The organism is Pseudomonas sp. A125 (assembly GCF_055409485.1).
The window spans coordinates 1-112,439 of record NZ_JBUZVP010000013.1 but is presented as its reverse complement, the minus strand read 5'-3'; the positions used below and the strand labels follow the sequence as shown (position 1 = coordinate 112,439).

Sequence of the window (112,439 nt, the reverse complement as noted above, 5' to 3'; positions counted from 1 at the left end):
CCAAGTCTTTCATCATCCGTCTGGAAAAACTCGACACTGCTGAAGCCTGGCATTGGGCAAGCTGCGACGCCGGCGTGGGCCGTATCGGCCGTTTCGCCCGGGAGCAGGTAAAGAAGACGAGCCAGCCCCAGGCCGAGAAATTCGGCATCGAAAATGTGCAATGGCGCCGCTCGGATGCGCGCCCACAAGCCTGATAAAGGAGACGAAACAGGTGAATCAAACCGATGCAGTTACCGGAAAGGCGCACATCGACTACACACGGGACACGTTGTTTGGCCCGCTACCCAGGCATGCGGAGTGCCAGGTCAGCCTGTCACGCAGCCAGCCGGGAGGGTGGGTGCTGCAGGTGTTCCAGCCGTTGCCGGAGGACCTTCACGATGCGCAGACAATAGTGCTTGCGTTGTTGGGCCGGCGCACCAGCGGCGTGGTTCGGGACCGACAGCGGTTGGCGGATCACAGCCTCAGGCTGGAGTTGGAACCCCAATGAACGGCAGGAGCGAGCTTGCTCGCTCCTCCATCAGGCCCGCGTTAGCCGTGGGCCGACTTGGCGCACTCACACCCGGTCGCCGAAGCGCAAGGCTCACCATGGGCATGATGCTCGGCGCAGCCTTGGCAGCAATACCCCTTGCCGTCCTTCATCACCGCGTTTTTCCCCAACTGGCAGTTGCAGTGGGGGCAGGCGCATGTTTTCTCTTGCATGGTCAGACTCCTTTTTCATGGTCGTCCAGGTGCGGCGAACGCCGGCACCTCAAGCAATGACTATAGGCAATGATGCAAGGTTCAAAGCGCCGTCAGTCAGCCCGACGAGCGTTGCTGCGGTACATGAATACCAGGGCCAGCGCCAGGCACAGCATCGCCACGATCCGGCTGCCGGACAACTCGATCGCCGGGTTGCCCAGCCAACCAAAGTTGTCGATCAACATGCCCATGCCCAACTGCCCAACGATCACCGCCACCGTCGCTACCGCCGTGCCCACGATAGGTACCGCGCCGACCATCACCATCATGTACACCACACCGAACAAGGCGCCGGTCAGTTGCCATTTCGGCACGTCCAGCAGGCTCATCGCATGAGCCGGCTCGAAGAACAGGATCAGCAAGCCGGTAGTGATCGCCCCCACCACAAACGTCAGCAGGCTGCTGCGCAATACGCCCACTGCCTGCCCAAGGCGACCATTGATGGCGGCCTGCACACTCAACACCGCACCGGCAGCCACTACCAACACCAATAACAGAATCAGATTCATCGCCTTAACCCCGCGCAATCAGAACAAGTGCAACCACAATCAACGCCAACGCAATCCAGCGCTCAACGTTAACCCGCTTGCGGGCGGCGCCGAACCAGCCGAAGTGGTCGATCAGCACGCTTTTGCCCACCTGGCCCGACAAAATCGCGATCATGGTCATCGCGATGCCGATATGCGGTGTGGCGAGGGTCAGCACGATCACGTACATCGGCCCCAGAAAACCGCCAACCAGCTGCCAGCGCGGCAGGTCGGTCAACGCCGGGCCCTTTTGCGGGCCGCTGAACAGCAACAGCAAGAACAGGATCGCCGAGCCGACGCCAAAAATGCTCAAGGTCGCCCACAAGTGCCCAACCTGCACCCCCAGCGGGCCGAGCAACCCGGCCTCCACCGACAAGCCCATGCCGGCAAAAATCACCAACGGTAGCAGCAGCAACCGAAGAAACGTCTTGGGCCTGGCTTGAGCCACACCCTCCATTGAAGAAGCCTGCATACATCACCTGCGCGTTAGAGAGGAACAATGGCGCGCATTATCCGGTGGCACTGCTGTGCGATAAATGGGAGCATGCCGACAACACCTTTGCGCAATACGCACAGCACGGAGTCATGATGCAGGGCTTGAACGAACTGAGCTTCAAGGCGCTTCGCCTGTTTGTCGCGGTGCTGGACTACGGCAGTTTTTCTGAAGTCGCACGCCGCGAAGGCCTCGCGCCCTCCTCCATATCCCGACAAATCCAGTTGATGGAGCAGGCCCTCGGCCAGCAGTTGCTGTATCGCCATACCCGTGCGGTCAGCCCTACCGAAGCCGGGCGGCTGCTGGGCCGTCATGCGCGACTGATGCTGGAGCAACTGGAAGCCGCAGGGCAGGCACTGCAGGAACAGGAAAGCGAACCCAGCGGCCTGGTGCGTATCAATGCACCCATGGTCTTTGGCCAGCGCCATCTGTCGCCGTGGCTCGGGGAGTTGTGCCGGCGTTATCCGAAGCTGCAACTGGATATCCAGCAGACCGACACCTACGTTGATCCGTTGCAAGATGGCACCGACCTGCTGTTTCGCATTGGCGTGCTGAACGATTCCGGCATGCAGGCGCGAATCTTCGCCCCCCAGCGCTTCCGGCTTGCCGCCAGCCCAGGCTACCTGGAGCGTTTCGGCACGCCCGGCCATCCTGACGAACTGGTTAACCACCAGTGCCTGGCCTACAAGGGTGTCACGGGCCAGCAACGCTGGTTCTTCCGTCGCGAGCAAGGCGACTGGACGCCCTACAGCGTCAAAGGCCCCATCACCGGCAACCATGCCGACACGCTGACCCACGCAGCCGAGCAAGGCCTGGGATTGGTGGTGTTTCCATCGTGGTTGATTGGCGAAGGCCTGCGTGCTGGCAGCCTGCAGGCGGTGCTTACCGACTATGAAGTGGCGACGACCCTGGAGCCACAACAGATAGCGGCGCTGTGGCCAGGCAGTCGGCGGTTGTCGTTGAAGGTGAGGACGGTGATTGACTACTTCGTCGAGTGTTTTGGGGCCGTGCCGTACTGGGACCGTTGAGCTGCAACAAAAGCTGTTCGCCCTGCCCTGTCAGCGAAAATCTTTCTTCAAGTAGGTCGATTCTGATTTTACGCAACGCAGGGCAAAAACCGCTTGAATTCAGGCAGACTTTGACGAATTCCTTCAGGAGAGACGTCATGGATGCCAGTCATTACCCGTTCGGAAACACACAACCAAGCTCGCAAAAGTCGTCCTCAACCAGCAGTCGGCTGATCTTTGCCTGCCTACGAAATTTTGGCTATATTTGGCCAAAATCCGGGAAAGAGCACATGATTACGGTACCGTTGGGCGAAGCAAAAAATAACTTATCAAAACTCGTCGATGAGGCCGCCGCAGGCAAAATCATCACCATCGCCAAGCATGGGCGCGCCATGGCTCGGCTTGTTCCCGTAGGTAAACCTGCGGGTCGGCGAATAGGCGCGATGAAAGGAAAACTGGTGGTACCGGAGGACTTTGACGCGCCATTGCCAGACGACATGCTGGATGCGTTCGAGGGAAACCATCGATGAGGGTGTTGCTGGATACGCACATTCTGCTGTGGGCCCTGAGCGATGACCCAAAACTGTCCAGCAGGGCCAGAAAGCTGATCGAGAACGCGGCAGAAATCTATGTCAGTGCTGCCACATTCTGGGAGCTGGCTATAAAAGTGGGGCTTGGAAAGCTGAATGTGAACCTGGACGACATTCGCGAGCACTGCCTGGAAAGCGGCTACGTGGAATTACCCATCACCTCGGAACACGCAATCGCCGTCAAGGACCTTGAGCATCATCACAGGGATCCGTTTGACCGGCTAATCATCGCGACGGCCATCGTCGAACCGATGAAGCTATTGACGGCCGACCCCATGCTAGCCAAATACACAGCGTTGGCCGTCCTGGCTTAAATCAGTTCAGAACAACCATTGCCCGATCAGCCAGGCGTTGGCCCCGCTGATCACCACAAACAAGGCCCAGGCCAGCAGCCGCGTTGGCAAACTGTTAACGAACGGCCCCATCAGGCGCTTGTCACCCGTCATACGGATCAGTGGATACAACGCAAACGGCAACTGCAGGCTCAACACCACCTGGCTCAGGATCAGCAGCTTGCCGATGGCATCATCCCCCATCAGCCACACGCCGAGGAACGCGGGGATCAACGCCAAGCCACGAGTGATCAAGCGCCGCTGCCAGCACGGAATCCGCAGGTTGAGGTAACCCTCCATGATTACTTGCCCGGCGAGGGTGCCGGTGAACGTGGAGCTTTGACCGGACGCCAACAACGCAACACCGAACAGCACACTGGCGAATGCACCGCCCACCAACGGGTCGAGCAGGTGATAGGCGTCCTGGATTTCCACCACGTCGGTGTGGCCGGTCTGGTGGAAAGCGGCGGCGGCCAGAATCAGGATCGCCGCATTGACCAACAGCGCCAGCGCCAGCGAACCGATGGTGTCGATACGCGCCAGCTTCACTGCGTCCTGGCGGCTGGCCAGGTCCTTGCCGAACAGGCGGGTTTGCACGATGGAGCTGTGCAGGTACAGGTTATGCGGCATTACCGTGGCGCCCAATATGCCGATGGCCAGGTACAGCGGCGCGGCATCACTGATGGCCGCCAACGACGGCGTGAAACCACGGAACACGTCGGGCCAGTAAGGCTTGATCAGCACCAGCTCAATGAAGAAGCACACGCCGATGGTCGCCACCAGCGCCAGCATGATCGCTTCCAGTCGGCGGAAACCTCGATTTTGCAAGGCCAGGATCAGCAACGTATCAAAGGCTGTAATGACGATACCGGTGGTCAGGGAAACGCCCAGCAACAGGTGAAACGCCAAGGCACAGCCGAGGACTTCGGCGAGGTCGGTGGCAATGATCGAGATTTCCGCGAGCACCCATTGCACGAACGACGAACGCCGGCTGTAGCGTTCGCGGCTCAACTGCGCCAGGTCCTTGCCGGTGGCGATACCCAGGCGCGAGCACAGGCACTGCACCGCCATGCCTGCCAAGCTGGCCAACAGCACCACGAACAACAGGTTATAGCCGTAGCGCGAGCCGGCCTCGATAGCGGTGGCCCAGTTGCCCGGGTCCATGTAGCCAATGGAGATCAGTAACCCGGGACCGGCAAACTTCAGCACACGCTTGAAAAACGAAGCACTGGAGTCAACGACGACGGAGCCCGAGACTTCCGGGGGGCAGAACGGGGCGGTAGCAATTTTGGGCAGGCTGAATTTCACGCGGGGTACCAGGCTTTCACACAAGACGTGAACGCAGCTTATCAGTCAGACGCGACGGTACGCATCACCGTCTCCCGGGGCAGATCAAATGCCTCTACCACCTGGACCACCAGATCCAGCTCCTGGTTCAGTGCTTCGCGCTCCATGCGCTCGCGAATCACCCCGGTCACCAATACCGCCAAGGTAGTGATGGAGTACGCAGGGCCGGAAAATGCCCGTACACCGGTCACCAGCAGCATCGCCGCCGCCAGCGCCTGGCCCACCACCGGAATCGCCGTGGCTGCACCCCGACGCAGCATAAACCCGGTCAGCCCGGCCAGCGCGGTGCCACTCAAGGCAGTAGTGGCTGACCGCCCAACATCAAACCGATTGAAAAACCCCTGTTCCTTTTGCGCTGCGGCCTTCAGCTCCGCCTCGAACACTTGCCGGTCGGCCTGGCTGAGTTTGTCCTTGTATTGCTCGATCAACCGCTCGGCGACTTGCACTTCCAAATCCGCCAAGGCTACTTTTTCGATCGGCTCATCAAACTTGATGCCCACCCGCTGCGCCACGTCCTGGGCGATTTCGCGATAGCTCACGCCATGGCCGCGCGCCAGGTTCATGAAGGTGTCGCCGCCCATGCGCTGCAACTCGATGGCCAGCTTCAGGGGTTCGCGCACGGTGGCGTCGATAGAGGCACTGCGCTTTTGCGCCATCAGCTCGGCGAAGAACTTCAACTCCTCCGGACGCGCCTGTACCAGCAGTGGAAACAGGTCGACATCCTCTTCGGCAAACCGCACCTCGCTGCTGCGCTGATCGGCACGGATCATGCCCCGACGCTCCTGCAACAAGTCGGTGTACTGCACCACTGTCTTCAACTGCGGCCAGTAAGCGGCGTGGTCGAAGGTTGCCAAATGGACATTGGCCACCTTGGCCTTGAGCGCGGGCGTCACCGCAATCGCATACCGGCCTATGCAACGCTCAGTGTCGGGCTTGAGCGCCAGGGCCCAATCCTTGCTGGAATGGCAATTGATCACCCGCCCCTTGAGCGGCGCCGACACCAGGTCCCACGGGCTGGACGTGCAAATGGCGCCCCCCATCAACAGCAGGTTGTTCAGCGGCAATTCACGGGCCACTTCGGGGCTCGCCAGCAGGCTCTTGACCAGAAGCCGCGCACCCAGGGAGTGGCCAATCAGGTTGATCTGCCGCACATTGAGCGACTCACCATGCAGGTAGTTGGCCAGTTCGGGCAGCAGGCTTTTGGCGACCTCATCCACCCGCGCCTCGACGCTCTTGTAATGGTCAAGGAAATAGGCAATCGCCTTGCCCACCCCGATCGTCGCCGCGCCCAGGCTACCGCCGCCGAGCATCGAGGCGATCACGTCTTTAAACGGCGCAAACAGGTTTTCCAGGAAGTGCCCCGCCGGCCAGAACAGCATCAGGTTGGTCGAGCCTTCAATGGTTGCCAGTTGCTGCGAAAAATTGCCCAGTTGCTGCTGGTTGAAGAACGCCGAATAACCATGGACGTAGAGATTGAGCACATCCCCTTGGGGCTCGCCACACAACACAAACGTGGGCTTGCGGGTGCGGTGCATTTCATCCCACTGGTGTTGCATGTGGCGGTGACTCCTGGTGACAACGGAGGGCGATAGTAACAAAGGGTGAGGTTCGGCAATGTGAAAAACTGATACCCGGACTGTCCATAACCTTGCACAGTGATGACAGAAAACACGGATTTTGTTCGGCTATTCAGTGGATTAGCCTTTGTCGGGTCAACCACCGAAACCGAGGAACACCATGAGCAAGCCTGAATTTTCATCACACCCGGTTATGGCGACATCGCACGCGAAACCCTGCACTACGCCCAGGCCGTAAAAATCGGCAACCGCGTAGAAACCTCGGGCCAGGGCGGCTGGAACGACCAATTCCAGATTCCCGAAGCCCTTACCGACGAAATCGCCCTGGCCTTCCAGAACCTGGACCGCACCCTGGCGCAAGCCGGTGCCGGCTGGGAGCATGTGGTGCACGTCAACTCCTACCACGTGGGCGGTTTTCCTCCCGAGGTGAACGAGCAGATGGTCAAGTGGTACCGCCATTACATGCCCAATCACGCACCGATCTGGACCGAGTTGGGGGTGCAAGCCCTGGGGCTGCCGGCGATGCGCATTGAAATCCGCGTGACGGCAATTATTGCCTGACGCCGAACCGCTCGATCACCCAGTCGATAAACACCTTCAGCCGGGCATTCTGGTGTCGGTTCGGTGGGTAGATGATGTGCAACGGCGTGGCGGGCCGGGTCCAATCCGCCAACACCGGGACTAACTGGCCCGCCTCCACGTAGTAGTCCACGATGGACTTTAAATGCTGCCCGACGCCCAGGCCGGCGAGCAGCATTTCCTTGAGGCCATTGCCTTCGTTGGTAGAAAACGCGCAGTTGCCGACTTCATGACGGACCGCCCCCTTCTCGAAAATCAACGGCTCCGGCTTACCCGACCCGGCAAAGAAATATCCGATCTTGAGGTGGTTGTTTTCGAGGTCTTCGGGCGATACGGGCGCGCCCATGCGTTCCAGGTAACCGGGTGCCGCACAGGTGACGTACTCCAGGTCGGCAACCTTGCGGCCGATCATCGCCATGTCATCCAGTTTGCCAAGCCGCAGCACGCAATCCACACCCTCCCCCACAATATTGACGGCACGGTCGCTGATGCCCAGGGCAATGCTGATGTCGGGGTACTCACGATGAAAATCCACCAGCGCCGGGATCAACAGACAATTGGCAAAGGACGCCGGCGCATCCACTTTCAGGTGCCCACCGGGCTTGAGCTTCTGGCCGCGCAAGGCGTTATCCAGTTCATCCAGCTCGGCCACCAGGCACAGTGCGTGGGTGTAGTACTCCAACCCTTCCGGCGTCGCCGCCACCGCACGGGTGGTGCGATGCATCAGCTTGACGCCCAGGTGTTTCTCCAGGTCGGTGATGAGTTTGCTGACGGTGGAGCGCGGCAGTGCCAATTGGTCGGACGCGCGGCTGAAGGAGCCGGTTTCGACTACACGGACGAAGGCACGCATGGCGAGGAGTTGGTTCACTGTGATGTCCGACAAGGCAAGAGTGCCAAGTATTGTCTATAAGGCTGCACAATGGCGACAGCTATTCAGACAACAAAAAGCCCGGCATCTGGCCGGGCCTGCGGTGTAATGCAAGCATGCCGGGCGCTTGTCCGCCCATAAAAAACAGCCCTTTCCACTACCGATCCTGTTTGTCACAACGTTAGCCGCAGGCAAAAAAGTCATTGCACTAAATGGTAATAATATTTACGCGAGTGCCTTGTAGGAACGCTACGCCATCCAATGAACGCTCAGGCGAAGGACTTAACCTGTGCAAAAATTCAGATTTCGAAATGTAAAAAAGCGCTCTAATAGCGCCCTGTTGATTCAGCAACAAGATCCTGGAGTTCCCAATGCCCCATGAAGGCAACCTGTTACAAGCGGCGGTTGTATTCCTGTTCGCCGCCGTACTGACCGTGCCCTTGGCCAAGCGCCTGCAACTGGGCGCCGTGTTGGGTTACTTACTGGCCGGCGTAATCATCGGCCCGTCGGTGCTGGGCCTGGTGGGCAACCCGCAAAGTGTCAGCCAGTTTTCGGAACTTGGGGTGGTGTTGCTGCTGTTCATCATTGGCCTGGAGTTGTCGCCCAAGCGCTTGTGGGTGATGCGCAAGGCGGTGTTTGGGGTCGGCCTGGCGCAGGTATTGCTCACGGGCAGCGTGATCGGCGTGGTCGCACTGTTTGTGTTTGGCCAGTCGTGGAACAGCGCCATCGTGCTGGGCCTTGGCCTCGCGCTCTCCTCCACGGCCTTCGGCCTGCAAAGCCTGGCCGAGCGCAAGGAACTCAACCAACCCCACGGGCGCCTGGCCTTTGCGATCCTGCTGTTCCAGGACATCGCGGCGATCCCGCTGATCGCCATGGTGCCGCTGCTGGCCGGCAGCGATCACCCCACCACCACTTCCCAGGGCCTGCAGCACGGCCTGGAAGTGCTGGGCAGTATCGCCGTAGTGATCATCGGCGGGCGCTATCTGCTGCGGCCGGTGTTTCGCATCGTGGCCAAGACCGGGCTGCGGGAGGTCTCGACTGCCACCGCGTTATTGGTGGTGATCGGCACGGCCTGGCTGATGGAACTGGTGGGCGTGTCCATGGCGCTTGGCGCCTTCCTCGCCGGGCTGCTGCTGGCAGACTCCGAATACCGGCATGAACTCGAATCGCAGATCGAGCCGTTCAAGGGCCTGCTGCTGGGCCTGTTCTTTATCAGCGTGGGCATGGGTGCCAATATCAGCCTGTTGTTCAGTGCGCCGGTAATCGTGCTGGGCCTGACCTTACTGCTGATCGCCATCAAGTTACCGCTGCTGTTTTGCGTGGGTCGCCTGGCCGGTGACCTGAACCGTGAAAGCGCGCTGCGCCTGGGTGTGGTGCTGGCGGCCGGGGGCGAATTTGCCTTCGTGGTATTCAAGATCGGCCGCGACCAAGGGCTGTTCGAACCGCACCTCTACGACATCCTCGTGCTGACCATCACCCTGTCGATGGCCGTGACGCCGTTGCTGCTGTTGCTCTGCCCCAAGCTGTTCAAGGCCAAGGTCAAGCCGGTGGAAGTCCCCGAGGAATACCGCGCCATCGAAAGCGATTCGCCCCGGGTGGTGATCGCCGGGATGGGCCGTATGGGGCAGATCGTGGCGCGGATCCTGCGGGCGCAAAACATCTCGTTTATCGCCCTCGATACCTCGGTGGAGACCATCGAGCTGACCCGCAGCTTCGGTGGCATGCCGGTGTTCTACGGCGACCCCCAGCGCCCGGAAATCCTTCACGCGGCGAAAGTCGACCAGGCCGAGTTTTTCGTGATCGCCATGGACGACCCCGAAATCAACATCAAGACCGCCGAGCTGGTGCGCAGCCTCTACCCGCACATGAAGATCATCGCCCGCGCCCGTAACCGCCAACACGTGCACCGCCTGGTGGACCTTGATGCATCACCGGTGCGCGAGACGTTTTACTCCAGCCTGGAAATGAGCCGCCGCACCCTGGTGGGTCTTGGTTTGACCCAAGCCCAGGCCGACGCACGCATCAGCCGTTTCAAAAACCACGACCTGCAGTTGCTGGCGGCGCAACACGCCGTGTATGACGATGCGGCCAAGGTGATGCAGTCGGCCCAGGAAGCCCGGACCGAATTGGCGCGGCTGTTTGAGATGGACCGGCTCGAAGAAGAGTCCGACAAGGTGTAGGGACGGAGATGAACGATCTTGCGAATTTTCTGACAGAATACGGCGCAATTTCGTTCATCCCTGGAGAGCTTCATGGCCACCCTCAGCAAGACCGCAGCCCTCTTGGCCCTCGCGCTGGCTGCCGGCTTCGGCGCCAGCCAAGTCCTCGCCGCCAGCAAGCCTGCGGCGCAGAAAACCGCCACCCAGACCATCTCCACCCTGGACGGCAAGTTCAGCTTCAACCTGCCCAAGTCCTACCTGGCCGACCCACTCCCGGCCGGTGACGCCGAACACGGCACCGCAGGCGCCAACGGTACGATGTACAGCGACCAGGCCACCAAAAGCGTGATTTTTGTCGTCGAAAAACCGAGTGTCGCCGGCCTGATCAAGGACAACGACCCGCAGTTCCTCGACGGCGCTGTTGCGGACTTTGTCAAGGAGCAAAGCGCTGCCCTGCCGGACTTCAAGAAAGGCGCCGAGAAGAAGCTCACCGTCAAAAACCTCGCCCTGCGCCAGGTCGACAGCACCGCGACCATGGGCGGCGGCAAGACACTGAGCTCTACATTCCTCACCGGTTCCGGGAGCCACCAGTTGGTGGTACAGGCTATTTCCCGGGCGGATGATGAAGCCGGTCATGCGCTGTTGGTGAAACAGATTATTGGCGGTAAATAACCCGATTTACCTGACAATGAAAATCTAATGTGGGAACTGGCTTGCCTGCGATAGCGATTGACCAGTCACTGTTTTTGGCGACTGATACACCGCTATCGCAGGCAAGCCAGCTCCCACATTTTTATCGCATTCACATCGCCGGATTCAGCGCAGGCTGTTTTCCAGCCACTGCTTCAAGTCCTGTAATTCCGCCTCACCGACGGTATGAATCATCCCCGGGTAGCCGTGGAATTGCGGTGTGAGGCCAATCCCCTGCAACGCCTCGTTGGCCCGCGTTGCCGAGTAGTAGGGCAGCGCCTGGTCCAGTGTGCCGTGACCGATAAAAATCGCCAGTTTGCCCAGTCGCGCATCCGGCTTGAGCTCGGCCTTGAGCACCGGCAGCACGCTGCCACTCAACGCTGCAATCCCGCGCAGCATCTCGGGGTGCCGTAGTCCTACCTCGTACGACATGATCGCGCCCTGGCTGAAACCCACCAGGAATACCCGCTCGGGTTGTGTGTGGTACTTGGCGGTGGCCTGGGCGACGAAGGCTTCGATCAGCTTCGCGCTGCCCTGCAAATCGACGGTTTCGCCATCAAAATCGCCGTCGCCCGGCTTCTTGCGGAACCAGCGATAACCGCCGCCTTCCACCGGCATCGGTGCCCGCGCAGACAGGTAGGTCCAGGTCGACGGCAAGCGATCCTTGAGCCCGAACAAGTCGGCCTCGTCACTGCCATACCCATGCAGGAAGATCACCAATGGCTCGTTGCGCGCATCGCTTTGGGTTTGCTCCAGGTAAGGCAGCGGCAGGTCCGTGTGCAGTTCGGCTTCGGCATGGGCAGCGCTGGTAAACAGCGCCAATGAGAGGGCGATCAGTTTGAGCATGGGCATCAACCTTCAGGGTTTGCGCAACAAATAGGTATCCATGATCCAGCCATTGGCCTGGCGCGCCGCCTTGCGCACCCGTTCGATCTCTTCGGCCACTTCGGCAACCTTGCCGCTGATCAGGATTTCGTCCGGCGTACCCAGGTAGGCGCCCCAGTAGATATCCAGGTCCTGATCGGCCACGGTGCGGTAGGAGTCTTCAGCATCCAGCATGACAACCAGGGTGTCGGCATCACTTGCCTGCCCTGCCGCCAACCGGCGCCCGGTGGTAATTTCGATGGAGCGGCCAATGCGGTTCAACGGCACTTTGTGCTGGGCCGCCAGGGCCTGGACGCTGGTAATCCCGGGGATCACCTCAAATTCGAACGCGCAACTGCCACTGGCCAGGATCGCCTGCAGGATACGAATGGTGCTGTCGTACAGCGCCGGATCACCCCAGGCCAGGAAGGCGCCGACTTCGCCGTCGGCCATTTCTTCATTGATCATTCGCTCGAAGGTCTGTTGCTTGTCGCGGTTCAGGTCCTTCACGGCGGTGGTGTAGTCGATGTCACCGCGTACACGCTCGGGGCAATCGGCCTCGACAAAACGGTGGGCGTGATCGGTGATGTAGGTCGCGCAGATTTCCCGGCGCAGGTCGATCAACTTGTCCTTGCTCTGGCCCTTGTCCATCAGGAAAAACACGTCGGTGCGGTTGAGCGCCTTGACCGCCTGCATCGTGATGTAGTCGGGGTTGCCGGCGCCAATGCCGATGATCAGGATGCGTTTCATGGGAAAGTCTTCATGGGTGTTCTCGATGCGGGGAGCGGATTTTGCCATGTTCGGGGCGTCAGGCGTGAGTTTCCAGGCGCAGGCGCCAACGGCCGTTGAAGCGCAGTTCGGTGGATGACAGCGGCTCGACGTCAATCAGGTTGAACTGTGAGGGCGGGCATTGCATAACGTGCAACAGCGCCGCGCGGATGACAAACGGGTGGGTCACGGCCAGCACATGCCCCGGCGTTTGCTCAAGGGACTGCAACCACCGCCCTACCCGCTCACACAATTGCACCACCGATTCGCCACCGTGGGGCGCCGAGGCGCTGTCGGTCAACCAGGCCTGCAGCGCTTCGGGTTCAGCCTGCTGGACCTCATCAAGGGCCAGCCCTTGCCAACGGCCGAAATCGCAATCGCGCAGGGCGGTTTCAACCGCAGCATCGGCTGCAAACAGCATCGCCGTCTGCCGGGTACGCGCCTCTGGGCCGCAGAGCACCCGGGGCGCGCGCTTGAAGCGCGGCGCCTGGGACAACGCCGCGGGTTGCCAGTCCATTTCCACCGGCTCATCCAGCGCAAAGCGTGCCCGCTTCTGGGCACGGGTGCTGGCGTGGGAAACAAGGGTTAAACGGGTGGCCTGCATAACAAATCGCTCTGGTTTTAAGGTGCAGTCGGCGTAGACTCGGCAAGTTGTTTCAATATGTTTCAACCATTCTGCAACAGGAAGCCGGTTCAACGCCGGCGCGGTCGCGCCACTGTATTCGGCCTGATAGCCGTAAGCCAGACCCTGTTTCAGCCAACTCGCTATCCATTTCGGGACGCGTCATCCCTGGAGGTTCTCATGGCTTATACCGCTGCAACCGACTCCGACCTTTCAATACCGTCCATTCCCCTGGGCGAAATTCTGCCTTGGGCGATTTTCGGCGGCCTGCTGCTGTTGCTGGCGATTTACTTCGTCGGCGCCGAGCAAGGCGCAACCGCCGTATTCAAAGGCATGTACGTGCATGAGTTTGTGCACGACGGTCGTCACCTGCTGGGTTTCCCCTGCCATTGATTGGAGTGTGACGACATGACAGGGCATTTACTCGTTCGCGGGATGCTGGTGGGCTTGCTGGCCGGCATCCTGGCGTTCGGTTTCGCCAAGACCTTTGGTGAGCCGCAGATCGACAAGGCCATTGCCTTCGAAGATAAAATGGCACAGATGCACGGCGACGCGCCGGAAGAAGAACTGGTGAGCCGCGAAGTACAAAGTACCTTCGGCCTGTTCACCGGGGTGGTGGTGTACAGCGTCTCCCTGGGCGGCATCTTCGCGTTGGTGTTCGCGTACTCCCTGGGCCGCATCGGCAAGGTCGGCCCGCGTGGCCTGGCGGCGCTGCTGGCCTTGGCCGCGTTTGTGACGATCATCGTGGTGCCGGGGCTCAAGTACCCGGCCAACCCGCCTTCGGTGGGCGACCCGGCCACCATCGCACAACGCACCAAGCTGTTCTTCCTGATGCTGCTGGTGTCGGTGACAGCCGCAGTGATTGCGATCAACGCCGCACGCAAGTTGATTGCCAGCCGTGGCGTGTGGGCCGGCGCGATTCTGGGTGTGGCGCTGTACATCGTGATCGTGTCGGTGGCCGGCAGTTTGTTCCCGACCATCAATGAAGTGCCTGAGCAATTCTCGGCGGTGTTGCTGTGGAAATTCCGCGTGGCCTCGCTGGGGATTCAACTGGTGCTGTGGACCACTCTGGGCCTGGTGTTCGGCACCGTGGCCGAGCGCAAGTTGAGCCAGCCCCGCGCACGCCTCAACTCCTGATGGCACGCGTAGCCGCCGACGGACCGGCGGCTACCGGCATTCACACCCCCGGCCGCGCCAGGTAAAACACCTCGTATCCACTGCCCGGATGGCTCGCATCCAATGCCTGGCCCGACAAGGTGATGCGCACCAGCTTCCACGCCTGCACATCCAGCGCCAGAAACACGGCAAAGTTATCGCGGCTGTCTGCGATCCGCTGATTACGCGCTTTTTCTGCGACCAGTATGTGCGCCCGGTCGGCCCCCGGCGCCAGTGCCCACTCTTCCCGATACAGGCTCAAGGCGTTTTGCGCCGGGCCTCGCTGCAGATCCAGCGGTAACCAGGACTCAATGTGTGGCTGGCCAAAACTGTCCAACACCTTCTGAAAACGTTCGCCGAGTAAAAAGTCTGCGGCCTGCAGCGGATCGGACCACAGATAAACCGACGCATACAGGTTGCCCACGCCCGGCCCCTGCCCTTGCTCCTGGGCGATAAACGCCTTGAACAGCAAACCCTCGGCGTGATCCCACTGCGGCCCCAACCTGGCGGCGCGCTCACGGATCACCTCCATCGGGTAATCGGCTGGCAAGCGGTGTGAATACTGTTTGGCAAACATCATGGCGCTCCTGTTCAGATGAGTGGCCAGCTTGCGCAGCGGGCATGATTTCAGCAAGATATCACCCGATATAAGTGTGATAAGGATTCGAAATGACCGACGCACTCAAACCGCTGGATATCGACACCGTGCAGGCTTTTGTTCTGGTGGCCGATTTCGCCAGTTTCACCCGAGCGGCCCAGGCCCTGGACACGTCACAGGCGGCCATCAGCCTCAAGCTCAAGCGCCTCGAAGAGCGCCTCGGCTACCGCCTGCTGGTGCGCACGCCGAGGCATGTGCGGCTGTCGCCTCAGGGCGAGCAGTTCATCGTCGCCGCCCGTGCACTGCTCAACGCGCACGAACGCGCTTTGGGTGACATGGGCAACGGCGCGCCACGGCGGCTGGTGATCGGCATCAGCGACCACGTGGCCGGGCCAGACTTGCCGCTGTGGCTCAGTCGCCTCACGGCGTACGACCCGCTGGTGATCCTGGAGGTACGGATTGCCTCGTCGCGGGACCTGGTCACAGCGTTCGACCGCAATGAACTGGACGCGGTAATCGTGCGCAACGAGGGCGACCGCCAGGACGGTGAGGTGTTGGTGGTTGAGGGCTTTGGCTGGTTCGCCGCACCGACCTGGCAGCACACCCCGGGCACACCGCTGCGCATGGCAACCATGGCCTCGCCCTGCGGCGTGCGCCAACTCGCGGTGCGGGCGCTGGACGAGGCGCGTATTGATTGGACTGAAGTGTTCGTGGGCGGCGGCGTCATGGCAGTGGGCGCGGCGGTCAGCGCCGGCCTGGGCGTGGCGGCGCTGGCCCGGCGAGTGGCGCCGGCAGGCGCGGTGGACGTCAGCGAACAGTACGGGTTGCCGACGTTGCCCGTCAGTGAAATCGTGCTGCACAGCCGGATCAGTGATGGCCGCTCCCGCGAAACGTTGCGGGCCTTGAGTGCAACCTTCAGAGGGGTTCTGGAGCGCCAGGGTGCATCTGGGCGTACCGTCCCCGCACAAACCGCTCCAGCTCATCACCCGGTATTGCCTTGCTGAAATACCAGCCCTGAATGATCAACTCCGAGCCCGACTGAAAAAACGCAAGCTGCTCGGCGGTCTCAACCCCCTCGACCACTACGCCAAGGTTGAGCGCCTCGCAAAACCGCAACATCCCGGTCAACACCTGGGCGCCCTTTGGGTCATGCTGGGCCACCACAAAACTGCGATCGATCTTGATGAAATCCACCGGGAACTGGTGCAAATAACTCAGCGCCGAAAACCCGGTTCCAAAGTCGTCGATATACACCTTGGCACCAATCGCCTGCAGCTTCTCGATCATCTGCCGCGTGCCCTGTATATCCCCCACCAACGCATCCTCGGTGATCTCCACCGACACCTGCCCGTGGGCCTGGGCCAGTATCTCCACCAGCCGGTCGCCATACGCCGGGGTCGTCAGCGTGGCGCTGGAAATATTGATCGTCATCGGCAACGTAAACCCGACCTTCTGCCACCTCTGGTATTGCCGCACGGCCTGGGATGCCACCCACACATCCACGTCGGGCATCAACCTGGCATGGGCCAACCATTGCAGGAACTCCCAGGGCGAATGCACCGTGCCCTCGGCATCCCGTGCGCGCATCAACGCTTCACAACCGGTGCACAGCCCGGTCAGGGTAGAAACCTGCGGCTGGAATTCCAGGTAAAACTCATAGTCGCTGATCTGCTGGATATGGCTTAACTCACTGGTCTGGCGCGCCTGGGCTTTATGGGACGCCATCACCGGGTCCAGTTCCAGCAAGCGACCCTTTTCTTCCAGGCCGCGAAAGGTCATGTCCAGCGACTTCAAATACACCGTGCCGCCTTCCGTGGCCTGGCGGTTGATCGCTCGCACATAGGGCGCATAAATCAGCGTGCCCACCCCCAGCAACACCACCTGCAGCAGCACCGCCGCGAGGTCACCGTGGGTACTCAAATAGGCGTTGAGCAACACCGGCGCGGTAAACGGCACACTGACCACCGCCGGCGACACCCAGCCAATCTGCACCACCGTCAGCGCCAGCATCGCGTTGAACGCCGGCACCAGCAGAAAGGGAATGAACAGACGCGGATTGAGGATAATCGGCAAGCCAAACAACAGCACTTCGCTGACATTGAACAGGGATAGCGGCAGGCTGGCCATCGCCACCAGGCGCATGGACTTGCTCTTGGAACACAGCAGGATCGCCGTCAGCAGGCACAACGCACCACCCGAGCCGCCGATAAACGCGAAACTGCCCAGCAAGCCGCCGTTCAGCAAATATTTGACCGGTTCGCCCGCGGCCATCGCCGCGTTGTTAAGCACAACGGCTTGGTCCAACACGTCAAACAACGGCTGCATGGCGTACACACCATGGATGCCAAAAAACCACAGCAGCGAATTCATCAGCGTCACAAACAGGCCACTGCCATAGGGCGTCTCCAGTGCATCAAGCACTTGCGGCCCCTGAAGCTGCGCCACCTGCGGAACCTGCAACAGCAACGACAACACGAGCACCAGCACGAGCGCCGTGATCGCCCCCGGCACTACCATATTGATGGTGCCCTTGAGGTTGTGTCCCACCAGGTCTTCGTTGATCAACCGGGTCCAGCGACGCCGGTGCAGCCAGCCAATGGCGGGCACATTGATCAGCGGCGAGGCAATGGCGATGAACAACACGAAGGTCGCCGACGCCCGGGGAAAATCGCGCAGCACAAACGTTGCGATCACCACATGGGCCAGGCACAGGAACGCCACCGGCAGTTGTGGCAGGCGGTGCTGGATCGCGAGCATGTAACCGATGGAGGCGGCGACCAGCAACGGAATTACCGAGCTGATCTGGTTGTGCAACCCCGCGAGGAAGGCCACCACCTGCGGGGCGAAACCCAGCACACGGGCGCATTCGGACAGAATCAGGAAACCCGCCGACACCAGCAGGCATGGCAGGATCCACAGCAGCCCCTCGCGTATGGCCCGCAATGACTCGGTACTGGCCAGGGCCGCCAGCCGCTGGGTGAAGAAAAGCTTGAACAGCGTTTGCGCCATCACCTGTCCCTCTGCACATCGCGCTCGATCCCTGGTGCCAGGGGTCGCAAAATAACACCTGGCCGTAGCCCTTACCGCCGGGGGTAACGCTACACGTCCTGCTACCGCGAGCGAAAGGCTTTTGCAGCCACGGGCGCAATTATTCAGAATCACCGTGTGGGCCTGCTGCTTGTCGATTGGTTCGGGTTGGCCCATCCTTTGGCGCACTTGTTGTCGTAAAAAGCGACGCTCTCTTCGAACGGACTCGACCGATGCTGCGATTCTCCCCCCTGATGGCCTGTGCGCTGCTTGGCCTGGCCAGCCCATTGGCCAGTGCCGCCGGCGCAACGTTCCCGGATGCCCAAGCCAGCGACCCGGCCACGTTACAGTGGATGGTCGGCGCGCCGCCGCCGGCAGACCGCACCCTGCGCTTTGAAGACGGTAGCTATTTCCGCTTCCCGGCCATGCGCTGGAGTGTCGCCAACTTTCGCCAACTAATGCCCACGGTGAACGTCTCCCGAGGCCTGGGTGCGCCGTTGGTACTGCCGCGCAAACTTGATCAGGGACTCGATGCAATCTCTGTGCAACCCGTGGGTGCCACCCAGCCACTGACCTGGCGCCAGACCCTGGACGCCACCTACACCGATGGCATCGTGGTGATGCATCGCGGCACGGTGGTGTATGAGCGTTACTTCGGGGTGCTCAAGGACGACGGGCAACACGCGGCCATGTCGGTTACCAAGTCGGTGATCGGCACCCTCGGCGCGATGCTGGTGGCCGATGGCACGCTCGACCCACAGAAAAAGATCGTCGACTACGTGCCCGAACTCGGCCGCGCAGCCTTCGGCAGCGCCACCCTGCGCCAAGTGCTGGACATGACCACGGCCCTGGACTACAGCGAAGATTATGCCGACCCAACAGCCGAAGTCTGGGCCCACGCCCAAGCGGGCAACCCGCTGCCCAAACCCAAGGATTACACCGGGCCGCGCAGCTACTACGAATTCCTGCAAACCGTAAAACAACAGGGCGAACATGGTCGTGCCTTCGGCTACAAGACCGTCAACACCGACGTACTGGGCTGGGTGATCGCCCGCGCGACCGGGCGCAACGTCGCACAACTGCTCAGCGAACGCATCTGGAGCCGGCTCGGCACCGAACAGGACGCCTACTTCACCGTCGACTCCGTCGGCACACCGTTCGCCGGTGGCGGCCTGAACACCGGGCTGCGCGACCTTGCCCGGTTTGCTGAAATGCTGCGCAACGGCGGCCGTTTCAACGACCAGCAGATCGTGCCTGAAAGCGTGGTGACGGATATTCGCCAAGGCGGCGACAAACAGGCATTCGCCCAGGCTGGCTACAACCAGTTGAAGGGCTGGAGCTATCGCAGCATGTGGTGGGTGACCCACAATCCCGACGGTGCGTTCATGGCGCGTGGGGTACATGGCCAGAGCATCTACATCGACCCCAAGGCTGAAATGGTGATCGTGCGTTACGCCTCCCATCCTGTGGCGGGCAATGCGGCCAATGATGGCGTGACGTTGCCGGCGTATGCGGCGATGGCGGCCTTTTTAATCAACAAACAAGACTGACACGTGGAGTAAACCTTTGTCCCAACCCGGCGAAAACCACCAGCGAGCCCTGGACAGATTCCTGAGCGAGCACCCGGCCCTGGCCGCAGAGCTGAATACATTGAACCCCCTGGCCGCCCAGGCCAAGGGTGAAACACTCGAGCAGTACCGCGCCGAGCGCCTGCATGAAGCCTTCGAGGCCGAAGCCGAGCAGCAGGGCCTGTTTGCGTGGGAACTGACGCTTAAATTGACGGCGCAGTCCCCGGAGGAATTCGAGGCCAAACGCCTTGAGGTGCACAGGGAAGTGGCACAAATGGCCGGCCTGAGTTGGGTGGAATATTGTCAGTTGCATGATTTTCCGGGTTAGAACCAGCGGTTCAAGCCCTGGCGGGTATCGCTGAATACCTCATGTAATTCATCAAGGGTGATGGTCCTGCGTTCAGGGTCGATCGCCATAGCCGTGCGCAGTGCCGGCCAACAACGGCGGGGCAATTGCCGCGGCCGGGGCGGCCTCCCACCGGGTTGGCGTCGTCCATGTGCCAGTTCGTAAAGCACACACGCCACTGCGTACAGCTCGGCGCTGGCCGAAAGCGAACCGCCGGCCAGCAACTCCGGCGCGGCGTACGCCGGGGTCCAGGCATTGAAACGACTGCGATTCAACGCCGCCGTACCCGCGCCAACCGGCCCTGAAACCTGGCCCAAACCAAAATCAAACAGGCGCACCCCGTCATCGCCCACCATGACATTGCCGGGTTTTACATCGCCATGCAGCACACCCTGCTGATGGCTATGGCGCAGGGCGTCCAGCAATTGCACAGCGATCCATTGCAACTCCCGCCACGGCAAGCCGCAGGGGCACTCCAGCAGCAGCCGATCCAGGGGCATGCCCTGCAGCAGTTCCATGGTGAAGAAAGCGAGCTGGCTGGGAGCGTCCACGTCAAACGAAAACACACGTACCACCTGTTCATGCCGAAGGGTGCGTGTCAGGGCGAACTCGCTGTAGAGCAATACATGGGCGTCGGCACACTCGCGAATGGCTTCACCCGCCACCTTGATCGCCACGCTGGAACGTGGCTCGCCAAACTGTTCGTGCAAAAGGTCCCGCGCGCGATAGACCACGCCCATGCCGCCCGCACCCAATACGCGCTCGATACGGTATCGCCCGGCCAACAAGGCAGGTGTCACATCGCGCGGCGGGGTTGCCAGCGCCTTGGCAAAGGCAAAGCGGGTCACAGCAGCACTGGACGCCGCGTCATCGCTCATGACTGCACCACCACAGCAGTCAGGTTGTCGCGGGCGGCACCGCGCAATACACCTGCGAACAGTCGATCCAGGACACACCGAGGCTCCCCCAGGCTCAAGGCGTCTCCCATTTCGCCATGGGTAAGCGCCTGGTACAGGCCATCGCTGCACAACAGAAAGACGTCCCCCGCCAACGTCTTGAGTTCCAATACTTGCGGAGTCAACGGGGCCCTGGAGCCAATGGCGCGTGTCAGCGCCCGTGCCTCTGGATGAGCCCTGGCCTGGGCGAGGCTCACCCGCTGATCAATCAATTGCTCAAACAGCGAATGGTCCCGCGACAGCTGGTACAACGTCTGCCCGCGCCACAGGTAGCAACGACTGTCACCCGCCCAGACACAAGCGGCGCGATCGCCCTCAAGCAGCAACGCCACGACGGTGCTCCCCATTGTGCAGCCGGCTCCATGGCTGGCCAACGTCAGCTCCTCGCCCAGCCGCCGGTTGAGCCATTGCAGGCAACGGCGAGTCGCCTCGATACGCTCGTCCAGGCAGCCCTGGCCAGGCAGCAACGCCAGGCTATCGACCACCAGTTGGCTGGCAATATCCCCCGCCTGATGCCCGCCCATCCCGTCTGCCACGGCCCAGTAACCTTTGCGGGGGCAATTGAGAAAGGCATCCTCGTTGCGCAAGCGGACCTTTCCACGGTCCGTACGGCCAGCGCTATGCCAGCGATCGAGAGGTTGGCTCACAACTGCTCCGGCAGGCGGAAGGTTCGCCACTGCGCTATCTGGAACGGGTTGGGTGTGCGCCGGCTGGTCAGCAGGTAGTTGGCGCGCAAGCCCGCAAGGTCGGCCTTGAGGATCAGCACATCCTGCCCGCTGGAGGGTTCGCTTTGCATCAGGTCGAACAAACGGAACATCGACCAGGCCCCGGCATTTTTCTCAAGCCCCAACGCCCGCTCGCCGCCCCGTTCCAGCACCAGACTGCTGCGACCATTTTCAGCCTCGATTGGCCATTGCATAGCCATGGGCACAATCGGCCCGTGCCGGTACTCCATCTGCTGCCCACCCAGGCGCAAGACCGCACGACTCACTGCCGAGTCGAGGCTGTAGGGTGCGAGCGTAAACCGAACCTGCAAGTCACCCGATTCATCTGCAAAAAAGCCGCGCCGGATCAGTTGCACCTTCGCTTGCTGGTCGAGCAATGCCCGGGACATCGGCAAGCTGCGGCCATCCAGGCTGCGCAGCCGGTAGCGACCGCCGTCACCGCTGACAAACGGCCTCAAGTAGCTGTCAAAAAAACGCGCCATCACCCCATCTGTCTTGAAGAACTCCTGAAAGTCGTTGAGGGAAACGTCGCTGCTCGCGTGGGCATTGAACGGAAAACGTTGCTTGATTGCCTTGGCGTAAAAACCATACACCTCGCTCTGATAACGCTGGTTTACATGACGATAGGCTTGCTCGAGCAGGCGGCGCCAATGTTCATCGGCCAGGCTTTCAAACCAGCCCGCCAGTGGCAGCGGCAGGCGTGCAGCAACATTACGCAGGTTACCCAGCGCATCCTGCTGACCCTGGATTCGCCGCTTTACCATCTCAAAGGCGGCCGGCTCCGGCGAGCCTTCACGATTCAAGGTCGCCAATTGCAGGTGCAGATCGTTGAGTACCTGCAGCACCTGGGTCAACTCGGTGCCCGGGTTCTGCTGGGCGTCCAGCAACTGATGCAGGGGCTCGAAGCGACGTTGCATTGCACGTCGGGCCGTGTCGGGCAACATGCTGGCCAAGGTGCCTCGAACACCGACGGTGGCGGTCTGCGCTACCTGCCCCCACTCTGCCGCAGGGCCTGGCAGTTTGGCAGTAAGGTCATCCAGGCGTTCATTGGCCGATGGCAGGCGCGTGTTGTCACGAACCTGCTGCAGCAACTGCAACAACGGTGATTGGGCTGACGTCAAGCTGGCGAGCTGCTCGGCGCCTTTCCTGGAGTTATCAATCTCGCGCAGGCGAATCCGGCCAATCGCCTCGCCCCAGGCATTGGCATACTCGCTAAAGTAGCGTTGCTCGAGTTCTACCATCAATCGTTGCAGGTCCATGGTGCTCAGGTCGGAGCCTTCACCCAACACCCAATTGTCCTGGACTATGGTGTTTACCAGACGCGCGCCCTGCTCCTCGAAATGGCGCAGGTAGTTGCGGGTATAGAAACCTGGAATGGAGGGGTCGCCACTCGCAAATACCTGCCCCTGCGCAAGGCGCAAAGGTTCAAGGCCACGGGCTTGTTCGCGCAGCACGCGGTACACCACATCGACCAGCGACTCGCCCCGCAATACATGGCGCGCATGGGCCACCAAATCGTCATTGAGCGGCTGCACGAACGGCTGTTCAAGCAATCGCGCGAAATGTTCATTCAAGCGACTTTGCACAGAAGGCTCACCGGCAAACCGTAGAGACCAATGCCCCGCCATCCGCTCGCGCAACCAGCCGACATCCCGGCGCTCGCGCAGGTTAAGCATCAGGTACGCACGAAGATTGTCCAGCAGCCGCTCGCGGTCTTCCAGGCTGCTGCGAACCTGCTCTTGCAGCGCCTCACTGACCTGGGACAGCAGCAACTGGCCCAGGGCCTGCTCGTAGGCCTGTTCCAGCACCGGGCGGCTGAGAGTGCCTTGATACAACCCCACACGTTCAAGCAGGCTGGCCTCGCCCTCTGCTGGGAACACCCGCGTGGCCGCCAGGCGGCTGTCCAGCAGCGGCAGGAGCGCCAGGGTAGCGTCCGAGCCTGGCAGCATGGGCGCAGGCTGTCGCATCAGGTTCTGGACTTGCTCCAGGCGCTGGTGATTGGAAGAGTAGCTGTGGGTCCAAAGCCAGCCCGCCGCCCCGACCACCACGAGTGCGCTCAGGGTCAGCAAACCCTGGCGCCAGCGAATCCGCCGGCGCTCCAGATCATCAAGGCCCGCCAGATCGGCTTGTGCCAGAATCACCCGGCTAAACAAGCCCTGGATAAAGTGCGAGCGCGGTTCAAGCGCCTGCGGATCACCTTGCGCACTGGTGAAGTAGAAACCACGAAATCCATTGGCCCGCTGATAACGCGGGCCGCAGAACGCAACGTCGATGTACAGGCTCAGGCGCTCGCCAATTCGGGCCGCCTGGTGAGGAAAGTCGAGCATTCGGCCGCGCAAGTCGCTGTTGCGCTCCTGGTGCAGGCGCTGCACAAGTTCACCGCTCAAGCGCTGAAGCAGCGCCTCAAACGCCTGGCGTACCTGGGCAACTTCAAGGCCGCCCTTGCCTGGGGCGATATATTCGCCAAGCACCGCGTCATTCCCCTCTCCCAGCGGACGGTCGAAGAACTCGGCAAATCCATGCAAACGGTCGGCCTGGGTCACTACCAGGTAAATCGGCAGGTCTACGTGCAACGTCTGTTGAATTTCCTGCAGTCGACTCTGGACTGCCAGCGCATCACTTTCCAGATCACGCTCGTTGCCGTGGAGCAATGTCTCCATCGACAGGGCCACCACCACACCATTGAGCGGGCGTGCGCGGTGCCGTGCCTTGAGCAGCCCCAACAGCCGCGACCAACCCGCGCCATCCACCAGGCCGTCAGGCTGGGTGAGGTAGCGGCCAGCCGTATCAAGCAACACGCCGTCTTCGGCGAAATGCCAATCACAACAGCGCGTGCCACCGCCGCCGGTCGTCGCCTTCGGCTCGTCCCGGTCCTGAAGCAGTTGCAAACCACTGGCTGCCAACATTCGCGACTTGCCGCTACCGGCCTTGCCAATCAGCACGTACCACGGCAAAGCATTGCGCCAACGCGTGCTTCGTTCGCCATAAATCCCCGAGTTCTTCAGGGTGTGCAGGGCGTCCTTGAAACGGCCGCGCAGATACCGCTGCTCGTTTTCCACCCGCCCTTTGCGCGGACGCCGCTCAACAGGGTCAACGGTTCCTTGCCGGACGATGCTGCGCCAATTGGCATAGACCATTGCCAGGCCCCACGCCAAAAACAGACCGCTGATCGTTAACAAGCGCGCCGCCGCCGCTTGCCAGAATCGATAATCGTCGACGGCCAGCAAGGGCCCGACGAACCACACCACCATCGCGACCGCCAGTACCAGCAACAGGCTCCAGACCCAAATCCTGCCCAGCACGGCGCCCGCGCTCCTGAAGAATGCGCTCATGAGTTGCTCCCTGCGATTAGAGAGGCGTCCGGGAAAGATCCGGCGCCAATAGTTGATACGGTTGCAGCGCCGTCTCGCGCTGCTCGCCAAGTACCCAGGCAAACCCCGAATACAGGCCTACGAGGCAGGCCACGACAAACATCGCGATCCAGGATGCCGGCACCATCCTCAGCGACCTCTGGCGCTGTTGACTCGGCCTGGACGGCGGTGCACACGCGGGAGGAGGTTCACCGCGTACATGCCGGATCTGCCGGTAAAGTGCATCCCGAACCTGTTCAAGCTGCATCAACCCACGTTCCATGATCCGGTACTTGCCCTCAAACCCGAGTGACAGGCACAAGTACATCAACTCCAGCATCGCCAAGTGCTTGAAAGGGTCCCTCGACATTCGCTCAAGCAACTGGAAGAACTTTTCGCCGCCGAAGGTTTCATTGTGAAAGCTACTCAGCAGGCTCATCTTCGACCAATCGCTCTGGTTGCCCCATGGTGTTGTGACCACTGCCTCGTCGATCACACTGCACAGCACATACCGCGCCGCCATGACCTCGCTGCTTTGCGCGCCGTCATGCCGCGCCCGGGTCTCGAAAAGCGTGACCGCCGATGACAGCCGTTCGTTGAGTGCCCGCAGGCTTTCCTGAGCGGTACTGCGTTTGAGCCGAACCACCTCGGACAGCAACTCCCAGGCAGCCGCGACTAGATTATTCAGGCCAACGTTGAAGTGCTCCGCGCCCTGCAATCGGGCGGCGTAAATCATCCGGTCGTCCAATTGTTCAAAACGCGGAGGCGATGCAAAGTCGGTTATCGGCCCCTGTGCCGGCCCTTGCCCCTGTCGGTCGAGCAGGACGGTTTTCTCGTCCTGCGGGTATTCCCTGTCCATGGTCTCAGTTCCTGATGGCCCAGAACTTCAGTTCCAGTTCGGCAAACTCGCCGCTGACGTGGAAGGCGAACCCTCCTGAATGCTTCAGTTGCTCGATGTCACGCGCACCGAGTTCGAGCAAGAAGTAGGTTTTTGCGGCATGAAACGGAATCTGCCGGGGAGCCACCGGCAGCGGCTTGATCTTGATGCCCGCCAAATGCAGGTTGACCAGTTCGCGAATCCGCTCTACCGGGCCAACCTTGAGGTGTGCCGGAAGCCGGTGGCGCAGCTCCTCGGAGTCACAATGGGCGCTGGCGGCCAGGACGAAGGTTGCTGAACCCAACAAGTTGAGATCACTTACCGGGCACACCAATACGCCGTACTGACGAGGCTGCAACACAAGCTCGACGGCATGCTGCTCAAGCACTCTCGACAGCAGGCTGCGAAGCGGCGCCATCAACTGTCGAAAGCTGGCGCCCTGGTCGCTGTGCCGGTACCGCTCCTCGAAATACGCACGCTTGCTGTCGCTGGCAAACGTTGCGAGTTCACCCAGGATCGACAGCAATGTTTGGTACAGGGCTTCCGGGCTGACCTGCCTCAGCCCCAGGTAATGACGCAACACCAGTTCGCTGCGGTTGATTAATTGCAACATCAGGAAGTCACCGACCTCCGCGCCCGCGGCGCTGCCGTTGGCGCGGATCCGCTCGGCGATGGCATCCCCCCGGCAAGCAAGCAGGCTGATCACCTCCTTGAGGCAAGACAGCAGGTAACCGGAGCCATGCAGGTGGATAAAGGTCGGGGTAAAGTCAGCATCCAGGCTGACGCCCTCCTCAGTGCAACCCAGCACTTGAGCGACCTTGAGTTTCACGTAGTACTGGTCGCTCTGTTGCTCGCCCAGCAGCAGGCGAAAATCCAGCTGCCCGCAAATTACCTGACGAGGAGAGTCTTCTCCGGCGTTGGAGTCACTGACCTCTACCTCAAGGGTCTTGTAGCGTGCCAGAACATCGACCTGCTCGGGTCGACGAGCTTCAACGCAGTGACGGGTGGCCAATGGCAACGCCAGGTAAACCGCCTGTTTTGCGGTATTGACCGGAACCTCCAGCACCAGCGATTCCGTGGCCCCGCCCAGCTCAAACAGGCTGCCATCGGGCAGTATTCCGCTGGCCTGGTTGACGACTACCTTGCCCATATTCAGGTATTGCACATCGATTTCCAGGGCCAGGAAACCCCAGGCATGACGGCACAACAACAGGGTTCGCCGCTTGAGTTGCTGATCGTGATAACGATCGTTTTGCTGAAAATGCTGGGGGCGCAGCAACATGCCTTCCTGCCAGATGACCTTTTGGCTGTGCATGTCAGTCGCCCGCCCTGGCTGAGTGTGGAGCTGCCAACCGAATACCGGCCTGATCAAGGACCAGTTCGGTATGCGTCAATTGCTGCGCAGTCACTGGCAACACGTAGCGCCATTGCGAGTGCGGCAAATCCCGGTAGGCCGCCAGCACGCCGAGGTAGCGACTGCCCGGTTCAAGGCTCAGTTTGAGCTTGGTCTGATCGCCGGGACGCAGCTCCAACTCCTCGAGGTTTACCAGGTCTTTGGGCAGGGCTTGCGCCCCATGGCTGTATAGGCTGAAAAAGTCTGCATGCTCAAATGCTACGGGGTGCCGAAGCTCCATCAGGTGCACCACGATTGGCGATGGCCGACCATGGAGGTCGGGGTTGACCCGCTCGCTGGCCGTCAGTGTCAGGTCCAGCTTGGTCAGCTTCGAAAACGGTGACAATGAGCAGCCACCCAGCAAACCCAGTACAGCGCACAACAATGCAACAGTGACTCGGGACATGATGGTCATCCTGGATAACGGTGAAGGGTTGAGACCAGACGAATCTGCTCCTCGTAGGCCTTGGTGAAGTCGCTGCCTAACAGGCGTTCACTCAACTGCTCGTCTTCGATCAGCGCTTGATAATGGCGCTGATACGCCCGCCAGCGGGCGCCACACCGAGGAATCAGCGGGGGCTTTGCCTGGCGCTCGAAGCACAGGAGCAAATGACCGGGGGCAAAGGCCGTCAGCGTCCCGCGTACTGCCGCACGACAGGCCGCCAGCAGCGCGACCTGGTGCGCCTGTATGTCCCGGTAGGCCCCTGCGACAACCCTCTCGGCGAACACTTGCCCCAACTGGTCGGTGCCCAACAGCAACCCCAGGGCCGTGCTGGCGTCGGCGCTGTCTTTAAGGGCATTGGAACCCTGGAGTGCCGTAAGGGTAAGTGGCAGTTTCAACTCTTGTTTAAGCTCGTTGCGGGTGCTCAGACACTGTTGCAACCCTTCAGTCATTTGCCTGAGCAATCCCGCAGCCTTGATCGCCAGAGCCTCTCTTGCCGGCTCATCAAGGGTGCCCAGGTCGATACCGAGTGCCTGCGCAAACCCCGACCAAAATGGCTCGCAGCCTGGGCTTTGAGGCAACGATTGCAGGGGTTGGGCAACCTCGCGCACAGGCTCCACCAGTTCGGGAACCGTCAGATGATCCCTGTCCACCGCTGCGTGGTCCGTCCACTGCAATGCCGCGTGGCTGGTCGTGGCCAGCGCGGCCAACTCCTGCGACTCGTCCCGGGTCTGCAGTTCGCTGGCCAGTGCCCGCACCGGATCCAGTTCGAGGAAGGCATCATCGGGAATCAGCGTGTGCAAGCCGTCCGGGGCCGGCCCCGTGGCCGGGTTGAGCAGCCGTGCGCGAATACTCACCGGCCCCAGTTGAAATACCGTGCCGTCCTCTATCGGGTGCCCCTGCCCTTCACGCAGACGCTCGCCGCTGCTGGCGACGCGGGTTCCATTACTGCTGATGTCGGCCAGGAAGTACCGGCCGTCACGGTAACTGACCACTGCGTGGCGACTGGAAAGCTGGCGGCTGCCGTCAGCAAGGATCCAGTCACAAGCGGCCCCCCGGCCTATGACGCCGCCCATGCCGTTGAAGGTCTTGCGCTGGTTCGGCACAGACTCTGGATGCCCCGCAGGGCACACCTCAAACACTAGTTGCATGGCGAGACTCCCTCACGATCACTGGCCACGGCCGGTGGACTTCAGATCACCCAGCGGGCGGTACTCACCGTCGTCGAAGACATGGTTGGTGTTACAGCCACCCAGTAAAAACAACACAAGCGCCAAGGCTTGCCACTGACTAACAGGCATCAGGTATCTCCGATAATTTGAGGGGCGCGCCATTCAGCACTCGCCCTTGACGTCGCCAGAGGGAATCTCCAGACGGGCCAGGCGGTACAGCAGCGTGCGCCGGGCAAGGCCCAGTTCACGGGCGGTACGGGTGCGATTGCCACGGTTCTTGCGTAGGCAGTCGATCAGCACGACCCGCTCGACCCGCTCCATGCGCTGGCGCAGCGTCGCGTCAACAACCGGGGCGGCCAGGCCTGACGAAAGCGAGAGGTGCGCAGGCAGGATGACTTCGTCATCACACAGCAGCACCGCCCGTTCCACCATGCATTTGAGCTCGCGAACATTGCCGGGGAAGCTGTGGCTGGACATTTGATCCAGAGCCGCGCTTGACCAACCCAACGGTGCCCGCCCCAGCATTGCGCAGGCTTTATCGGCGAAGTGCCGGGCCAGTTGCAGCACGTCACCATCGCGTTGACGCAGCGCCGGCAACTCGATAGGAAACTGCGCCAACCGGTAATAAAGATCCTCGCGAAAACTGCCTTCGGCCACCATGCTCGTGAGGTCACGGTGGGTCGCCGCAAGGATCCGTACGTCAACCTTGTGGGCGGTATTGGCACCCAACGGCCGGATCTCGCCTTCCTGGAGCACCCGCAATAACTTGGCCTGCAGTGACAGCGGCATATCACCGATTTCGTCAAGCAGCAGCGTGCCGCCGTGAGCCGTATCAAACAGCCCCGCGTAATCTCTTTCGGCCCCTGTGAACGCGCCCTTGCGGTAGCCGAACAATTCGCTCTCGAGCAAACCCTCGGGAAACGCGGCACAGTTCTGCACCACGAATGCCTTTTTGCTACGTGGCCCCGCAGCATGAATGGCCCGGGCCACCACCTCTTTTCCGGTACCGGTCTCTCCCCGCAACAATACGGTGTAGGGACTGTGCACGACCTTGCCAATCAGGCGGCACGTTTCGTCCATGGCCTTGCTGTTTCCTATCAAGCCATAGGCGCTGGTACCGGGAGTGCCGCGAACTGCCTTCAAAGCACCGGGAGCCCGGCGCGTTCGACGCAACATTGCTAGCTGGTTCACCACAAAACTGCCCAAATGCCCCAAGGAGGCGACGTGGCCAGCCAGTTCCGTTACTCGCTGGCTGGCACACAACAAGGCGCCTGAAACCTGTTTGTGCTGACCCAGCAATGGCAGGCACAGCAGTGACTGCCAGTGTGACGCGACCGCCGGCAGAAAACCCGTGTCATACACACTGCTGCCTGGCCCGGTGAAGTTGAGTGCACGGTTCTGTTCCAGAACGTATTGCAACAGTTGCTCGTTCTTGAAATCCGCTCCCGGACTCGCAACGTCATCCGGCAGCAACACGCCCGGCAAATGCTGGGCAGCCAGCTCCAGGCGGCCGGTAGCCTGGTCGAGCAGGTACAACTGGCTAAGCTCGCACCCGCTCAACTGCGCGGCAGCGGCCGAAAAATCCCCGGCCAATGTGGTTTCGTCGCTTTCAATACCCAGTCGGGCAAACCATCCCAGCAAGGCAGCGGCGTAGTCCAGCGGGTTGGGCAATTGGGCAAACAGATTGTCCGCCATCAGTTGAACTCACAGAGGACGGTGCCGTTGGGAGCCAGCCTGGCGTGGACGAACTGCAGGGAGCTGCCGACGGCCATCGCATCCAGCAGTCGATCCACCACCTGGGGCAGCAGGTTCGCCTCGATCCATTGGTCGACAAACCTCGCGCCACTTTCGCTGTGGCTACAGCGCTCGGCCATGTGTGCGACCAATTCCTCGGTGTGACTGAATGCCAGCTTGCGTTGAAGCAGGCGATGCCCCAGGCGCCGAAGTTTGTGTTCAATCAACTGGTGCAGCACCACACCCGTCACCGGGTAATACGGGACCACTCCCATGCGGGCCAGCAGCGCCGGCTTGAAATGAGCCGTCAGGACCGGACAGATAGCCGCGTGCAGTACCTCGAGATCCGGTCGTTGCCCGTCGGCGCACAGCTCAGTGATACGTTCGCTGCCCAGATTGGAAGTCATCAGGATCAGGGTGTTGCGAAAATCGATTTCCCGGCCTTCGCCATCATTGGCAAGCCCTTTGTCGAACACTTGGTAAAACAGGTTCAGGACGTCCGGATCGGCCTTCTCGACCTCATCGAGCAGCACCACCGAATAGGGCTTTTGTCGCACCGCCTCAGTCAGTACCCCGCCCTCTCCGTAACCGATATAACCCGGCGGCGCACCGATCAACCGGGACAAGGAGTGTTTCTCCTGGTACTCCGACATGTTGATGGTAGTGACGAAGCGCTCGCCACCGTACAAAAGGTTTGCCAGGGCGTGGGCAGTTTCTGTCTTGCCCACTCCGCTGGGGCCCACCAACAGGAATACACCTACGGGAGCATCAGGTCTGTTCACACCGGCGGCGACAGCACGCAGGCAGCGATCGAGGACCTGCACGGCGCCCTCCTGGCCGAGGATGCGAGCGCGTAAATCCGCGGCAAAGTTCAGGATCTTTGCGCGGTGTTCAAGGGCCAATTGCTCCAGCGGGATACCCGTCCAGGCGCTGATCACCTGCGCCACCAACCGTGGGCACACTTCGAAACTGACCAGTCGCTGCTCGTGCGACACCGCCTGCAAGGCTTGATGGTTTTCGGCAAGTTGCCGCTCGAGACCTTCGATGTCTTCACCGGCGTTGCGGGCTTCGGCCAGTTGCTGGCGTAGCGAGACCACGTTCCCGGCCAGGTCGCACTGGTGGGCCCAGCGCTGTTCGAGTTCTAACTGTGCGGTTTCCAAGTCTTCCAGGCGCAGTGTCAGTTGCTGCAACGCTGGCTCATCGATGGTCAGCCCCGCGTCGGCATCGCGGCGCACGGCGAGTTGCTGACGGGTGCCCTCGGCCAGCTCGGCACGCAACCGTTGCAGTTCCTCGGGCGCCGCGACCAGACTGATCCGCACCCGGGCGCAAGCGGTGTCCAACACGTCCACCGCCTTGTCAGGCAACTGGCGGCCAGTCAAGTAGCGAGCGCTCAACTGCGCTGCCGCAACCACGGCATCATCACGCACGTAAACCCCATGACTGGCCTCATACACCGGGGCCAACCCACGCAAGATCGTCACGGCATCGTCAACCGTCGGTTCGTGCACCAGCACCGGCTGGAAACGCCGCGCCAACGCCGGGTCTTTCTCGAAGTATTTTTTGTACTCCGACCAGGTCGTCGCCGCAATGGTGCGCAGCTCACCCCGTGCCAACGCGGGCTTGAGCAGGTTGGCAGCATCGGAACTGCCGGCCTGGCCGCCTGCGCCGACCAGGGTGTGGGCCTCGTCGACAAACAGGATGACCGGTTGCAGCGAGGCGCCAACCTCGTCGATCAAGCCTTTCAAACGACGTTCGAACTCGCCCTTGATGCTGGCACCGGCTTGCAGCAAACCCATGTCCAGGGTCAGCAGACGCACGTCCCTGAGCACCTGCGGCACTTGGTCGTTCACGATCCGCAGGGCCAGGCCCTCGACTATTGCGGTTTTCCCCACACCCGCCTCGCCCACAAGAATAGGGTTGTTCTTGCGCCGCCGAGCAAGGGTGTCGATCAACTGCCCAATCTCGTTATCGCGACAAAGCACGGGGTCGAGTTTTTTGTCCCGAGCCTGTCGAGTCAGATCATGGGTAAAGCGCTCCAGCAACGAACTCCCCACGTCAGCTAGCGGCGTCCGAGTGCTTTCACTCAAGAGAAACCCGAGCACGCGCTGCACATCAAGCTTGCTCAACACCACCTGGTAATGGCTGCCCGCGTGCTGCAGCGGATTGCGCAACAACGCGAGCAGCAAGGCACCGTGCTCCACGTCTCGTCGGCCCAACTCCAGATGGGCAACCAGCAACGCCTGCTGCAACCATTGCACCAGGGCGGGCGAAAACACCGGGTTGCGCGAAGCGCTCAGGTCGGTCCGGGGTTGCAGAACTGCCTGCAATTCGCCGGCATCCACGCCCGCATCCTGCAGCGCACGTTTCAGTACACCTTCGGGATGCTCCAGGAGGGTCAACAGCAGGTCTTCCACCAGGACTTCGCCACCGCCACGGGTGACACAACGTTCGGCGCAGCGTTCCAGGTCGCGCCGTGTGGGTGCCGTCAATGCCTGGATAAGTTGTTGCAGATCCACGTTCATCATATCCATCAATCCCTAATGAGTTTTACTGGCCAAGGTGACTACGCCGTCTGCCCGCTCATGCCCCAGCCAACTGGTCCAGCCCAGGCGGCAGACATTGTGTTCGCCGATGTGCAACGGGCGGACCTCGCCCTGCGCCAGCGCCAATCGCACGTCATATTCCAGGGGGTCGCGGGCGGTAAAACGTACGAGCGCACACAAGGGCTGGTAACCCGCCCCGGTGGGCAGGAAATCGTGAAACCGCTCCCAGCCCAATGCCAGCACATGCACCCTGAACATGCCGCTGCGGTCGATGATGCTGTCCCCCAGGACCAGATCAGAACCCAGCGTGCTATAGGTGCGACCAAGGTCATTACGCTGCTCTTGGGCGATCACTACCCTGCGCTCGACCCACTGCTCGATCACCAGCCGACTGTGCTTGAAGTAATAACGCAGCACGCTCTCAATCAGTGCGGCGGAATGAGCACGCAGACTCAGCAGCCCCAGGTACGGCAGCAGACGCTTCCAGTCGAGTTGAGCGGCGCTGCGAATCGCATTGCCGCCCAGGCCCACCAGCGCAAACATCTGCTCGGAAAATGGGTCGCGGGCGCCCGTCTTAAAACGCGCCTGATAACGATATTTTCGCCAGATCGGCACGATCAGCCGGTGCAGGCGATGATGAAAAAGGTCCAGGAAGTCACGCGTCGGATTACCGCCCGCTACCTCGGTAAAGGCTTGCTCGCCATAGAACGCCGGCAGCGGTGATCCTGTGCCAAACAGCCCCAGTACGTTGAGGCGAAGCCGTGCCCGCAATTGGCCGTGTTCTTTAAAAAACTCCACATGATCAATATCGTTGCCGGGAAACCCAAAACCGGGATTGGCCTGGAACTCCAATTGGTCATACAGCGCCTCCTCGTCAAGCGAAGGGTGTGCCGTGCGTAAACGCTCGATGATCTGCGCGACCGCCTGAAACACCGAGTACTCGCGAATCCCTCTGGATAATGCAGTTAAAGCAGGGGCTGCTGGCCCATCCGGGGTGGCCATAGGTACACGTCTCCTTGTGTGCTGATGACTCGTAGCTCGTGGTACGAGTTGAGGCTTGCGTACAGTGCGAAAAACTCATTCAGTACCGAGGCAAAGACAAACACATCGCCCTCCCCCAGATAGCCTTCTGGATCGATGGTGAGGTCAACCCGCAAGCCGCGAAATGGCAAGCCACGGTGCAATCGGTCCACCGGCTGATGGCTGATCGACTGGAGTGCGGCAAGCCTCCTCCTGCTGATTTTCTCCACCTGTCGGTCGTGATAACGCGGCAGGTCGTAGGTTTCGAGAATGACTCTCAAGGCGTTGATATCGGTCAGTGACAAATAGTTGAGCGACATGTTGCTGATCAGTCGCCACAGGAAGTCAGTGTCCAGGGGGGGCGCAAAGCTTGGGGTTGCCGCCGTTATGTTGCGAAACGAAAGAAACTCGGGCGTCTGCTCGCAGGCCTGGTTAATGTCTGCGACCTGCAGCAAGCGAGGTAGATTGTGGTTGGTGCAGGTCAGCTCCACCGACAGGGTTTCCGGATCGTGCGCCCGGCGCTGATTTACACTCAGCCAAGTGTCCATGCCGGTAGAGTGCAGTGATGCCCGCTGGCGAACGCCATAGCTGGGAGAACCGCTGCCTAGGTCATGCTCGAACGACTCGAACGGCACATATTCCTGGTAACCCAGGCCTCCTGGCCGCCATCCGGTGACCTTGTCGACGGAAAACACACTGCAGTTACCCCTGGCATATTCGCCGGGCAACAACAGGTATTCGTCCTGCTTGCCGTCCAGACGAATCGGCACGCCGTCGTGCTTGAACAGATTGACGATAGGCGTGCAATACAACTTCACGTTATCCAGGGTGGGCATCAATCGCTCAAGCCCGCGCCCACGCATGTTGAAGCGCAACTCCAGGCCGCGTACCTGCTTGAGCAGCTCCACCGGCGATCGGTTGAGCGCGCCTAAACCGCCTACCTCAACAAACAGGTATTTGTCGGGAAAGGCGAAGTACTCCTGCAAATGGCGATAGCCACGGAAGGTATTCAATGGATAAGGGATCAGTGCCTCATCCTCGGAAAAACCCACTGGGCTGATCTGGTCAGTGGGCAGATGCAACGCAATAGCCTCACCGTCGGCGCCGACAATCGGCAGCCCATCGCCCCCCAAAGGCAGCAGCTCGACTCCTTCCAGGTGACGCAACAGGCCCAGGTAAAGCGCCTGGCTGACGGCTTTCTCGCCCGCCAGATGCAGACGCAAACAGTCCAATGCCAACTCACCGATGTTCCCTTCTGCCGTCATTTCCAGACGTAGGCAAAGCAAAGCCCCCTCACCCTGTACCGAATACCCCAGGGCGGCCAGTTGCAGCGGCAGGACATCCGTCGGATAACAGGTACGAAAACGGCAACGCTCACCGTTGATCGCAACACTTTCCACCGGTGTATCCCGTTCGACCCTGATGGCAGGGCCTGTGCGCCTGAGCGGATCAAACTGCAGCATGCTGAACGCCGGCAGCGGCCGCATATAATTGGGCCACAGCAAATGCATCAATGAGTGGCTCAACTCCGGCAGCTGGTCATCAAGCTTCTGACGCAAGCGACCGGTGAGGAATGCAAACCCCTCAAGCAACCGCTCCACATCCGGATCCTGGCTGGCGTCACCAAGAAACGGTGCGAGTGCCGGGTTGCGCTCGCAGAAGCGTTTGCCCAACTGCCGCAGTGCACTCAGCTCGCCCTGGTAATAGCGGTTAAACGACATTGGGTTTGACCTCAACCTGTGCGCCGTGAGCCAGGCTTGCGCAGAAGGCCACCGCTTGCGTCAGGCCATCGACTTGCATTTCGCCCTCGATGGAAAAAGCCAGGGCCAGCGGGTCATGACTGCCGGGCAATGCCTTGACACATACATCCTTTAGGCGTGGTTCATAGGCCTGGATAAAGCGCTCGATCAGGAACCGCGCCTGGCTCAACGAGTCATGCAGGCTCAGGCGCATGTCATTCAGGTCAGGCAACCCGTAATCCGGTAGCGTTTGCACGCTGCCCACACGGGTACTGAGCATTTTCGCCAGGTGGTTGGCCACGGACTCCACGACGCAGCCCTGCTGGCTACGTCCCACGCCGGACTCCAGGCGTTCGAACAGGCTGAGATTTTGGGTAGTCACGTGGCCTCGGCTCATTCTTTATCGAGCTTGCCGACAAGAGACAGGGTGAAGTCTGCCCCCATGTACTTGAAATGCGGGCGAACACTCAGGTTGACGCGGTACCAGCCGGGCTCCCCGTCGACATCACTGACCACAATGCGTGCTGCCCTAAGCGGGCGCCGACCACGCACTTCGGCGCTGGGGTTATCCTGGTCGGCCACGTATTGGCGGATCCACCTGTTGAGTTCCAGTTCCAGGTCGGTGCGTTCTTTCCACGACCCCAACTGTTCACGCTGCAGTACCTTGAGGTAGTGAGCCAGGCGATTGACGATCATCATGTAAGGCAGTTGGGTGCCCAGCCGGTAGTTCAGCTCGGCAGCCTTGCCTTCGGCGCTGATTCCAAACGACTTGGGTTTCTGAACCGAACTGGCGGAAAAGAACGCTGCATTGTCACTGCCCTTGCGCATGGTCAGGGCAATGAAGCCCTCTTGCGCCAGTTCGTATTCACGTCGATCGGACACCAGTACTTCGGTGGGAATCTTGGTTTCGATCTCGCCCATGCTGTGGAAGTGATGCAGCGGCAAGTCTTCCACCGCGCCGCCACTTTGCGGGCCGATAATGTTCGGGCACCAGCGAAAACGGGCGAAGCTGTCGGTCAAGCGGGTAGCAAACGCATACGCTGTGTTTCCCCACAAATAGTGCTCGTGGCTGTTGGCAACGTCTTCCTGATAGGCGAAAGTCTTGACCGGACAATCAATCGGGTCGTACGGGGTACGCAGCAGGAAACGCGGCACCGTAAGGCCGATGTAACGGGCATCCTCGCTCTGGCGAAAGCTCTGCCATTTGGCAAACTGCGGCCCCTCGAAATGGTCTTTCAGGTCTTTCAAGTCTGGCAGGCCCGTGAAGCTTTCCAGGCCAAAGAATCCTGGGCCCGCCGCCGCAATGAACGGCGCGTGGGCCATGCAGGCCACGCTGGAAGCGTACTGCATCAGCCTGACATCTGGTGCACTGGGGGAAAGGAAATAATTGGCGATGATTGCGCCTACCGGCTGGCCGCCGAACTGGCCGTATTCGGCACTGTAGATGTGTTTGTAAAGCCCGGACTGAGTCACCTCCGGTGAGTCTTCGAAGTCGTCCAGCAAGTCTTGCCGGGACACGCTCAGCATCTCGATCTTGATGTTTTCACGAAAGTCGGTGCGCTCAACCAGCAATTGCAAGCCGCGCCAAGATGCCTCCAGCGACTGGAATTCAGGATGATGAAGAATTTCATCCATTTGCTGGCTGAGCCGCGCATCAATCTCGGCAATCATCCGGTCAACCAGGCGTTTTTTGACTGGCTCGTCCTTGTTTTGCGGCTTGATCAGTTCCTCGATGAATGCCGCGACTCCGCGTTTTGCGATGCCGTAGGCCTCATCGTCTGCGCTGAGGCGGGTCTGGGCAATGATGTTGTCGAGAATGCTGTATTCATCCGCTGATGGAACATGCAACGGGCTTTGGCGAGTAGTCATGGTGTCAGTGTCCTTTTACTGAGGGAGTCATACGGCAGGGCTGCCCAGCCCCAATTCAGCCAATACCCGGGCGCGGGATTCGTCATCGGCGAGGGCGTTTTCAATGGCTTTGCGAAAGCTCGGCGTGTTGCCCAGCGGCCCCTTGAGCGCCACAAGGGCATCACGTAGCTCCATGAGTTTTTTCAGCTCGGGTATTTGCTCAACCAACTGCGCGGGGTTGAAGTCCTTCATCGAATTGATCCTGACCTGAATGGCCAGCTCATCGAGTTCGGTAGAGTCCTGGAGCCGGTTGGGGACGCTTATGGTCAAGTTCAACGCCTGCTTGGCCAGTACCTCATCGAGGCTGTTCCTGTCGATGCCCACGGGCTTGCGGTCTTCGAGCTTGCGCAGGTCTTCACGCTGAGTGAAGTCGCCAAGCACCAACAGTTTCAACGGCAGCTCGACTTCCTCCTGCGCAGTGCCGACGGCAGGTTTGAACGTGATATTGATACGTTCCTTGGGGGCTACCGAACCTTCTTTGGCCATGGTGTTTCTCCTTTTTCGGGTGGCTCGAAAGCCTATTCAAGTACCGCTTCAAGATCGAAGTGGCACAGCCTGCGATGGACATCTTCCTTGCGCTCACGCACGGCATGATTTTGTGGCAGGACGTCACAACAGCCGTACAAGAGTTGCAGCACTTCAACCGCCAGCTCGGGCTCCCAGCGTTGCAATCCCGAGTGATGCAGTTCGTGGTCCAGATGGTCGAGTTGGACTTTGGCGAGGTCATGCTTGCCCGCCAGCACACACAACCTGGCCAGGCCAAGCCGCCAATGAAACCGGGCACGATCACCCGTCGCGGTTTGCATGCCTTGCTTGAGGGATCGCACGGCGGCCTTGAAGCCCTCCTTGCGCAGCATGGGCATAACGTCCTGCAATGCCTCGTCCCAAGGCGCAGCCTGGGCATCAAGCGCAGACTTGGCCGGTGCCGGGGAATGCAGATGGCGGACAACCTGGGTGTTGATCCAGCCGCGCGTGGCGGAATCAGCAAACGGCGTTCCATCATGGAAGCGCAGCTGGACAAGCCCGGGCAAACGCTGGAGCAGCAGGGCGAAGTGCACCTCCAGCTCGTTCATTGCCAGATCGGCCTGCAGCGCCTGCAGGCACTCCCAAGCCCTGTGCAAACCGTCAAACCAGAAAGGTGCACAGGCCAGGCTGGCCTCCAGCTCCAGTAACAGGTCGGCGAATTGCCCTTGGGCAAAGCGCTCCTGGTAACGCTTGAGTTTCTCCGGCGTCGGGCCTCGCAAAGGCGTGACCTGTTCGTTGTCACAGTCCGGGAGGCGAGTGATAGCCAGCCAGGTCAACGTTCGGTTTAGGCGCAGCGCCCGCAGGTCGGTGGCATTCTGGCGCTGCCACCAGGCAGACAAGGGCCGGGCATTCTCCTGCAGTGTGCGCAGCAGTTTGTGGGCATCCTTTTCGTTATCCACCACCGGCTCGGGCGCCAGCAATTGAGCTGCCACCTGCTTGATCTGGGCGATCACCCCCACGGTATTGCCGGATGCAGGATCGCTTTGAGTCGCCTGCTGCAACCTGTCCGCCAACTGCCGGCGAATCGGCAGCAACAAGGGCGCTTCTTCGCACAGGTGCTCGGTCCACAGCTCATCCAGGCGGGCCAGGTGCTCGAGCATGCAATGGAACAAGGGCCGCTGGTCCTTGATCGAAAAGTTCTGTGCAAGCACCTGATCGAGGCGTGGGACCATCCAGCCGAATGCGGCACTTCGGGTCCGTAGCTTGCCCGGATACACGACCGCCCAATGATGCTCGCAGAGGTAGCGCAACAGGCCGAGGCCTGCGAGCAACCCGGGGAAGGATTCGCGCTGATGCAATGCCCAGGTCAACCAGACAGCAACCCGCAAGTCCTTGGAGTGGTGGCGTAAAAGAGTCTCGCTTTTTTCCACAACCCATTGCCAGTCAGGCTGACTGTTACCATGTATGGAGTGCGCTTTGCCCAGCTCGGTTTCAAGCGCTTCATATTCAGTAGAAAAACGCATATCAGCGCCCGCATAACTTGCTTTCGAGCATGAGGCCTGTGCAAGTTCCAAGTAATAATCGGAAAGCCTGTCTGAATAAACCATGGTGGGCCGCACTTTTACTTTCCTGGAAATATTCAGCGAACTAATGAAAACTCAAGCACGCATTAGAACACTGTTTAAAGTTTGCCTTCCCGGCGAGAAGACACGAACCTTATCCATGAAAAAAGCATTATTCAAGCCACGGAGCGCCGGTTAAGGAATGTCCTACAAAAATAAAAACCTGAGTAATGCGCAACAACTTGCACACCCAGAACAAACAATTTTGTTGTATATCACGCCAAATCCGCAGATAAAAACGTGCAACAACATGAGCAACTAACTGCGCACCACTGCGCAAATAAAATCAACTAAACTCAACTACAAACCGCCAACACCGATTATAAAACCCACCAACAAAACCTTAACCCCCTATTTTCATTAGCTGTTTAACTTTCCGGCACGTTTCTTGATAACCAGCATCACCCAGCCGGCAACTCCGCCGACTGGAGCGACCTCATTTATCAGGCAAGGAAACCAGTCATGCCAACACCCGCGTATCTCTCCATCACCGGCACCAAGCAAGGCTTGATTACGGCTGGCACGTTCACCCAGGACTCGGTCGGCAACATCTATCAGGAAGGTCACGAAGACCAGATCCTGGTAGAGGCATTCCAGCATCAAGTGATCATCCCCCGTGACCCGCAATCCGGTCAGCCCACCGGCCAACGCGTGCACAAACCGCTGATGATCAGCAAGGTCTTCGATAAGTCTTCGCCACTGCTGTTCAGCGCATTGACCTCAGGAGAGATGGTCAAGTGCCGCCTTGAGTGGTACCGCACCTCTTCCGCCGGCACCCAGGAGCACTACTTCACCATCGAGTTGGAAGACGCGATTTTGGTGGACATCCAGTCACGGATGCCCAACTGCCAAGACCCGAACAACGCGCACTTCACGCACCTGGAAGATGTGTATTTCACTTACCGGAAAATTGTCTGGACCCACGAGGTGTCCGGCACCTCGGGCTCCGATGATTGGCGCAGCCCGGTAGCCGGCTAAACCCGGTCGAAACAGAAACGGCAATGCCATGGACGGCGCCGTTTCTGTGGGGTGCTAGACCATCGCCAGCGGATGCTTGCGTTTGGGCGCACCAAACACCCGGTCAATCGCGTCCAGGTCGTGCTCATCCAGCACCAGCTTCGCCGCCGCAGCGTTGAGCCGCACATGCTCGGGCGTCACAGCCTTGGGAATGGCGATCACACCGTCCTGACGCAATACCCAGGCCAGGGAAACCTGGGCCGGTGTGACCTCGTGACGACGGGCAATCTGCTTGAGCGTCGGGCTGGCCAACAGCTCGCCGCCCTGGGCGATGGGGCAATAGGCCATCAATGGCAAATTGTGTTGCTGCCACCACGGCAGCAAGTCGAATTCGATACCGCGCTCTTCGATGTTGTAGAGCACTTGATTGGTGGCACAGGCCGGGGAAGCCAGTTCTTGCAGGTCGGCCACATCAAAGTTGGACACGCCCCAACGACCGATCTTGCCCGCCTCGCGCAGGAGTTCGAAGGCCTCCACTGTTTCTTCAAGCGGATATTGGCCACGCCAATGCAATAGATACAGGTCAATGTAGTCGGTGCCAAGGCGCTGGAGACTGGCTTCACAGGCCCGTTGAACACCTTTGCGGCTAGCGTTGTGCGGGTACACCTTGCTGACTAGGAACACCTGGTCACGCTTGCCTCGAATCGCCTCGCCGACGACCTCTTCGGCGCCGCCCTCGCCATACATTTCAGCGGTATCGATCAGGGTCAAGCCCTCATCAATGCCCAGTTGCAACGCGGCCACCTCGGCGCTGCGTTGGGCGGGATTTTCGCCCATGCGCCAGGTCCCTTGGCCGATGACAGGGACGGGGACGCCGGCCAGATCAATGGTGCGCATGACAACCTCCTGATGAATTCGCGAATTAACAGTGTGGCACCGACTGGACAAAAGGGTTCAATCGAAGGATGGTGGCGCATTCCATCCTAGCCAAACAAAGGACGCGCGATGCTGTTTGTGGTCATGCTTGGGGGCAAGCATCCCCGGGCGAAAATCGAAGTGCACGACGTGGTCTTTGCCGTCGCCGACACCCTGGAAGCCGCCTACCCGCAACTGCGCGAGGGCTGGTTTGGCAGCCAGAAAGGTGTGCATATCGATTCGTGGATGACGGTCGACGGCATCGACGGCTGGAAAGTCCAACTCAGCCACCTGGCGCCTAACGCCGGGGCACCACGCCTGTATTTCATCAACCTGGGCGGCTATGAATCGAACATCTTTGGCGAAGCCCATCACTACGTGCTGGTGGTTGCGCGAACGCCTAAGGAAGCCGCAACCCAAGGCAAACGACAGATGCTCTCGCACTGGAGCCAATCCCATACCGACGGCGTGCTGGATATCGACGACTGCCTGCCCATCGACTTGGTAGACGGCCGTTATATTCACCTGGAGCAAGGCGCACACCGCCCCGTCGTCACGCAAAACGACTACATCGTGCTGCCCTGACCCATCCCCTACCCGAACGGGGTATGGCGCCCACCTGCTACCTGCCTGAAAGTGCAATCAGCCCCTCGGCCTTACAACACGCACAACTTCAAGGTGGGTTCGCCATGCATAAAGCCGTTATCGCCCTGTTCAGCGCTGTCTTGCTTGCATCAACGCCTCTCAGCCAGGCCGCTGACGACCCAGGCAACACCTTGCGCATCTACAACTGGGCCGATTACATCGGGGAACACACCCTCGCCGACTTCGAGAAGGCCACCGGCATCAAGGTGATCTACGACACCTACGACTCTTACGAAACCGTGCAAGGCAAGCTGCTCTCGGGGCGCTCGGGTTATGACCTGGTGGTGCTCAATGCTTCACTCGTGCCGCTGCTGATCAAGGCCAAAGCCTTTCAGCCCCTCAATAAAACACTGCTGCCCGACTGGAACAACCTCGACCCGCAAGTGCTTAAAAGCCTGGAAACCCACGACCCGGGCGTGACCTATTCGGCGCCCTACACCTGGGGTAGCAACGGCGTGACCTACAACATCGACAAGATCAAGGAGCGCATGCCGGATGCACCCATCGGTTCGCTGGCGATGATTTTCGATCCCAAGATCATTTCGCGCTTTGCCGATTGCGGCATCACCTTCATCGACTCCCCCACCGACATGATCCCGCTGGCCCTGACCTACCTCGGCCTGGACCCGAACAGTGTGGCGCCCAAAGACCTCAAGGCCGCCCAGGATGTGCTGATGGCGGTGCGCCCCTACATTCGAAAATTCGACTCCAGTGGGTTTATCAACGGCCTGGCCAACGGCGAGCTGTGCATGGCCACCACTTGGTCCGGCGATTACGCCACCTCCCAGGCCCGGGCGACGGAAGCCGGGGCCAAGGTCAACCTGGGTTACTTCATCCCCAAGGAAGGCTCGCTGATCTGGTTCGATAACTTTTACATCCCGGCCGACGCCCCCCATGTGGCGAATGCCCACAAGTTCATCGAATTCCTCCTGCAGCCCGCGGTGATCGCCGGTGTCAGCAACACCATTCACTACGCCAACAGCAACCTGGCCTCCAAGCCCTTGCTCGACGCCTCGGTTCGCGACAACCCGGCCATCTACCCCGACGCGGCAACGATGCAGCGCTTGTTCACCCAGAAAAGCCAGTCCCAGGCCGCCGTGCGCCTGATCACCCGTACCTGGAATGCCGTGAAGACCGGCAAGTGAAACCCAGCCATTGAAGGTAAATGCCATGACGCTGCCAAATCCTGCTTTTTTCGCCCAGTTCGACCATGACCAACTGGACGCCGCCGACAAGGCCCATTACATGCACGGCTTCCACATGTTCGACGAACACCGAGAACAAGGCTCGCTGAACATCGCAGCGGGTGACGGCGCCTATATCTACGACACCGCCGGCAACCGTTACCTGGATGCAGTCGGCGGCATGTGGTGCACAAATATCGGCTTGGGCCGCGAGGAAATGGCCGATGCCATCGCCAACCAGGTTCGCCAGTTGGCGTACTCCAACCCGTTCTGCGACATGGCCAACGTCACCGCCATTGAACTGTGCGCCAAGCTTGCCAGCCTGGCCCCGGGCGACCTCGACCATGTGTTTCTGACTACCGGCGGGTCCACGGCGGTCGATACCGCCTACCGCCTGGTGCAGTTCTATCAAAACAGTCGCGGCAAGCATGAGAAGAAACACATCATCTCGCGCTTCAGCGCGTACCACGGCTCCACGTTCCTGACGATGTCCATCGGCAACAAGGCCGCCGACCGCGCGCCGGAATTCGATTTCATGAGTGACCTGTTCCACCACATCTCGTGCCCCAACTATTACCGGGCGCCGGAAGGCATGAGCGAAGCGCAATTTCTCGACTTCCTGGTGGATGAATTCGAAGACAAGATCCTGACGATTGGTGCCGACAAGGTCGCAGCGTTCTTTGCCGAGCCGATCATGGGCTCGGGCGGCGTGATCATTGCGCCGAAGGGTTATCACCGGCGCATGTGGGAAATCTGCCAACGCCATGACCTGCTGTACGTGGCGGATGAGGTGGTGACGTCCTTCGGCCGGCTGGGAAAATTCTTCGCCTCCCAGGACGTATTCGACATGCAGCCGGACATCATCACCACCGCCAAGGGCCTGACTTCCGGCTACTTGCCGCTGGGTGCGTGTATTTTTTCAGACCGTATCTGGCAAGTCATCGGCGAGCCGGGCAAGGGCCGCTGCTTTACCCACGGTTTCACCTACAGCGGGCACCCGGTCAGTTGCGTAGCGGCGCTGAAGAACATCGAGATCATCGAGCGGGAAAACCTGCTGGCCCACGTCGAAGACGTCGGCGTGTACCTCGAACAGCGCCTGCAAACCCTGGCCAGCCTGCCATTGGTGGGCGACGTGCGCTGCCAGCGATTGATGGCGTGCATTGAGTTTGTTGCCGACAAACAGACTAAGGTGTTGTTTGCGGATGCGGTAAATATCGGCGAGAAGATCCACCTGCGGGCCCAGGCCAAAGGCTTGCTGGTACGGCCCATCGGCCACCTGAATGTGATGTCGCCGCCGCTGATCATCACCCATGCCCAGGTGGATGAAGTGGTGGAGATTCTGCGCCAGTGCATCCTCGACACCGCCGAAGAGCTGCGCCAGAGCGGCGAGTATCAAGGCCGATGAGCCTCGGCGCCCCGGTGATTTTGCCGGGGCCCTGGCCGGCGGGTAGACTGGCCGGCATGAGCCAGAACACCGATCACTGCCCTGCCCCGTCGTTCCAGGTGCTTGAAGCCTGGAATGGAGCGTTGGCCCACGCCTTTGCCAGCGTCGACGAAGCGTCATTTCTTGAACACCTGGCCTGCGCCCTCAGTGCCCTGACCCCCATCGAATCGATGATGATCAGCCTGGAGCGCCAGGGCCAGGCGCCACACTTGCTCTACCAGCAAGGCATCCCCCGGCCGCACTACGAAGAAATCATCAACCGCTACTTTTCCCGGGGCTACCTGCTCGACCCGTTCTGCCTGGCGGTGGACAAGGGCCTGGCCGAAGGTTTCTACCACCTGGCGCAAATCGCCCCGGACGACTTCTTCAGCAGCGAGTACTACAAGACCTACTACCTGCGCAGCGGCGGTGCCCAAGAGAGCTACTACATCGTCGACCTGTGCCCCAACAGCAAGATTTCCCTGTGCATGTTCCAGGGCCTGAGTGCCGGCCAGTTCAGCGACGATCAACTGGCGCTGCTGCGAACCGCACAACCGATCGTGCGAGAACTGCTGCGCCGCTTCGGCACCACGGGCGGGCTGTGCAAGGTAATCAGCGACGAGGCGTTCACCCAGACTCAGGTTCACCAGCAGATTGAAGCGGCGTTCATGCATTTTGGCAGCGGCGTATTGACCGTGCGCGAGCGGGAAATTGCCCACCTGATCCTGCGTGGGCACTCGGTTAAATCCACTGCGCAGGTACTGGGTATCTCCCCGGAAACCGTGCGCATGCACCGCAAGCATTTGTATACCAAGCTTGAGATCAACTCCCAGGCGGAGCTGTTTGCGCTGTTTATCGACTGGCTGACCCACAGCGGCGTGATGGCCCGCCACACCTGACCCGCCCCCCCCGTAGCAGCTGTCGAGCCCCAGCGAGGCTGCGTTGGGAGCGACCCGATCTCGTGCCTGGCGCATCAGCGGTGGTGCGGCTGACGCAGCCTCGCTGGGGCTCGACAGCTGCTACGGGGGGCGGCGCTCGTGAGGCTACGGTTCATTCTTGGGGAACTTTGCCAGGAAATAACCACCTGAATCCGGTACGCTCACCGTTTTTACCCAAGGAGTTACCCCTCATGGCCAAAGCCACCGCCCGTCACATCCTGGTTGCCACCGAAGACAAGTGCAACGAACTCAAAACGCAAATCGAAGGCGGCGCCGATTTCGCCGAAGTTGCCAAAGCCAACTCGTCTTGCCCATCCAGCCGTCAAGGCGGTGACCTGGGTTCGTTCGGCCCGGGCCAAATGGTCAAGGAATTCGACGCCGTCGTATTCAGCGCCCCTGTCAACACCGTGCAAGGCCCGGTGAAAACCCAGTTCGGCTACCACCTGCTGGAAGTGACCAGCCGTCAGGACTGATCCGGTCCGCACCTATGCTTGAAACAACGGCCCGCCCTTTGGTGGGCCGTTGTGCATCTGTGACAGTGTGATGACTGGCGGGGCGTACGCGCATAGCGTACAAATCCCTTTACCTCTCACCCGGCGCCCAAGGCTGATAATGCGAGTCGCTTTTTCTACCCTGTTTTGCTCCACCCTGGCCCTGCTGCTGGCCAGCACCGCCGTGATCGCCGCGCCGCAATCGGCGCTGACCGTGTACGGCGAACCGGCCAAATACCAACCCGGCTTCACCCACTTCGATTACGCCAACCCGAATGCGCCCAAAGGCGGCAGCTTGCGGCGTTCGGCTATCGAAATCGGGCGCTATGACCATGTGCTGCCCTATGGCGACAAAGGCATCGGTGTCAGCCAGGTCGACGGTTGGTTGTATTCGCCCCTGGCCCAGCGCTCGCTGGACGAGCCCTACACGGTCTACGGCCTGGTGGCGGAAAAGATGGAGCGGTCAGACGACGGTCTGTCCCTGCGTTTTTACCTGAACCCCAAGGCCCGTTTTGCCGATGGCCTACCGATCACCGCCGAAGACGTGCGTTACTCCTTCGACCTGCTGATGACCCAGGGCAGCCTGCGCTACCGCACGCTGTTCGCCGACGTCAAACACGTCGAAGTCGAAGGCCCGCGGCAGGTGCGTTTCGATTTCGCTAGCAACGAAAACCGCACCCTGCCCCTGGATGTCGCCACCCTGCCGGTGTTCCCGGAACACTGGTGGAAGACCCGCGACTTCGCCGACGGCGGCGGCTACGAGATTCCCCTCGGCAGCGGCCCCTACACCATCAGCAAGGTGGATGCCGGCAACACCATCACCTTCAAGCGTGACCCGAACTGGTGGGGCAAAGACCTGCCCATCAGCCGCGGCCTGTATAATTTCGATCACCTGAGCCTGGAATACTTCGGCGACACCGAAGTGGCGCGCCAGGTCCTGCGCGGCGGTGCCTACGACTTCAACCGCGAATTCTCCGCCACCGGCTACTCCATCGGCTACAACGGCCCCGCCCTTGATGATGGCCGCCTGCAACGCGCGCACCTGGCCAAAGAGGCACCGCAGCCGGCCCAGGGCTACGTGTTCAACGTGCAAAAACCGATGTTCAAGGACCGCCGCGTGCGCCAGGCCCTGGCGATGCTGTGGGACTTCGAGTGGGCCAACCGGCAGATGATGCGCAATATGTACATCCGCCAGCAAAGCTTCTTTTCCAACAGCCCGCTGGCGGCGACCCAACTGCCGGACGCCCAGGAGTTGGCGATACTTGAACCCCTGCGCGGGCAGATTCCCGACGAAGTGTTCACCAAGGTGTTCAAGGCACCGACTACCGACGGCACCGGAATGATCCGCGACAAGCAACTGCAAGCCCTGGCGCTGCTGGAGCAAGCTGGCTGGAAACCCGACGGTGACAAGTTGGTAAACGCAGAAGGCGAGCCGCTGGAGTTCACTTTCCTCAACGCCCAGAACGGCCTGGAACGGTTGTTGTTGCCGTACAAACGCAACCTGGCGCAGATCGGTATTACCCTCAACATCCGCCGTATCGACTCCTCGCAGTACGTCAACCGCCTGATGTCCCGGGACTACGACATGATCGTCACCGGCTTTCCGGTCACCACCTCGCCAGGGATGGAGCTGTACAACTATTTCGGCTCGGCCGCCGCGTTTGATACAGGCGCCAACAACTACATGGTGCTCAAAGACCCGGCCGTCGACAGCCTGATCAACGGCCTGGTCAAGGCCAATACCCAGTCGCAAATGCTCAACTACGCCCACGCCCTGGACCGTGTGCTGCAATGGAATTACCTGTGGATTCCCAACTACTACCCGCCGGGCACCTCGGCCGCGTGGTGGAACCGCTTTGGCCGGCCGGCCGTCGAAGCCAAGACGGACGAAGCCCTGGAAACCTGGTGGGAAATCAGCCCCACGCCATTGACCAATGAACAGATGAAAGCCGAACTGACCAAACGCCCGGGAGCCCGCTGATGTTTGCCTATATCGTGCGGCGCTTGCTGCTGATCATTCCCACCCTGGTGATTATCCTGCTGGTGAACTTCGTCATCGTGCAGGCCGCGCCCGGCGGGCCGGTGGAGCAGGCCATTGCCCACTTACAGGGCATCGGTGGCGGTGGCGTCGGCGGCTCGTCTGCCGAAAGCCTCAGCAGTGGCTCGCGGGCCAGCCGTGGTCTGGACCCGAAGCTGATCAAGGACATCGAGAAACAATACGGCTTCGACAAGCCCGCGCCGGAGCGCCTGTGGCTGATGCTCAAGAGTTACGCCCAGCTGGATTTCGGCAACAGCTTCTTCCGCGGCAAAAGCGTGACCGACCTGATCCTGGAAAAGATGCCGGTGACCATTTCCCTTGGGCTGTGGGCCACGCTGATCACCTATCTGGTGTCGATCCCGCTGGGGATTCGCAAGGCGGTGCGCCATGGCAGCAGTTTTGATGTGTGGAGCAGCACCGCGATCGTGATTGGTTATGCGATGCCCGCCTTCCTGTTTGCGATGTTTCTGATCGTGGTCTTCGCCGGCGGCACCTCGCTGAACTGGTTCCCGGTGCGCGGGCTGGTCTCGGAAAACTTCGACCAGTTGAGCACCGTGGGCAAGATCGCCGATTACTTCTGGCACCTGGTATTGCCGGTCAGCGCCCTGGTGATCGGCGGTTTCGCCACCTTGACCATCCTCACCAAAAACTCGTTCCTCAATGAAATCACCCGCCAGTACGTGGTCACCGCGCGGGCCAAAGGCTTGAGCGAGCGCCGAGTGCTGTATGGGCATGTGTTTCGCAACGCCATGCTGCTGGTGATTTCGGGAATCCCCCAGGCATTCATCGCGGTGTTCTTTGCCGGTTCGCTGCTGATCGAGGTGATCTTCTCCCTCGATGGCCTGGGCCGCATGAGCTACGAAGCCGCGGTTTCACGGGACTATCCGGTGGTGTTCGGTTCGTTGTTTATCTTCACGCTGTTTGGCCTTTTGATAAAACTCATCGGTGACCTCTGCTACACCCTGGTGGACCCGCGTATCGACTTCGCCGCGAGGAACGCCTGATGCTCAAGCTCTCTCCCGTGGCCCGTCGGCGCTTTGAACGCTTCAAGAAAAACCGCCGTGGCTGGTGGTCGCTGTGGTTGTTTATCGGCCTGTTTATCCTGACCCTCGGCGGCGAGCTGATCGCCAATGACAAACCCTTGGTGCTCAGTTACCAGAACCAGCTGTATTTCCCGGTGTTCAAGCGCTACACCGAGCAGGCGTTCGGCGGGCAGTTGCCATTCCAGGCGGACTACCGCAGTGAATACGTGCAGAACCTGATCAAGAAAGATGGCGGCTGGATGCTATTCCCGCCGATCCCGTTCAGCGACGACACGCCCAACTATGAACTGACCCGCCCTGCCCCCAGCCCGCCATCGAGCGTGAACTGGCTGGGCACCGATGACCAGTCCCGCGATGTGCTGGCGCGGGTGATCTTTGGCGCAAGGGTGTCGATTCTGTTTGCCCTGGCACTCACCGCCATCAGCGCCGCCATCGGCATCGCTGCCGGGGCCTTGCAGGGTTACTACGGTGGCTGGGTGGACCTGCTCGGGCAACGAATCCTGGAAGTGTGGTCCGGGCTACCGGTGCTGTACCTGCTGATCATCCTGTCGGGGTTTGTCGAGCCGAATTTCTGGTGGCTGCTGGGGATCATGGCGCTGTTTTCGTGGCTGGCGCTGGTGGACGTGGTGCGCGCCGAGTTCCTGCGGGGGCGCAACCTGGAGTACGTCAAGGCCGCCCGCGCACTGGGACTCAGCGACGGCAAGATCATCCGCCGGCACATCCTGCCGAACGCGATGACCGCCACCCTGAGCTATTTGCCGTTCATTCTGACCGGGGCGATTTCCACCTTGAGTGCCCTGGACTTCCTCGGCTTCGGCATGCCCGCCGGCAGCGCCTCCTTGGGTGAACTGATCGGCCAGGGCAAGCAGAACCTGCAAGCGCCGTGGCTGGGGCTTACGGCGTTTTTCACCCTGGCGCTGATCCTGTCGTTGCTGGTGTTTATCGGCGAGGCGTTGCGTGACGCCTTCGACCCACGCTCATGAAGGGCTTTGAGATGACTGAAAACCTGATCGAGATTCGCGATCTGAGCGTCGCCTTCAACGGCCAGACCGTGGTGCGCAACCTGTGCCTGGACGTACGCCCCGGCGAGTGCCTGGCGCTGGTGGGCGAGTCGGGTTCGGGCAAGTCGGTGACCGCCCATTCGATCCTGCAACTGCTGCCCGAAGCCGGCACCGACACCACCGGCTCGGTACGTTATCGCGGCCAGGAACTGCTCGGCGCCTCGCCCGCCACCCTGCAAAAGCTGCGGGGCAACCGGATTGCAATGATTTTCCAGGAGCCGATGACCTCCCTCAATCCGTTGCACAGCATCGAGAAACAGATCGGCGAAACCCTGCTGCTGCATAAGGGCCTGGGCGGCAAACAGGCGCAGGCGCGGATCCTTGAATTGCTCGAACTGGTGGGCATCCAGAAGCCCCGGGAGCGCCTCAAGGCTTACCCCCACCAACTCTCCGGCGGCCAGCGCCAGCGGGTGATGATTGCCATGGCCCTGGCCTGCGAGCCGGAACTGTTGATCGCCGACGAACCCACCACAGCACTGGATGTGACCGTGCAGCGCAAGATCTTGCTGCTGCTCAAGTCCCTGCAACAACGCCTGGGCATGTCGCTGCTATTGATCAGCCACGACCTCAACCTGGTGCGCAGCATTGCCCAGCGGGTGTGCGTGATGAAGGCCGGGGAGATTGTCGAGCAGGCAGAGTGCGAAACCCTGTTCTGCGCCCCCAGGCACCCTTACAGCCGCTTGCTGCTGGATGCCGAACCGGCGGGCATCGCCCTGAGCCACGACACGCGCGAAACGGTGTTGCAGGTGGATGACCTGAGCGTGCAGTTCCCGTTGGGTGGCGGGCTGTTGCGCCGCAAGCAGTACCTGCAGGCCGTGGACGGCATCAGCCTGACGGTGCAGCGCGGCAAGACCTTGGGGATTGTCGGCGAGTCCGGCTCGGGCAAATCGACGCTGGGCCTGGCGATTTTGCGCTTGCTGGATTCCAGCGGCACGATTCGTTTCCAGGGTGCGGCCCTCGAGGGCCTGACGCAAAAGCAGATGCAGCCGTGGCGCAAGCAGATGCAGGTGGTATTCCAGGACCCGTTCGGCAGCCTCAGCCCGCGGATGTCGGTGGCGCAGATCATCAGCGAAGGCCTGGAAGTGCATGCCCCGTGCAGCCTCAAGGACCGCGAAGCCCAAGTGATCCGCGTGCTGGAAGACGTGGGCCTGGACCCCGCCAGCCGCCATCGCTACCCCCACGAATTCTCCGGCGGCCAGCGCCAGCGCATCGCCATTGCCCGCGCGTTGGTGCTCAAGCCGGCACTGATGCTGCTGGATGAACCCACCTCGGCGCTGGACCGTACCGTGCAAAAACAGGTGGTGGCCTTGTTGCTTGAGCTACAGGAAAAGTACGGCCTGACCTACCTGTTTATCAGCCATGACCTGGCGGTGGTGCGGGCCCTGGCCCACGACATGATCGTGATCAAGGACGGCAAGGTGGTGGAACGCGGGCCGAGCGATGAAGTGTTTGCCGCGCCGCAACACCCCTACACCCAGGAACTCCTCGCGGCGGCGCACCCATGAACACCACCGGCAGCCTCAAGGATTACCCATACGTTCGCGGCCTGGCGATCCAGTCATTGTTCCAGATCATCGAGCAGTCCAGCGAAGGCACGGTGATTGTCGACGGCGACGCGAATATTGTCTGGATGAACGAGCGCTACGCCAAGCGTTTCGGCCTGAAAAGCGCCAATGAGGCCATCGGCCAACCCTGTGAACAGGTGATATCCAACAGCCTGTTGCGCCAGGTGGTACGCAACGACCAGCCCATTTTGCTGGACATCCAGGACACCCCCAAAGGCCCGCTGGTGGTGATGCGCCTGCCGATTCACGACGATGCCGGCAAGGTGATCGGCGCGATCGGGTTTGCGCTGTTTGATGAGCTGCGCAACCTGTCGCCGCTGATCGAGCGCTACCTGAGCATGCAGCAGGAACTGGCTTCCACCCGGTCGTTATTGAGGTCGCGGCAGAGCAAGTACAACTTCGCGCACTTTATCGGTACCAGCGCGGCCAGCCTGGAAGTCAAACGCCGGGCGCGGCGCAGTGCGAGCGCGGATTCGCCGGTGTTGCTGCTGGGAGAAACCGGCACCGGCAAGGAATTGCTGGCCCAGGCGATTCACGGTGCATCGCCTCGCGCCCACAAAGCCTTTGTGAGCATCAACAGCGCGGCCATTCCGCATGATTTGCTGGAAGCTGAATTCTTCGGCACCGCCCCCGGCGCGTTTACCGGCGCCGACCGCAAGGGTCGCCCCGGCAAGCTGCAAATTGCCCAGGGCGGCACGCTGTTTCTCGATGAGATCGGCGACATGCCGCTGCCGCTGCAAAGCAAGTTGCTGCGCGTGTTGCAGGAGAAAGAGTACGAGCCGGTGGGTTCCAACGAGATGATCCACAGTGATGTACGGGTAATTGCTGCCACGTCGATGGATCTGGAAGCGGCGATCAAGCGCGGCGAGTTTCGGGCAGACCTGTATTACCGGCTGAATGTGCTGCCAATCCAGGTGCCGCCGTTGCGTGAGCGGCTGGATGACTTACCGGCGCTGAGTGAGGCGATTCTGGAGGAGTTGCGCAGCCAGCATGAACTGGACCGCGAGGCGTTGGCGTTGCTGGCGCAGCATGCGTGGCCGGGGAATATCCGCGAACTGCGCAATGTGCTGGAGCGGGCGGCGTTGTTGAGTGATGACCTGGTGCTGGATGCCCGTGAAATTCGCGCGGCGATTGGTACGTTCAGCCCGGTGGGGCACAGTTCGGTGGAGACCGTTGAGGGCGAGCGTTTCAGTGCGGCCAGGGAGCGCTTTGACCGCCAGGTGATTGGGGCGGCGTTGAAGGCGTGTGAGGGCAATGTGGTGGAAGCGGCGAAGCGTCTGGGGCTGGGTCGGTCGACTTTGTACAAGAAAATGGTCGCGCTGGGCATCGCCTAGTCTCATACATGAGACAGAAATCTCACATCAAAGACAACCTACTGTGGGAGCTGGCTTGCCTGCGATAGCGGCCGGCCAGCCGACACATTCTTCAGCTGAAAAACCGCCATCGCAGGCAAGCCAGCTCCCACATTTGATCAGCGCCAGTCTCAAATCAGAGACAAACTTCAAAATCCATAACTAATAAAACAACATTATCTTTATATTTCAACAAGTTAATAACTTGGCACACATCTCGCTATAGCCCATCCCTACTGCCTCACCCCCACAAAAATAACAATCAGATGGAGACACACCATGAGTGTGATCATTGCCCTCGCGGCCCTGGCGCTGCTGATGCTGGCCGCCTACCGTGGCTACAGCGTCATCCTGTTCGCCCCCATCGCCGCCCTCGGCGCCGTGCTGCTCACCGACCCTTCCGCCGTCGCACCTGCCTTCACCGGGGTGTTCATGGAAAAAATGGTCGGCTTTCTCAAACTGTACTTCCCGGTGTTCCTGCTCGGCGCAGTGTTCGGCAAGCTGATTGAAATTTCCGGCTTCTCGCGCTCCATCGTCGCCGCCGCCATCCAGTTGCTCGGCACCCGCCAGGCGATGCTGGTGATCGTGCTGGTGTGCGCTCTGCTGACCTACGGCGGCGTATCGCTGTTCGTGGTGGTGTTCGCGGTGTACCCGTTCGCCGCCGAGATGTTCCGCCAGAGCAATATCCCCAAGCGCCTGCTGCCGGCGACCATCGCCCTCGGCGCGTTCTCGTTCACCATGGACGCCCTGCCCGGTACGCCACAGATCCAGAACATCATCCCCAGCACCTTCTTCAACACCACCGCCTGGGCCGCGCCGTGGCTGGGACTGATCGGCACCATTTTTGTGTTCTGCGCCGGCATGCTGTACCTGGCCCGCCAGCGCAACAAGGCCCAGCGTGCCGGTGAAGGCTATGGCACCGAGCTGCGCAACGAGCCGCAGACCGCCGAAGACATCAAGTTGCCCAATCCGTGGATCGCCCTGTCGCCACTGCTGCTGGTGGGCATCATGAACCTGTTGTTCACCCATTGGATTCCACTGTGGTACGGCAAGACCCACACCCTGAGCCTGCCGGGCATGAGCGCGCCGGTGCAGACCGAAGTCGCCAAGCTGACGGCCATCTGGGCGGTGCAGGCGGCGTTGCTGGTGGGGATTATCGTGGTGCTGATGTTTGGCTTCTCGGCGATTCGCAGCAAGCTCGCCGAGGGCAGTAAAAGCGCAGTCAGCGGTGCGTTGCTGGCGGCGATGAACACCGCTTCGGAATACGGTTTTGGCGCGGTGATCGCCTCCTTGCCAGGCTTCCTGGTGCTGGCGGACTGGCTCAAGGGCATCCCCAACCCGCTGGTCAACGAAGCAATTACCGTGACCCTGCTGGCTGGTATCACAGGCTCCGCCTCGGGCGGCATGAGCATTGCGCTGGCGGCCATGTCGCAGAGCTTTATTTCAGCGGCCCATGCGGCCAATATCCCTCTTGAAGTGCTGCACCGGGTCGCGGCCATGGCCAGCGGCGGCATGGACACCCTGCCCCACAACGGCGCCGTGATCACGCTGCTGGCGGTCACCGGGCTGACCCACCGCGAAGCCTATAAGGATATTTTCGGCATCACGATCATCAAGACCCTCGCGGTGTTCGTGGTGATTGGTACTTTCTACGCCACCGGCATTGTGTGAGGTTGATATGACGACATTGAACGGCAAGACCGCCCTGGTCACCGGCTCCACCAGCGGCATCGGCCTGGGCATCGCCCTGAGCCTGGCCAAGGCCGGCGCCAACCTGATCCTCAACGGTTTCGGCGACGCCAGCGCGGTGATCGCCCAGGTGCAGGCCTTTGGCGGCAAGGTCGGGCATCACCCCGCCGACGTCAGTGACCCGGCGCAGATCGCTGAGATGATCGCCTACGCCGAGCGCGAGTTTGGCGGCATCGACATCCTGGTGAACAACGCCGGGATCCAGCATGTGGCGCCGGTGGATGCGTTTCCGGTGGAGCGTTGGGACTCGATCATTGCGATCAACCTGTCGTCGGTGTTCCACAGCACCCGCCTGAGTTTGCCAGGCATGAAGGCCAAAGGCTGGGGGCGCATTGTCAACATTGCCTCGGTGCACGGCCTGGTGGGTTCGGTGGGCAAGGCGGCCTACGTCGCTGCCAAGCACGGGGTGATCGGGCTGACCAAGGTGGTGGGCCTGGAGACGGCCCAGAGTAATGTCACCTGCAACGCCATTTGCCCGGGCTGGGTATTGACGCCACTGGTGCAGAAGCAGATTGACGATCGCATCGCCACCGGGGTTGACCCGCAGCAGGCGCAGCAGGATCTGCTGGCCGAGAAGCAGCCGTCGCTGGAGTTCGTGACGCCACCGCAACTGGGGGAACTGGTGTTGTTCCTGTGCAGCGAAGCCGGCAGCCAGGTGCGTGGCGCGGCGTGGAATATCGACGGCGGCTGGCTGGCCCAGTAAGTATTCATCAGTGACGCTTTTGTGGCGAGGGAGCTTGCTCCCGTTGGGCTGCGCAGCAGCCCCAAAACCTGCAACCGCGCTTTATCTGAAAGACCGCATGAGCATTGCTGGGGCGGCTTCGCCACCCAACGGGAGCAAGCTCCCTAGCCACCTTTAGAGCATCTTTGCTGTCGATACATAACAAGAGGCGAATAATGTCCGACATCCTCTGGCAACCTTCCCCCGAGCGCATCCACACCACCCGGATGGACCAGTTCCGGCGCTTTATCAATGATCGCCATGCCTTGCAGATCAGCGACTACCCGGCCCTGCACCAGTGGAGCATCGATCAGCGGCCAGACTTCTGGCAGGCGATTGTCGAATTCTTCGACGTGCAGTTCCGCACGCCACCCAGCGCGGTGTTGATCGAAGGCGCCGAGATGCCCAGCGCCCAGTGGTTTCCCGGCGCGACCCTGAACTTTGCCGAACACCTGCTGCGCCGCCGCGACGATCACCCCGCCGTGGTCGCCATCAGCGAAGACGGCCAACGCGAACAACTGACCTACGCCGAACTGGCCCGCCACGTTGCCGGCCTGCAACGCAGCCTGCGGGCAGCCGGTGTGGGCATGGGTGACCGGGTGGCCGCGTGCATGCCCAACACCTGGCAAACCCTGGTGGGCATGCTCGCCACCACCAGCCTCGGCGCAATCTGGTCATGCTCCTCGCCCGACTTTGGCACCCAGGGCGTGATCGACCGCTTCGGCCAGATAGAACCCAAGGTGCTGATCACCTGCGCCGGCTACCGCTATGCCGGCAAGGTTACCGACCAGAGCACCAAGCTCAATGAAATCCTCGACCGCCTGCCGTCCCTGCAACAGCTGATCATCGTGCCGTACGCCCGCCCGCAAGCGCGTCCCGAGGATTATCAGACCCGGGCCGCGGTTGCACTCTGGGACGACTTCTACAGCCCCGGCGACCAGCCCGACTTCGTCGCCGTGCCGTTCGATCATCCGCTGTACATCCTGTATTCCAGCGGCACCACCGGCGTGCCCAAGTGCATCATCCACGGCACCGGCGGCGTTCTGCTTACCCACCTCAAGGAACACGGCCTGCACGCCGACCTGTCGCGCGATGACTGCCTGTTCTACTACACCACCTGTGGCTGGATGATGTGGAACTGGCTGGTGTCGGTGCTGGCCATCGGCGCCACCGCCGTGCTGTATGACGGCTCACCTTTTCACCCCGGCCTGGAACGCCTGATGGACCTGATCGATGAGGAAAACATCAGCGTATTTGGCACCAGTCCGAAATTCCTCGCGACCCTGGAAAAAGCCGGCCTGCAACCGCGCCTGAGCCATGACCTGGGCAGCCTCAAAGGCTTGATCTCCACCGGCTCACCGCTGTCGCCCCAGAGCTACGACTATGTGTACCGCGAGATCAAGCCTGAGCTGTGTCTGTCGTCGATGTCTGGCGGTACCGACATCGTCTCCTGCTTCGTGATCGGCAACCCGGTATTGCCGGTGCGCCGCGGTGAGATGCAGTGCAAGAGCCTGGCGATGGCCATCGAGGTGTGGGACGACCAGGGCCGCCCGCTGGTCGGTGAAAAGGGCGAGTTGGTGTGCACCCGACACTTCCCGGCAATGCCCATCGGCTTTTGGAATGACCCGCATCAGGAAAAGCTGCGCGCCTCGTATTTCAGCCAGTTCCCCGGCGTGTGGTGCCAGGGTGACTACGCCGAACAAAGGCCCAACGCCAGCTTGTTGATCCATGGCCGCTCGGACGCCGTGCTCAACCCCGGCGGCGTACGCATCGGCACCGCCGAGATTTATCGTCAGGTAGAAAAGGTGCCGCAGGTACTGGAAAGCCTCGCCATCGGGCAGCGCTGGCAAGACGACGTGCGGGTGGTACTGTTTGTGCGCCTCGACGACGGTGTAGAACTCGACGACGCCCTGGAGCAGCAGATTCGCCAGGTGATTCGCGCCAACACCACACCGCGCCATGTACCGGCGAAGATCCTGGCGGTGACGGACATTCCGCGCACTATCAGCGGCAAGATTGTCGAACTGGCGGTGCGCAACGTGGTGCATGGCGAGGCGGTCAAAAACACCGACGCCCTGGCCAATCCCGAAGCCCTGGAGCAATTTCGTGATCGCCGGGAACTGACAGAAAGATGAAACGTTTTAGCCCTTAAGCACTCACTTTGAAGACAAACCCCTCAAGCATGCTATTTTTCGAGGGTGGATCGCCGTTCCCCACTCGCGGGATAATCGGTTTTTGTCATTTTTCAAGCGTAACGCGCAGGGCATTTACATGAACGTATCACCCACCGGCAGCGAAGCCGCGGCACTGATTGCGCGGCTGGACTGGGCACGAAGCCCCCTCGGTGACGCCATTGATTGGCCGCAGAGCCTGCGTACAGCCGTCGACATCGTGATTCATTCACCCATGCCGATGCTGTTGCTGTGGGGCGCCGAACTCACCCAGATCTACAATGACGGCTTTGCAATGCTGGCCGGCAACAAGCACCCTGGTGCCTTCGGCCAGCCTGCCGACCTGGTCTGGCCGGAAATGAAACCCTTTACCGACCCGATCTACAGCGCCGTGCTCACGGGCCAGGTGCGCACCTTCACCGAACAGCGCTTCGTGCTGCAGCGCAACCACCGCGACACCGAGATCTGGCTCGACCTGACCTACAGCCCGATCCGCGACGAGCGTAGCGAGGTGGCCGGGATCCTGATCACCGCCATCGAAACCAACGAGCGCCGGCGCGTTGCCCTTGAACTGCAACAACGTACCGAAAACAGCCTCCAGGCCCAGCGCAACACCGAGCAACGCCTGCAACTGGCCTTGTCCGCCACTGACGCCGTGGGTACCTGGGATTGGGACATTGGCGAAGACCGCTTTATCGCCGACGCGCATTTCGCCCAACTGCACGGCGTTGGCCCCTGCGATGCCGGCCTGTTGCCGATCAGCGACTACCTGCAAGGCGTGCACCCCGAAGACCGTGGCATGGTGGCCCGCAGCATCAAGCACTGCATCACCCACGGCACTGAATACGCCGAGGAATACCGCCTGCTGCAAGCCGATGGCGAAGTGCGTTGGGTGTTTGCCCGGGGCCGTTGCTACAAGGATCATCAGGGCCGGCCGGCGCGGTTTCTCGGCGCCGCCCTGGACCTGACCGAACGCAAGCACACCGAACAGGCCCTGCGCCAAAGCCAGACCGAGCTGCAGTTGATCATCAACGCGATGCCGGTGCTGATCGGCTACGTCGACCATGAGCAACGCTTTCGCTTGAACAACAGCGCCTACCTAGACTGGTACGGCATGACCCCGCAGGAGCTGTTCGGCAAGTCCATCCGCGAGGTGCTGGGCGATGAAGTGTATGCCGGGCGCGTCGATAAGATCGAAGCGGCGCTCAAGGGCAAGGCCTGCAGTTTTTTCACCGTCACGCCTCATCATGACGGGCGGCCACGGCACGCGCTGATGAAGTACTTGCCGCGTTTCAGCGCCGACGGTTCGGTCAATGGCTTCTACATTTTTGTGATCGACGAAACCGAGCGCAAACTCACCGAAGAAGCCCTGCGCCACCTTAACGAAAACCTGGAAGAGCGCGTAAGCCAGCGCACCCAGGCGCTGGCCGAAGCCAACCAGCGCCTGCAAAACGAAATGTTCGAACGCGAGCGCGCCGAAGACGCCCTGCGCCACGCCCAGAAAATGGAAGCGGTTGGCCAGCTCACCGGCGGCATCGCCCATGACTTCAACAACATGCTCACCGGGATCATCGGCAGCCTGGACTTGATGCAACGCTACATCGCCGCCGGGCGCAGCGATGAGATCGGCCGCTTCACCGACGCGGCAGTGTCCTCGGCCCATCGCGCCGCCGCGTTGACCCACCGCCTGCTGGCGTTCTCGCGGCGCCAGTCGCTGGACCGCAAGCCGGTGGACCCGAACCAGTTGGTGGCTTCCCTGGAGGACCTGTTCCGCCGCACCAAGGGCGCGCACATCGAACTCAAGGTGCACCTTGGCACCGACGTGTGGCCGGTGAATACCGACGCCAGCCAGTTGGAAAATGCCTTGCTCAACCTGGTGATCAACGCCCGCGATGCCATGCCCGACGGTGGGCAATTGTGCATCGAGACCGCCAACAGCTACCTGGACGGCACTGACATCACCACCCTGGAGCCGGTCAAGGCCGGCGACTATGTGATGCTCGGCGTGAGCGACAACGGCGCCGGCATGACCGCCAAGATCCTCGCCAAGGCCTTCGACCCGTTTTTCACCACCAAGCCCATCGGCCAGGGCACCGGCCTTGGGCTGTCGATGATTTATGGGTTCGCCCAGCAATCGGGTGGCCACGTCACGATTCAAAGTCAGCCGGGCCAGGGCACTTGCGTGCGCCTGTACCTGCCGCGCCTGCATGGCACAGCACTGGAACGGAGCGTGCCCGCCAGCCAGGGCGAAGCCCCTGTCGCATTGGAAGGTGAAGCGGTGGTGGTGGTAGAGGACGACCCGGCGGTGCGGATGTTGGTGGTGAATGTGCTGGATGAACTGGGCTACACCGCGCACCAGGCGGCAGACGCCCGGGCGGCGTTGCCGTTGCTGGAGTCCGATTTGCGCGTGGACTTGCTGGTGACCGACGTGGGTTTACCTGGGATGAACGGCCGGCAACTGGCGGAAATCGCCCGGCAGCATCGGCCCGAACTCAAGGTACTGTTCATGACCGGATATGCCGAGAAAGCCGCTGAACGCCGGGGGTTCCTGGAGGAAGGTATGGACATGGTGGCCAAGCCGTTTTCGATTGACCTGCTGGCTAATAAAATCCGCAGCATGATCAATGCAGCGACTTAACTTCAGGCATAATCGCGCGCCGTTTCACCCGAGGACCGTTCAATGAAAGCCCAAGCCCGTCACATTCTGGTGAAAACCAGCGAGGAAGCCGAACAGCTCAAGCAGCGTATTGCCAAGGGCGAAGCGTTTGATGTGCTGGCCAAGAAGTACTCCACCTGCCCGTCTGCCAAGCGCGGCGGCGATTTGGGTGAAGTGCGCCCGGGGCAGATGGTGGGGGTGATTGATGCGGTGATCTTCAAGAAGCCCGTGAAGGTGGTTCATGGGCCGATCAAGAGCAAGTTCGGGTACCACCTGGTGCAGGTGTTTTATCGGGATTGATAAGCTTGTCGTGGCGAGGGAGCTTGCTCCCGCTGGAGTGCGAAGCGCTCCCGGCTTTTTTGGGGCCGCTACGCAGCCCAGCGGGAGCAAGCTCCCTCACCACAATAGATAGCGTCAGTCTCTAGGGATCAGTGCACCGTGCACCTGAATCACCCGGCTCGCGAGCCGATGCCCGGCCAATGCGGCCTCTTCGGGCGAACCGCCCTTGAGCCGGCTGGCCAGGTAAGCTGCACTGAACGAATCCCCCGCCGCCGTAGTGTCGACCACCTTCTCCACTACCAGCGCCGGCACCTCGAATCGCTCACCTGCACAACGAATAAAACACGCATCCGCCCCACGCTTGAGCACCACCTCCGCAATCGTCGGGTACGCCGCAAACACCTGCTCGCTGTCTTCATACCCAAACAACGCACGCTCGTCATCTTCCGTCAGCAAGGCGATATCCACCTCGGCCAACACCGCGTGATACGCCGCGCGTGCGGCGTCCACGCTGGCCCACAGGCGTGGCCGGTAGTTGTTGTCGAACACCACCTTGCCGCCGCGCTTGCGGGTTTCGATCAGGGTTTCCAGCAGGCGCGCACGGCCCACTTCGCCTAGCACCGCCAGGGTGATGCCGCTGAAATACACCACGTCGTACGTCGGCAACGCTGCCAGGATCGGCTCGGCCGCCGGTGTGGTGAAGCAGTCGCGCACGGCCGCTTCGTTGCGCCAGTAGAGGAATTTGCGCTCGCCGTTGGCATCGGTCTGGATGCAGTACAAACCCGGCAGGCGCCCCGGCAGGCGCTGGACCATGCCCAGGCCCAGGCCCTCTGCGGCCCAATGTTTGCACATGGCGTCGCTGAAGCTGTCGTCGCCCAGGGCGGTGACGTAGTCGACGGCGCTGGCGCCACCCAGTTCGCGGCGCAGGTAGACGGCGGCGTTCAGGGTGTCGCCGCCAAAGCTTTGTTGCAGGCTGCCATCGGCGCGGTGTTGCAGTTCGATCATGCATTCGCCGATGAGGGCGATGCGCGGTTTTGTATTCATGTCTGGGGCTCTCGGTGTACTTGAGGGCCTCATCGCGGGCAAGACCGGCTCCCACAGTTGACCGTGTTGTACCTGAAGGAACACGCTCGATGTGGGAGCTGGCTTGCCTGCGATGGGCGCGACTCGGTCTAGAAGCAGGTATGCAGGCTTTCGATCACCTGCAACTGCTCATCCACCAGATTACCCACTTGCCATTTGTCGAAGGTCAGGCACGGGTGGGAAGTACCGAACGAGATGATGTCGCCGATGCGCAACTCAACGCCTGGGGCCACCACCATGAATGCATGCTGGTCCATCACGGCGGTGACCTTGCAGGCGGTCACGTCATCGCCCACTGCCGGCAGCACGCCAGCCTTGTAGCGCTTGAGTGGCACCGGCAGGCCGGCGTCGTAGGCAACGTCGCGCTTGCCCAAGGCGATCACCGCGAAGCCCGGCTCCGGCAGGGACTGCACATGGGCCCAGACTTCCAGCGCCGGGCGCAGGCCTTCGTTGAGGTCGCTGCGACGGTCCAGCACACAGCACTGCGCTTCTTTGTAGATGCCGTGGTCGTGGGCCACGTAGCTGCCCGGGCGCAGCACGCTGAGGAAGCGGCCAGCGGCGTTCTGGGCTTCGAAGGATTCGGCGATCAAGTCGTACCAGGCCGAACCCGAGGCGGTGATGATCGGTTTGCCGAGGTCGAAGGCACCGCTGTTTTGCAGGTCGACGGCTAGGCGCACCAGGGAGGCAGCGAATTCGCGGATACCGCTGATGGCGTGTTCGCCGTGGATCACTCCTTCGTAGCCTTCGATGCCGGTGAGGGCCAGCGCAGGCTGGGCCTTGATCGCCCTGGCCAGGTCGAGCACCTGTTGTTCCGTGCGGCAACCGCAGCGCCCGCCAACCACGCCGTATTCGATCATCACGTTCAGGCGCAGGCCACGGGCGGCGAAAAATACGCCCAGGTCGGCGACGTTGTCCGGGTGGTCGACCATGCAATGGAAGTCGAATTCCGGGTCAGCCAGCAAGTCGGCGATCAACGCCATGTTCGGCGCGCCCACCAGTTGGTTGGCCATCAACACCCGACGAACACCGCCGGCATACGCGGCGCGGGTCTGCACCGCGTTGGCCAGGGTAATGCCCCAGGCGCCCTGCTCGATCTGCCGCTGGAACAGCGCTGGCATCATGCTGGTCTTGCCGTGGGGCGCCAACTGCGCGCCGCTGTTGCTGACAAAATCCTGCATCCAGCGGATGTTGTGTTCCAGCGCCTCGCGGTGCAGCACCAGGGCTGGCAGGCTGACGTCACGGACCAGATGCGCACCGACTGCAGCGGCACCTTTTCCAACGGCATTGAAGGCAGTCATAGCAGTTTTCCTATTCGTTTTATGCGGCGTCGTTAATGCGACGGCCCAGGTTGTTGGCGCTGTCGATCAGCACCCGGCGATAGTCGTTGTAGTTTTTGATGGCATCGGCCCGTGGGGCCACGATGCACAAGGTCGCGATGCTGATGCCTTGGGCATCCCGAACCGGGGCGGCAAAGCAATGGGTAAAGGTGTCGGCGACGCTGTCGAAGGAGAAGAATCCGTCGAGGGTGGCCTGGCGAATTTGCCCGAGAAAGGTTTCCAAAGGCAGACGTTGACCGTCCGGGAGGATGTAGTCGTCGTAGTCGATCAGGTCGATGATTTGCTGGTCGCTCAGGTGGCCCAGCAGCAGGCGGCCAGAGGCGGTCCAGGGAATCGGGGCGTTCTCGCCGATATCGGAGGAAATGCGGAAATGCCGCTCGCCTTCGCGCATCAGGGCCACGGTGTATTTGCGCCCATTGAGCAGGCACATCTGGGCGGTTTCGTGGGTCTGGCTGACGATTTCCTGCAGGGCGTGGTCGGCCTCGCGGGTCAGGTCGAAATGGCGCAGGTGGGCCTGGCCGAGGAAGTACAGCTGACGGCCGAGGTAGACGTGACCGTCCTTGCCGACGGTTTCCAGAATACGTCGTTCCAGCAGCGAGGCCACCAGTTCGTAGACCGTGGACTTGGGGCTGCCAATGCCGCTGGCGATATCATTCGGGCGCAGGGGCTGGCCGATTTCCTTGAGGAAATCGAGGATATCGAACGCCCGGTCGAGGCCTTTGGCGCGGCGTTTGATGGTGTCTTCGGTCATGGCAGTTTCGGGTCCCGTCAAAGTCGTGTTACTTGGCTAAATGCATCATTTGGGCTAGCTGGATTCAATGTGGGAGCTGTCGAGCCCTGGCGAGGCTGCGATGCAGGCGCTGCGGTCTGACAGGCCACCGAGGTGATCCCATCGCAGCCTCGCCGGGGCTCGACAGCTCCTACGCTGGACTGGCCCCTGGCATTTAGCCTTTTTTCTTGTAGGCCACGCAATCAATCTCAACCTTGCAATCGACCATCATATTCGCCTGTACGCACGCCCGTGCCGGGGCGTGTTCGGGGTTGAAGTATTCGCCGAACACCTTGTTGAAACTCCAGAAGTCCCGTGGGTCTTCCAGCCATACACCTACGCGCACCACGTCTTCCAGCGCGTAGCCGGCTTCTTCAAGGATGGCCACGACGTTTTTCATGGTCTGGTGGGTTTGCTCAACGATCCCGCCGGTGATGATTTCACCGTCCACCGCCGGCACCTGGCCCGACACGTACAACCAGCCATCCGCTTCCACCGCGCGAGCGAAAGGACGAGGCTGGCCACCGCCTGCGGTGGCGCCGGTGCCGTAACGAGTAATGCTCATAAAAATTCTCCTGAAGGTGATGAATTAAAAACGAATGTTCTTGAGAAATTCCGCCAGTCGCGGTGACTGCGGGCGCTCGAAGATATCTTTCGGCGGCCCCTGCTCTTCAATGCGGCCCTGGTTCATGAAGACGATCTTGTCCGAGACTTCATAGGCAAAACGCATTTCGTGGGTGACCAGCAACATGGTCATGCCCTCTTCCGCCAACCCTTTGATCACACTGAGCACTTCGCCTACCAGCTCCGGGTCGAGCGCCGAGGTGACTTCGTCGAACAGCATCAGGCTCGGGTTCATCGCAATCGCCCGGGCGATCGCCACGCGCTGTTGCTGGCCGCCCGATAGCTGGCCGGGGAAGTGGTTGCGCCGTTCCAGCAGGCCGACACGGTCCAGCCATTTTTCGGCCAGTGCAACCGCCTCGTCCTTGCCCATTTTCTTGACCTTGAGCAGGCCCAGGGTGACGTTCTGCAAGGCGGTCAGGTGCGGGAACAGGTTGAATTGCTGAAACGCCATGCCGGTCATCGCACGGTGCCGGGAAATCACGCGTTCCGGGTGGCGTACGCGCTTGCCGCCGACGTCGCTGTAGCCGATGGACTCGCCGTCGAGGGTGATCTGCCCACCCTGGAACTCTTCCAGCAGGTTGACGCAGCGCAGCAGCGTGGTCTTGCCCGAGCCGCTGGAGCCGATCAATGTCACGACGTTGCCGCGCTGCATGCTCAGGTCGACACCCTTGAGCACTTCTACCGGGCCGTACTGTTTACGCAGGCCGCGAATGTTCAGCAGTGGTTGGCTGTTGTTTATGGATTGATTCATGGCAAAGCCACCCGCTTTTCAATGTAACGCCCCAACAATTCGATGGCGTAGTTGATGACAAAAAACATAAAGCCTGCGAACAGGTAGAACTCCAGGGTCATGAAGGTCCGGGCAATGACCTGTTGGGTGCTGAGGAGCAGCTCGGCCACGCCGATCACCGACAGCAAGGTAGAAGCCTTGACGATTTCGGTGGACGAGTTGACCCAGGTCGGCAAGATTTGCCGCAAGGCCTGAGGCAGCAGCACGTAACCCAGGGATTGGTAAAACGTCAGGCCAATGGCCTTGCCCGCTTCCAGTTGCCCTTTGGGAATGGCTTGCAGCGCGCCGCGCACAATCTCGGACACGTGGGAGCCACAGAACAGCGTCAAGCCCACGGCGCCGGCCTGGAACGCGCTGATCTGCCAGCCAAGCGCCGGCAGCATGTAGAAGCACGCCAACACCAGCACAAACACCGGCGTACCGCGGATCAGGTCGACGTACAGCCGAAACGGCGCACGCATCCAGAATTTGCCGTAGGTCAGCACCAACCCGGCGACAATGCCGATCAAGGTGCCGAAGATAATGGCCAGGGCCGAGCAGTAAACGCTGGTCTGGAACCCCGCCCAGAGGGTTTCCCGGGCGATCCACAACTCATGCAGCCAGCTGGGGGATTCGTACATGGGCGCTCCTTAGCGGCGAATCGCCAAACGCTGTTCCAGGTAACGGAGCAGCATGGCAATGAGGTAACAGGCAGCCACGTAGAGCGCGGTCGTGACCATCCAGGTTTCAATCACCCGGTAGCTTTCGACGTTGATCTTGCGGGCGTAATAGGTCAGCTCCGGCACCGCGATCGCGGCGGCCAGGGAGGTGTCCTTGAACAGCGAGATGAAGTTGTTCGACAGAGCCGGCAGCACGTTGCGCAGCATCACCGGCACGGTGATGTACGCGCGGATGCGCCATTCGCCCAGGCCGATGGCCAGGCCCGCCTCACGCAACCCCTTGGGAATGTTCAGCAAACCTGCGCGGAATACTTCGGTCAGGTAGGCACCGGCGTACAGCGACAGGGTGATGATGAACGAGGGGATCTTGTCCAACCGGATACCCAGGCTTGGCAAGGCGAAGTAGATCAACAGGATCAGTACAAGAATCGGGGTGTTGCGGATCACCGTCACATACACCGAGGCCAGGATGCGCAGCGTACGGTGTTTGGACAGCATGGCAAACGCCATCAACAGGCCAATCACGCACCCGATGGCGATGGACAGCAGTGCCAGTTCAAGGCCCAGGCCGAGCCCCGCCAGCAAGCTGGGGAAGTCGCGCCAAACAGCGGCAAAGTTCAACTGATAGTTCATGGTCAGCAGTACCTGATTGGGGCGCCGTCAGCGACGCCCCAGCGTTTACGAATTACTTGAACTCAACCGGGAAACCAATCGCAGGCTCTGGCAGATCCACACCGAACCATTGCTTGAACGAGGCCTTGTACATCGGGAATTCCACGCCGGTCATGGCTTCGTGCAGCGCGGTGTTGACGAAGTTCAGCCAGTCCTGGTCGCCACGCTTGACGGCGCACGCGTAGGTTTGCGGGCTCCAGGCGTAGCTCGGGCTGCGGTAGCGGCCCGGGTTTTGCACCATCAGGTACTTGACCGAGGACTGGTCGGTGGCGGCGGTGTCGGCACGGCCGGAGTTCACGGCCTGGTACATCAGGTCGACGCTGTCGTACTGGTCGACCTTGGCTTTAGGCAAAGCCTGGTGCACCAGTTCTTCGGCATAGACGTTTTGCAGCACGGCCACGGTGACGCTGTCGCCGGCGGCTTGCAGGTCTTCGATCTCTTTGTATTTGCTGTTGGCCGGCAGCAGCAGGCCCACGCCTTCGCGGTAGTACGGCAGGGTAAAGGCCACTTGCTGCGCACGGCTGGCGGTGACGGTGATGAACTGGCAGCTCATGTCGACCTTGTCGGTCAACAGGTTGGGAATGCGGGCGTCGGAGGACTGCACCACGTACTCGACTTTGCTTGGGTCGTTGAACAAGCCCTTGGCCACGATGTGGCCGATGTCGATATCAAAACCCTGCAACTTGCCATCCGCTCCCTGGAAGTGCCACGGCGCATTGGTACTGCCTGTACCCACGATCAGGTGCCCACGCTTGAGCACTGTATCGAGCTTGCTGTCCGCTGCATGCACTACGCTTGCGAGGGAAGCCGATGCGGCGAAGAGAAAAACACACGCTTTAAACACGGAAGGTCGGTGATGCATGACAGGCACTCCAGGAATTGTGTATTCCGCTATACCGGAACTTGGTATGTAACAACGGAATAGACAGCAGAAAGTGTGCCATACGCGGTAACAGAAAAATATTGCAGGATTAATTTCTTTTTAAATCAATGAGATAAAAGTTTATCGCAGATAAGGCATTGGGCCACTCGGTGCGAGCAGATTGCTACCGTTGGCCACATACCGGGTGACAGGCCACATTTGGGTGCGGGCGCGGTTCGTTACCGTGCACAAAAGCGGTGCAGTGACAGAATGGAAAAATCTCGTGCCTGGGCTAGCCTTGGCTGATGATCGGCCCCCAAGGAATGCATGCAGATGAAGATCAGCCTTGTACTTTTGTTGTTGTCGCTGGCGTTTGCCAGCAATGCCTTTGCCAAGGATGACCGGCGCGAATGCAAGGCCGAGCTGGCCAAGCTCAAGGCGGCGTTTGCAACTGACTACATGAGCCAGAACCACCATGGTTATCGCCGCGCCAAGGACGCCAAGGAGAATGGGGACTACAAGCAGTGCGTGGGGCTGGCGAAGAAGGCTCGGGAGCGGGCGGAGCGTTGAGGGCTACCTGTTAATTCTGACAGTAGACCGTGTTGATCAACTGGCTTAGCGTGGGCCATGCCCTTTTTCCAGAGGAGATCATCATGGGAATTGCAACGGAGGTGATTACCAATGCCAAGGAATATCAGCGGGTGCTTAAGTCGCACAAGACGGTGTTTATGCTGTTTGTTTCGCAGCATTGCCCGGCCTGCGGGGAGGCCGGGCCACTGTTTGAACGCATTGCCAGGAAATACGCTCGCATCGTGAAAAGCCTGGTGCTCGATACCGCCCAAACCCCAAGGCACCCCGAGGTAACTGGCACTCCCACCCTGCTGGTTTTTCAGAATGGCAAGATGATCAATAAGCTGAAGGGGTTCGACGAAAAAACGCTGAGGGAGACGTTCGCCAAGACCAGAATCATTCCAGCAACACCTGCGTGACCCGCCGCTCCTCCACTGCCACCACGGTCAGGCGCCAGCCTTCATGTTCCAGGCTGTCACCGACCACCGGCAGTCGATCCAGCAGGCTCATCACCATACCCGCCAGGGTTTGGTAATCCTGCGTCGCCTCCGCCTGGAAGCCGGTGCGTTGGCGGATCAGGTTAAGGTTCAAGGCACCATTGATCCGGAAACCACCCTCCTCCTCAACGATATCCGGCCCCTCGACCTCACTCGCATCCGGCAACTCACCGGCGATGGACTCGAGGATGTCGGTCATGCTCAACACCCCGATAAAGTCGCCAAATTCGTTGATGACGAAGGCAATGTGAGTCGACTCCTGACGCATCTGCTCCAGGGCATTGAGGATCGAAAAACTTTCCAGCAGGTTGATTGCACGACGCGCCAAGTGCTCCAGATTCGGCTCATTACCGGCCAGGTATTCTTTGAGCAACTCCTTCTTGTGCACGAAACCCAATGGCTCGTCGACGGCACCGTTGCGGACCAAGGGCAGCCGCGAGTAAGACGAATGCATTAGTTTCAGGCGGATAGTGTCGGGATCGTCCGACAGATCGATAGAGTCCACTTTAGCCCGGGGCGTCATAAGCGTGCGGATCGGCCGCTCGGCCAATTGCAACACACCGCTGATCATCACCCGCTCACGCCGGTCGAACAGCGGCCCGCCGCTGGCATCGGGGTTGTCCAGCAGGTCGGCGACCTCTTCGCCTACTTCCTCCACTGCCAAATTACGCCCGCCGAGCAAACGCATCACCGCATGGGCCGTACGCTCACGCCTCGGCAGCGTGCCCTGGGCCGACTTCTTGCGGCGCGACCGGGCGATCTGGTTGAACAGCTCGATCAGGATCGAGAAGCCGATGGCCGCGTACAGATAGCCTTTGGGGATGTGGAAGCCCAGGCCTTCGGCCGTCAGGGCAAAACCGATCATCATCAAAAAGCCCAGGCACAGCATGATCACCGTCGGGTGGGCGTTGACGAAACGGGTCAGCGGCTTGCTGGCAATGATCATCAGGCCGATGGAAATGATCACCGCGATCATCATCACCGCCAGCTCATCCACCATGCCCACGGCGGTAATCACCGCATCGAGGGAGAACACCGCATCCAATACCACAATCTGCGCAACGATCGGCCAGAACATCGCATAAGCCACATTGCCTGTGCGCTGCGCCACATGCCCCTCAAGGCGCTCATGCAATTCCATGGTGGCCTTGAACAACAGGAACACACCACCAAACAGCATGATCAAGTCACGGCCCGAAAAACTCTTGTCGAACACCTCGAACAGCGGTTGGGTAAGGGTCACCAACCACGAAATACTCGCCAGCAAGCCCAGGCGCATCAGCAGGGCCAGGGACAAACCGATCAGGCGCGCACGGTCACGCTGTTCCGGCGGCAGCTTGTCCGCCAGGATCGCAATAAACACCAGGTTGTCGATGCCCAGCACCAGCTCCAGCACAATCAAAGTCAACAGGCCGAGCCAGGCCGTTGGATCCGCTAACCATTCCATTTTTCAGTATCTCTTCAAGTTTTTCAGAATGCCGGGCACGGCAACGCACGGTCGAGGGACCGGGTAAGGGTAGGCAATCGAAAAACGGGATGCTTGGCCTGGAGGCAGGCGATCAGCGGGAACGGCGGCAGCGAATGTCTTGGGGAAAGACGACTGGGAGGCTCCGAGAGGGTGTTCATGTAGGTCCTGTTGTGGAAAAAGGACTTAAATCGTACAGATGAAACAGCAATTTCCTACAATGCAAAACTATTACAAGATCTGTTGCAAGTGGCCCGTTCAGAACGGCCCTTTCGTCATCACCCGCTCATCAATAAAGCTACGCAGCATCGCAATCCGCTGGACATAGGCTTTGCTCAGGCAACTGACTTGAGTCCCACACGTATGCCGCTTCTTAAGCCAGGCAGCCTGATCATCCATCAACGACCCGCGGCCACCCATGGCCATAAAGTGCCGATTAAGGTCATAGAGCAGCGCCATGGTCACGTCTTGATCATTCAGGGAGCGCGTGGCACAGATAGTTTTCTCGTCAGCCGCCTTCGCCTGGCCACAATCAAAACTGGCCGCCAGGCTTGCGGGGCTGAACCACAACCCGGAAAACCCGGCGAGCACTGCGAACACCGCCGGCCCAATCAAACGAACCACCATCAAAACACCTCATGTAGGAGCAAGCTTGCTCGCGATGGACGTTAACGATGACACAAGCACCCTGACACCCAACGGCGCCCTCAAATTCTTCGCGAGCAAGCCCGCTCCTACAGAGGGCTACGCGCCACACCCTGCCCAAACCGATAAATCGCCAAGCAATACCCAATCAGCGCCACCGCCGCCAGCAACCCGCCCGCCGCGCCAATCCAGGCAAACCCAAAATGGCTGCCCACCCAGCTCCCCATCAACGCCCCACCGCCAATCCCAATGTTATAGATCCCGGAAAACATCGCCATCGCCACATCCGTGGCGTCCGGCGCCAGCACCAACACCTTCGATTGCAGCGCCAGGCCAAAGCCCATGATGGCCATGCCCCAGAACACACTCAGGGTCACCAGGTACGACACCTCGCCACTCAACGGCAGCAACAACGCCAGGCACAACGCCAGAATGGTCACGGCGGTGATCAGGAAACGATGCGGGTTAAAGCGATGCACCAGGCTGAACAACAACGAACCGATGATCCCCGCACCGCCGAACACCAGCAGAATCAGGGTCACCGTATTGCCACTCATACCAGCAACACCTTCAACAAACGGCTCAACATAACTGTAGGCAGTGAACTGCGCCGTCACCACCATCGCCGTCAGCACATACAACGCCACCAGCGCCGGTCGCTTGAACAGCAGTGGCAAGCTGCGCAACGAACCGGAGTTCTGGCTTGGCAGCCGCGGCAAGGTGCGCGCCAGCCAGAACACCAGCCCGGCCGCGAACGCGCCAATCACCAAAAACGTGGTACGCCAGCCCATGGCTTCGCCCAGCAGGCGGCCCAGAGGGATACCCAACACCATCGCCAGCGAGGTGCCGGTAGCCAGCAACCCAAGGGCTTGCACCTGCTTGCCCTCCGGCGCCAGACGCACCGCGAGCGAGGCCGTAATCGACCAGAACAACGCATGGGACAGCGCAATACCCACCCGACTGAGCATCAAAATGCCAAAGCTGGTGGCCACGCTGGACAGGATATGGCTGGCGATAAACATGCCGAACAGCACGATCAACAGCTTGCGCCGCTCGACGTTGCGGGTCAGCAGCATCACCGGCAGCGAGGTCAGGGACACGATCCACGCATAGATGGTCAGCATCAGGCCGACGCTGGCGATGGGCATGTCGAAGCTCGCGCCGATGGCACTCAGCAGGCCGACCGGCACAAATTCAGTGGTATTGAACACAAAAGCGGCCAACGCGAGGGCGAAGACCGGTTGCCAGTTGGCTTGAGGTGTTGCGGCGCAAATGCTCATTTACAGGTCGTCGTACTCATGTGCGCGCGGATCTTGCCGGCCCGATGCCGCCCCTTGAGCCGCGCGCAAAAAATAGTAACACGACGGTTCAGGGATCGACTTGCCCCATCAACTCCGGAATCGATTCCGGACGCTTGGCATACCGCTGGGCCAACGCTGCGCAGACCATCAACTGGATCTGGTGAAACAGCATCAGCGGCAAAATCAGCACCCCCATGCTTGCCCCGGCAAACAACACCTGTGCCATCGGCACACCGGTGGCCAGGCTTTTCTTCGAGCCGCAGAACAGGATGGTGATGCGGTCTTCCTGGCTGAACCCGAACGCCTTGCCCAGCACCGTGGACGCCACCAGCACCAGCGCCAGCAACACGCAGCATGCCACCACCAGGCCACCCAGTTCCCACAACGGGATCTGGTGCCAGATACCTTCATTGACGGCTTCGCTGAACGCGCCGTACACCACCAGCAAAATCGAGCCTTGGTCGACGAACTTCAGCCAGGCCTTGTTACGCCCTACCCACTCACCGATCCAGCGGCGGGCGATTTGCCCGGCGACGAACGGCAGCAACAGTTGCACGCTGATTTTCAGGATCGCATCAACCGTGGAGCCGCCATCGCCATGCACGTTAAGCAGCAAGGTCACCAGCAACGGCGTAAGGAAGATCCCGAACAGGCTCGACGCCGCCGCGCTGCAAATCGCCGCCGGGATGTTGCCGCGAGCCAGCGAGGTAAAGGCAATCGCCGACTGCACGGTGGCGGGCAACGCACAGAGGTAGAGCATGCCCATGTACAGGTCTTTGCCGATCAGCGGCGACAGCACCGGCTTGAGCGCCAGGCCCAGCAACGGGAACAGCACGAAGGTCAGGCTGAACACCAGCAGGTGCAGGCGCCAGTGGCCGGCACCTGCGACGATGGCCTGGCGCGACAGCTTGGCCCCGTGCAGGAAAAACAGCAGCGCGATGGCCAGGTTAGTCACCCAGCCAAAGGCCACGGCGGTCTGGCCGCTGGCAGGCAGCAGGGACGCGAGGAGCACCGTGGCCACCAGGGTCAGGGTGAAGTTGTCAGGTAAAAAGCGTGGGCGGGTCATAAGCCAATCTTCCAGGGGTTGCCAAGAGCATCGTCGCGACTCTAACGTAACGGCTTGTTACCGACTAACGCCAATGAGCCAGTAAATGCCGCCTAAAGGACATGACAAAACCGTGCGCCGCAGCGTGCCCGGGCTTTCCAGCCTGCCGAGGCCGGTGTATGGCCGTACCGAATCCCTGCCCAACCGCGCGCTGACGCGGCGCCACAGTCACCCGTGGGTGCAGTTGTCATACGCGATTTCCGGGGTGTTGGAGATCCAGACCAGTGTAGGACGCTTCGTGGCGCCGCCCCAACGGGCCGTGTGGATACCGGCAGGCATGCCGCATCGGGTATTCAGTTCGCCGCATACCGAGATGCGCAGTTTGTACCTTGATTGCAGCGTCACCGGCTGGGCGGCCGACCGCTGCCAGGTGCTGGCGGTAAGCAGCCTGTTACGGGAGTTGATTCGCAGCTTCAGCGAGTTGCCGGTGGAATATGCCGAGGACGGCCCGGACGGAAGGCTGGCCCAGGTGGTGCTGGACCAACTGGCCGCTGCGCCCCAGGTCGACCTGATGTTGCCGCTGCCGTCTGACAGCCGCCTGCGCCAGATTTACCGCAGCCTGAACTTGCATCCGGAGCAGCAAACCACACTTGGGCAATGGAGCCAGAAACTGGCGGTGAGCGAGAAAACCCTCAGCCGGCTATTCCTGAGCGACACCGGCCTGACCTTCCGCGCCTGGCGCCAGCGCCTGCGATTGCTCAGTGCCCTGCCCGCGCTGGAGCAAGGCGAACGGGTGACCGATGTGGCATTGGCCTGCGGCTACGAATCCACCTCGGCCTTCATCAACGCCTTCCGCCAGCAGTTCGACGCCACACCGGGTGAGTTCTTCCGCTGATCCTCTGTGGGAGCATTTTTGGGTGCATTTCAATTCGAGACGGTGTCAGCTCCCGCCATGTGGGGTAATGGCAGCGAGCGTAGCGGTGATTTCTAAGGCCGGAGAAGAATATCGGGATCTCTTGATATTCGAAAAAAGCTGATCAAAGGCGCGCCTGCCCAGACGTAGTTGGATGCACCACGCCTTCCAGTAACCGCACTGCTATATTGCCCGCCCTGCCCTTTTCCACCGTGCCCGGAGCTCTGTGCATGCTGCGCACCAACCTCAACGAAATGCTGATCTTCATGGCCGTGGTCGATGGCGCCAGCTTTGTCGCTGGAGGCCAGGCCATGGGCCTGACCCGCTCGGCCGCCGGCAAGGCCGTGGCGCGCCTGGAAGACAGCCTTGGTGTGCGCCTGCTGAACCGCACCACCCGCACCCTGAGCCTCACCGACGAAGGCCGGGCGCTGTATGACCAGGGGCTGGAGATCCTCGCTGCGGTGGACAACGCCCAAAGCAGTATCGGCCAGCCCACCGGCGTACCGCGCGGCTTGCTGCGGCTCACGGTGCCGGACGCGTTCGGGCGCAAGGTGTTGCTGCCGTTATTAAAAAAGTACCTGCACGCCTGGCCCGACGTGCAGGTGGAAGTCAGCTTTACCGACCGCACCGCCGATATCGTCGAGGACGGCTTCGACCTGGCCATCCGCATCGGCAGCGCCAACACCGACCGCCAGCTGGTTTCCCGGGTGGTGGCCCGCTATCAAGCACTGCTGTGCGCCGCGCCGGGCTATCTCGCCGAGCATGGCACGCCACGGGACATGGACGCCCTCGCCCACCACGACTGCCTGTATTTCAGCAGCCGCACGCGCAAGCAAAGCTGGCGCTTTCGCGAGGCGGACGGCACCTGGGTCAAGGCTTACGGGCGCAGCCGCCTGCGCCTGGACAGCGGCGAAGCGCTGCGTGACGCCGCCGTGTCCGGGCTGGGCATCGCCTTGCTGCCGGATTTCGTGGTGGCCGAGGACCTGGCCGCCGGGCGCCTGCTGCCCGTGCTGCCCGGCCTGGACGCCGGGGATGTGGAGATTCTAGCGATGTACCCGAGCAAGCGTTTTCTGGAACCTCGGGTACGGCGCTTTATCGACCTGATGGTGGATGAACTGGCGGGCTGATCAGTCGGCGTGGGCGATCACCTTGATCTCGACGATCTGCGCATCGGACGCCAGGTAATTCACCCCGATCAGGGTTGCGGCCGGGCGATGCGCGCCAATGTAGTCCTTCCACACAGCCACCACCGCGTCAAAATCGCGCTTGGCGTGTACCAGGAAAAAATCCACCGCAGCGATGTTTGAACGGCCGACGCCAAAACCTGCCAGCACATGGTCGAGGTTCTGTAGGGTCTGGCGCGTCTGGGCGGCCGCATCACCGTCAACGAACTCGCCTTCCAGGGTGTGAGAGAACTGCCCGGCAATGTAGATCGTGCCATTGATGCGATAGCCCTGGCTGACACTGTTGCCCTCTTCCCATGAAACGCCGTGGTTGTAGATCGTGGGTTTGCTGCTCATGTCGGTGTCCTTTTAGGGGTAATGATTGAGGAAACCTTAACAAGGGCATTGGCGAATGGACGTCCCCACTGAAGCGACCAAAAATTACCCGCCCACGGCCTTCGGCTGGTATCGTGCCGCCCTTGAAAAAACCGCTGCGAGGAAATCGACCTTGAACACTGACGAAAAAATGACCGGGGACCTGTTCGAGGTAGACAAGCGCCTGTCACTCAAGCCCGTGGTGGACTTCAACAACTACCTGCGCAGCGCCTTCGGTGATGGCCCCTGCACCTGCATTCGCTGCGTCGCCAGCGCAGGCAACGAGGCCGGCTACGAGTTCCAGCACACCTTCGATTTCGACGGCAAGAAAGTCCATCGCCGCTTCGCCTCCACCGCAGGCGGCGACGTGCTGTTGATGCTGAAAAAAGCCTGGCTGTCCTACACCAAGGCCGAGCTGCCATTGAGCGGCACGCTGGCGCTGGACACGGTGAAAGAGTTTGTCGAGCCGCAGTTGCACAAACGCGTGGCGCCGCTGTTTGTAGCCAGTGGGTTGGTCAAGGATGTGGAAGGTGAGTTGCGGATGCAGCCGCAGGCCGCCTGATCCGTCCTACGTTGATCAATAACCCACGCCACGCACCCCACCCGAAGCGCGGATGGACTCGCCGGTGACCCAATGGGCATCGCCGGACGCCAGGAACACTGCAAGCGGCGCGATATCTTCCGGCTCGCCAAAACGCCCCAGTGGGGTGCCTGCAATACGCTGCTGGCCAAATTCACCCGCGAAGTTACCGTCGGTGGCAGGCGTGTTTGTATGCCCAGGCAGTATGCAATTGACCCGAATCCCCTTCGACCCCAACTCACGCGCCAAGGCGAAGGTCAACGTATCCACCGCGCCCTTGGTCGCCGAATAGACACTGGAAGCCAGATAGGGATCGGTGCTGAGGATCGAGCTGATGTTAATGATGCTGCCTCCTGGGCCAAGCAGCTTGACGGCTTCGCGAACAGCCAACAGGTAACCCAGCACATTGAGGTTGAACTGGCGATGGAACGCCTCTTCGATCATCTGGAACACCGCGACACCGGCGTTATTGACCAGAATGTCCAGGCGCCCGTATTCGCTTCTGACCGTGTCGAACAGCTGTGGCACGTCGACTGCCTGGCTCATGTCGGCGCGCTCGATCATCGGCGCCAATACGGCGACTTCGCTGGGCCGCGATGCCGCCAGGTTCAAGGCGCCTGCCGGGTGATGCGTAGCCAGTGACTGGCTTACAGGTCGATAATCGTGGTGCCCCGAATGGTTTCGGCAAACCCCGCACCCCACACTTGCCCAGGCGTTGCAAACCCCGGTCGGCGCTCACCATCGAGCACCCGACGCGCTGCTTCCACCGCCACCAAAGGGGTGTAGGTGTAACCGTTGACGGTTTCGATCACTGAGCGAACCACGCGGCCATCGGCTCCTGTGGCCTCTGCCACCGCCCGGGCAGGATGGGCCTCGCGCTGTTGGAGACTGGGGCCATCGGGCAGTTGTGACAGGTCACCCTCGGGAAACGCATCGCCGCCGATGTGCACGAACATGGCGATATTCGGGATGCCCGTGGAGTGCCACGCCGTGACCAGGTCACCAAAGGACAGCGGTGCGCACAATACCGGACCATCGCCAAAATCCAGGGGCTGTGGCTGGGCATCCGGGGTAGCGATGAGCTGCCCGTCCACCCGCGCCAGCAGTCCCGCACCGATGATTTCGCCGACGCTCATGGCCGAGCCCCGGGACATGGAACCGGCGACCTGCAACCCTACTTTCAGCGACTGCGGGTGCTGCACGCGACGCGCCACGTGCATCGCCAGGCAATCTGTCGGCACCACGTCCCAGCCTACCCCGGGCAACAACATGACGTCCGCCTCGGCTGCCTGCGCACCCAGTTGCTCTGCCAAGCGGTAAACGTTGATTTCGGCAGTGATGTCCAGGTAGTCGACGCCTGCCGCGATACACGCCTGCATCAGCGCGCCTGCTGTCTGCGCGAACGGTCCGGCGAAGTTCAACAGCACGTCGATACCCTCCAGGGCATCCCTGGCAAGGGTATCCGGGGAGAACACGCGATACGGCACATCCAGTTGCGCAGCCAGCGGTGCCAGGCGTCGGCTATTGCGCCCGGCGATCACCAGGTCCAGCCCTTGTGCCTTGGCGTTTTCGGCCGCCATGCGTCCGGTGTAGCCCGTGGCGCCGTAGATCATTAAGGTCTTCATTGAGCGTGCTGCCAATTCTTGTAGACGAATTCCAGGCTGTAGCCGTCCGGGTCCAGCACATTGGCGGCGTAGTAGTTCGGGTCGTAGTGCAAACGCGCGCCCGGCGCGCCGTTGTCGACGGCGCCGGCACTCATCGCCGCCTGGTAGGCCGCATCGACCTCGGCGCGGCCGCTGGCAACGAAACCCACGTGCACCGTCCGGCCCTCAACCACGCCCTCGCGCAGCCAGAAGAATATCCGCCCGTTGGCGCCGAAACCCTTGAGGTCCGGATGGCCCGGTGGGCCGTCCTTGCCGTCGTAGTCATGGCGCGTGGTGATGCCCAGCGGTGTCAGTGCGGCGCGGTAGAAATCAATCGAGCGTTGTATGTCGCTGACCGACAAAAACAGATGATCCAGCATTATTCAGCCTCGCTTTTCAGATGATGTAACCGCCCGCGACCTCGATCGTCTGGGCATTGATCCAGCGACCGTCTTCCGAGAGCAACATGGCGATCACACGCGCCACATCCTCAGGTTCGCCCACGCGTCCCAGGGCCGTTTGTGAAGCCAGCAGCGCTTCGAACTCATCATTGAGCCCGCCGCCCAGCTCGGTGCGAATGGCACCCGGGGAGACGGCGTTCGCACGGATCTGCCGCTCGCCGAACTCCTTGGCCATGTAGCGGGTGAGCACATCCAATGCGCCCTTGAAGGCCGCGTAAGGCGCTACGCCAGCGGTGGCCACGCGGGTGGTCGCGCTGGTCAGGTTGACGATGCAGGCATGGGCTTGCAGCAACGGCAGCAAGGCTTGCGTCAGGAAGAACGGGCCTTTGAGGTGCACATTCAACAGCCCGTCGAACTGCGCCTCGGTGACCGAGGCCAGGGGATTAAAGAGGCCGAAACCTGCGTTATTCACCAGGCCGCTCAAGCCGCCCACGCCCCAGGTTGCCGATAAGGTCCGTTTTACCGTCTCGCCAAACCCCTCAAACGAACGGACGTCAGCCACATCCAGTGGCAGCGCAACCGCCTGGCCGCCCGCCGACTCGATCCGCTGCACCACCGCCTGGGCGGCTTGCGGATGACTGTTGTAGGTCAGGATCACACCCATGCCTTTACGGGCACACAACTCTGCAGTGCTGGCACCAATGCCACGGCTGCCGCCGGTGATGAGGATAACGCCCATGTGTGGCTCCACTGCTTGCTCAAATGAGTCACCACAGTAGGCGTTCGCGCTCGCGCCGACGCAGCCGTTCGTACTCGAAACCTGCCTGTTTGTGCTTTTCGCTTGCACAAGACACACCCGGACGTTCAGCATGCCCGGCATGAACACACAGCTGATCGAACTGCGCGCCCTGGCCGCCAAGGCCGAAAACCGCCGCACCGAAACGGGCATCCCGCGCGTGGCCATGGTTCAGGGCGCGATTCCCGAGCACCTGCTGGCCGCCGTGTATGACCCGATGATCAACCTGATCCTGCAGGGCAGCAAATCCATGACCGTGGGTGATCGCACGCTGCGGTATGACCCGGCGACGTATTTTGTGATGTCCATCGAGTTGCCTGCCGTGGGCACCGTGCACCCGGCGGCCACCGGCGAACCCTATTTGGCAGTCAGCCTGACACTGGACCCGACGGTACTCACGACGCTGCTGAGTGACTTGCCCAAACCTGCCGGGCGTTACGACCACGAGGCAGGATTTTCAGTGGCCGCCGTCACCCCGGAACTGATGGACGCCTGGCTGCGCCTGCTGCGGTTGATGGGCAACCCTGAAGCGATAGCCGCCCTCGCACCGGCTTACGAGCGCGAGATTCTCTACCGTGTGCTGCAAGGGCCCCACGGCTGGATGCTGCGGGAAATAGCCGCACCCGACACCGCCATGGCCCGGGTGAGCCAGGCCATCCAGTGGATCCGCCGGGACTTCGCCAAGCCGATCCGAGTAGAGGCCCTGGCGCAGAAAGCCGCGATGAGCGTGTCGGCCTTCCACCGGCACTTCAAGGCCGTCACCAACCTGAGCCCGTTGCAGTATCAAAAACGCGTGCGCTTGCTGCAGGCCCGCACACTGATGGTTGCCAGCGCCAAAAATGTCACCAGCGCCGCCTTCGAAGTCGGCTATGAAAGCGCGACCCAGTTCAGCCGCGATTACGCCCGGGTGTTCGGCCTGCCGCCGGCGCGGGATGCAGCGAGGATCCTGGGGGAAAACCGGGGCGCCAAGGCGAAGTGAGTACAACGTGCTAGCCTGCCACCGCACGCCCGCACGACAAGGAGTTGCCGATGGCCGAGCCAAGCAAGAAGATGAGCCTGATGGGCCTGACCACCCTGGTGGCGATCAATATGATGGGCTCGGGCATCATCATGTTGCCCGCCAGCTTGGCGCAGTTGGGCGCCATCTCGCTGCTGTCGTGGGTGATCACCGCCGTAGGCTCGATGGCGATCGCGTACTGCTTTGCCCAATGCGGCCTCTTCTGTACACGCACCGGCGGCATGTCGGCTTATACCGAAGAAGCCCATGGCAAGTCGGGGTTTTTCCTGTGCTCATTCCTGTATTTCCTGTCGCTGATCATCGCCAACGTGGCGATTGCGATTTCGGCGGTGGGCTATCTGTCGTCCTTCATCCCGTGGTTGGGCAGCGGGCCGATTCCGTTGTTTATCGGCACCCTGGGGCTGATCTGGCTGACCACCGTGGCCAACTTCGGCGGCCCGCGCCTGACCGGCCGGATCGGTGTAATCACGGTGTGGGGCGTGATCATTCCCGTGGCGGGGCTGAGTGTGCTCGGCTGGTTCTACTTCAAGGCCGAGGTGTTCAGCGATGCCTGGAACCCCAACCAACTGCAATTGTGGGACGCGATTGGCGCGAGTATCCCGCTGACCCTCTGGGCCTTTCTTGGCATGGAGTCCGCCGCCCAGGGCTATGACGCCGTCGAAGACCCCAAGCGCACCGTGCCACTCGCCTGCCTGTTCGGCACTCTCGGCGCGGCGCTGGTGTATGTGCTCTCGACCACGGTGATCCAGGGCATTGTGCCCAACGCTGAATTGGCCGAGTCTTCAGCGCCGTTTGCCCTGGTGTATGCGCAGATCTTCACGCCGCTGGTGGGCGACATCATCATGGCGCTGGCGGTGGTGGCGTGCATTGGCTCGCTGCTGGGCTGGCAATTCACCCTGGCGCAAACGGCCAAGATGTCGGCGGACCAGCGCCTGTTTCCACGGTTCTTCAGTCGTGTAACCGGCGCCCAGGCCCCCGTGCTGGGGCTGATCGCCTGCGCGACGTTGCAGAGCCTGATTGCCTTGTCGACCATCTCACCCACCGCGAGCGCCCAGTTCAGCAAGCTGGTGAACCTGGCGGTGGTGACCAACCTGATCCCTTACGTCACTGCGCTTACCGGGTTGCTGGTGATGATGCACAAGGCGCGGGTGACGGCTTCGATTTATGCGCGCAACACCACGGTGCTGCTGGTTGCCGTGGGGTACTCGCTGTACGCGATCTATGCCTGTGGTGAGGAAGCGGTGTTTGGTGCGACGTTGGTGTTGGCATTTGGATACCTGTTGTACGGGTTTCTGGCCCGGCGGTTTATCACCGCCGCAGAGGGTGCCTGATAGCGCTGCCTGCCGGGCGGTATGGGCCAGGGGCATCACACGGCGCACCTGCGCCGAATCGGCAAGCGGCTCTTGTCCCCCCTTGTGTACCCACGCGCAAAAAAAGCCATTGTGTTATCGCGATTGCCGATGTTATGTTTCTAACAGAAATTAAAAACACGACATTCGAGTAACATCAATGACCGGTAGCCGCGAAAACGTCATGGACAAAAACAGCTTCCAGCGCACGCTGGAACAGCAGTTCGCGACGCTGACGCCCACCGGCAAACGCATCGCCACCTACCTGCTGGGCAACCTCCAACAGTTGCCGTTTGAAACCGCCGACAGCATTGCCCACCAGGCCGGCACCACCGGGATTTCGGTGGGGCGGTTTTTGCGAACCCTGGGTTATCGCAACCTCGATGACGTCAAGCAAGGCCTGCGCGGCGACCCGCAAGCGTCCTGGCTGATCACCGACCGTCTTGGCGCATTTCGCCAGGAAAACGATCAGGAAGACGCGCTCGACCGCTCCCTCACCCGCGAGATCGAAGCGATCCAGCACGTCTACGGCCTGGCCCGCAGCCAGGGTTTCGCCGACATCGTGCAACACATCGTGGACGCCGACGCCGTGTTCATCCTCGGCATCCAGTCCACCCGTGGCATCCTCAACGCATTCCACAGTCACCTGGAATACATTCGGCCCAAGGTCTACTACGTCGACGGCCTGTCGGGGATCTACGCCGAGACCCTGAACTCCGGCTTTGAAAAACCCTACGCCATCACTGCCGATTTTCGCGCTTATTCCAGCATCACCCCAACATTTTGCGAGACCGCCAATGCCCATGGTCTACCCTTGGCGCTGATCACTGACTTGCAATGCCCTTGGGCCCGGGACTACGACCTGGACCTGCTGCAACTGAAAACCGATGTCGGCCAATTCTGGGACTCCATGGCGCCTTTGACGTGCCTGTTCAACCTGATGGTGTCTGCCGTCGCCGAGCGCTACGGCGAGCGCCTGGATGCCCGCCTGGCGAAAAACCGCGCCCTGCAACAGGCCTTCGGCCAGTTCGAATCCTGACCCTAGAAAGGAAATGCTTGAGTGAATACCAGCCCATTGGTAGAAATCGCCCCACCGGACTACCCGGTACAGGTCGACCTGATCTACGCCAGTGCCGACAACCTGGCAGGCACCGTGATCTATCGCAACGCGCGCTGCCTGCTGCACACCGAAGCGGCGGCCTGCCTGCGCAAGGCCAGCCTTCTGGCACGCCAGGCCGGCATGACCCTGCTGATCTACGACGCTTATCGCCCTGCCTACGCCCAGCAACTGTTGTGGCAAGCCCTGCCCAACCCGGACTACGTGCGCGACCCGCGCCTGGGCTCGCACCACACCCGTGGCGTGGCCGTCGACCTGACACTGCTTGACGAGCACGGCACGCCATTGGACATGGGCACGGCGTTTGATGCCATGGAGCCCAAGTCCCACCAGTTCTACCCCGACTTGCCACCGCAGGTGCAGCGCAATCGCCTGCTGCTGCTGGGCATCATGCTCGGCGCCGGCTTCAAGGCGATTGCCACCGAGTGGTGGCATTACGAATTGCCGGATGCCGAACTTTTCCCATTAATTGAGGAGTCGCACTGACCCTGAGGACCGTACCATCACAATAATTAGCTGCACCCTTTAGCTCCAACTGCCCGGTTATAGATTTCATAAAAATAAACCAACCCGCTTTTTCCTCTAAATAATCAAGGAAACCGGCATGACCCCAAGCAACCGCAAGACCCTCGCACTCTCCCTGCTGTGCGCCGCCCTGAGCCTGGGCGCCTGGCAATCGGCAAGTGCCGCAGCGCCCAAAGACACCCTGATGATTGGCAAGGCCGCCGACCCGCAAACGCTCGACCCGGCCGTGACCATCGACAATAACGATTGGGCGGTGACCTACCCGGCGTACCAGAAACTGGTGGCCTATAAAGTCGAAAACGGCAAGGGCAGCACCGACGTCAAGGGCGACCTGGCCGACAGCTGGAGCACCTCGGCCGACGGCCTGGTGTGGGACTTCAAACTCAAGCCCGGCAACAAGTTCGATGACGGTGCCGAGGTCGACGCCAATGCGGTGAAGTTTTCCTTCGACCGCGTGATGCAACTCAAGCAAGGCCCGTCGGGCGCGTTCCCGGATGACATGAAAGTCACCGTGGTCGACCCGCTGACCGTGCGCTTCACCCTGACCAAACCCTATGCGCCGTTCCTCTACACCCTGGCCCACAACGGCGCCGGCATCATCAACCCGGATGTGGTGAAACAGGGCGACGTCAACGCCTACCTGTCTACCCACACCGCTGGCTCCGGCGCGTTTCGCCTGACCAACTGGCAGAAGGGCCAGAGCCTGACCCTGGAACCCAACACCTACTACGCAGGCCCCAAGCCGGCGCTGAACAAGGTGGTGATCAAGATCATCAGCGAAGCCTCGGTACGCCGCCTGCAACTGGAACGCGGTGACCTGGACATCGCCGAAGACATGCCCCAGGACCAGCTCACCAACCTGGCCAAAAAGAAAGACGTGGTGATCAAGGAGTTCCCGTCGCTGCGGGTGACCTACCTGTACCTGAACAACCAGAAAGCCCCGCTGAACAACCAGAACGCCCGCCAGGCGATCGTGGATGCGGTGGACTATAAAGGCATTGTCGACGGCATCCTCAAGGGCCAGGCCAAGTTGATGAACGGGCCGATCCCCGCGGGCATGTGGGCCAATGACCCGAGCCTGCCATTGATGAAGCAAAACCTGGACGGCGCCGGCGCCGCCCTGAAGAAACTCCCCGAAAAAATCACCAACCTGAACTACATGTACTCCGACAAGGACCCGGACTGGGAATCCATCGGCCTGACCCTGCAAGCCAGCCTGGCGCCGCTGGGGATCAACCTGAAGATGGAAAAACTGGCCAACGCCACCATGCGCGAGCGCCTGGGCAAGGGTGACTTCGACGTGTCAATCGGCTCGTGGGCGCCGGACTTCTCCGACCCCTACATGTACATGAACTTCTGGTTTGACTCCTCCCTGCAAGGGCTGCCGGGCAACCGCTCGTTCTACAGCAACCCGGTGGTAGACAAGCTGATTCGCGACGCAGCCGCCAACAACGACACGGCCAAACGCACCGAGCTGTACCAGCAAGCGCAGAAGATCGTGCTCAAGGACAGCGTGTACGCCTACCTGTATCAGAAGAACTACACCTTGCCGATGCGTGATTCGGTGAAGGGTTATGTGTTCCATCCGATGCTGGAGCAGGTGTTCAACGTGGCTGAGATCAGCAAATAGAAACTGCTGAGGCGCAACGGTTGTTTGCGCCTGGCCCTTTCTATGTGGGGAGGGAGCTTGCTCCCGCTGGGCTGCGAAGCGGCCCCAAAAAAAGCCAGGACCGCTTCGCGCCCCAGCGGGAGCAAGCTCCCTCGCCACGACAAGCCTGCTCTCCACCCGAGGTGCCTCATGGCCTTCCTGAATATGTTGCGCAAACGCCTGTTCGGCCTGATTTTGGTCGTGGTTGGCGTTTCGCTGATTACCTTTTGCATCTCCCACCTGATCCCGGGTGACCCGGCGCGCCTGATTGCCGGCGACCGGGCCAGCGACGCGATCGTCGAAAACATTCGCCATCAACTGGGCCTCGACCTGCCGTTGTACCAGCAATACGGCCGCTACATGAGCGACCTGCTGCACGGCGACCTCGGCACCTCGATCCGCACCAGCCGCCCGGTACTGGAAGACCTGAAAGCGTTTTTCCCAGCGACCCTGGAACTGGCGGTTGCCGCCCTGCTGCTCTCGGTGCTGGTCGGCGTGCCGCTTGGCGTGCTGTCGGCGGTATATCACAACCGCGCCATCGACCAGATCGCCCGAACGCTCGCGGTCACCGGCATTTCCACCCCGGCCTTCTGGCTCGGCCTGGGTTTGATCGTATTGTTCTACGGCCAACTCGGCTGGCTGCCCGGCAGCGGGCGGCTGGACGAAGGCCTGGAACCGCCGCGCACCCTCACCGGGTTCTACCTGATCGATTCGCTGCTGGCCGGCGATATCCCGCTGTTCCTGAATGCCCTGGAACACCTGATCCTGCCCGCCGTGACCCTGGGCTTCGTCAACCTCGGCGTGGTCGCCCGGCAGATCCGCTCAGCGATGCTCGACCAACTGGGCGAGGACTACATTCGCACTGCCCGCGCCTACGGTTTGTCGCGTTGGGCAGTAATCTTGCGCCATGCCCTGCCCAACGCGCTGATCCCGTCGATCACCGTCCTCGGCTTGACCCTTGGTGACCTGCTCTACGGCGCCGTGCTCACCGAAACCGTGTTCGCCTGGCCGGGCATGGGCGCCTACGTAGTGAAGTCGATCCAGTCTTTGGATTTCCCGGCGGTGATGGGCTTCGCGATCATGGTGTCGTTTATTTATGTACTGCTGAACATGCTGATCGACCTGCTCTACCGCGTGGTCGACCCCCGCATCGGCGAGGTGAATTGAGATGACCGCTCCCGTGACCATGCCCGTACCGGTGCCCCTGGAGCAGCGCCCCACCTGGCGCGCGCGACTGGAATACCTGGGCTACCAAATACGCCGCAGCCCGCTGACCATCGCCGGCTTGACCATCACCCTGATCGTGCTGATCTGCATGGCCTTCGCGCCCTGGCTGGCCAGCCATGATCCCAACGCCCTGAACCTGGCCCAGCGTCTGGCCGAGCCTTCGGCCGAGCATTGGTTCGGCACCGATGAAGTCGGCCGCGACCTGTTCAGCCGGGTGCTGTACGGCAGCCGCCAGTCGGTGGGCGTCGGCCTGTTCGTGGCGTTTTCTTCGTGCCTGGTGGGCGGCCTGCTGGGCTGCCTGTCGGGGATTATCGGCGGGCGGTTCGACAGCCTGATCATGCGCCTGATGGACATCATGCTGTCGGTGCCGTCCCTGGTGCTGATCATGGCCCTGGCCGCTGCCCTGGGCCCGAGCCTGTTCAATGCGATGCTGGCGATCACCGTGGTGCGTATTCCATTCTACGTACGCCTGGCCCGCGGCCAAGCGTTGAGCATTCGCCAGATGGGCTACGTCAAGGCGGCGCAGACCTTCGGCGCCGGGCGCTGGCACATCGTGTCGTGGCACGTAGGCCGCAATGCCATGCCGCCGTTGCTGGTGCAATTGAGCCTGGACATCGGCAGCGCGATCCTCATGGCCTCGGCCTTGGGTTTCATCGGCCTGGGCGCGCAACAACCCACCGCCGAATGGGGCGCAATGGTTGCCACCGGGCGCAATTTCATTCTCGACAACTGGTGGTATTCGACCTTTCCGGGGCTGGCGATCCTGGTCACCGCGACCGGTTTCAACCTGCTGGGTGACGGTGTGCGTGACCTGCTCGACCCACGGCAACAGGGGAAATGACCATGCCCAGTTCACCCGTTCTTGCCATCGACAACCTGAGCCTGGAATTCCCGGCTTACCGCAACAACGTGCAGGCGCTCAATGGCGTGTCGTTGCACGTCAACCCCGGCGAAGTCGTCGGCGTGGTGGGAGAGTCCGGTTCCGGAAAATCGGTGACCGCCATGCTCAGCCTGCGCCTGTTGCCGGAGCGCAGTTACCGGATCACCGCCGGCAGCTTGCAGATGCTCGGCCGCGACATGCTCGGTGCCAGCGAGAAGGAGCTGTTGCAGATTCGTGGGCGTGACGCGGCGATGATCTTCCAGGAGCCGATGACCGCACTCAACCCCACCCGGCGCATCGGCCGGCAGATGCTCGACGTGATCATCCATCACCAGCGCCTGAGCAAGGCCGCCGCCCGCGCCAAGGCCATTGCCCTGCTGCGGGACATGCACATTGCCGACCCCGAGCAAGTGCTCGACAGCTACCCCTTTGAACTCTCCGGCGGTATGCGCCAGCGGGTGATGATCGCGTTGGCGTTTTCCTGCGACCCGCAGTTGCTGATCGCCGACGAACCCACCACCGCCCTCGACGTGACCGTGCAACGCCAGGTGCTGTTGCTGCTGCGGGAAAAAGCCCGCGAGCGTGGCACCGCGATTTTGCTGATCACCCACGATATGGCCGTGGTCTCGCAGTTCTGTGACCGGGTCTACGTGATGTACACCGGCGCGGTGGTGGAAGAAGGCCCGACGGCCCAAGTGATGAGCGACCCACGCCATCCCTACACCCAAGGCTTGCTCAACGGCCTGCCGGAACAGGTCAAACCCGGCGACGACCTGCTGACTATCCCCGGCCAGGTACCCAACCTGGCCGCCCTGCCCTTGGGCTGCACCTTTCGCGAACGCTGCCCGCAGGCCATGAGCCAATGCATCGAGCGCCCGCGCCTGAACCTCATCAACCCTGCCGGTTCCCGCAAAAGCGCGTGCTGGCTGACTGCCGGGGAGTCGTTATGACAGTGCCTCAGGATTCACTGCTGGCCCTGCGGGATGTGCGGGTCAAGTTCCCGGTCAAGACCGACTGGCTGGGCCGCCCTCGCGGCTACGCCCACGCCCTCAACGGCATCGACCTGCAGGTTCGCCGTGGGGAGACCCTGGGGATCGTCGGCGAGTCCGGCTGCGGCAAAAGCACCCTCGCCCAACTGCTGATGGGCCTGGTAAAGCCCAGCGACGGCGAAGTCGACTGGGTCTACGAAAGCGCGCGGGAACGTCACCGCCATGTGCAGATCGTGTTCCAGGACCCGCAATCGTCCCTCGACCCGCGCCTGCCCATCTGGAAAATCATCACCGAACCACTGTTTGCCCTCGGCGACACGCCCAAGGGCGAAATGCGCACCATCGCTGCCAGGGTCGCCGCGCAAGTTGGCATCCGCGCCGAATACCTGGACCGCTACCCGCACCAGTTTTCCGGTGGCCAGCGCCAACGCATCGCCATCGCCCGCGCGCTGGCCTCCAACCCGAGCATCCTGGTGCTGGACGAACCGACCTCGGCGCTGGACATCTCGGTGCAGGCACAAATCCTCAACCTGCTGGCCGAGCTGCAACGGCGGCTGGGGCTGACCTACATCCTGATCTCCCACAACGTCTCGGTGGTGCGGCACATGGCCGACCGGGTGGCGGTGATGTACCTGGGGCAAATCGTCGAACTGGGGTGCGCCGAGCAAGTCCTGGAACAGCCCAAGCACCCGTATACCCAGCTGCTGCTGGAGGCAGTGCCTAAGCTTGGGGTGGCGCTGGATGACGCCTACGTCAGTGCGCCGACGGAGCTGCCGGGAAACCGGGTGTTGCCGGGCGGGTGCTTTTTCCTGGATCGCTGCCCGCGGCGTACAAAAGGGTGTGAGCGGCCGCAGCGGTTGACAGGGGGGATGAGTCAGCAGGTGCGGTGTCATCTGGAGCATCCGTGAGGCCCGTTTAACAAAATTTTCATGTGACCATGGCTAAGATCCGCCACCTCGTTGGGGAGTAGCCTGCTTCGGATTCTCGGAGCGTTCGTATCAACATTCTCGGCAACATGCCGTGGTGCGAACACCATTTTGGTTGGTGAGACCAGCGACACATCCATGCCTAAAGTCGGGCGTGTGGGTGTGTCGTTGACTCATATAGCCCGACTGGAAGTCTTACCGTGAACCCCATTTCCCTCATCCTTCTCGCCCTTGCCATGTCCACGGACGCCTTTGCGGCGGCTATCGGCAAAGGCTCCAGCCTGCACAAACCACGTTTGACCGAAGCCCTGCGGGCCGGCCTGATCTTTGGTGTGATTGAAGCCATCACGCCGATTATCGGCTGGGCCATCGGCCAGGCTGCCACTCGCTGGGTGCAGGACTGGGACCACTGGATCGCCTTCACCCTGCTGGTCGGCCTGGGCCTGCACATGGTTTACAACGGCTTGAAGGCCGATGACCCAGAGGAACAGAAACCAAGCCAGCACTCGTTCATGATCCTTGCCGTGACCGCGTTTGCCACCAGCATTGATGCACTGGCCGTCGGCGTGGGCCTGGCGTTTGTCGACGTGAATATCCTGGTGGCCGCTGCGGCGATCGGCTTGGCGACGATGACCATGGTGACCATCGGCATGATGCTCGGCCGGGTGCTGGGCACGGTGGTGGGCAAGCGCGCCGAGATGGTCGGCGGCGTGGTGTTGATGCTGGTGGGGGCGACGATTTTGTATGAGCACCTGTCGGCCTGATCGACGCATAACAAATGTGGGAGCTGGCTTGCCTGCTCCCACACTGGATCTACTGGAACTTATGGAACGTATTTCAGGCCGCGTGTTTTTCTTTCTTCAGGCTGTCGATGTCGATCACAAACCGATACTTCACATCGCCCTTGAGCATGCGCTCGTAGGCTTCGTTGATGTTCTGGATGTCGATCATCTCGATGTCCGACAAAATCCCGTGCTTGGCGCAGAAATCCAGCATGTCCTGGGTTTCCTGGATGCCACCGATCAATGATCCGGCCAGGCTGCGGCGCTTGAAGATCAGGTTGAACACGGTCGGTGACGGATGCGGGCTGTCCGGCGCGCCGACCAGTGTCATGGTGCCGTCGCGCTTGAGCAGGTTAAGGAACGCGTCCAAATTGTGCGACGCGGCCACGGTGTTGAGGATGAAGTCCAGGGAGTTGGCGACCTTGGCCATTTCATCCTGGTTCTTCGACACCACCACTTCATCGGCGCCCAGGCGCAGGCCGTCTTCGCGCTTGTTCGGCGAGGTGGTGAACAGCACCACATAGGCGCCCATGGCGTGGGCGATTTTCACCGCCATATGGCCCAGGCCACCCAGGCCGACGACGCCAACGCGCTTGCCCGGCCCGACTTTCCAGTGATGCAGCGGTGAATAGGTGGTGATGCCGGCGCACAGCAGCGGGGCGACCGCCGCCAGGTCGCTCTCGTCGTGGGAGATGCGCAGCACGAACTTCTCCTTGACCACGATGTTGTCCGAGTAGCCGCCAAAGGTATTTTCGCCGCCAAACGCCGGGCCGTTGTAGGTGCCGGTGAACCCGTTCTCGCAGTACTGCTCCTCGCCCTCGGCGCAGGACTCGCACTGCTGGCAGCTGTCGACCATGCAACCGACACCGGCCAGGTCGCCCACCTTGAACTTGCTCACATTGGCGCCCACCGCCGTCACCCGTCCGACGATTTCATGGCCCGGCACCGACGGGTACAGGGTGTTGTTCCACTCGTTGCGCACGGTGTGCAGGTCCGAGTGGCAGACGCCGCAATAGAGGATGTCGATCTGCACGTCATCGGCCCCGGGGGCGCGCCGTTCGAAGGTGAAGGGTTTGAGTGAATCCTTGGAGTCACGAGCGGCGTAGCTGTAAGTCTTGGCCATTTCGTTCACCTGTGTGTTCAGACGGTTGAAGTCAGTTGACCAGCATAGACGCTGAACCGTTCAACCCAGCACAGGCATACAAGTCCCCCGTCCGATTCTGCGCCTATAGTCTTTGCTGCCCTCTCACCCAAGGAGTTTCGCCATGAGCACACTACGCACACAAGACGGTACCGAGCTCTATTACAAGGACTGGGGCACCGGTAAACCGGTGCTGTTCAGCCACGGCTGGCCGCTGGATGCCGACATGTGGGAGTACCAGATGCAATACCTGAGCAGTCGCGGCTACCGCACCATCGCCTTCGACCGACGAGGCTTCGGGCGTTCTGACCAGCCGTGGACCGGGAACGACTACGACACCTTTGCCGACGATATCGCCCAGTTGATCAACCATCTGGATCTGCAGGACGTGACACTGGTGGGCTTCTCGATGGGCGGCGGCGATGTCACCCGCTATATCGCCCGCCATGGCAGTGCGCGGGTGGCCGCACTGGTGCTGCTGGGGGCGGTGACGCCGCTGTTCGGGCAAAAGCCGGATTACCCACAGGGCGTCGAAACGTCGGTGTTTGACGGGATCAAGGCCGGCCTGCTGAAGGATCGGGCGCAATTCATAGCCGATTTCAATACGCCGTTCTATGGCATCAACAAAGGCCAGCAGGTCTCCAACGGCGTGCTGACCCAAACGCTGAACATCGCCCTGCTCGCCTCGCTCAAGGCGACGGTGGATTGCGTCACGGCATTTTCGCAGACTGACTTCAGGGCCGACATGGCAAAAATCGACGTGCCGACGCTGGTTATCCACGGTGATGGCGACCAGATTGTGCCGTTTGAAACCACCGGCAAGGTCGCCGCCCAGATGATCAAAGGCGCACAGTTGAAGGTGTACAAGGATGCGCCTCATGGTTTTGCGGTGACCCACCAGCAAGCCTTGAACGAAGATTTGCTGGCTTTCCTGCAACGCTGACCGCGGCCGTCACTCCCCCGTGCCGGCGAACTGCGCGACAATCTCGTCGATCACCACCCGCACCCGCGCGGTGTGCTGCAAGTCGGCATGGGTTACCAGCCATACATCGTAAGGCAGCGGTCGCGTGCGGTCCGGCCACAGGCGTACCAGAGCGTCCCGCTCGCCGCAGATCAGCGGAATCTCACCAATGCCAAGGCCCGCAGCGATGGACCGGCGCACCAGCAGGCTGGAACTCAAGGCCGCCACAATACGTCCGCGCCCCAATGGCTCGCAGGCCAGGGTCATGTCTTTCTGGCTTTGCAGGTGCGGCGCGTACACCACCAGGTCGTGCCCATCGAACAGGCCGCCTGGCGCCGGTGCACCGTGGCGGTCGACATAGGCTTGCGACGCAAACAGCCCCACCGGCCAGCGCGCGACTCGACGGGCGATCAGGTCGGGATTGTCCGGGCGGGTATTGCGCACGGCGATATCCGCTTCGCGCTTGGCCAGGCTGAGGATCTGGGTGGAGGCGTCCAATTGCACGCGCACGTCGGGGTGGGTGTGGTGCAGGCGCGCAATTGCCGGGATCAGGAAGTCGATGGCCAGGGAGTCGGTGGTAGTGATCCGCACGGTGCCGGTCAGGCGGTCATCCAACCCCTGGATCTGACGCTCCAGGTCCAGCGCCGAGCGCTCCATTTTCTCCACGCTGTGCAATGCCGCTTCGCCAACGGCCGTCAGCGCATAGCCCTCGGAGGTACGCAGGAACAACGTCGCATTCAACGACTTTTCCAGGGCGTTGACCCGCCGCCCCACGGTGGCCTGATCCACTCCCAGCACCCGCGCGGCCCCTCGTAGCGTGGACTCGCGGCACACCGCGAGGAACACCCGCGCATCGTCCCAATTCATGGTTTCCCCCCCTTGATGAATTTATGCATCAACGTGACGTGTAATCGCAGCATTATTGCATCACTGATCACCGATATGCTGGGCACCCGGGAAAACACTCAGGACCGTCAGCCTGCTTGCGGCTGAACCGCCCGGCCCCAGCAACGGTCCCAACCCATACGTTCATTGCTACAGGTGCGCTCAAATGAATTTGCCCCACGAAATGACCCTGATCGAAATCACCACCCCCGGCGGCCCCGAGGTCCTGCAACCGCGCCAGGAGCCCATGCCTGTCGCGGGCCCCGGCGACGTGCTGATCCACGTGCACGCCGCCGGCGTCAATCGCCCGGACGCCCTGCAACGCGCCGGCAAGTACCCGATGAAACCGGGCATGAGCCCGTTCCCCGGGCTGGAAGTTGCCGGTGTGGTGGTCGCGCTGGGCGAAGGCGTCAGTGAGTACGCGCTGGGCGACAAGGTGTGCGCCCTGACCAATGGCGGTGGTTATGCGCAGTACTGCGTGGCACCGGCGAGCCAGACCTTGCCGGTGCCCGATGGCATGGACTGGATTCAGGCGGCCGCCATTCCGGAAACGTTCTTTACCGTATGGGCCAACCTGTTTGGCATTGGCGGTGCACATAACGGCCAGCGCGTGCTGATCCACGGCGGCACCAGCGGCATCGGCACCACCGCGCTGATGCTCTGCCGCGAGTTCGGGATCGAGGCGTTCGCCACCGCCGGCAGCGCCGAAAAATGCGCCGCCATCCGCGAGCTGGGGGCCGAGCCGATCAACTACCGTGAACAGGATTTCGCCCAGGTCATCGCTGAAAAAACCGCGGGCAAGGGCGTCAACGTGATCCTCGACATCATGGGTGGCTCCTACCTGAACAACAACATCAGCGCCCTGGCCATGGAAGGCCGGCTGGTGATGCTCGGCTTCCTCGGTGGTGCCCATGCCAAGGACATCGACCTGCTGGCGATCCTCGGCAAGCGCGCGATCGTCACTGGCTCATTGCTGCGTTCACGCACCCGGGAAGAAAAGGCTGCGATTGCCGCGCAACTGCGCGAACACGTATGGCCGGTGCTGTCGGCCGGGCACTGCCTGCCGATGATCGATAAGGTGTATGCCTATACCGACGCTGCACAGGCGCATGCGCGGATGGAAGGCGGTGATCACATAGGCAAGATTGTGTTGCGGGTGGTTTGAGCCAGCAACGCAGGCACCCGCGCGTGCCAGGGATTTGCGAGCGACCGGGCAACATCCGGCGCTCGCCAGGTACCCGATCGAGTAGCCGTGCTTACCCGGCGTACACCGGGTAATCGGTGAAGCCCACTTCGGTGCCGCCATACAGGCCGGCAGCGTTCAACGGGTTCAGCGGCCAACCATTGAGAATACGCTGGGGCAAGTCGGGGTTGGCGATGTATGGGCGGCCAAACGCGATCAAGTCTGCCAGCCCCGCCTCCACCAGCCGCACGCCGCGCTCTGCGGTGTAGCGGCCGGCGTAAATGATGCGGCCGGTGAAACTGTCGCGCACCGCCTGGCGGAACGACTCGGGCAACTCGGGCGCGTTGTCCCAGTCGGCCTCGGCAATCGACACATAGGCGATGCCGGCAGCCTCAAGCACCTTGATCGCCTCGATGTAGGTGTGATGCGGGTCTTCTTCCACCAGCCCGATATAAACCCGGTCCTGGTCGGTGCCGCTGAACAACGGCGCAAAGCGCACACCCAGGCGTTCGGGGCCGACCACTTCGGCCACCGCCGCGACGATTTCCCGCAGGAATCGCAGGCGATTGTGCAGCGAACCGCCGTACTCATCGTCACGCTGGTTGGAATGCGCCGAGATGAACTGGTTGACCAGGTAGCCGTTGGCCGAATGAATTTCCACTCCATCGAAGCCTGCGGCCAAGGCATTTTTTGCAGCCTGGGCGTAAAGCCCCACCAACTCTTTGACTTCAGCGGTCGCCAGGGCGCGAGGCTCTGGCGGCTGCACCAACTCACCGGTACCCGGCCCTGTTTCAATGAACGCCTTGACTTGCTTCGGCTGGATCGCCGACGGCGCGATGGGCGCTGCGCCGTCAGGTTGCAGGGCGTGATGAGACACACGGCCCACGTGCCAAAGCTGGGCGAAGATCACCCCGCCCTCGGCATGTACCGCATCGGTCACTGTGCGCCAGCCGTCTACCTGCGCCGGGGTGTAGATGCCCGGAGTCCAGGCATAACCCTGGCCACGCGGCTCGATCTGCGTGCCCTCGCTGACCATGAAGCCGGCCGTGGCGCGCTGGCGGTAATAGAGCGCCATCAAGTCCGTGGCGATGTCGCCGGGCTGGGCGCTGCGCTGGCGCGTGAGTGGCGGCAGGACGATGCGGTTTTTCAGGGTGTGGTGCCCCAGTTTGATCGGAGTACCTAAAGCGCTGTTACTCATGAAGTGGGTTCCTGGGTTGAATTTCGGGCGAGCAGAAGCTGCCGGCTCCCGGTTAAGGGAGCCGCCAACAACATGCTTGTGGGGGATTTAGCGGGTTAGGCGGTGAGCTTCAACAGCGCTTTGGCAACGTCGCTTGAGCTGGCAGGGTTCTGCCCGGTAACCAGCAGGCCATCTTCAATCACAAAGGACTGCCAGTCGGCGCCTTTCTCATACTTGCCGCCCAGTGCCTTGAAATCATCCTCGATCAAAAACGGCACCACGTCGGTCAGGCCAACCGCTGCTTCTTCGGAGTTGGAGAAGCCGGTGACGCGTCGGCCCTTGACCAGCGGCTCGCCGTTGACCGCCTTGACGTGGCGCAAGGCGCCCGGGGCGTGGCACACAAAGCCAATCGGCTTGCCAGCTCGTTCGAAGGCCTCGATCAGGGCGATGGAGGTTTTCGACTCTGCCAGGTCCCACAGCGGGCCATGGCCGCCTGGGTAGAAGACGGTGTCGAAGTCGTCAGCGTTGACCGCGTCCAGCTTCAGCGTGGTGGCCAAGGCCTGCTGTGCTGCCGGGTCGGTGGCGAAGCGGCGGGTCTGGTCGGTTTGCGAATCCGGCAGGTCACTGACCGGGTCCAGCGGCGGTTGCCCACCGGCGGGCGAGGCCAGGGTCACGTCGGCCCCGGCGTCCTTGAATGCGTAGTACGGTGCAGCAAATTCTTCGAGCCAGAACCCGGTCTTGCGGCCGGTGTCGCCAAGCTGGTCGTGAGAAGTCAAAACCATCAATACTTTCATGTGCCAGTGCCTCGGGGTGATGTGGTTGGAATGGAGTGAAGCTTAGGAGCCGGGCCAACACCGCACAATGTCATGTGCGCAAGGATTCCGGACATTGCACCAAGCCGGTTGCCGTTTGCCCGGTACACGCCGACAATCATCGCTGCGCGCCCCCTGGAGAGATGAGATGCACAGCATTGCGCTGATGATTTACCCGAACTTTCAATCCCTCAGCCTTAGCCTGGGCTCGGTGTTTGAGTGCGCAAACCTGCTGCGTGGCGAGCAGGCGTATGAGTTTCACCTGGTGTCGGAAAGTGGCGGCCCGATCATGACGTCCCAGGGGTTCTCGGTGAACAGCACGCCGATCCGGCCCGAGGGCTATGACACATTGATCGTCAGCGGTTACCTGGAGTTCCAACTGCCTGACGCCAACCTGCTGAAGCTGGTGCAGGCCGCCTCGAAGCAGTCCCGGCGGATTGCTTCACTGTGCATGGGCATCTTCGTGCTGGCCGAGGCCGGGTTGCTTGAGGGCAAGCGCGCCACCACCCACTGGCTGCATGCACCGGCCTTTGCCAAGCGTTACCCGCAGATTCGTCTGGAGGAAGACAAACTGTTTGTCGTCGACGGCCAGATCTGGACCGGCGCCGGCATGAGCGCCGGGGTGGACCTGGCGTTGGCGATGGTGGAGAACGACCTGGGCAGCGACCTCGCCCGCCGCATCGCGCGCAAGCTGGTGATTGCCCAGCGGCGTGGCAGCGAGCAGTCGCAGCTGTCGGCGCTGCTGGAGTTGGACCCTAAATCCGACCGGGTGCAATTGGCCTTGGGCTACGCCCGGGAAAACCTGACCCACGACCTTTCAGTCGAAGCGCTGGCGGCGGTTGCCAGGCTCAGCCCGCGCCAGTTCAGCCGGGTGTTTCGCGAGGAGACCGGGCAAACCCCGGCCAAGGCCATCGAGTCGCTGCGGGTGGAAGCGGCCCGGGCGATGATGGAAACCAGCCGGCATCCCGTGGAAGTAGTCGCCCGCGAGACCGGGTTCGGTGATCGCGAGCGCATGCGCCAGGCGTTTCTGCGGGCGTTCGGGCAGCCGCCACAGGTGATGCAGGCGGCGCTGTTCAGTGCAGGGGCTGGCGCGGCTTTCAACTGATGGCTTAGTGCAACGCCGCCCGGGTCACCAGGAAACTCAGCAGGTTCGGCTCGTCATCCAGCTCGATGGCCTGCACCGGGCGCGGCAGGTTATCCAGCACTGTGCGCCAGAACGCCTGGCTCACTTCATCCTGGTCATAGAACCGCACCAGCCAATTTGCCTCGCTACTGCTCAACACCTGAGTGGCAATGGCGCGGCCAATGCCCTTGCGGCGGTAGCGTTTCAGGATGAACAGGTCTGCCAGTTCCAGCGCGTCGATCCCCGGTAATTCGCTGCCTTCGATCAGCAGGAAGCCTGCGATAAAGCCGTCGACCAACAGCAGGTTGGCGCTCCACCGCGGGTCTTGCCAGTAGCGGGCCAGGTGTTCCTCATGAATGTAGAAGCGGCCGTCCACCTCGACGTCTTCCTGCTCCCAATCCGAGGATTCGTAGGCGTAGAACTGGTAAAGGTTGGCGATCAACGCGGCGTGTTCCGGGCCGGTCTCGATCAATTCGACGGTGGTATCGGGAATCACAGGCATGGGCATCTCGGCAAAAAAACAGGGCGACATTGTCAACAAAAGCCAGCAGCAATGCCAATACAACGGTCAAGCTTTCTGCTTGCTGAATCAATTGCGCTTTTCTCATGTCAACGACAAAATCATTACAAAGTTAGACTAAACTCCGCAGCACTTCCCTCCCCTTGTTTTCAGGATAAGTACTTTGACAAACGTCTGCACCAGCGGCCTCGATGTCGGCTTTGCGTCCCTGGATTACCTGCAAATCGGCATCCTGGGCATCATTCAGGGCATTACCGAGTTGTTGCCTGTGTCTTCCACCGCCCACATGCGCATCGTGCCTGCCCTGCTCGGCTGGCCGGACCCGGGCTCGGCATTTTCCGCGGCCATGCAGTTGGCCGCACTGGCGGCGGTGGTCAGCTACTTCTGGAAGGATGTACGCCAGGTCACGGTCGGCAGCATCAGCGCGGTGCGCCAGGGTGACTACAACAACCAGTGGTTCAAGCTGGCGGTGGCGATTGTGTTGGCGACGATTCCGATTGGGATCGCCGGGATCGCCTTGTCGTCGACGCTCAACTCGTGCAACTCGCCGTTGCGCGGGCTGATGGTGATCGGGATTTCCTGCCTGGTGATGGCGGTGCTGCTCGCAGCGGCTGAACTCAGCGCGAAGCACAAGCGCACGGTGGGCGAAATGCGCCTGCGGGATGCATTGATTGTCGGTATTGCGCAGATCGGTGCGCTGATTCCGGGGGTTTCCCGCTCGGGTTCGACCCTGACTGCCGCGCTGTTCCTCAACTTCAAGCGTGAAGAAGCGGCGCGGTTTTCGTTCCTGCTGGGCTTGCCGGCCATCGCCCTGGCGGGCTTGAAAGAGCTGTGGGTGTTATTCCACGCCGAGCTGCCCGCCCACGCCTGGCCGCATTTGATCTTTGGCCTGGTGGTTGCCAGTGTGTCGGCGTTCTTCGCGATCTGGGGCCTGATGAAGTTCCTGGAACGGTTCTCCACCTGGCCGTTCGTGATCTACCGTGCGGTGCTTGGGGTGTTCCTGATTGTGGCAGTCAGCACTGGGCTGTTGGCCTAAGGCGCGCGGTCTGCCAGCTCTTCGAGCAAATCGGCTGACGGTATGAAGAAGAGGCCGCCGGTGACCGCCGTGCTGAAGTCCAGCAGGCGGTCATAGTTGCCGGCAGGCCGACCGACAAACATGTTCTCCAGCATCAACTCCAAAGGCTCCGGCGACCGCGCGTAGCCGATGAAGTATGTGCCGAATTCCCCGGCGCCCGGCCGGCCAAAGGGCATGTTGTCCCGCAGGATTTTAACTTCCTCACCGTCCTTGGTGATGGTGGTCAGTGCACTGTGGGAATTGGTCGGCTTGGCCGCATCGTCAAGTTCGATGTCCGACAGTTTGGTGCGCCCGATCACCCGCTCCTGCGCCTCCACCGACAATTCGTTCCAGGCTTTCATGTTGTGCAGGTACTTCTGCACCACCACATAGCTGCCGCCGCTGAACGCCGGATCCTCATCACCGACGATGGTGAAACCTACCGCCTTGCGCCCGACCGGGTTCTCGGTGCCATCGACAAAACCGATGATGCTGCGCATATCGAAATAACGGAAACCCTGCACCTCATCCACCACCGTCACCGAATCGCCCAGCGCGGCCATCAACTGGGTGGCCAACTCAAAACACAGGTCCATCTGCTCGGCACGAATGTGCAGCAGGATATCCCCCGGTGTGGCCGGCGCCAGGCGCCCCGCCACCCCGACTTCCTTGAACGGGTGCAAGGCCGCCGGGCGGGGAGCGCCGAACAGCGCATCCCACGCCTTGGAACCGAAACCTGCGACACAGGACAGATTACCCGCTGGAACGCGTTTGCCGACTGAACGCACCAGCCCTGCAATATCGGCGCACCAACTGCGCACCGCTTCGGCCGAATCACTGCCGGGCGCCAGGGTCGCGACCATGAAAATCGCGCTGCTGGTGATCGGGCTGCAGACGGATTGGGGTTCGAGGGTTTGATCGGTTGGCGTTGTCATTGGGAGTCCACGGGTGGCGGTCGAGATTTCAACGACGGCAGATTAGCAGACCACCAAACCCTGTGGGAGCTGTCGAGCTTCAGGTCGAAAGCTCCCACACCCGGTTTTGGTTTATCCGCCACTTGCACAGCTCCAACGGACAATTCCCACAATAGGGACTCCCCTCCTCCGCCTTCCCGATGGTAGTGTGTGAAATTGTTTCTGACCTTTCGATCAGACATTTCTCACTCACTCCCTGCAAAGGAATGCCCCAAGCAATGGATTTTTCCCTCAAGCAACTGGCCGTCGCCACCCTGATGGCGGCCAGCCTTTCGGTGTTCACCACCCAGGCTCAAGCCAACCTCACCCCACAACAGAACGCGATCATCCTGAAGACTTTCAGCGATGCCTCGGTCAAGGATTTCCGGCAGTTCCTCGCCAGCCTCGCCAAGAGCGATGTGGCCAAGAGCGACAACCTCGGCCCGGCCGTCAGTGCCTTTCTTGCCAACAAGGACCTGAGCGCCGACCAGCAAAACGAAATCCATCGCCTGCTGGGGCTGTATGCGCGGGTGAAGTACGGCGCTGCCGCCACTGAAACCCTGCGTGAACTGGTGGAGATCCCAACCTTCCAGGTGGCCGGCGTAGCCCAGCACGACAACCCTGAGTTCATCAAGATCGCGGCCAGGATCAAGAGCCTTGCCGAGTCGTTCAACCTGAACTTTCGCAACATCGACAACCGCGTCTATGAAATTTCCCTTGAAGGCAGCGGCGATGAAGTCGTCGGCATCCATGCCCACGCCGACGTGGTCCCGGTAACCCCGGAAAACTGGGTACTCAAGGACGGCACCAAGCTCGATCCGTTCAAGGTCACGCTGATCGGCGACCGCATGTATGGCCGCGGCACCGAGGATGACAAGAACGGCATCGTGGTGGCGATGTACGCCATGAAGGTGATCAAGGAAGAGAAGTTGCCACTGGCACGCAACTTCAAGCTGCTGGTGGACACCACCGAGGAAACTTCCGGCGACGCGATCCCGTACTACTTCGAACATAACCCCACGCCCAACTACAACCTGGCGCTGGATGGCGGCTACCCGGTGGTGATCGCCGAGAAAGGCTACGGCACGGTCATGGCCAAGTTCCCCAAGCGCAAGGCTGATGGCAAGGGCGCAGAAATCATCTCGATGACCGGCGGCAAGGCCACCAATCAGATTCCGTCGGCGTCGGTGGTGACACTGTTGAGCGATAAGCCCGCCGAACTGGCCGCCAGCCTGCAAAAGGCCGGCAGCGAGTATGCCAAGCGCAATGGCGGCGACTTCGAGGTGGCGGCCAAGGTCGACGGCAAGGACGTCAAGCTGACCGTCACTGGCGTGTCTGCCCACTCCTCCGAGCCTGAGTCCGGGGTGAACCCGGTGGCCAGGATGCTCGACTTCCTCAACAGCCTCGACGGCAAGGTGGCGCTCAAGCACAACCAGTTCACCGACGCCGCACATTATGCGGCCAATAACTGGGGCCTGGATTATCTGGGCGGCAAGCTGGGCGTGGGCTTCTCCGATGCGTTCATGGGGCCGTTGACCACGTCGCTGACTTATGTGGGTGAAGATGACAACGCCTTCAAACTGGCGGTCAACCTGCGCGTACCGAAGGGCAAGTCACCGGAAGCGCTCAAGGCCGAAATCGCCGACAAGCTGGCTGCGTGGACCCAGAAAAACCACGTTGCCGTGAGCTTCGACTACTCGATCGCCGAGCCGATGTACCGCAACCCTGAAGGCGAGTGGGTCAAGGCACTGTTGGCGGTGGCCAGCGAAAACCTCGGCATGGAGCACAAGTACGGCACCTCGGCCGGTGCTACCTCAGTGCATGAGCTACCCAATGGCGTGCAGTTCGGCCTGGCACGGCCAGAGGTCAAGTACACCGGCCACACCGACAACGAGTTCAAGACCGTTGACCAGTTCCTGCTGGACCTGCAGATCGTCACCGAAATGATGGGCCGCATCGGGCAACTGCCGAAGCTCTGACCAACCCTGTGGGCCCGCCGTCCTGGCGGGCCCACTAGGCGATACGCCAACCCTTCGACGCCCGTCTTTGCGTCAGGAACCGGGCATAGCGCCCCTCGCGCGACGTCAACTGTTCAGGCGTGCCCTGCTCTACGATCCGCCCCTCTTCCAGCACCACGATCTGGTCAGCCATCACCACGGTCGACAGCTGGTGCGCGATCACGATCAACGTACACTTGCCGCGCAAGCGTGCCAGGGTTTCGGCGATCACCGCCTGGTTCTCGGCGTCCAGTGCGGCAGTGGCCTCATCCACCAGCAGGATCGGTGCGCCCTTGATCAACGCGCGGGCGATCGCGATACGCTGGCGCTCGCCACCAGACAAACGCGCCCCACCCTCGCCGACGCTGGTCGAGAGTCCCATGGGCAGGCGCTCGATAATTGCCTGCACACCGGCCTGGCGCGCCGCCTCCAACACTTGCGCGTCGCTCGCATCGGGCTTGCCGAGGCGGATGTTGTCGGCGACGCTACCCTGGAACAGATACGTGTCCTGGAAGATCTGGCTGATCTGTGCATTGAGTTGCTCGCCGGACATCTGCCGCACGTCCACACCACCGATACACACCTGGCCCTGGCTGACTTCGAAAAACCGCGCAGCCAGTCGCAACAGCGTGGTTTTGCCCGAACCGCAAGCGCCCACCAACGCGGTCATACTGCCGGGCTCAATACGCAGGCTTACTCCACGCAGCACGTCCCGAGCACCGGCCGGGTGGCGAAAGCTGACGTCGAATAATTCCACCGAGGCATCACGGGGGCATTGCGCCCTGGCGGGCTCCTACAGCGCCGATGCAGCCAGGATCTCGCGCACCGCCTCCAGCTGCACGGCGGCGCCGCGCAGGGTCTCGCCATAGCCTGCCACCTCCAGCAGCGGGTCAATGAAGCGGCTGACCAGCAACAGTGCCACCAACACCGCGATCACCGAGCCCACGTGCAAGGCGTTACCCAGGTACGCGTCGAGCCACAGCGCGGCGGCGATCAGCAAGGCCGCGAATACCATCTGCACCAGCCACATATTGAGCAGTACCGAGGTCGCGGACAGAAGGATCAGGCGCAGCCCGGTCGCGTGTTGCTGTTCAATCGCCCGCTGCAGGAACACCGCGTTGCCACCACCACTGAATGCGCGCAATACCGACTGCGACTGGGCAAACTCCAGCATGCGCTGGCTGGTTTCGGCCGAGCTGCGCTGGAACGCCCGGTCGGCACGCCGGCCCAACCGCGCACTGAGCCAAAATGCAGCGCCCAGCACCGGCAACGCCAACAACGCGATCAGCCCCATCTGCCAGCGCAGTACAAACAGCGCCAGCACCAGCACCAACGGCGTCACTACGCCACTCAGGACCGGGGTAAACACATGGGCGGGGAGCTGGGCCACCGTCATCATGCCTTGGGTTACCACATGGTTGAGCCGCGCCGAGTTATCGGGTGTAAACCAGCCGACAGGCAACCCGGCCACATGCTCGCCAATACGCTGGCGCCCGCCTTGTAAAACCGCCACACCCACTGCAACACCGGCCTTTTCGACTTCCCGGCGCGTGGCCCAACACGTGCCCACCGCCGCCAAAAACACCACCAGCCACAAGGCTGCTTCGGCAAGATCACCGTTGAGCATGTCGGTCAGCACCGGTACCAGTGCGGCAATCGTCAACCCACACAGCGCGCCGTAAAACACCACCTGGGTGACGTAACGGCGCAAGACCTGGCCATTGTCGCCCAACAGTTCGATAAAGGTTTTCAGCATGTCGGCAGCGCCTGTTCCCGGGTCTGTTTGTAACCGCCCGACGCCCACAGCCGGGCATAGCGGCCCTCTTGCGCGATCAGTCGAGGATGGTTGCCCTGTTCAACGATGCGGCCGTTTTCCAGCACGATGATGTGATCGGCATGCATCACGGTGTCCAGGCGGTGGGCGATGACCAGCAACGTGCGGCCCCGGGCAAACCGCGAGAGCGCTTCCTGGATCGCCACCTCGTTTGCGGCATCGGCGGCGGCCGTGGGCTCATCCAGCACCAGCACCGGCGGCGCCAGCAATACCGCGCGGGCGATGCTGATACGCTGCTGCTCGCCACCGGACAACTGCGCATCCTCGCCGATCACCGAGGCGTAGCCCCGTGGCAAACCGATGATGCACTCATGGATATTTGCGGCCCGCGCGGCGGCCTCGATTTCCTTCTGGCTGGCGCTGGGCCGGCCGAGCGCGATATTTTCGGCAACGCTGGCGTGGACCAGGCGCACCTCCTGCAGTACAAAACCGATCAGGCTGTAGAGCTGTGAGGACTCGACCTGCCGCAGGTCAACGCCGCCCAGGGTGATGCGTCCTTCAGTGGGGTCGAAAAAGCGCAGCAGCAGGCGCGCCAGGGTCGACTTTCCGCAACCCGAGGCACCGACGATGGCGGTCACGGTGCCGGGCTTGAGGGTAAAGCTGATGTCGGCAAGCACCGGCCGCTGCGGGTCGTAGGCATAGCCGAGATTTTCTACGCGCACTTCGGCGTCCTTGGGCAAGCGCTCGGAACCCGCAGCCACCTGCGCCAGTACGGGTGTCGCCAGCAGCGCCTGCACACGCTGGGCGGCGCCGGCGGCATTATTCAAGTCGTGGGTGATGTAACTCAGCAGCATCAAAGGCGCGCAAATGCCCGGCGCGACAATCGCGAACGGCAGTACCTGCACCGCCCGCATCCAGCCAAGGCTGACAAACACCAGGCCGAACGTCAGTACCGTCGCGAGCACTGTGACCGGAGCGATCATTGCGTTGGCATTGGCCATCGTCCCCACCAGCGGCCGGGTGAATTCAACGAAGGCCTCGCTGAAATCATCCACCGCCTCACAATAGCTGGCGTGGGCCTTGCCGGTGGCACCGAAGGCCTTGATCACGGGAATGCCGTTGACGAACTCGACCACCGCGTTATTGACCCGGGTCATGCGCTCGACAAAGGATTGCATGTGGCTGGCGCTGGCTTTCATCGCCCGGGCAAAAAACAGGAAAAACCCCGCAAAGGGCAGCAGCGAGACCAGCGCCATGCGCCAGTCCACTGTGAACAGATAGACCGCCGACAGCAACACGGCGCCGGTACAGCGGCCCATGGTGGTGTAGAAGTGCGCTGTCAGGCTGTGCAGGGTGCCGATATCGTCCTGCATCGCCTGCTTGACCTCGCCCGACGCCCGCTCGGTAAACCAGCCCAGCGGTACCTGGCTCAACCGCTGGGCAATCGCCAGGCGCAGGTGGCGAGTGATGTGATTGTCGGCCAGATGCGCCACCGCCTCTGCAAGCGTCATCAGCAGCATGCCCGAGAACAGGCACGCCAGGCTGATGCTGATCGTCAACCACAGCTCGCCCGGCGCCTGGGCAACCGACGGCCCGCCGAGGCTGACCCTGGCGATATGCACGATGCCGCCCAGCGGCACCAGCGTGAGCATACAGCCCACACCGGCCAGCAACGCCGCAGCGATCAATCGCCCGCGCACCGGCTGCAACACGTGCGAGACCGCGCCCCGGCCCCTGGGTTTGGCCGCAGCCACATCCTTGTTACTCATGAAGTCTCCCTGACTGAATGAGCCTTTGCTCGCCCTTACCTTGTCTTCCGCACGAGCCGCGAAAACCCTCAATCAAAACCCACGAAATTTTCAAGCGGGCGCGCGCACTGTCACCCAATAGCGGGTGTGCCTCACCACTTGTACCGGCAACGCAGCGGCCAGGTTGTCCAGCGCCAGGTCGGTATTGTTCAGGTGCAACACGCCACTGACCCGCAGCATCGCCACCTCCGGCGCGCAGCGCAGCACACCGGGGCGGTAGCGCGCCAGCTCGGCGACCAGTTCGTCCAGGCGCATGCCATCCGCCATCAACAAACCCTTGACCCAGGCGACGTTGCGGTCAGTCACCGCCGCAGTCGTTTGCACCTTGTCCCTGGATACCGTCGCGCCTTGCCCGGCGTCCACTCGTTTACCTGCACCATGGTCGGGCCGAGCCTGCACGGCGCCCTCAAGCACGGCCAACTGGCAGCTTTCGGCGCACTGGCGCACGCTGAAGCGCGTGCCCAGGGCCTGAAGCACACCTTGGCGAGTCTGCACCCGAAACGGCCGGGGTGAAGGCACCGTTGTGATGAACACCTCGCCCGCCTGCAGGATCACCAGGCGCTGGAGGTCGTCGAACTGCACATCAATCGCCGAAGCAGATGCCAACACCAGGCCGCTGCCATCGGGCAATACGACTTCGCGCACTTCGCCGGTGCGGGTGCTATGGGTGGCAGTCGCCAGTTGCCAGGCGTCGGTGCGGCGCACGCCGTAGCTGAGGCCACCCGCGGCGAGCAGCAGGCCGAGCAGTCGCAGGGTGCTTCTACGATCGGTGGAATCGGGCGTGTCGGGCTCGGCCAGGCTGTGTTTGGCGAGTGCGGCGGGGACGCTGTGGAGTTTTTGCTCAAAGCCCAGCAGGCGTGTCCAGGCGAGTTCGTGATGCGGGTGTTCGGCGCGCCAGCGCAGGCAGTTGGCCTGGTCTTCGGCGCTGGCGTCATCGGCCCACAGGCGAGCCATCCAGGCGGTGGCGCGCTCGATGATATCGGGGGCGATGGGCTGTTCGGTGGGCATCGCGGCGGGTCAACCGTGCAGTGTCTGGTAGCAGGCCAACAGGCCGGCGGCGATGTATTTTTCCACCGAGGAGACGGAGACTTGCAGCTTGGCGGCGATTTCGCGGTAGCTCAGGCCGTCGAGTTTGCACAACAGCAGGGCCTGGCGGGCCTTGGGTTGCAGGGTGTGCAGTGCGACGTCGATTTCGATCAGGGCCTCGATGGCCAGGGCGCGGGTTTCTTCATCGGGCGTGCAGGGTTCGGGCGTCAGGGCCAGGGCCTGCAGGTAAGCGGATTCGATCTGGCGGCGGCGGTAGAGGTCGATCACCAGGCCGTTGGCGATCTGGGTAAGGTGGCGGCGGGATTCGCCGGAGGGCGGCAGTTGGCCCTTGCGCATGAGTTGCAGGTAGACGTCGTGGGCCAGGTCGGCGGCGTCGAAAGCGTTGCCCAACTTGCGCCGCAACAGGGTACGCAGCCAGCCGTTGTGGTCGACGTATAGAGTTTCAACCTCGCGTTGAAAGGCGAACTGTCCGATGTTCACAAACCTCTCCTTTTACCCAATGGGCCCGGGGGTGCTGGGGCGATTGGGCTGGTAATGATTTGCAAGACTATCGGCTCTGGGCTGCGGGTGCAATGCGGGGGGCTGGCGGGGTTATGGGTACATATCCGTTGTTTTTTTCAGGGCTTGGATTGGTTCCGCTCTTACAGCGGCTCACTTTTGAACAGCGCAAAAGTAAGCAAAACGCTCTTGCCCCACCACTCGGCACCTCGCTTAGGCTCGGTGTGCCCTCACTCCTGCTTTGGACCGTGGGCCGCCGCGATGGGCCATCCTTGGCCCAGCGCGGCTAACCCGGCGTCCTGCCGGGTTACCCACGCTCCAAAGCCTGCGTTCGGCCAGCGTGGTTGACGGGGCGCCTAAGATCAAGATCACAAGCAGATCAAGAACACAGCGGCCTACAGGCCGGCTTGAGTGTTAAAAGCAACAGCAAAATCAAAGGCTGGCACGGTTCAACTGTAGGAGCTGGCTTGCCGGCGATGGCATCGCCGCGGGGTGTCTGAGAAACCGAGTCGCCTGCATCGCCGGCAAGCCAGCTCCTACAGCTTTTGCCTTGGCTTTTAACACTCAGGTCGGCTTTCAGGCCGCCGTGCTCTTGCTCTTGATCTTGATCTGACTGCCCCATTCAGCCCGAGGCCGAACGCAGGGATTGAGGAGCGGGTAAACCGGCAGGACGCCGGTTTAGCCGCGACGGGCCAGGGACGGGCCGTCGCGGCGGCCCGCGGAGCAATTCCGGAGTGAGGGAACGCCGAGCCACAGCGAGGCGCCGACAGGCGGGGCAGAGCGTTTTGGTTACTTTTGCGCTTTTCAAAAGTGACCCGCTGTAAGAGCGGAACCATACGCAGCCGCTACCTAAACAACGGATATTCACCCCCTATCAATGCGCAATGCAAACCGACTTCAACTCCGTATAAGCCTCGATCACCGCCCGCCCAAACTCCCGCCCCATCCCCGACTGCTTCACCCCCCCAAACGGCATCGCCGGGTCGAGCAACACATGCGCATTCACCCAAACCGTCCCCGCCTCGATCCGCGGCACCAGGTTCATCGCTTTACCCAGGTCATTCGTCCAAAGACTCGCCGCCAACCCATACCGATTGTCATTGGCCAACCCAATCACCGCATCTTCATCATCAAACGCCATCACCCCCAATACCGGCCCAAACACCTCCTCCCGAGCCACCGCCATCCCATGGTCAATATCGGCCAAAATCGTCGGCCGCACATAAAACCCCTCACCCGCAACCTCATCCCCACCAATCACCACCCGTGCCCCTTCAGCCCGGGCCTGCTCGATATGGCGCAATACGCCTTGCTGCTGCTTGCGCGACACCAACGGATTAATCGCCGCCTCGCAGTTCATTCCCGCCCCCAACGGCATCGCCGACACCGCCGCCGCCAACCCCTCGACAAACCTGGCGTAAACCGAACGATGCACATAGAAGCGCGAAGCCGCCGCACACACCTGCCCGTTGTTCAACAGCCCACCCAGGATCGCCCCCTGGATGGCCTTATCAATATCCGCATCCGCCAACACAATCATCGGGTTCTTGCCCCCCAACTCCAGGGCAAACCGCGTCATGTTCTCCATGCACGCCACACCCACACTCTTGCCCACGGCAGTCGACCCGGTGAACGACACCTTGCTCACCAACGGATGAGCCGTCAGCACACCACCCACCGACGCACCACCCCCGGTGACCACGTTGAACACCCCGGCCGGAACCCCCGCCTCCAGCGCCAACTCAGCCAGGCGCATCGCCGTCAACGGGGTCTCCATCGCCGGTTTGATGATCACCGTGCACCCGGTCGCCAACGCCGGCATCAACTTCCACGCCGCAATCAGCAGCGGGAAATTCCATGGCACGATGCCCACCACCACACCCACCGGCTCGCGCCTGGTATACGCGGTGAACTTCGCCCCCGGCGGCAGCGGGATCGATACGTCGAAGGTCTGCCCTTCGATCTTGGTCGCCCAGCCCGACATGTAGCGCATGAACTCCACCGTGGCGTTTAGATCCAGCCCCCGCGCCAGGTTGATCGACTTGCCCTGGCTCAGGGTTTCCAACTGCGCCAGCTCCTCCGCATGGGCCTCTACCAATGCGGTGAAGTTCAGCAAGATCCGCTCCCGGTCAACCGGACGCAGCCCCGACCACACGCGGGACTTGAACGCCGCATGGGACGACTGCACCGCCTGCTCCACGATGTGCAGCGGCGCGTCCAGGGTTTCGCACAGGGTTTGCCCGGTGGCCGGGTTGACCACCTTGATCTGCTCGCCTTCGGCAAACACCCACTGGCCATCGATAAAGCAGCCATGGCGGCGGTCGAGGAAGGCAGCCACCTGCGGCAGGATTTCAACGTTGCTCATGATTCACCTGTATTCACTGTTGTTCTTTGAGAAAGCAAGCGACCGCTTGGCGATCGTCGGCCGAAGCCAGGCCCATGTAGGGCATGTAGGTGCCGGGCACAAACGCCTGGGGTTGGGTGATGAATTGCGCGAGGGTCTCGGCTTGCCATTCGACGTTTTTGTCGCGCATCGCCTGGGAGTAGCTGAAGCCTGCCAGGGAGCCGGACTTGCGCCCGTAAATACCGGCCAGGTTCGGCCCCATCATCGTCGCGCCGCCCTTGGTCACCGCGTGGCACACGCCGCATTCGTTGGCAAATACCTGAGCGCCACGGCCCGGGTCGGGGGCGCATTCAGCGGCGAGCGCGCTGTGGGCCAGGACCAGCGACAGCACGCTGGCCAAAGACAATCTGTGTGCAGTGAACATAGCGAAACGACCTTGAAAACCATCGAAGTTGCCGACGATTGTCAGGGCTCGGGGTCGCTCGGGTTTTGCCCTGCGTGCCAGTCGTGTTGGCTGGGCTGCCAAACCGTGGATTCTGGCAAGCACAGTCAAGTGTTTGGCAACCAGACAAAAGGCGCCTCACTTCGCCAGCATTAGTATCGCGGCAGACCCCAACCCTGTGGTCATGAACAAGAATGGATGCCACACCATGCTCAAATCCCCCTTGCTTCGCCTCTCGACCCTCGCGCTGATGATCGGCGCCAACCAAGCCTGTGCCTACGAACTGTATGCCGATGACAGCAGTCACCTGAATGCCACGCTGGAAGCGCTATTCGGTGCCTTCCACAGCCAGCAGAATTACGCCCAGTCCGGGCGCCTGGCCAAAGGCTCCTCGTCCTGGCGCGAGGGCTACGTCAAGTACGGCCTGAGCTTCGACACGAGCTTCAGCGGCGCCGGCACCGCCTACGGGGCGGCCAACCTGCTGAGTTCCGGCACCTGGGGCGACGGCGATGCCGCAGGCTTCAGCGACGGCTCGGAGCGCACCACAAAGTTTGAAGACGCCTACCTCGGCTGGCGCTCGGGCAAGCTGTTTGAGGTTCTCGGCGAGAACGGTGTGGACCTGTCCTTCGGCCGCCAGAACATCGTGGTCGGCGACGGTTTCCTGATCGATGGCGACGCGCTGAACTTCGGCAAGGGCGTGGCCGATGGCGACCTCAATCGCGGCGGCGGTTACTACATCGCCGCCCGTAAAGCCTTCGACGAGACCGCCGTGTTGCGTCTGGGCGGCAAGGAAGGCTAGCGCAGCGACCTGATGTGGCTCAAGTCCGACAACCGCGCCCAGGCCAGGACCGAGATGTACGTCGCCACTCTCGAACACGTGGCCGCCGAAGGCACGGTGGGGCTGACCTACATCGACACCACCGATGTCGACAAGCAATATGCCTCCCCCACGCAGTTGGAGCGCGACGGCATGAAGACCTATAGCGTGCGCGCCACGGGCAATGCCGGGGTGACCAACCTGTTCCTGTCCGGTGAATACGCCTGGCAGGACAAGCCTCACACCGGCAACGAAGACGCCTGGTACCTGGAAGCCGGCTGGACCTTTGCCGAGGTGGCCTGGACGCCCTATGTGAGCTACCGCTACAGCCGATTCTCGGAAGGTTTTGACCCGCTGTTCTACGGGTTCAGCCGTGGCTACGGCACCTGGTTCCAGGGCGAAGTGGCGGGCAATTACGCCGGGCCATTCAACAACAACTCACGCATTCAAAACGTCACGTTCAAGGTCTCGCCCCTGCAAAACCTCAACGTCGGCGCGGTGCTGTTCGACTTCAAGACGATCGACCGCAACCTCGGCAACAGCGACGGCCACGAACTGGACCTGTACGCCGAATGGCACGTCAACGAACACCTCACGGTGATGCCGCTGATCGGCCTGTACCAGCCAGACAAGAGCGCTGAACAAGGCGGCACACAGTTGGGCAACCACGATAAAAACCTCTACAGCCAAGTGGTGTTCGCCACTAACTTCTAACCAACGAAGCAAGTCCCCACATTTGATCCTCTAAATCTTCAGCAATGGGCGCCAGCATGTTCAATCCGGTGAAACAGGCGGTTGAAGTACACCAGGCTGTTGCCCTCCCCCCGCACCCCAACCCGTGACAACTGCACAAACATCACCGAATGCGAGCCCACTTCCTTGCACTCGGTGATCCGCCCCTCAAGTTGCACCAGCGCATCCCGCAGCACCGGCACGCCTGCCTCGCCACCGTCCCACAAATCCCAGGCAAACCGCTCGGCCATGGGCACCTGGGTCATCCCGGCAAAATGCCGCGCCAGCTCCTCCTGCTCACCGCACAGCACGTTCACGCACAGTTGCCCGTTGGTGCGGAACACATCATGAGTGGCGCTTGCGCGATTCACGCACACCAACACCGTAGGCGGCGAATCGGTGACCGAACACACCGCACTCGCCGTGATCCCGCAACGCCCGCCCGGCCCATTGGTGGTGATGATGTTCACCGCAGCCGGTAATTGCGCCATGGCGTTGCGAAAGTCGATTTGCTGCTGGCTCAAGTCGGCCATGTCAGTGCCCCTTTACGGTCCGTGGGTGATGCAACCAGATTAAGGCGCCCTGTAAGGCACGACCATTCAGACGATCCCCATGCCGACTAGGTGCTTTCTTTATCGTCAGGGCCGTTCACACTGGGTATTCTGCTTGCAAGGCTCCTTAGATGAGCCAATGTCCGCCGCTGCGTGCTCGCGTGCGAAAACAATAATTAGAAATTCTCGTGGCAGTCCCTGATGGAAATCCGCACACCGATTGTTTACATCGTTGATGACGACAAAGACCTGCGTACCTCGTTGGCGTGGCTGCTGGAGTCGGTCAGCGTGCAGGCGCAATGCTTTGCCGGGGCCGAAGAGTTCCTCGAACACTACGACCCACGCCAACCCGCGTGCCTGGTGCTGGATGTGCGCATGCCGCAAACCAGCGGCTTCCAGTTACAGGAAATCCTCAACCGGCGCGGCAGTACCCTGCCAACCATTTTCGTCTCGGCCCACGGCGACATCCCGATGTCGGTCACCGCGATGAAAAACGGCGCGCTGGATTTTGTCGAGAAACCCTATAACCCGCAGCAGATGATCGACCGCATCCAGGCCGCACTGAAGACCGCCGTACAAGCCCAGGCTGACCAGGAGCAACGCGAGCACCTGCAAGGCAAGTTGGCCCTGCTGACGAGCCGGGAACGGGAAGTGTTGATGCTGGTGGTGGACGGCAAGGCGAGCAAGGTGATTGCCCGCGAGCTGAACATCAGCGTGAAGACCGTGGACGTGCACCGCACCAAGATCAAGGAAAAGATGGGCGTGACCAGCATTGCCATGCTGGTCCGCGAGGTGTTGTATCCGTAGGGCGCGATGATTGAATGTGGGAGCTGTCGAGCTTTAGCGAGGCTGCGAAGGGATCGCGGCGGTGAGCCTGGGGCATAGAGTGGTCTGCATCGCAGGCAAGCCAGCTCCCACAGTTGACCTCATTCCAATGTGGGAGCTGTCGAGCTTTAGCGAGGCTGCGATGGGATCGCTGC

The 112,439-nt window shown here is 61.4% G+C and carries 107 protein-coding genes, 2 pseudogenes and 1 riboswitch (1 of these 110 running past the window's edge); of the genes and pseudogenes, 51 read left to right on the top strand and 58 right to left on the bottom strand.

Features of this window, described 5'->3' with window-relative positions:
- Both ACZRN6_RS18930 and ACZRN6_RS18925 read left to right on the top strand, forming a co-directional pair.
- A protein-coding gene (locus ACZRN6_RS18930; protein ID WP_322144746.1) for a DUF6555 family protein crosses the window boundary here: on the top strand, nucleotides 1–194 show its 3' portion. 49 nt of this gene lie to the left of the window's left edge; 194 of the gene's 243 nt are visible here — the last part of the coding sequence; its start codon lies beyond the left edge, outside the window; it ends in the stop codon at nucleotides 192–194.
- A gap of 17 nt (nucleotides 195–211) precedes the next feature.
- Nucleotides 212–487, top strand: a complete 276-nt coding sequence (locus tag ACZRN6_RS18925) for a hypothetical protein (RefSeq protein ID WP_464008505.1) — start codon at nucleotides 212–214, stop codon at nucleotides 485–487.
- Between the two features lie 41 nt (nucleotides 488–528).
- Here ACZRN6_RS18925 and ACZRN6_RS18920 read toward each other — a convergent pair whose 3' ends face one another.
- The 3 genes from ACZRN6_RS18920 to ACZRN6_RS18910 all read right to left on the bottom strand — a co-directional run bounded on the left by ACZRN6_RS18920 (nucleotide 529) and on the right by ACZRN6_RS18910 (nucleotide 1,737).
- Nucleotides 529–699 (bottom strand): metallothionein, encoded by a 171-nt coding sequence (locus tag ACZRN6_RS18920; RefSeq protein ID WP_008437063.1) that lies wholly within the window; start codon nucleotides 697–699, stop codon nucleotides 529–531.
- A 92-nt stretch (nucleotides 700–791) separates the two neighbouring features.
- A complete protein-coding gene (locus tag ACZRN6_RS18915; protein WP_464008504.1) occupies nucleotides 792–1,247 on the bottom strand; it encodes a DMT family transporter in 456 nt (151 codons plus the stop codon).
- A gap of 4 nt (nucleotides 1,248–1,251) precedes the next feature.
- Nucleotides 1,252–1,737 (bottom strand): DMT family transporter, encoded by a 486-nt coding sequence (locus tag ACZRN6_RS18910; protein WP_322144742.1) that lies wholly within the window; start codon nucleotides 1,735–1,737, stop codon nucleotides 1,252–1,254.
- 116 nt (nucleotides 1,738–1,853) lie between these two features.
- Between ACZRN6_RS18910 and ACZRN6_RS18905 the strand changes: the two genes are divergently transcribed.
- From ACZRN6_RS18905 to ACZRN6_RS18895, 3 genes are all read left to right on the top strand, one after another.
- Entirely contained in the window at nucleotides 1,854–2,786 is a 933-nt protein-coding gene (locus ACZRN6_RS18905) for a LysR family transcriptional regulator (RefSeq protein WP_322144741.1), read from the top strand.
- 137 nt (nucleotides 2,787–2,923) lie between these two features.
- Nucleotides 2,924–3,295 (top strand): type II toxin-antitoxin system Phd/YefM family antitoxin, encoded by a 372-nt coding sequence (locus tag ACZRN6_RS18900; RefSeq protein WP_322144740.1) that lies wholly within the window; start codon nucleotides 2,924–2,926, stop codon nucleotides 3,293–3,295.
- Nucleotides 3,292–3,669 (top strand): type II toxin-antitoxin system VapC family toxin, encoded by a 378-nt coding sequence (locus ACZRN6_RS18895; protein WP_322144739.1) that lies wholly within the window; start codon nucleotides 3,292–3,294, stop codon nucleotides 3,667–3,669. Before ACZRN6_RS18900 ends, ACZRN6_RS18895 begins: the two co-directional genes overlap by 4 nt.
- Before the next feature lie 6 nt (nucleotides 3,670–3,675).
- Here the strand turns inward: ACZRN6_RS18895 and ACZRN6_RS18890 are convergent, their stop codons facing one another.
- The gene (locus ACZRN6_RS18890) at nucleotides 3,676–4,995 is read right to left on the bottom strand and encodes an Nramp family divalent metal transporter (protein WP_464008503.1); all 1,320 of its coding nucleotides are present in this window, start codon (nucleotides 4,993–4,995) and stop codon (nucleotides 3,676–3,678) included.
- A 41-nt stretch (nucleotides 4,996–5,036) separates the two neighbouring features.
- On the bottom strand, nucleotides 5,037–6,590 hold the full coding sequence (locus ACZRN6_RS18885) for a DUF726 domain-containing protein (protein ID WP_322144737.1): 1,554 nt from the start codon (nucleotides 6,588–6,590) through the stop codon (nucleotides 5,037–5,039).
- A 195-nt stretch (nucleotides 6,591–6,785) separates the two neighbouring features.
- On the opposite strand from ACZRN6_RS18885, the gene ACZRN6_RS18880 reads away from it, so the two are divergent.
- Nucleotides 6,786–7,172, top strand: coding sequence for a RidA family protein (locus ACZRN6_RS18880; RefSeq protein WP_464008553.1), 387 nt, complete (start codon nucleotides 6,786–6,788; stop codon nucleotides 7,170–7,172).
- On the opposite strand, the gene ACZRN6_RS18875 is transcribed toward ACZRN6_RS18880, so the two are convergent.
- Nucleotides 7,162–8,058 (bottom strand): LysR family transcriptional regulator, encoded by an 897-nt coding sequence (locus tag ACZRN6_RS18875; protein WP_464008502.1) that lies wholly within the window; start codon nucleotides 8,056–8,058, stop codon nucleotides 7,162–7,164. The two genes, ACZRN6_RS18880 and ACZRN6_RS18875, sit on opposite strands and share 11 nt — an antisense overlap.
- A 371-nt stretch (nucleotides 8,059–8,429) precedes the next feature.
- On the opposite strand from ACZRN6_RS18875, the gene ACZRN6_RS18870 reads away from it, so the two are divergent.
- Nucleotides 8,430–10,238 (top strand): monovalent cation:proton antiporter-2 (CPA2) family protein, encoded by a 1,809-nt coding sequence (locus ACZRN6_RS18870; protein WP_322144734.1) that lies wholly within the window; start codon nucleotides 8,430–8,432, stop codon nucleotides 10,236–10,238.
- A 72-nt stretch (nucleotides 10,239–10,310) separates the two neighbouring features.
- Entirely contained in the window at nucleotides 10,311–10,889 is a 579-nt protein-coding gene (locus tag ACZRN6_RS18865) for a DcrB/PsbP domain-containing protein (RefSeq protein WP_464008501.1), read from the top strand.
- Nucleotides 10,890–11,033: 144 nt separating this feature from the next.
- Here ACZRN6_RS18865 and ACZRN6_RS18860 read toward each other — a convergent pair whose 3' ends face one another.
- From ACZRN6_RS18860 to ACZRN6_RS18850, 3 genes are read right to left on the bottom strand one after another with little or no spacing between them, the layout of a single operon-like run.
- Nucleotides 11,034–11,753: an alpha/beta hydrolase gene (locus ACZRN6_RS18860; protein WP_464008500.1), complete on the bottom strand. Its 720-nt coding sequence runs from the start codon at nucleotides 11,751–11,753 to the stop codon at nucleotides 11,034–11,036.
- Nucleotides 11,754–11,765: 12 nt separating this feature from the next.
- Nucleotides 11,766–12,521, bottom strand: coding sequence for a precorrin-6A synthase (deacetylating) (gene cobF, locus ACZRN6_RS18855; protein ID WP_322144731.1), 756 nt, complete (start codon nucleotides 12,519–12,521; stop codon nucleotides 11,766–11,768).
- A 58-nt stretch (nucleotides 12,522–12,579) separates the two neighbouring features.
- Complete coding sequence (locus ACZRN6_RS18850; RefSeq protein ID WP_464008499.1) at nucleotides 12,580–13,143, bottom strand: histidine phosphatase family protein; 564 nt, start codon at nucleotides 13,141–13,143, stop codon at nucleotides 12,580–12,582.
- Nucleotides 13,144–13,341: 198 nt separating this feature from the next.
- Between ACZRN6_RS18850 and ACZRN6_RS18845 the strand changes: the two genes are divergently transcribed.
- The gene (locus ACZRN6_RS18845; RefSeq protein WP_322144729.1) at nucleotides 13,342–13,554 is read left to right on the top strand and encodes a CbtB domain-containing protein; all 213 of its coding nucleotides are present in this window, start codon (nucleotides 13,342–13,344) and stop codon (nucleotides 13,552–13,554) included.
- Between the two features lie 15 nt (nucleotides 13,555–13,569).
- Entirely contained in the window at nucleotides 13,570–14,298 is a 729-nt protein-coding gene (locus ACZRN6_RS18840; protein WP_464008498.1) for a CbtA family protein, read from the top strand.
- 40 nt (nucleotides 14,299–14,338) lie between these two features.
- On the opposite strand, the gene ACZRN6_RS18835 is transcribed toward ACZRN6_RS18840, so the two are convergent.
- Nucleotides 14,339–14,893 carry a DUF4865 family protein gene (locus ACZRN6_RS18835; RefSeq protein ID WP_322144727.1) on the bottom strand — a complete coding sequence of 185 codons (555 nt, stop codon included), beginning with the start codon at nucleotides 14,891–14,893 and terminating at the stop codon, nucleotides 14,339–14,341.
- 92 nt (nucleotides 14,894–14,985) lie between these two features.
- On the opposite strand from ACZRN6_RS18835, the gene ACZRN6_RS18830 reads away from it, so the two are divergent.
- Nucleotides 14,986–15,918, top strand: a complete 933-nt coding sequence (locus ACZRN6_RS18830) for a LysR family transcriptional regulator (protein WP_464008497.1) — start codon at nucleotides 14,986–14,988, stop codon at nucleotides 15,916–15,918.
- Here the strand turns inward: ACZRN6_RS18830 and ACZRN6_RS18825 are convergent.
- Nucleotides 15,830–17,923, bottom strand: a complete 2,094-nt coding sequence (locus ACZRN6_RS18825) for a PTS sugar transporter subunit IIC/EAL domain-containing protein (protein WP_464008496.1) — start codon at nucleotides 17,921–17,923, stop codon at nucleotides 15,830–15,832. The genes ACZRN6_RS18830 and ACZRN6_RS18825 overlap by 89 nt on opposite strands.
- 251 nt (nucleotides 17,924–18,174) lie before the next feature.
- Here ACZRN6_RS18825 and ACZRN6_RS18820 point away from each other — a divergent pair, with 251 nt between their 5' ends.
- On the top strand, nucleotides 18,175–19,491 hold the full coding sequence (locus ACZRN6_RS18820) for a serine hydrolase domain-containing protein (protein WP_464008495.1): 1,317 nt from the start codon (nucleotides 18,175–18,177) through the stop codon (nucleotides 19,489–19,491).
- Between the two features lie 16 nt (nucleotides 19,492–19,507).
- Nucleotides 19,508–19,837, top strand: coding sequence for a DUF6388 family protein (locus ACZRN6_RS18815; RefSeq protein WP_322144723.1), 330 nt, complete (start codon nucleotides 19,508–19,510; stop codon nucleotides 19,835–19,837).
- Here the strand turns inward: ACZRN6_RS18815 and ACZRN6_RS18810 are convergent.
- The 16 genes from ACZRN6_RS18810 to tssA are packed head-to-tail and all read right to left on the bottom strand — an operon-like array spanning nucleotide 19,834 to nucleotide 39,786.
- Nucleotides 19,834–20,733, bottom strand: a complete 900-nt coding sequence (locus ACZRN6_RS18810) for a serine/threonine-protein kinase (protein WP_322144722.1) — start codon at nucleotides 20,731–20,733, stop codon at nucleotides 19,834–19,836. The two genes, ACZRN6_RS18815 and ACZRN6_RS18810, sit on opposite strands and share 4 nt — an antisense overlap.
- Nucleotides 20,730–21,458 (bottom strand): PP2C family protein-serine/threonine phosphatase, encoded by a 729-nt coding sequence (locus ACZRN6_RS18805; protein ID WP_322144721.1) that lies wholly within the window; start codon nucleotides 21,456–21,458, stop codon nucleotides 20,730–20,732. Before ACZRN6_RS18805 ends, ACZRN6_RS18810 begins: the two co-directional genes overlap by 4 nt.
- Nucleotides 21,455–24,868, bottom strand: a complete 3,414-nt coding sequence (gene tssM, locus ACZRN6_RS18800; protein WP_464008494.1) for a type VI secretion system membrane subunit TssM — start codon at nucleotides 24,866–24,868, stop codon at nucleotides 21,455–21,457. Before tssM ends, ACZRN6_RS18805 begins: the two co-directional genes overlap by 4 nt.
- Nucleotides 24,869–24,884: 16 nt before the next feature.
- The gene (gene icmH, locus ACZRN6_RS18795; RefSeq protein ID WP_464008493.1) at nucleotides 24,885–25,745 is read right to left on the bottom strand and encodes a type IVB secretion system protein IcmH/DotU; all 861 of its coding nucleotides are present in this window, start codon (nucleotides 25,743–25,745) and stop codon (nucleotides 24,885–24,887) included.
- A gap of 4 nt (nucleotides 25,746–25,749) precedes the next feature.
- Nucleotides 25,750–27,078: a type VI secretion system baseplate subunit TssK gene (tssK, locus tag ACZRN6_RS18790; protein WP_322144718.1), complete on the bottom strand. Its 1,329-nt coding sequence runs from the start codon at nucleotides 27,076–27,078 to the stop codon at nucleotides 25,750–25,752.
- A gap of 1 nt (nucleotide 27,079) precedes the next feature.
- Nucleotides 27,080–27,562 (bottom strand): type VI secretion system lipoprotein TssJ, encoded by a 483-nt coding sequence (gene tssJ, locus ACZRN6_RS18785; RefSeq protein ID WP_464008492.1) that lies wholly within the window; start codon nucleotides 27,560–27,562, stop codon nucleotides 27,080–27,082.
- A gap of 5 nt (nucleotides 27,563–27,567) precedes the next feature.
- Nucleotides 27,568–28,749, bottom strand: a complete 1,182-nt coding sequence (tagH, locus tag ACZRN6_RS18780; protein WP_464008491.1) for a type VI secretion system-associated FHA domain protein TagH — start codon at nucleotides 28,747–28,749, stop codon at nucleotides 27,568–27,570.
- 18 nt (nucleotides 28,750–28,767) lie between these two features.
- Nucleotides 28,768–28,899, bottom strand: coding sequence for a type VI secretion protein TagU (locus ACZRN6_RS18775; RefSeq protein WP_322144715.1), 132 nt, complete (start codon nucleotides 28,897–28,899; stop codon nucleotides 28,768–28,770).
- Nucleotides 28,900–28,932: 33 nt separating this feature from the next.
- Nucleotides 28,933–30,465, bottom strand: coding sequence for a sigma-54 interaction domain-containing protein (locus ACZRN6_RS18770; RefSeq protein ID WP_464008490.1), 1,533 nt, complete (start codon nucleotides 30,463–30,465; stop codon nucleotides 28,933–28,935).
- Nucleotides 30,465–33,029, bottom strand: a complete 2,565-nt coding sequence (gene tssH, locus ACZRN6_RS18765; protein WP_322144713.1) for a type VI secretion system ATPase TssH — start codon at nucleotides 33,027–33,029, stop codon at nucleotides 30,465–30,467. Before tssH ends, ACZRN6_RS18770 begins: the two co-directional genes overlap by 1 nt.
- Nucleotides 33,030–33,041: 12 nt before the next feature.
- Entirely contained in the window at nucleotides 33,042–34,049 is a 1,008-nt protein-coding gene (gene tssG / locus ACZRN6_RS18760) for a type VI secretion system baseplate subunit TssG (RefSeq protein WP_464008489.1), read from the bottom strand.
- Nucleotides 34,013–35,788 carry a type VI secretion system baseplate subunit TssF gene (gene tssF, locus ACZRN6_RS18755; RefSeq protein ID WP_322144711.1) on the bottom strand — a complete coding sequence of 592 codons (1,776 nt, stop codon included), beginning with the start codon at nucleotides 35,786–35,788 and terminating at the stop codon, nucleotides 34,013–34,015. The genes tssG and tssF overlap by 37 nt, the downstream gene beginning before the upstream one ends.
- On the bottom strand, nucleotides 35,778–36,203 hold the full coding sequence (gene tssE / locus ACZRN6_RS18750) for a type VI secretion system baseplate subunit TssE (protein ID WP_322144710.1): 426 nt from the start codon (nucleotides 36,201–36,203) through the stop codon (nucleotides 35,778–35,780). Before tssE ends, tssF begins: the two co-directional genes overlap by 11 nt.
- A complete protein-coding gene (gene tssC / locus ACZRN6_RS18745; RefSeq protein ID WP_464008488.1) occupies nucleotides 36,200–37,675 on the bottom strand; it encodes a type VI secretion system contractile sheath large subunit in 1,476 nt (491 codons plus the stop codon). The genes tssE and tssC overlap by 4 nt, the downstream gene beginning before the upstream one ends.
- A 27-nt stretch (nucleotides 37,676–37,702) precedes the next feature.
- Nucleotides 37,703–38,200 (bottom strand): type VI secretion system contractile sheath small subunit, encoded by a 498-nt coding sequence (tssB, locus tag ACZRN6_RS18740; RefSeq protein WP_322144708.1) that lies wholly within the window; start codon nucleotides 38,198–38,200, stop codon nucleotides 37,703–37,705.
- A gap of 32 nt (nucleotides 38,201–38,232) precedes the next feature.
- A complete protein-coding gene (gene tssA / locus ACZRN6_RS18735; RefSeq protein ID WP_322144707.1) occupies nucleotides 38,233–39,786 on the bottom strand; it encodes a type VI secretion system protein TssA in 1,554 nt (517 codons plus the stop codon).
- 477 nt (nucleotides 39,787–40,263) lie between these two features.
- Between tssA and ACZRN6_RS18730 the strand changes: the two genes are divergently transcribed.
- Nucleotides 40,264–40,779: an Hcp family type VI secretion system effector gene (locus ACZRN6_RS18730; protein WP_003208034.1), complete on the top strand. Its 516-nt coding sequence runs from the start codon at nucleotides 40,264–40,266 to the stop codon at nucleotides 40,777–40,779.
- Between the two features lie 54 nt (nucleotides 40,780–40,833).
- Here ACZRN6_RS18730 and ACZRN6_RS18725 read toward each other — a convergent pair whose 3' ends face one another.
- Nucleotides 40,834–41,655, bottom strand: a complete 822-nt coding sequence (locus tag ACZRN6_RS18725) for an aldo/keto reductase (protein ID WP_464008487.1) — start codon at nucleotides 41,653–41,655, stop codon at nucleotides 40,834–40,836.
- 108 nt (nucleotides 41,656–41,763) lie between these two features.
- On the opposite strand from ACZRN6_RS18725, the gene ACZRN6_RS18720 reads away from it, so the two are divergent.
- The 15 genes from ACZRN6_RS18720 (at nucleotide 41,764) to ACZRN6_RS18650 (ending at nucleotide 61,010) form a co-directional block, all read left to right on the top strand.
- On the top strand, nucleotides 41,764–42,258 hold the full coding sequence (locus ACZRN6_RS18720) for a DUF1543 domain-containing protein (protein WP_322144705.1): 495 nt from the start codon (nucleotides 41,764–41,766) through the stop codon (nucleotides 42,256–42,258).
- A gap of 104 nt (nucleotides 42,259–42,362) precedes the next feature.
- On the top strand, nucleotides 42,363–43,463 hold the full coding sequence (locus ACZRN6_RS18715) for a polyamine ABC transporter substrate-binding protein (RefSeq protein WP_464008486.1): 1,101 nt from the start codon (nucleotides 42,363–42,365) through the stop codon (nucleotides 43,461–43,463).
- Nucleotides 43,464–43,488: 25 nt separating this feature from the next.
- On the top strand, nucleotides 43,489–44,907 hold the full coding sequence (locus tag ACZRN6_RS18710) for an aminotransferase (protein WP_464008485.1): 1,419 nt from the start codon (nucleotides 43,489–43,491) through the stop codon (nucleotides 44,905–44,907).
- Entirely contained in the window at nucleotides 44,904–45,824 is a 921-nt protein-coding gene (locus ACZRN6_RS18705; protein ID WP_464008484.1) for a response regulator transcription factor, read from the top strand. The genes ACZRN6_RS18710 and ACZRN6_RS18705 overlap by 4 nt, the downstream gene beginning before the upstream one ends.
- 230 nt (nucleotides 45,825–46,054) lie before the next feature.
- The gene (locus ACZRN6_RS18700) at nucleotides 46,055–46,336 is read left to right on the top strand and encodes a peptidylprolyl isomerase (RefSeq protein WP_149413954.1); all 282 of its coding nucleotides are present in this window, start codon (nucleotides 46,055–46,057) and stop codon (nucleotides 46,334–46,336) included.
- A 139-nt stretch (nucleotides 46,337–46,475) separates the two neighbouring features.
- Nucleotides 46,476–48,335 (top strand): extracellular solute-binding protein, encoded by a 1,860-nt coding sequence (locus tag ACZRN6_RS18695; protein ID WP_464008483.1) that lies wholly within the window; start codon nucleotides 46,476–46,478, stop codon nucleotides 48,333–48,335.
- On the top strand, nucleotides 48,335–49,396 hold the full coding sequence (locus ACZRN6_RS18690; RefSeq protein ID WP_003208021.1) for a microcin C ABC transporter permease YejB: 1,062 nt from the start codon (nucleotides 48,335–48,337) through the stop codon (nucleotides 49,394–49,396). The genes ACZRN6_RS18695 and ACZRN6_RS18690 overlap by 1 nt, the downstream gene beginning before the upstream one ends.
- Nucleotides 49,396–50,418: an ABC transporter permease gene (locus ACZRN6_RS18685; RefSeq protein WP_464008482.1), complete on the top strand. Its 1,023-nt coding sequence runs from the start codon at nucleotides 49,396–49,398 to the stop codon at nucleotides 50,416–50,418. The genes ACZRN6_RS18690 and ACZRN6_RS18685 overlap by 1 nt, the downstream gene beginning before the upstream one ends.
- A gap of 11 nt (nucleotides 50,419–50,429) precedes the next feature.
- A complete protein-coding gene (locus tag ACZRN6_RS18680; RefSeq protein WP_464008481.1) occupies nucleotides 50,430–52,001 on the top strand; it encodes an ABC transporter ATP-binding protein in 1,572 nt (523 codons plus the stop codon).
- Nucleotides 51,998–53,395: a sigma-54 interaction domain-containing protein gene (locus ACZRN6_RS18675; RefSeq protein WP_464008480.1), complete on the top strand. Its 1,398-nt coding sequence runs from the start codon at nucleotides 51,998–52,000 to the stop codon at nucleotides 53,393–53,395. The genes ACZRN6_RS18680 and ACZRN6_RS18675 overlap by 4 nt, the downstream gene beginning before the upstream one ends.
- A 297-nt stretch (nucleotides 53,396–53,692) precedes the next feature.
- A complete protein-coding gene (locus ACZRN6_RS18670) occupies nucleotides 53,693–55,084 on the top strand; it encodes a GntP family permease (protein ID WP_464008479.1) in 1,392 nt (463 codons plus the stop codon).
- A 7-nt stretch (nucleotides 55,085–55,091) separates the two neighbouring features.
- Complete coding sequence (locus tag ACZRN6_RS18665; protein WP_464008478.1) at nucleotides 55,092–55,865, top strand: 3-hydroxybutyrate dehydrogenase; 774 nt, start codon at nucleotides 55,092–55,094, stop codon at nucleotides 55,863–55,865.
- A gap of 194 nt (nucleotides 55,866–56,059) precedes the next feature.
- The gene (locus ACZRN6_RS18660; RefSeq protein ID WP_464008477.1) at nucleotides 56,060–58,018 is read left to right on the top strand and encodes an acetoacetate--CoA ligase; all 1,959 of its coding nucleotides are present in this window, start codon (nucleotides 56,060–56,062) and stop codon (nucleotides 58,016–58,018) included.
- 136 nt (nucleotides 58,019–58,154) lie between these two features.
- Entirely contained in the window at nucleotides 58,155–60,692 is a 2,538-nt protein-coding gene (locus ACZRN6_RS18655; protein ID WP_322144693.1) for a PAS domain-containing hybrid sensor histidine kinase/response regulator, read from the top strand.
- A 42-nt stretch (nucleotides 60,693–60,734) separates the two neighbouring features.
- Nucleotides 60,735–61,010 carry a peptidylprolyl isomerase gene (locus ACZRN6_RS18650; RefSeq protein WP_010173346.1) on the top strand — a complete coding sequence of 92 codons (276 nt, stop codon included), beginning with the start codon at nucleotides 60,735–60,737 and terminating at the stop codon, nucleotides 61,008–61,010.
- Nucleotides 61,011–61,124: 114 nt separating this feature from the next.
- Here the strand turns inward: ACZRN6_RS18650 and ACZRN6_RS18645 are convergent, their stop codons facing one another.
- The 8 genes from ACZRN6_RS18645 to ACZRN6_RS18610 all read right to left on the bottom strand — a co-directional run bounded on the left by ACZRN6_RS18645 (nucleotide 61,125) and on the right by ACZRN6_RS18610 (nucleotide 67,785).
- On the bottom strand, nucleotides 61,125–62,033 hold the full coding sequence (locus ACZRN6_RS18645) for a sugar kinase (protein WP_464008476.1): 909 nt from the start codon (nucleotides 62,031–62,033) through the stop codon (nucleotides 61,125–61,127).
- A 128-nt stretch (nucleotides 62,034–62,161) separates the two neighbouring features.
- On the bottom strand, nucleotides 62,162–63,370 hold the full coding sequence (locus ACZRN6_RS18640; protein ID WP_464008475.1) for an amino acid deaminase: 1,209 nt from the start codon (nucleotides 63,368–63,370) through the stop codon (nucleotides 62,162–62,164).
- A 19-nt stretch (nucleotides 63,371–63,389) separates the two neighbouring features.
- Entirely contained in the window at nucleotides 63,390–64,160 is a 771-nt protein-coding gene (locus ACZRN6_RS18635; RefSeq protein ID WP_322144690.1) for an IclR family transcriptional regulator, read from the bottom strand.
- A gap of 193 nt (nucleotides 64,161–64,353) precedes the next feature.
- The gene (locus ACZRN6_RS18630) at nucleotides 64,354–64,743 is read right to left on the bottom strand and encodes a RidA family protein (protein ID WP_010173353.1); all 390 of its coding nucleotides are present in this window, start codon (nucleotides 64,741–64,743) and stop codon (nucleotides 64,354–64,356) included.
- Nucleotides 64,744–64,767: 24 nt separating this feature from the next.
- Nucleotides 64,768–65,553, bottom strand: coding sequence for an amino acid ABC transporter ATP-binding protein (locus tag ACZRN6_RS18625; RefSeq protein WP_322144689.1), 786 nt, complete (start codon nucleotides 65,551–65,553; stop codon nucleotides 64,768–64,770).
- Entirely contained in the window at nucleotides 65,550–66,212 is a 663-nt protein-coding gene (locus ACZRN6_RS18620) for an amino acid ABC transporter permease (protein WP_088425241.1), read from the bottom strand. The genes ACZRN6_RS18625 and ACZRN6_RS18620 overlap by 4 nt, the downstream gene beginning before the upstream one ends.
- Before the next feature lie 9 nt (nucleotides 66,213–66,221).
- Nucleotides 66,222–66,884, bottom strand: coding sequence for an amino acid ABC transporter permease (locus ACZRN6_RS18615; RefSeq protein ID WP_464008474.1), 663 nt, complete (start codon nucleotides 66,882–66,884; stop codon nucleotides 66,222–66,224).
- Nucleotides 66,885–66,936: 52 nt separating this feature from the next.
- The gene (locus tag ACZRN6_RS18610) at nucleotides 66,937–67,785 is read right to left on the bottom strand and encodes a transporter substrate-binding domain-containing protein (protein ID WP_464008473.1); all 849 of its coding nucleotides are present in this window, start codon (nucleotides 67,783–67,785) and stop codon (nucleotides 66,937–66,939) included.
- A 333-nt stretch (nucleotides 67,786–68,118) separates the two neighbouring features.
- Between ACZRN6_RS18610 and ACZRN6_RS18605 the strand changes: the two genes are divergently transcribed.
- Nucleotides 68,119–68,355, top strand: coding sequence for a hypothetical protein (locus ACZRN6_RS18605; protein WP_322144687.1), 237 nt, complete (start codon nucleotides 68,119–68,121; stop codon nucleotides 68,353–68,355).
- A gap of 83 nt (nucleotides 68,356–68,438) precedes the next feature.
- Nucleotides 68,439–68,774, top strand: coding sequence for a thioredoxin family protein (locus ACZRN6_RS18600; protein WP_322144686.1), 336 nt, complete (start codon nucleotides 68,439–68,441; stop codon nucleotides 68,772–68,774).
- Here the strand turns inward: ACZRN6_RS18600 and ACZRN6_RS18595 are convergent.
- From ACZRN6_RS18595 to ACZRN6_RS18580, 4 genes are all read right to left on the bottom strand, one after another.
- Complete coding sequence (locus tag ACZRN6_RS18595) at nucleotides 68,752–70,299, bottom strand: TerC family protein (RefSeq protein ID WP_464008472.1); 1,548 nt, start codon at nucleotides 70,297–70,299, stop codon at nucleotides 68,752–68,754. The two genes, ACZRN6_RS18600 and ACZRN6_RS18595, sit on opposite strands and share 23 nt — an antisense overlap.
- 276 nt (nucleotides 70,300–70,575) lie before the next feature.
- Nucleotides 70,576–70,944 (bottom strand): lysozyme inhibitor LprI family protein, encoded by a 369-nt coding sequence (locus ACZRN6_RS18590; protein WP_322144684.1) that lies wholly within the window; start codon nucleotides 70,942–70,944, stop codon nucleotides 70,576–70,578.
- A gap of 107 nt (nucleotides 70,945–71,051) precedes the next feature.
- Nucleotides 71,052–72,242, bottom strand: a complete 1,191-nt coding sequence (locus tag ACZRN6_RS18585; RefSeq protein ID WP_322144683.1) for a sugar transporter — start codon at nucleotides 72,240–72,242, stop codon at nucleotides 71,052–71,054.
- An 88-nt stretch (nucleotides 72,243–72,330) separates the two neighbouring features.
- A complete protein-coding gene (locus tag ACZRN6_RS18580) occupies nucleotides 72,331–73,329 on the bottom strand; it encodes a bile acid:sodium symporter family protein (RefSeq protein WP_322144682.1) in 999 nt (332 codons plus the stop codon).
- Nucleotides 73,330–73,414: 85 nt separating this feature from the next.
- Here ACZRN6_RS18580 and ACZRN6_RS18575 point away from each other — a divergent pair, with 85 nt between their 5' ends.
- Nucleotides 73,415–74,203 (top strand): AraC family transcriptional regulator, encoded by a 789-nt coding sequence (locus ACZRN6_RS18575; RefSeq protein ID WP_464008471.1) that lies wholly within the window; start codon nucleotides 73,415–73,417, stop codon nucleotides 74,201–74,203.
- Between the two features lie 248 nt (nucleotides 74,204–74,451).
- Nucleotides 74,452–75,348, top strand: a complete 897-nt coding sequence (locus tag ACZRN6_RS18570; RefSeq protein ID WP_464008470.1) for a LysR family transcriptional regulator — start codon at nucleotides 74,452–74,454, stop codon at nucleotides 75,346–75,348.
- Here the strand turns inward: ACZRN6_RS18570 and ACZRN6_RS18565 are convergent, their stop codons facing one another.
- Entirely contained in the window at nucleotides 75,349–75,741 is a 393-nt protein-coding gene (locus ACZRN6_RS18565) for a RidA family protein (RefSeq protein ID WP_322144679.1), read from the bottom strand.
- 151 nt (nucleotides 75,742–75,892) lie between these two features.
- Between ACZRN6_RS18565 and ACZRN6_RS18560 the strand changes: the two genes are divergently transcribed.
- Nucleotides 75,893–76,321, top strand: a complete 429-nt coding sequence (locus ACZRN6_RS18560; protein ID WP_464008469.1) for a hypothetical protein — start codon at nucleotides 75,893–75,895, stop codon at nucleotides 76,319–76,321.
- A 15-nt stretch (nucleotides 76,322–76,336) separates the two neighbouring features.
- Here ACZRN6_RS18560 and ACZRN6_RS18555 read toward each other — a convergent pair whose 3' ends face one another.
- The 4 genes from ACZRN6_RS18555 to ACZRN6_RS18540 all read right to left on the bottom strand — a co-directional run bounded on the left by ACZRN6_RS18555 (nucleotide 76,337) and on the right by ACZRN6_RS18540 (nucleotide 79,122).
- The gene (locus ACZRN6_RS18555) at nucleotides 76,337–76,903 is read right to left on the bottom strand and encodes an SDR family NAD(P)-dependent oxidoreductase (protein WP_322148672.1); all 567 of its coding nucleotides are present in this window, start codon (nucleotides 76,901–76,903) and stop codon (nucleotides 76,337–76,339) included.
- An 83-nt stretch (nucleotides 76,904–76,986) separates the two neighbouring features.
- Nucleotides 76,987–77,964, bottom strand: coding sequence for a saccharopine dehydrogenase family protein (locus ACZRN6_RS18550; RefSeq protein WP_322144677.1), 978 nt, complete (start codon nucleotides 77,962–77,964; stop codon nucleotides 76,987–76,989).
- A complete protein-coding gene (locus tag ACZRN6_RS18545; protein ID WP_464008468.1) occupies nucleotides 77,961–78,362 on the bottom strand; it encodes a VOC family protein in 402 nt (133 codons plus the stop codon). Before ACZRN6_RS18545 ends, ACZRN6_RS18550 begins: the two co-directional genes overlap by 4 nt.
- A gap of 16 nt (nucleotides 78,363–78,378) precedes the next feature.
- Nucleotides 78,379–79,122, bottom strand: coding sequence for an SDR family NAD(P)-dependent oxidoreductase (locus ACZRN6_RS18540; RefSeq protein ID WP_464008467.1), 744 nt, complete (start codon nucleotides 79,120–79,122; stop codon nucleotides 78,379–78,381).
- A gap of 139 nt (nucleotides 79,123–79,261) precedes the next feature.
- Between ACZRN6_RS18540 and ACZRN6_RS18535 the strand changes: the two genes are divergently transcribed.
- The 10 genes from ACZRN6_RS18535 to mntP all read left to right on the top strand — a co-directional run bounded on the left by ACZRN6_RS18535 (nucleotide 79,262) and on the right by mntP (nucleotide 89,622).
- Complete coding sequence (locus tag ACZRN6_RS18535; RefSeq protein WP_322144674.1) at nucleotides 79,262–80,158, top strand: AraC family transcriptional regulator; 897 nt, start codon at nucleotides 79,262–79,264, stop codon at nucleotides 80,156–80,158.
- A 50-nt stretch (nucleotides 80,159–80,208) separates the two neighbouring features.
- Nucleotides 80,209–81,528, top strand: coding sequence for a putrescine-ornithine antiporter (gene potE / locus ACZRN6_RS18530; protein WP_464008466.1), 1,320 nt, complete (start codon nucleotides 80,209–80,211; stop codon nucleotides 81,526–81,528).
- Nucleotides 81,529–81,730: 202 nt separating this feature from the next.
- Nucleotides 81,731–82,585, top strand: coding sequence for a MurR/RpiR family transcriptional regulator (locus ACZRN6_RS18525; RefSeq protein ID WP_464008552.1), 855 nt, complete (start codon nucleotides 81,731–81,733; stop codon nucleotides 82,583–82,585).
- A gap of 21 nt (nucleotides 82,586–82,606) precedes the next feature.
- The gene (gene ddpX / locus ACZRN6_RS18520) at nucleotides 82,607–83,149 is read left to right on the top strand and encodes a D-alanyl-D-alanine dipeptidase (RefSeq protein WP_322144672.1); all 543 of its coding nucleotides are present in this window, start codon (nucleotides 82,607–82,609) and stop codon (nucleotides 83,147–83,149) included.
- A 118-nt stretch (nucleotides 83,150–83,267) separates the two neighbouring features.
- Nucleotides 83,268–84,818, top strand: coding sequence for an ABC transporter substrate-binding protein (locus ACZRN6_RS18515; protein WP_464008465.1), 1,551 nt, complete (start codon nucleotides 83,268–83,270; stop codon nucleotides 84,816–84,818).
- A gap of 168 nt (nucleotides 84,819–84,986) precedes the next feature.
- Entirely contained in the window at nucleotides 84,987–86,003 is a 1,017-nt protein-coding gene (locus tag ACZRN6_RS18510; protein ID WP_258344985.1) for an ABC transporter permease, read from the top strand.
- A gap of 1 nt (nucleotide 86,004) precedes the next feature.
- The gene (gene ddpC / locus ACZRN6_RS18505) at nucleotides 86,005–86,904 is read left to right on the top strand and encodes a D,D-dipeptide ABC transporter permease (protein ID WP_322144669.1); all 900 of its coding nucleotides are present in this window, start codon (nucleotides 86,005–86,007) and stop codon (nucleotides 86,902–86,904) included.
- Entirely contained in the window at nucleotides 86,901–87,893 is a 993-nt protein-coding gene (locus ACZRN6_RS18500) for an ABC transporter ATP-binding protein (RefSeq protein WP_322144668.1), read from the top strand. The genes ddpC and ACZRN6_RS18500 overlap by 4 nt, the downstream gene beginning before the upstream one ends.
- On the top strand, nucleotides 87,890–88,840 hold the full coding sequence (locus tag ACZRN6_RS18495) for an oligopeptide/dipeptide ABC transporter ATP-binding protein (RefSeq protein ID WP_322144667.1): 951 nt from the start codon (nucleotides 87,890–87,892) through the stop codon (nucleotides 88,838–88,840). The genes ACZRN6_RS18500 and ACZRN6_RS18495 overlap by 4 nt, the downstream gene beginning before the upstream one ends.
- 40 nt (nucleotides 88,841–88,880) lie before the next feature.
- Nucleotides 88,881–89,053: riboswitch (yybP-ykoY riboswitch) on the top strand.
- A 5-nt stretch (nucleotides 89,054–89,058) separates the two neighbouring features.
- On the top strand, nucleotides 89,059–89,622 hold the full coding sequence (gene mntP, locus ACZRN6_RS18490; protein ID WP_464008464.1) for a manganese efflux pump MntP: 564 nt from the start codon (nucleotides 89,059–89,061) through the stop codon (nucleotides 89,620–89,622).
- Between the two features lie 73 nt (nucleotides 89,623–89,695).
- Here mntP and ACZRN6_RS18485 read toward each other — a convergent pair whose 3' ends face one another.
- Entirely contained in the window at nucleotides 89,696–90,763 is a 1,068-nt protein-coding gene (locus tag ACZRN6_RS18485) for an NAD(P)-dependent alcohol dehydrogenase (RefSeq protein ID WP_464008463.1), read from the bottom strand.
- Between the two features lie 142 nt (nucleotides 90,764–90,905).
- Here ACZRN6_RS18485 and ACZRN6_RS18480 point away from each other — a divergent pair, with 142 nt between their 5' ends.
- Nucleotides 90,906–91,724 carry an alpha/beta fold hydrolase gene (locus ACZRN6_RS18480; RefSeq protein WP_464008462.1) on the top strand — a complete coding sequence of 273 codons (819 nt, stop codon included), beginning with the start codon at nucleotides 90,906–90,908 and terminating at the stop codon, nucleotides 91,722–91,724.
- A gap of 9 nt (nucleotides 91,725–91,733) precedes the next feature.
- Here ACZRN6_RS18480 and ACZRN6_RS18475 read toward each other — a convergent pair whose 3' ends face one another.
- Nucleotides 91,734–92,609, bottom strand: a complete 876-nt coding sequence (locus ACZRN6_RS18475) for a LysR family transcriptional regulator (protein WP_464008461.1) — start codon at nucleotides 92,607–92,609, stop codon at nucleotides 91,734–91,736.
- Nucleotides 92,610–92,793: 184 nt separating this feature from the next.
- On the opposite strand from ACZRN6_RS18475, the gene ACZRN6_RS18470 reads away from it, so the two are divergent.
- The gene (locus tag ACZRN6_RS18470; RefSeq protein ID WP_464008460.1) at nucleotides 92,794–93,792 is read left to right on the top strand and encodes an NAD(P)H-quinone oxidoreductase; all 999 of its coding nucleotides are present in this window, start codon (nucleotides 92,794–92,796) and stop codon (nucleotides 93,790–93,792) included.
- 91 nt (nucleotides 93,793–93,883) lie between these two features.
- Here the strand turns inward: ACZRN6_RS18470 and ACZRN6_RS18465 are convergent, their stop codons facing one another.
- Nucleotides 93,884–95,008: an alkene reductase gene (locus tag ACZRN6_RS18465; RefSeq protein ID WP_464008459.1), complete on the bottom strand. Its 1,125-nt coding sequence runs from the start codon at nucleotides 95,006–95,008 to the stop codon at nucleotides 93,884–93,886.
- Between the two features lie 95 nt (nucleotides 95,009–95,103).
- The gene (locus ACZRN6_RS18460; RefSeq protein ID WP_322144660.1) at nucleotides 95,104–95,781 is read right to left on the bottom strand and encodes a type 1 glutamine amidotransferase domain-containing protein; all 678 of its coding nucleotides are present in this window, start codon (nucleotides 95,779–95,781) and stop codon (nucleotides 95,104–95,106) included.
- Between the two features lie 166 nt (nucleotides 95,782–95,947).
- Between ACZRN6_RS18460 and ACZRN6_RS18455 the strand changes: the two genes are divergently transcribed.
- Entirely contained in the window at nucleotides 95,948–96,904 is a 957-nt protein-coding gene (locus ACZRN6_RS18455; protein WP_322144659.1) for a GlxA family transcriptional regulator, read from the top strand.
- A 4-nt stretch (nucleotides 96,905–96,908) separates the two neighbouring features.
- Here the strand turns inward: ACZRN6_RS18455 and ACZRN6_RS18450 are convergent, their stop codons facing one another.
- On the bottom strand, nucleotides 96,909–97,415 hold the full coding sequence (locus ACZRN6_RS18450) for a GNAT family N-acetyltransferase (RefSeq protein WP_322148670.1): 507 nt from the start codon (nucleotides 97,413–97,415) through the stop codon (nucleotides 96,909–96,911).
- A gap of 190 nt (nucleotides 97,416–97,605) precedes the next feature.
- Between ACZRN6_RS18450 and ACZRN6_RS18445 the strand changes: the two genes are divergently transcribed.
- Complete coding sequence (locus ACZRN6_RS18445; RefSeq protein ID WP_322144658.1) at nucleotides 97,606–98,478, top strand: undecaprenyl-diphosphate phosphatase; 873 nt, start codon at nucleotides 97,606–97,608, stop codon at nucleotides 98,476–98,478.
- Here the strand turns inward: ACZRN6_RS18445 and ACZRN6_RS18440 are convergent.
- Nucleotides 98,475–99,431 carry a Dyp-type peroxidase gene (locus tag ACZRN6_RS18440; RefSeq protein WP_464008458.1) on the bottom strand — a complete coding sequence of 319 codons (957 nt, stop codon included), beginning with the start codon at nucleotides 99,429–99,431 and terminating at the stop codon, nucleotides 98,475–98,477. The genes ACZRN6_RS18445 and ACZRN6_RS18440 overlap by 4 nt on opposite strands.
- A gap of 257 nt (nucleotides 99,432–99,688) precedes the next feature.
- On the opposite strand from ACZRN6_RS18440, the gene ACZRN6_RS18435 reads away from it, so the two are divergent.
- Nucleotides 99,689–101,428 carry a dipeptidase gene (locus ACZRN6_RS18435; RefSeq protein ID WP_464008457.1) on the top strand — a complete coding sequence of 580 codons (1,740 nt, stop codon included), beginning with the start codon at nucleotides 99,689–99,691 and terminating at the stop codon, nucleotides 101,426–101,428.
- Nucleotides 101,429–101,462: 34 nt separating this feature from the next.
- On the opposite strand, the pseudogene ACZRN6_RS18430 reads toward ACZRN6_RS18435, so the two are convergent.
- The 6 genes and pseudogenes from ACZRN6_RS18430 to ACZRN6_RS18405 form a co-directional block, all read right to left on the bottom strand.
- Nucleotides 101,463–103,202: pseudogene (locus tag ACZRN6_RS18430) on the bottom strand (ABC transporter ATP-binding protein).
- Nucleotides 103,196–104,989, bottom strand: coding sequence for an ABC transporter ATP-binding protein (locus ACZRN6_RS18425; protein WP_464008456.1), 1,794 nt, complete (start codon nucleotides 104,987–104,989; stop codon nucleotides 103,196–103,198). The pseudogene ACZRN6_RS18430 and the gene ACZRN6_RS18425 overlap by 7 nt, the downstream one beginning before the upstream one ends.
- A 90-nt stretch (nucleotides 104,990–105,079) precedes the next feature.
- Nucleotides 105,080–106,036 carry a FecR domain-containing protein gene (locus ACZRN6_RS18420; protein ID WP_464008455.1) on the bottom strand — a complete coding sequence of 319 codons (957 nt, stop codon included), beginning with the start codon at nucleotides 106,034–106,036 and terminating at the stop codon, nucleotides 105,080–105,082.
- A gap of 9 nt (nucleotides 106,037–106,045) precedes the next feature.
- Nucleotides 106,046–106,555, bottom strand: coding sequence for a sigma-70 family RNA polymerase sigma factor (locus ACZRN6_RS18415; RefSeq protein ID WP_322144652.1), 510 nt, complete (start codon nucleotides 106,553–106,555; stop codon nucleotides 106,046–106,048).
- A gap of 892 nt (nucleotides 106,556–107,447) precedes the next feature.
- A complete protein-coding gene (locus ACZRN6_RS18410) occupies nucleotides 107,448–108,938 on the bottom strand; it encodes an aldehyde dehydrogenase family protein (protein ID WP_464008454.1) in 1,491 nt (496 codons plus the stop codon).
- A gap of 13 nt (nucleotides 108,939–108,951) precedes the next feature.
- Complete coding sequence (locus tag ACZRN6_RS18405) at nucleotides 108,952–109,341, bottom strand: c-type cytochrome (protein WP_322144650.1); 390 nt, start codon at nucleotides 109,339–109,341, stop codon at nucleotides 108,952–108,954.
- 226 nt (nucleotides 109,342–109,567) lie between these two features.
- Between ACZRN6_RS18405 and ACZRN6_RS18400 the strand changes: the two are divergent.
- Nucleotides 109,568–110,890: pseudogene (locus ACZRN6_RS18400) on the top strand (alginate export family protein).
- 38 nt (nucleotides 110,891–110,928) lie between these two features.
- On the opposite strand, the gene hpaC reads toward ACZRN6_RS18400, so the two are convergent.
- Nucleotides 110,929–111,441: a 4-hydroxyphenylacetate 3-monooxygenase, reductase component gene (gene hpaC, locus ACZRN6_RS18395; RefSeq protein WP_322144648.1), complete on the bottom strand. Its 513-nt coding sequence runs from the start codon at nucleotides 111,439–111,441 to the stop codon at nucleotides 110,929–110,931.
- Between the two features lie 219 nt (nucleotides 111,442–111,660).
- Here hpaC and ACZRN6_RS18390 point away from each other — a divergent pair, with 219 nt between their 5' ends.
- Nucleotides 111,661–112,266, top strand: coding sequence for a response regulator transcription factor (locus ACZRN6_RS18390; RefSeq protein WP_322144647.1), 606 nt, complete (start codon nucleotides 111,661–111,663; stop codon nucleotides 112,264–112,266).
- Nucleotides 112,267–112,439 lie beyond the last annotated feature (173 nt).

Excerpts from the sequence above, each read along its gene's own strand:
- ACZRN6_RS18565 (WP_322144679.1), bottom strand. The coding sequence starts at position 75,741 with ATGAGCAGCAAACCCACGATCTACAACCACGGCGTTTCATGGGAAGAG.
- ACZRN6_RS18410 (WP_464008454.1), bottom strand. The coding sequence starts at position 108,938 with ATGAGCAACGTTGAAATCCTGCCGCAGGTGGCTGCCTTCCTCGACCGC.
- ACZRN6_RS18680 (WP_464008481.1), top strand. The coding sequence starts at position 50,430 with ATGACTGAAAACCTGATCGAGATTCGCGATCTGAGCGTCGCCTTCAAC.
- ACZRN6_RS18550 (WP_322144677.1), bottom strand. The coding sequence starts at position 77,964 with ATGAAGACCTTAATGATCTACGGCGCCACGGGCTACACCGGACGCATG.
- icmH (WP_464008493.1), bottom strand. The coding sequence starts at position 25,745 with ATGGACAGGGAATACCCGCAGGACGAGAAAACCGTCCTGCTCGACCGA.
- ACZRN6_RS18720 (WP_322144705.1), top strand. The coding sequence starts at position 41,764 with ATGCTGTTTGTGGTCATGCTTGGGGGCAAGCATCCCCGGGCGAAAATC.
- ACZRN6_RS18575 (WP_464008471.1), top strand. The coding sequence starts at position 73,415 with ATGCCGCCTAAAGGACATGACAAAACCGTGCGCCGCAGCGTGCCCGGG.
- ACZRN6_RS18585 (WP_322144683.1), bottom strand. The coding sequence starts at position 72,242 with ATGAGCATTTGCGCCGCAACACCTCAAGCCAACTGGCAACCGGTCTTC.
- ACZRN6_RS18655 (WP_322144693.1), top strand. The coding sequence starts at position 58,155 with ATGAACGTATCACCCACCGGCAGCGAAGCCGCGGCACTGATTGCGCGG.
- ACZRN6_RS18665 (WP_464008478.1), top strand. The coding sequence starts at position 55,092 with ATGACGACATTGAACGGCAAGACCGCCCTGGTCACCGGCTCCACCAGC.
- ACZRN6_RS18540 (WP_464008467.1), bottom strand. The coding sequence starts at position 79,122 with ATGGGCGTTATCCTCATCACCGGCGGCAGCCGTGGCATTGGTGCCAGC.
- ACZRN6_RS18710 (WP_464008485.1), top strand. The coding sequence starts at position 43,489 with ATGACGCTGCCAAATCCTGCTTTTTTCGCCCAGTTCGACCATGACCAA.
- ACZRN6_RS18650 (WP_010173346.1), top strand. The coding sequence starts at position 60,735 with ATGAAAGCCCAAGCCCGTCACATTCTGGTGAAAACCAGCGAGGAAGCC.
- ACZRN6_RS18845 (WP_322144729.1), top strand. The coding sequence starts at position 13,342 with ATGGCTTATACCGCTGCAACCGACTCCGACCTTTCAATACCGTCCATT.
- ACZRN6_RS18620 (WP_088425241.1), bottom strand. The coding sequence starts at position 66,212 with ATGTACGAATCCCCCAGCTGGCTGCATGAGTTGTGGATCGCCCGGGAA.
- ACZRN6_RS18545 (WP_464008468.1), bottom strand. The coding sequence starts at position 78,362 with ATGCTGGATCATCTGTTTTTGTCGGTCAGCGACATACAACGCTCGATT.
- ACZRN6_RS18645 (WP_464008476.1), bottom strand. The coding sequence starts at position 62,033 with ATGAATACAAAACCGCGCATCGCCCTCATCGGCGAATGCATGATCGAA.
- cobF (WP_322144731.1), bottom strand. The coding sequence starts at position 12,521 with ATGAAACGCATCCTGATCATCGGCATTGGCGCCGGCAACCCCGACTAC.
- tssC (WP_464008488.1), bottom strand. The coding sequence starts at position 37,675 with ATGACTACTCGCCAAAGCCCGTTGCATGTTCCATCAGCGGATGAATAC.
- ACZRN6_RS18610 (WP_464008473.1), bottom strand. The coding sequence starts at position 67,785 with ATGCATCACCGACCTTCCGTGTTTAAAGCGTGTGTTTTTCTCTTCGCC.
- ACZRN6_RS18885 (WP_322144737.1), bottom strand. The coding sequence starts at position 6,590 with ATGCAACACCAGTGGGATGAAATGCACCGCACCCGCAAGCCCACGTTT.
- ACZRN6_RS18730 (WP_003208034.1), top strand. The coding sequence starts at position 40,264 with ATGCCAACACCCGCGTATCTCTCCATCACCGGCACCAAGCAAGGCTTG.
- tssE (WP_322144710.1), bottom strand. The coding sequence starts at position 36,203 with ATGAGCCGAGGCCACGTGACTACCCAAAATCTCAGCCTGTTCGAACGC.
- ACZRN6_RS18455 (WP_322144659.1), top strand. The coding sequence starts at position 95,948 with ATGCACAGCATTGCGCTGATGATTTACCCGAACTTTCAATCCCTCAGC.
- ACZRN6_RS18835 (WP_322144727.1), bottom strand. The coding sequence starts at position 14,893 with ATGTTTGCCAAACAGTATTCACACCGCTTGCCAGCCGATTACCCGATG.
- ACZRN6_RS18915 (WP_464008504.1), bottom strand. The coding sequence starts at position 1,247 with ATGAATCTGATTCTGTTATTGGTGTTGGTAGTGGCTGCCGGTGCGGTG.
- tssK (WP_322144718.1), bottom strand. The coding sequence starts at position 27,078 with ATGCACAGCCAAAAGGTCATCTGGCAGGAAGGCATGTTGCTGCGCCCC.
- ACZRN6_RS18905 (WP_322144741.1), top strand. The coding sequence starts at position 1,854 with ATGCAGGGCTTGAACGAACTGAGCTTCAAGGCGCTTCGCCTGTTTGTC.
- ACZRN6_RS18920 (WP_008437063.1), bottom strand. The coding sequence starts at position 699 with ATGCAAGAGAAAACATGCGCCTGCCCCCACTGCAACTGCCAGTTGGGG.
- ACZRN6_RS18495 (WP_322144667.1), top strand. The coding sequence starts at position 87,890 with ATGACAGTGCCTCAGGATTCACTGCTGGCCCTGCGGGATGTGCGGGTC.
- ACZRN6_RS18660 (WP_464008477.1), top strand. The coding sequence starts at position 56,060 with ATGTCCGACATCCTCTGGCAACCTTCCCCCGAGCGCATCCACACCACC.
- ACZRN6_RS18865 (WP_464008501.1), top strand. The coding sequence starts at position 10,311 with ATGGCCACCCTCAGCAAGACCGCAGCCCTCTTGGCCCTCGCGCTGGCT.
- ACZRN6_RS18420 (WP_464008455.1), bottom strand. The coding sequence starts at position 106,036 with ATGCCCACCGAACAGCCCATCGCCCCCGATATCATCGAGCGCGCCACC.
- ACZRN6_RS18900 (WP_322144740.1), top strand. The coding sequence starts at position 2,924 with ATGGATGCCAGTCATTACCCGTTCGGAAACACACAACCAAGCTCGCAA.
- ACZRN6_RS18595 (WP_464008472.1), bottom strand. The coding sequence starts at position 70,299 with ATGGAATGGTTAGCGGATCCAACGGCCTGGCTCGGCCTGTTGACTTTG.
- ACZRN6_RS18515 (WP_464008465.1), top strand. The coding sequence starts at position 83,268 with ATGACCCCAAGCAACCGCAAGACCCTCGCACTCTCCCTGCTGTGCGCC.
- ACZRN6_RS18435 (WP_464008457.1), top strand. The coding sequence starts at position 99,689 with ATGGATTTTTCCCTCAAGCAACTGGCCGTCGCCACCCTGATGGCGGCC.
- ACZRN6_RS18570 (WP_464008470.1), top strand. The coding sequence starts at position 74,452 with ATGCTGCGCACCAACCTCAACGAAATGCTGATCTTCATGGCCGTGGTC.
- ACZRN6_RS18475 (WP_464008461.1), bottom strand. The coding sequence starts at position 92,609 with ATGAATTGGGACGATGCGCGGGTGTTCCTCGCGGTGTGCCGCGAGTCC.
- ACZRN6_RS18615 (WP_464008474.1), bottom strand. The coding sequence starts at position 66,884 with ATGAACTATCAGTTGAACTTTGCCGCTGTTTGGCGCGACTTCCCCAGC.
- tssH (WP_322144713.1), bottom strand. The coding sequence starts at position 33,029 with ATGATGAACGTGGATCTGCAACAACTTATCCAGGCATTGACGGCACCC.
- ACZRN6_RS18775 (WP_322144715.1), bottom strand. The coding sequence starts at position 28,899 with ATGCCTGTTAGTCAGTGGCAAGCCTTGGCGCTTGTGTTGTTTTTACTG.
- ACZRN6_RS18695 (WP_464008483.1), top strand. The coding sequence starts at position 46,476 with ATGCGAGTCGCTTTTTCTACCCTGTTTTGCTCCACCCTGGCCCTGCTG.
- ACZRN6_RS18830 (WP_464008497.1), top strand. The coding sequence starts at position 14,986 with ATGACCGACGCACTCAAACCGCTGGATATCGACACCGTGCAGGCTTTT.
- tssB (WP_322144708.1), bottom strand. The coding sequence starts at position 38,200 with ATGGCCAAAGAAGGTTCGGTAGCCCCCAAGGAACGTATCAATATCACG.
- ACZRN6_RS18700 (WP_149413954.1), top strand. The coding sequence starts at position 46,055 with ATGGCCAAAGCCACCGCCCGTCACATCCTGGTTGCCACCGAAGACAAG.
- ACZRN6_RS18715 (WP_464008486.1), top strand. The coding sequence starts at position 42,363 with ATGCATAAAGCCGTTATCGCCCTGTTCAGCGCTGTCTTGCTTGCATCA.
- ACZRN6_RS18675 (WP_464008480.1), top strand. The coding sequence starts at position 51,998 with ATGAACACCACCGGCAGCCTCAAGGATTACCCATACGTTCGCGGCCTG.
- ACZRN6_RS18460 (WP_322144660.1), bottom strand. The coding sequence starts at position 95,781 with ATGAAAGTATTGATGGTTTTGACTTCTCACGACCAGCTTGGCGACACC.
- ACZRN6_RS18690 (WP_003208021.1), top strand. The coding sequence starts at position 48,335 with ATGTTTGCCTATATCGTGCGGCGCTTGCTGCTGATCATTCCCACCCTG.
- tssF (WP_322144711.1), bottom strand. The coding sequence starts at position 35,788 with ATGTCGTTTAACCGCTATTACCAGGGCGAGCTGAGTGCACTGCGGCAG.
- ACZRN6_RS18820 (WP_464008495.1), top strand. The coding sequence starts at position 18,175 with ATGCTGCGATTCTCCCCCCTGATGGCCTGTGCGCTGCTTGGCCTGGCC.
- ACZRN6_RS18640 (WP_464008475.1), bottom strand. The coding sequence starts at position 63,370 with ATGACTGCCTTCAATGCCGTTGGAAAAGGTGCCGCTGCAGTCGGTGCG.
- ddpC (WP_322144669.1), top strand. The coding sequence starts at position 86,005 with ATGACCGCTCCCGTGACCATGCCCGTACCGGTGCCCCTGGAGCAGCGC.
- ACZRN6_RS18485 (WP_464008463.1), bottom strand. The coding sequence starts at position 90,763 with ATGGCCAAGACTTACAGCTACGCCGCTCGTGACTCCAAGGATTCACTC.
- ACZRN6_RS18840 (WP_464008498.1), top strand. The coding sequence starts at position 13,570 with ATGACAGGGCATTTACTCGTTCGCGGGATGCTGGTGGGCTTGCTGGCC.
- tssG (WP_464008489.1), bottom strand. The coding sequence starts at position 34,049 with ATGGCCACCCCGGATGGGCCAGCAGCCCCTGCTTTAACTGCATTATCC.
- ACZRN6_RS18510 (WP_258344985.1), top strand. The coding sequence starts at position 84,987 with ATGGCCTTCCTGAATATGTTGCGCAAACGCCTGTTCGGCCTGATTTTG.
- ACZRN6_RS18895 (WP_322144739.1), top strand. The coding sequence starts at position 3,292 with ATGAGGGTGTTGCTGGATACGCACATTCTGCTGTGGGCCCTGAGCGAT.
- ACZRN6_RS18705 (WP_464008484.1), top strand. The coding sequence starts at position 44,904 with ATGAGCCTCGGCGCCCCGGTGATTTTGCCGGGGCCCTGGCCGGCGGGT.
- ACZRN6_RS18500 (WP_322144668.1), top strand. The coding sequence starts at position 86,901 with ATGACCATGCCCAGTTCACCCGTTCTTGCCATCGACAACCTGAGCCTG.
- ACZRN6_RS18535 (WP_322144674.1), top strand. The coding sequence starts at position 79,262 with ATGAACACACAGCTGATCGAACTGCGCGCCCTGGCCGCCAAGGCCGAA.
- ACZRN6_RS18825 (WP_464008496.1), bottom strand. The coding sequence starts at position 17,923 with ATGGCGCAAACGCTGTTCAAGCTTTTCTTCACCCAGCGGCTGGCGGCC.
- ACZRN6_RS18850 (WP_464008499.1), bottom strand. The coding sequence starts at position 13,143 with ATGCAGGCCACCCGTTTAACCCTTGTTTCCCACGCCAGCACCCGTGCC.
- ACZRN6_RS18425 (WP_464008456.1), bottom strand. The coding sequence starts at position 104,989 with ATGAGTAACAAGGATGTGGCTGCGGCCAAACCCAGGGGCCGGGGCGCG.
- ACZRN6_RS18860 (WP_464008500.1), bottom strand. The coding sequence starts at position 11,753 with ATGCTCAAACTGATCGCCCTCTCATTGGCGCTGTTTACCAGCGCTGCC.
- tssM (WP_464008494.1), bottom strand. The coding sequence starts at position 24,868 with ATGAGCGCATTCTTCAGGAGCGCGGGCGCCGTGCTGGGCAGGATTTGG.
- hpaC (WP_322144648.1), bottom strand. The coding sequence starts at position 111,441 with ATGGCCGACTTGAGCCAGCAGCAAATCGACTTTCGCAACGCCATGGCG.
- tagH (WP_464008491.1), bottom strand. The coding sequence starts at position 28,749 with ATGCAACTAGTGTTTGAGGTGTGCCCTGCGGGGCATCCAGAGTCTGTG.
- ACZRN6_RS18465 (WP_464008459.1), bottom strand. The coding sequence starts at position 95,008 with ATGAGTAACAGCGCTTTAGGTACTCCGATCAAACTGGGGCACCACACC.
- ACZRN6_RS18630 (WP_010173353.1), bottom strand. The coding sequence starts at position 64,743 with ATGAGCATTACTCGTTACGGCACCGGCGCCACCGCAGGCGGTGGCCAG.
- ACZRN6_RS18480 (WP_464008462.1), top strand. The coding sequence starts at position 90,906 with ATGAGCACACTACGCACACAAGACGGTACCGAGCTCTATTACAAGGAC.
- ACZRN6_RS18440 (WP_464008458.1), bottom strand. The coding sequence starts at position 99,431 with ATGACAACGCCAACCGATCAAACCCTCGAACCCCAATCCGTCTGCAGC.
- ACZRN6_RS18555 (WP_322148672.1), bottom strand. The coding sequence starts at position 76,903 with ATGATCGAGCGCGCCGACATGAGCCAGGCAGTCGACGTGCCACAGCTG.
- ACZRN6_RS18870 (WP_322144734.1), top strand. The coding sequence starts at position 8,430 with ATGCCCCATGAAGGCAACCTGTTACAAGCGGCGGTTGTATTCCTGTTC.
- ACZRN6_RS18810 (WP_322144722.1), bottom strand. The coding sequence starts at position 20,733 with ATGAGCGATGACGCGGCGTCCAGTGCTGCTGTGACCCGCTTTGCCTTT.
- ACZRN6_RS18685 (WP_464008482.1), top strand. The coding sequence starts at position 49,396 with ATGCTCAAGCTCTCTCCCGTGGCCCGTCGGCGCTTTGAACGCTTCAAG.
- ACZRN6_RS18525 (WP_464008552.1), top strand. The coding sequence starts at position 81,731 with ATGGACAAAAACAGCTTCCAGCGCACGCTGGAACAGCAGTTCGCGACG.
- potE (WP_464008466.1), top strand. The coding sequence starts at position 80,209 with ATGGCCGAGCCAAGCAAGAAGATGAGCCTGATGGGCCTGACCACCCTG.
- ACZRN6_RS18470 (WP_464008460.1), top strand. The coding sequence starts at position 92,794 with ATGAATTTGCCCCACGAAATGACCCTGATCGAAATCACCACCCCCGGC.
- ACZRN6_RS18625 (WP_322144689.1), bottom strand. The coding sequence starts at position 65,553 with ATGAATCAATCCATAAACAACAGCCAACCACTGCTGAACATTCGCGGC.
- tssJ (WP_464008492.1), bottom strand. The coding sequence starts at position 27,562 with ATGTCCCGAGTCACTGTTGCATTGTTGTGCGCTGTACTGGGTTTGCTG.
- ACZRN6_RS18600 (WP_322144686.1), top strand. The coding sequence starts at position 68,439 with ATGGGAATTGCAACGGAGGTGATTACCAATGCCAAGGAATATCAGCGG.
- ACZRN6_RS18390 (WP_322144647.1), top strand. The coding sequence starts at position 111,661 with ATGGAAATCCGCACACCGATTGTTTACATCGTTGATGACGACAAAGAC.
- ACZRN6_RS18580 (WP_322144682.1), bottom strand. The coding sequence starts at position 73,329 with ATGACCCGCCCACGCTTTTTACCTGACAACTTCACCCTGACCCTGGTG.
- ACZRN6_RS18635 (WP_322144690.1), bottom strand. The coding sequence starts at position 64,160 with ATGACCGAAGACACCATCAAACGCCGCGCCAAAGGCCTCGACCGGGCG.
- ACZRN6_RS18725 (WP_464008487.1), bottom strand. The coding sequence starts at position 41,655 with ATGCGCACCATTGATCTGGCCGGCGTCCCCGTCCCTGTCATCGGCCAA.
- ACZRN6_RS18605 (WP_322144687.1), top strand. The coding sequence starts at position 68,119 with ATGAAGATCAGCCTTGTACTTTTGTTGTTGTCGCTGGCGTTTGCCAGC.
- ACZRN6_RS18405 (WP_322144650.1), bottom strand. The coding sequence starts at position 109,341 with ATGTTCACTGCACACAGATTGTCTTTGGCCAGCGTGCTGTCGCTGGTC.
- ACZRN6_RS18590 (WP_322144684.1), bottom strand. The coding sequence starts at position 70,944 with ATGGTGGTTCGTTTGATTGGGCCGGCGGTGTTCGCAGTGCTCGCCGGG.
- ACZRN6_RS18770 (WP_464008490.1), bottom strand. The coding sequence starts at position 30,465 with ATGGCGGACAATCTGTTTGCCCAATTGCCCAACCCGCTGGACTACGCC.
- ACZRN6_RS18910 (WP_322144742.1), bottom strand. The coding sequence starts at position 1,737 with ATGCAGGCTTCTTCAATGGAGGGTGTGGCTCAAGCCAGGCCCAAGACG.
- ACZRN6_RS18670 (WP_464008479.1), top strand. The coding sequence starts at position 53,693 with ATGAGTGTGATCATTGCCCTCGCGGCCCTGGCGCTGCTGATGCTGGCC.
- tssA (WP_322144707.1), bottom strand. The coding sequence starts at position 39,786 with ATGGTTTATTCAGACAGGCTTTCCGATTATTACTTGGAACTTGCACAG.